This window comes from Pseudomonas sp. zfem005 (assembly GCF_032621735.1).
Taxonomy (GTDB): Bacteria; Pseudomonadota; Gammaproteobacteria; order Pseudomonadales; family Pseudomonadaceae; genus Metapseudomonas; species Metapseudomonas solani.
On sequence record NZ_JAVYJE010000013.1, the window covers coordinates 1 to 115343 of the forward strand.

The following is a 115343-nucleotide window of genomic DNA, read 5'->3' on the forward strand; positions in this document are numbered from 1 at the left end:
AATGAATTTCCACGGGTTAGCAGTGGTGCTGGGATGGGCTCCGCTCGGTGGATAAAAGAGCGTTATCCACCCTACCCAGCGGGATAAGCACCCACACGAATTGCTTGATTCAAATTGTTAAAGAGCAATTTCGATTAAGTCTTTCGTCTCAACCGAGGCCGCGCATTCTACAGCAGCCTTTCTATCTGTCAAGCCGTTTTTCGAAGAATTTTTTCTTTCTACTCAACAACTTGCGCTTTCCGTGAATCTTTCGCTTCACATCAGCGGGAGGCGAATTCTACAGCGTTTCAACTCGCTGTCAACACCTCTTTTTCAGCTTCTTTCGAACTCATTCGAAGGTCGCTGGCGACACCAAAACCCAACCTGGCACCACCCTTCCACCACATCGATTCGACCTAGATCAAACCACCCCACCATTACTTAACCTTTTGATTTACAAGAGGTTTTTCTTGGCTTCTACTGTGGAAGTGGTGCGCATTATAGGGATCAGAAACGGCACGTCAACACTTTATTGAAATCTTTTCGCGAGAGCGCCCTGGAGTGCGACAGCCGCCGCTTCCTGGCAAGCCAGCCATTCGATTCACTGAACCGATGGCCGCCAAACCACTCAAAGCCCGGAACCGTTTGCCAACCCGGCACAGCCATATAGAAGAGGAACCTCCATGCAGGAGCTGACATTCGAAGTCGGTGAACACTTCCAGATCGGGGACGGCATCGTCGTCAGAGTGATCGCCACCCAAGGCTCGCAGACCAAGCTGGGCATCGAAGCCCCGCGGAATGTCGCCGTCCACCGCGAAGAGATCTACGAGCGCATCTGCAAGGAGCGCCAGCAACTGAGCACCTGCTGAGCCACGCCTTATCTATATATAGAGGGGATGGAGATGGCAGCGAGCCCTCCACCCCGCCATCCCCAGCGCGCCACAGGCAGCCGCATCAGCACGCGAGCGCTCTTCCTACAGCCGCCCTGCCATAATGGCGTCATCCAGGCTCAATCCCTCGCGCCGAGCGCAACCTCCGATGCTGCTGAACGACCCCGTTACCCTGCTCCTGATCATCACGCCGTTCGGCCTCATGACGATGCTGCTCCTCTGCCTGTCCTACGTCGGCCTGGGCAAGGGCAATTCATCGCTGCACTGGTGGATAGCCGGGGACCTGCTTTTGGCCGCCTACCGCCTCGTCGCCCTGATGCAACCAGGCATTGCCGCCGGCGCGCTGTCCTGGCTCGGCCTGTTCCCGCCAGCGGTGACCTTCGTCGCCGGCACCGCGCTGTTGTTGATGGCCATCGGCAGCCACACCCTCGCCCTCTATCACCTGATGGAACGCAGCGACAGTCGCGGCTGGCACCTGAAGATCGGCTTCGGCCCCGCCCTGCTCTACGGAGTCGTCGCCGTGATCGCCCTGCACGGCAGCTACATCATTCCGTGGTTCTCACTGGCCATCAGCCTGACCATCGCCCTGCAGCTGAACATCACCCTCCAGTTGCGCAAGCGCTATCGCGGTGCCTGGGGCCTGCTCGCCGGGCAGTCCGCGCTGATCCTCTTCCATGGCTGGACGCTGATCGTGCTAACCCTGCACCCGATCCCGCCGCTGCCCTTCGACCGCCCCGACCTGCCCTCCATCAACGCGCTGTTCATGGACTTCATGGTCTCGTTCCTGTTCACCCTCAGCTACGCGCTGATGCTCCAGGAGCAACTGCGTCAGCACGTGCAGCAACTGAGCATCACCGACACCCTGACCGGCGCCCTCAACCGCCGCGGCGCCGCCCCCATCCTCGATCGGGAATGGGCTCAGGCCGCCGAGCAACGCAGCCCCATGGCCGTCGCCATGATCGACCTCGACCACTTCAAGGCGATCAACGACCAGTACGGCCATGCCGCCGGTGACGCCGCCCTGCAGGCCTTCTCCGACACGGTCAACCGCCTCAAGCGCCAGAGCGACATCTTCGTGCGCTGGGGCGGCGAGGAATTCCTCCTGCTCTTCCCTCATACCGATATCCAGCAGGCGCAGAATTTCATGGCCCGCCTGCGCGACACCCTCAGGCGCGACCCCGTCTCCCCCACCCTGCCCCTGCACATCGGCTTCAGCGCCGGCCTGGCCGACAGAGGCACCATTGGCAGCGCGCCGCAGTTCGAAGTCCTGCTCAAAGCGGTGGACAAGGCCCTTTACCGCGCCAAGCGCCAGCGCGACCGGGTAGAACGGGTGGAAACCGTCGACCTCTGAAACGCCCTCCTTTATAGGTGCGCCTCCACCACCGACTTCACCCGCGCCAACGCTCCCTGCAGCACCGGTATTTCCACCGAGCCCAATGCCAGCCGCAACGCATGGGGCACCTGGGGGCATATGGCGAAAGGCTCGGCAGTCGACACCGATATCTGCTCGCGCATCAGCGCCATCGCCACCTGATCGGCACGGGCATCCTCCGCTAGCGGCAACCAGAGGAAATACGAATCGGGATGGCGCACCACCGGCAACCCCGCCAGCAACTCACCGGCCAGTGCCTGCCTGGCCCGGGCGTCCTCGCGCTTCTGCGCTTCCAACCGGGCCACGGTGCCGTCCTCCACCCAGCCACAGGCAATCGCCGTCAGTACCCCCGCTGTATTCCAGGCGGTCGCACGGATGGTGCGCTCCAGTGCCGGCACCAGGGATGCAGGCGCCGCCACGAAACCAACCCGTAATCCCGTCGCCACGCTTTTCGAGAACCCGGATACATAGACCGTCCGCTCTGGCGCCAATGCCGCAACAGGAGGCGGCGCCCCCTCGGCGAGAAAGGCATAGGCCGCGTCCTCGATGATGCGCAGTTCATGGCGCCGTGCGATCGCCACCAGGCGCTCCCGCTGCTCGATCGGCATCACCCAGCCCAGCGGGTTGTGCAACGTCGGCATGGTGTAGAGCACCCGCACCGGTCGTTCCCGGCAAAGCCTTTCCAGGGCAGCGAGATCCGGCCCTGTAGCGCCACAGGGAATGGCCACCAGCTCCACCCGCAACGCCTCCGCCAGTACCTTGAAGCCGGGATAAGTCAGGGCATCCGCCGCCACCACATCACCCGGCTGCAGCAGCGCCATCATCGCCACCGCCAGCCCGTGCTGGGCGCCGTTGACGATCAGCACCTGCTGCGCCGCCACCTCCAGCCCCCGGCCAATCAGATGACGGGCCATCACCGCGCGCTCGTGCAGGCGCCCACCATGGGGTTGATAGCGCAGCAGCGCTTCCAGGTCCCCACTCAGCGCCAACTGGCGCAGTGCTGTGCGCAACAGCTCCGCCTGCCCCGGCACCGAGGGGTAGTTGAAATTGAGGTCGATCATCCCGGCCTCGACGTCCTGCTGATCCACCCCCAGCCCGGGCGGCAGCGACACCTCCCTGACGAAGGTTCCACGCCCTGTCTCCCCGCTCACCAGCCCCATCGTCTCCAGTTCCGCATAGACGCGGGACGCGGTGACCAACGCCAGCCCCTGCTCCGCCGCCAATTGGCGATGGGTCGGCAGGCGTGTACCCGGCGACAAGCGCCCGGAGCGGATATCAGCGGCAAACGCATCAACCAGGGCCTTGTAGCGGGAGCGTGGCATCAGATGTATCCATGACAATATTTTGATTGTGCTGATTCTTGGTCATAGCATCCGCCCCACGCAAGCCGGCCAAGCGCCGCAGCGGGCCACTCCCCCAGAACCAGCACGGACAGCGAGCCACCATGAAAGCAGCCCTCCCCAACACCCCGACGCTCGCCGCCCCCTCCGCCAGCGGCTGGATCAATGGCTTCATCGGCGTGCTCATCTTCAGCGGCTCGCTGCCCGCCACACGCTTCGCCGTGCAGGAACTGGACCCCACCTTCCTCACCGTCGCCCGCGCCAGCATCGCCGGCCTCCTCGCCCTGTGCCTGCTGCTGGCATCCGGCGAGCGGCGCCCCACCCGCCAACAGTTGCTGCCCCTGGCCGTCGTCGCGCTGGGCGTCGTGCTCGGCTTCCCCCTGCTCACCGCACTGGCCCTGCAATACGTCACCTCCGCCCACTCCATCGTCTTCCTCGGCCTCCTGCCCCTGGCCACCGCCCTATTCGGCGTGGTGCGCGGCGGGGAGCGTCCAGCGGCCGCCTTCTGGGCCTTTTCGGTACTGGGCAGCCTGCTGGTGGTCGGCTTCGCCCTCTCCCAGGGGCTCACCGCATCGCCCCAGGGCGATCTGCTGATGCTCCTGGCCATCGTCGTCTGCGGGCTCGGTTATGCCGAAGGCGCCAAGCTGTCGAGAGCCCTGGGTGGCTGGCAGGTGATCTGCTGGGCGCTGGTCCTGTCATTGCCGATCATGGCCATCGCCACCCTGATGTACCTGCCGCCCTCCCTCGCCACAATCAGCCTGCCCACCTGGCTCAGCCTCGGCTACGTCTCGCTGTTCAGCATGCTCATCGGCTTCGTCTTCTGGTACCGCGGCCTCGCCCAGGGCGGCATCGCCGCCGTCGGCCAGCTGCAACTGCTACAGCCCTTCTTCGGCCTGGCACTGGCGGCCGGCTTGCTGCACGAAGACGTCAGCCCCGCCATGCTCGGCGTCACCCTGGCGGTCATCCTCTGCGTCGCCGGCGCACGCCGTTTCGCTCGCTGACCGCCCGTCCCGGCGCGCCACGGCAGCCGCGCGCAAACCGTCTACAGTCAGTGCGGAGGCGATTCCGGCGACCCCGGCATCGCCATGACCCTGCCCTCGCCCACCGGCGAAACAGCATCGGCCTCAGCCACGAGCTGAGCGCAACCACTGGAAGGTGCCGCACATGCCGAAGTCCGTATTGAACTGGTTCATCGAACACGCCACCGAACTGAGTCACCAGCAACCCGCCCCCTGCGACTGCGTCGCCGCCCTCGCACCCTGCATGGCCGAGCTGATCCACAACGCCCCCGGTTTCCTCGAGCCCGAGCATTACCGCAGCGACCCGACGCACTACGCGCGCAACCTCATCCACCGCTCGGCCAACGACGACCTCTCGCTCTACGCCCTGGTGTGGATGCCCGGCCAATGGACGCCGGTGCACGACCACGGCAGCTGGGGCGTGGTCGGTATCGTCGAAGGCGTGCTCGAGGAGCGCAGCTACATCTGCATGAACAGCGAGCGCAACCGCGACGAGGGCATCGAGCTCGCCCGCGGCGGCGTCATCCTCCTGCCCAGCGGCGCCGTCACCAGCTTCGTGCCCGACCCCGACCACATCCACATCACCGGCGTGCCCACCGAACGCCCACGCGCCGTCAGCCTGCATCTCTATGGCCGGCTGATGCACAACTTCCATATCTACGATGTGGCCAGCGGCACCCGGCAGCTCACCGAGGTCGAGCACAACGCATCGCACTAGAGTCCGTCACAGCCTCCGCATCCGCGTCTCGACAGCCACGCCGCCGCGCCCTAGCATCCGCCGGCGGCTCGCGGCCGCGCGGTTAAAGGACGAGGGGGCCGCCCCCGGCAAGGACAGGACATGGAAAAGACCGACTTCGGCATCGCCCGCTTTCTCATCCACGGCTTTCTCACCCGTGAGGAATGCCAGGCACACATTCGCATGAGCGAAGCCATGGGCTACGAGGAGGCGGCCATCCAGATGCGCGACGGCGCGCATGAGATCCACAAGAACATCCGCAACAACGACCGCATCCTCTTCGACGACCCGGCGCTGGCCAGCCAGCTGCTGGAGCGCGCGCGTCCCTGGCTGCCGGCCTGCCTGGACAACGAATGGGGGCTGGTGGGGCTCAACGAGCGCTTCCGCTTCTACCGCTACACGCCCGAGCAGTACTTCAAGTGGCACCGCGACGGTTTCTACCGCCGCAGCCAGGACGAGATCAGCCAGCTGACCTTCCTGCTCTACCTCAACGACGACTACGAAGGCGGCGAGACCCAGTTCCGTGGCGAAGACAGCATCCGCCCCGAGGCCGGCATGCTGCTGGTGTTCCCCCACCCGATCATGCACCAGGGCGCGCCCATCACCGCCGGGGTGAAGTACGTGCTGCGCAGCGACGTGATGTACCGCCGCCTGCCCTGATCACCACAGGACACAACCGCCGTAGGGTGGGCTTCAGCCCACCACTCCGCCCCTGGAGAGCGAACCCCCCAGGGGATCGTCCCGCCCCATCACGGCTCGCTGAACGACCGGTGCATGCCATCGGTAAGCGGCCCGGCGATGTAGTTGAACAGCGAACGCTCGCCCGTAAGGATCGCCACGCTCACCGGCACACCCGGCAGCAACGGGTAGCGGGTGCCACGGTGGACGAAGGCGTCCTGGGCCGGGCGGATGCGCACGCGGTAGTACGGCACCTTCTGCTCGTCGAGCACCGAATCCGGGCTGATGTCCACCACCTCGCCATCGATGGGCTGGAAGCCCCGGGCGATGGAGGACACCAGCTGGATGCGCGCCTGCTGGCCGAGGTTGACCATGCCGATGTCACCCACCGGCAGGCGGGTCTCGATCGTCAGCGGCTCGTCCGCCGGCACCAGGGTCATCAGGGTGCCGCCGGGCTGGATCACGCCGCCCTCGGTGACCACCTGCAAGGTCATCACCACGCCCTCGATGGGCGAACGCACCACCTGCCGCTCGCGGCTGTCGGAGAACTTGCGCAGGCGCTCCTGCAGCTCGGTGATCTGCCGGCGTGCTTCGGCCAATTCCTTCTGCAGCTCCTCGTTGCCGCCGGAATCCAGCGAGGTCAGCGCCGCCTGCTCCTGGCGCTGGGCCGCCAGCACGCGGCCGAGGGACGCCTGGGTTTCCTGCAGGGTGCCGCGCAGCTGCTCCTCGTCCTTGAGCAGCTCCAGGTGCTCGTAGCGGTTGGCCAGGCCTTCCTTCATCAGCTTCTCGCTGATGGCGATCTGTTGCCGCAGCAGCTTGAGCTTGGCGCTGAGGTGCGCGCTACGGGCCTTCAGCTCCTTCTCCTCGGCATCACGCTGGAGGATCTTCTGCTGCTGCTCCTCGTAGCGGCCGGCCAGGCGGCTCTTCTGGGCGACGAACAGGTCGCGGTTGACCTTCACCTGCTCGGGGTAGTCCTTGGCCAGCTCCTCCGGCACCTGCATCTCGTCGGCACCGGCCAGCTGGGCCTCCAGGCGGATGGCGCGGATGCGCAGCGAGCTCAGCAGCGCCTCGGTCTCGCGGCCCTCGGAAAGGGTCGAGACGCGCTCCACCTCCGCCAGCGGCTCACCGGCCGCCACGCGCTGGCCCTCGCGCACCAGGATGCGACGGACGATGCCGCCCTCCAGATGCTGCACCAGCTTGGTCTGCCCCATCGAGGCCACCTCGCCGGTGGAGTGGCTGGCGATGTCCAGGGTGAACAGCGCCGACCACAACAGCAACGCGCCCAGCAGCAGCGCCAGCAGGCGGATGGTCAGGCGGCTGCCCAGCAGCTCGTCGCCGGGCAATGCATCGCCCTGGGCCGGCAGGAAGATGCCCACCAGGCGGCGCAGCAACGGATGGTTCTCGAAGGTGCCCAACAGGCGGTCGGCGGCACGGCCGAGGCGGGTCGGCTGGTCGTCCAGGGGCAGGCTCTGTTCAGACATGGCTGGCTCCTGCGCGAGCGGGCTCGCGGGCGGGTTCACGCAGCACGCGGGGCACCGGCTTGTGGTTGAGGTCGATGACCGCATCGGCGGCCCCGAGGATGAAGGGCTCGTTGCTCATCATCACCAGGGTGCGGCCCTCCCGGGCCAGGCGGCTGAGCAGCGCGGCGATGGCCTTGCAGCCCTCGGCGTCGACACCCTCGGTGGGGTCGTCCAGCACCACCAGGCGCCCCTCCCCCAGCACCGCGCGCACCAGCGCCAGGCGCCGGCGGATGCCCAGCGGAATGTTCGCGCCGCCGTTGCGCAGGGCCAAGCCCAGGCCTTCGGCGCCGCCTTCGACGAAGGCGCCCACGGCCAGCTCGCGGCACAGCTCCAGCACACGCGCGTCCGGGGTTTCCGGCGCCAGCACGCAGAGGTTCTCGCGCAGGGTGCCGTCGAAGAACTGCGGCTCCTGTGGCAGGTAAGCCACCTGTCGGCGCCACCATTGCGGGTCGGCCTGGCGCAGGTCCATGCCGTCCACCAGCAGGTGCCCGCGCAGGGGTTCCAGCAGGCCCACCAGCAGCCGCGCCATGGTGGTCTTGCCGCTGCCGTTGGCACCGGTGAAGGCCAGCACCTTGCCGGCCTCCAACTGGTAGTCGAAGTGTTCCAGCACCGGCACCGCCTGCTTGGGATAGGAGAACGCCATGTCCTCGAAGCGCAGGGCGCCCTGCATCTGCCCCAGGCGCACGCCCTCGGCGCGCTCGCGGGGGATGGCGCAGAGCTGGCGCACCAGGTCCAGGGCGCGCTGGCCACGGCCGATCTGCTCGCCCAGGCCCAGGGCCCGGGTCAGCGCCGCCAGGGCACGGCTGGCGAGGATGTTGCAGCCGATCAGCGAGCCGACATCGAGGTTGCCCGCCAGCACCTGGCGGGCGCCCAGGCCCATGATCACCATGCCGAGGATCAGCGTCCCGGCGTAGCTGGCGTTCTGCATGGTGTTCTGCAGGCGGTTGAGCTGCGCGCGCTGCTCGGCCTGGTCGTCGGCGCAGGCGCGCCACTTTTCCTTCAGCGCATCGGCCGCCGAGAAGGCGCGGACCATCTCGCCGCCGGCGGTGAGGTTGTGCTGGTAGCCGGCCATCTGGATGGCGATGCGGCTCTGCGCCTCCATGGGTTCGCGCAGCCGGCGCTGGGCCAGCAGCGAGACCAGCGCCACGCCGGCCATCACCAGCAATGTCATGCCGGCGAGGAAGGGGCTGAGCATGCCCAGCACCACCACGAAGACGAAGGCGAAGGGCGTGTCCAGCAGGGTCACCAGGTTCGGCGCGCCGAAGCACTGCTGCACCGTGCTCTGCCCGGAAAGAATCTCACGCCGGGCGCTGTGGGGCAGTTGCTCCACCAGCGCGTACTGGCCACGGGCGCTGCTCTCGAACAGGGTCTCGCCCAGCTCGGTGTCGGCCCGGGCGCACAGCCACTGGGCCACCCGCAGGCGGGCGTTGCGCAGCAGCACCTCGAAGCCCACCGCCAGCAGTGCGCCCAGGGTCAGGGTCAGCAGGGTGGCGTCCACCCCCAGGGCCAGGTAGCGGTTGAGCACATGGATGCTGTACAGCGAGCTGGCCAGGCCGAGCAGGTTGATCAACAGCGAAGACAGCAGCAACTCCAGGCGGAGCCTGGGCTGCAGGGCGATGCGGCGGAGAAACTCGTTCATCTCGGTACTACTCGGTAAAAGCGGAAATCCCCTCCGCGTTGCAGCGCGGAGGGGATCGGGTCACACCGTGTGAGGTTGGATCACGTCCTGTGGCAGGTTGTGGGCATCGGGTTGGTTGGCCAGCTCGGCCAGGGCGACAAGTCCGCTGCCGTCCGTGCCGCTGGCGGTGTCGGCGTCGTAGTACAGCCGGGTGACGTCGCCGTTGGAGATCAGGAAGAAGGCCGAGCCACTGTGGTGGCCGCTGCCGCTGATCATCGCCTCCAGCTCGTCGAGCTGGCCGTTGCTGCCGGTACCGAACTGGAACTGCCCGGAGGCGAAGCTCACCCGGTACACATCAGCATCGCCTTGGGCCGCGAGCTTGGCCAGGGTGTCCATCACATCGCCGGTGAAGGCCTGGGACACCGAGGTCAGGTTGCTCAACCCACCGAAGGCCGTCGGGTCGAAGGTCAGGTGATCGACGCCGGCCTGGAAGTCGAGGATCGCGTCCATGCCATCGCCCGGCGAGCTGTAGTGGAAGCGGTCCGCGCCAGCACCACCGCGCAGCACGTCCGCACCGCTGCCCCCCACCAGCAGGTCGTCGCCATCGCCACCGTCGAGCACGTCGCTGCCGGCGCCGCCGAACAGGCGGTCATTGCCGCCCAGGCCGGCCAGGTTGTCGGCACCCGCGGTGCCGGTGAGCAGGTCGTCACCGGCGCCAGCGACATCGTCGTTGCGCAGGGTCACGTCCTTGCTGATCAGCACATAGGGGCTGTTGGCCGCCGAGCGCAGGACGATGGACATCAGCTCATCGGCCTCCACCGCGCGGTCGCCGTTCACCGAGAAGCTGAAGCTCGCGGTGGTGCTGCCGGCGGCGAAGGTCACGCTGCCGGAAGGCCAGGCGCCGCCGAAGTCATCGGCGTCCACGCCCTGGCCGGCGCCCGGTTGCAGGCTCCAGTAGAAGGTCTCGGCGCTGGCGGACGGGTTGCGGGTCACCTGGTAGGTCACCAGGGTGCCGCCCACGTCGCCTTCCAACACGCTGTCCGGGCCGCTGATGCCCAGGCCCAGGTCGTCGTCACGGATGGTCCCGCCGAGGCTGGTGGAACCGCCGGCGATGGCCGGGTGGCTGAAGGTCAGGGTGAAGGACTCATCGCCCTCGCGCAGGGAATCACCACGGATCGGCAGGCTGAACACCATCTCCGAGACACCAGCGGCCAGGGTGATGGTGCCGGTCAGCGGCACGGTGAAGTCGTTGGCGTCCACCGCACCGGCGATGCTGTAGGTGATGGTCAGCGCCGCGTCGTCCGGGCCCGCCCGCAGGATGCGGTAGGTCAGCGGCGTGGTGGTGCCGGGGCCGCCTTCCAGGCGGCTGCTGTCCATGGCCAGCACGGTCAGGGCCACGTCGTCGCCCTGGATGGTGGCGCGGGCGCTGCCCTGCAGCGGGTTGACGCTGCTGCCACCGCCGCTGCTGGAGAGCTGCACGGTGAACTGCTCGTCGGACTCGCCGAAGTCGTCGCCGTACACCGCCACTTCCAGCACCTTGCTGGTCTCGCCGGCGGCGAACTGCAGCACGCCGCCGGGCAGCACGCCACCGACGAAGTCGGCCGCATCCGCCGGGGCCGAGCCGCTGCCGGCCACCGACCAGTCGATGCTCGCCGCCGAGCTGGTGTCGCCGCTGCGGGTCACGGTGAAGCGGAAAATGGTGGTCGCCCCGCCGTTGCCCTCGGCCAGCACGCTGTCCACCACGCGGATGGCGAACTGGTTGTCGTCGTTGACGATGGTGCCGCTGGCGCGGTCGTTGATCAGGTCGATGCCCTGCGGGCCGCTGAGCACCACCTCGAAGCCCTGGTCCGGGCCGAGCACGTCGTCGCCCTGCACGCGGATGACGATGTCCTTGTAGGTCTCGCCGTCGGCGAACACCAGCGAGCCCGAAGGCAGCACGCCGCCGACGAAGCTGCCGGCATTGGCCGGGTAGGTGCCCGCGCCCTTCAGCGCCCAGTCGACGCTGACGCTGCCGTTGCTGTCGCCCACCCGCTCCACGCGGTAGACGAACTCGGTCACCTGGCCCTGGTTGCCCTCATCCTGGCGATCACTGCCGAGCACCGCGATGCTCAGGCCACGGTCGTCGTTGACGATGGTGACGCTGGCTTCGCCCGTGAGGATGGTCGCCCCCTCGGCGTCGCTGAGCACCACGGAGAAGGTCTCGTCGCGCTCGCCCAGGGTGTCGGCATCCACGTAGACGGTGATGGTCTTGGTGGTCTCGCCGGCGCCGAAGGCCACCACGCCGCTGAGGAAGATGCCGCCGAAGTCCTCGGCGTTGACCGGGTTGGCGCCGCTGGGCACCAGGTCCCAGAGCACGCTGGCCGGGCCGGAGAGGTCGCCGCCACGGGTCACGGTGAAGGTCACCGCGGTCTGCTGGCCGTCGCTGCCTTCCACCACCTGGGCGGCGTCGGCGGCGATCCACAGCACCGGGTCGTCGTTGAGCACCACCGATTCCACCGGGCCGGTGGTGATGGTGGAGCCGTAGCTGGGGTTCTCCAGCCACACCTGGAAGCTTTCGTCCTCCTCGCCCAGCTCGTCGCCACGCACGGCCACGGTGAAGGTCTTGCTGGTCTCGCCGTCGGCAAAGTGCACGGTGCCGCTGAGGGCGGCGAACTCGGCGTCGCTGAGGGCGTGGGTACCCACCCCGGCGGCGCGCCAGTCGACGCTGGCGGCGCCCACCGAGCTACCGCTGCGGTCGATGCGGAAGGTGAACAGGGTCAGGCCGTCGTCGCCTTCCACCGCTTCGCGGGTCACCGCGCTCAGGGCGAGGCTGTCGTCGTCGTTGCGGATGGTGCCCACCTGGCCGTTGCCGACGATATCGGCGTTGGCGCTGGGGTTGGACAGCTGCAGGGTGAACTGCTCGTCGCCCTCGTCCAGGCCGTCGCCCAGCACATCGATGTAGATGTCCTTGTGGGTCTCGCCGGCGGCGAACACCAGCTGGCCGCTGGGCAGCACGCCGCCCGGGAAGTCGGCGGCGCTGGCACTGCCGGCCTGCACGGCCCAGTCGACGCGGGTCTCGCCGCTGGAATCGCCGCTGCGGGTCACGGTGAAGTGCAGGCGGCCCGGGGTGCCGGCGTCGCCTTCGTAGGCCTGGGCGGTGACGCTGGCCAGGGTCAGGTCGACGTCGTCGTTGCGGATGGTGCCGGCGGCGCTGGAGGCGGCCGGGTCGATGCTGCTGCCGGCGCCCGGCTGGTACAGCTCGACGCTGAAGCCTTCGTCCAGCTCCACGTCGCGGTCGCTGCGCACCGGAATGCTCAGCACCATCTCGCTCTGGCCGTCGGCGAAGGTCAGGGTGCCGCTGGTGACGCTGAAGTCACTGGCGTCGGTGCCGCCATGGACGATGCGCCAGCTCACGGTGGACGTATCTTCGGTGCTGCCGGTACGGGTCACGGTGAAGGTCAGCGCGGTGCCCTCGCTGGCCTCGGCGGCACGCGGGGCGATGGCGAACACGTCGTCATCGTTGCGGATCACCGCGTCCACCTGCTGGTTGGCGAAGGTGTGGCTGAGGCTGTCGCTGGGCGCCTGCAGGCTGAGGGTGAAGCCCTCGTCCGCTTCCAGGCGGCTGTCGCCGGCGACCCAGACGATCACGGTCTGGCTCATCTGGCCTTCAGCGAAGGTCAGTTCGCCGAAGGGCAGCTGGCCGCCGACGAAGTCGTCCGCCGAGGCCGGGTTGGCGCCGCTGCCGGCGACGCTCCAGGCCAGGCTGGTGGCCAGGCCGCTGCCGGTGCGGGTGACCAGGAAGCTGTAGCCGGTGGAGCCGCTGTCGCCTTCCACCGGGGTGGCGACCACGGCGAGGTTCCACTGCACGTCGTCGCTGACGATGGTGCCGGTGGCGCTGCCCACCTTGATGTCGGTACCGGCGGACGCGTTGCCCAGCACCACCTGGAAGGACTCGTCGCCCTCCAGGGTGCGGTCGCCGAGCACCACGATGCTGATGGTCTGGCTGGCCGCGTCGCCCGAGGCGAAGCTCAGGCTGCCGCTGGGCAGCACGCCACCGAGGAAGTCGGCGGCATCGGCCAGGCCCTGCAGGCTCCAGTCGAGGCTGGTGGCGCGGTCGAGGTTGCCGCTGCGGCTGACGGTGAAGGTGTAGACGGTCTGCACGCCGTCGTGGCCTTCGACGTGGCGCGCGTCGGTGGCGACCAGGGTCACCGAAACGTCGTCGTTGACGATGGTGGCGTCCGCCGTGGCCTGGGTGAAGACCACGCCGTCGGCGCTGTTCAGGCTGAGGCGGAAGTCCTCGTTGGCCTCGCCGCTGTAGTCGCCGCGCACCGGTACGCGGATGGTCAGCTGCTCCTGGCCGGCGGCGAAGGTGACGCTGCCGCTGGTGGCGAGGAAGTCATCCGCCGAAGCCGGGTTGGCGCCAACGCCGGCGACGCTCCAGTTGATGGTCTCGGTGCCGCTGAGCTTGCCGCTGCGGGTGAGCACGAAGTCGAACCAGGTGGTCTGGCCGTCGTCGCCTTCCGCCTGGGCGGCCGGGGCGGCGACGTCGATCACCACGTCGTCGGCGCGGATCAGGCCATCGGCGCTGGCCTGGCCGATCACCAGGCCACTGGACGGGTTGCTCAGCACCAGGCTGAAGCCCTCGTCGCTCTCGGCCAGCAGGTCGCCGCGCACGTTGACGGTGAGGGTGACGCTGGCCTGGCCGGCCGGCAGCACCAGCGAGCCGGAAGGCAGCACGCCCAGGGCGAAGTCGCTGCCATCGGCCGGGTGCGCGCCGCTGCCCACCACCGCCCAATCGACGGTCTTGGCCTGGTCCAGCGAACCGCTGCGGGTGATGGTGAAGGTAAAGGCGGTGGTGCCGCTGTTGCCCTCGGCCTTGCTCGCGTCGGTGGCGGCGATGCTGATGCTGGCGTCGTCGTTGAGGATGGTGCTGCTGGCGCTGCCGGTCTGGATCTGCGCGCCGCTGGCGTTGCCCAGCACCAGGTTGAAGGCCTCGTCGCCCTCCACCTGGGTGTCGCCGTTCACCAGCACGGTGATGGTTTTGCTCGACTCGCCGTCGGCGAATACCAGGCTGCCGCTGGGCAGGCCGGCGTTGTCACCCAGCAGGTCGGCGCTGGCGAAGTCCGCCGCGTTGGCCGCGCTGGAACCCAGGCGCCAGGCTACCGAGGCACTGCCGCTGGTATCGCCGGTGCGGGTCACGGTGAAGGTGAAGGCGGTGGTGCCACTCTGCCCTTCGCCACGGCTGACCTGGTCGGCGCTGATGTTGAAGGCCGCGTCGTCGTTGAGGATGGTGCCTTCGGCCGTGCCCTGGCTGATGGTGTCGCCGGTGGTGCCGGCGCCCAGGCTGATCTGCACGCTGTAGGTCTCGTCGACCTCGGCCACGGCGTCCTGGCTGGACTGGATGCTGATGGTCTTGGTCAGCTCGCCCGGGGCGAAGGTCACCGAGCCGGACATCGCCTGGCCATTGAGGTCCGCCGCATCGGCGCTGCCGTTGAGCAGGATCTGCCAGTTGATGGTCTGGTTCTGCTCGGTGCTGTGGCTGCGGGTGATGACGAAGGTCTGCGCCAGGCCCTCGCTGGTGGCCCCCTGCAGCGGCGCGATGGAGAAGGTCGCGTCGTCGTTGCGGATGGTACCGGTGGCGGTGGTGCGGATCGGGTCGCTGATGTCGCCGCTGAAGCCGCCGAGGACGATGCGGAACTGCTCCACTTGCTCGGGCGTGACGTCGCCGACCACGGTCACGCTGATGGTCTTGCTGGTCTCGCCGGCGGCGAAGCTCAGGCTGCCGCTGGTGGCGCCGCTGAAGTCGGCGGCGCTGGTGCTGTCGTGCAGCAGCGACCAAGTCATGGACGAGGCGCCGCTGGTCACGCCGGAACGGGTGACGACGAAGTTCAGCACCTGGTTGGCGTCGCTCTCGGTGATCGAGGCGTCGGCGATGCTGATGCCGGTGTCGTCGTTGGTGATGGTCAGGGTCGCGCTGTTCTGCGACAGGCTGCGGGTCACGCCCGGGCCGTTGAGGGTCTCCTCGTAGAACACCACGCGGAAGGTCTCGTTGGCCTCCACCGTGCCGTCGCCGCGCACGGCGAAGGTGATGGTGCCGGTGGTGACGCCATCGGCGAAGCCCAGGGTGCCACTGGGCAGCACGCCGCCGGTGAAGTCGGCCGCATCCGCCGGGTTGCCGCCGATGCCTTCCACGCGCCACTTCACCGTGCCGGAGCCGCTGTAGCCGCTGCGCACCACGTTCAGCGAGAAGGTCGCGGACTGGCCGGCGCCGCTTTCCGCCAGGCTGGTGGCGGTGGGGGTGATGCTGTAGGCGGTGTCGGCATCGTAGAGGGTGCCGCCGACGCTCATGCTGGTGGCGGTGCTGGCGGCGATGGAGTCGACGCCGAAGCGCACGGTGGAGTCGGTGGTGTCGCCCGGCGCACTGAGGTTGAGGGTGAAGCCCTCGGTGCTCTCGATGCTGCCGTCGAGCTTGAGCAGGTTGGCCAGGGAGATGGCATAGCTGCTCTGGCCACCGGCCAGGGTGATGGTGCCGCTGGTGCTGACGAAGTCGGCGCTGGTGGTGTTGCCGTTCGTCAGGGTGTAGTTCAGCGTGATGTCGTTATCCAGGCGGCCGGAGCGCACCAGGGTGAAGTTCAGCGGCTGGCCTTCGTAGCCGGCGACGCTCGGGGTGGTGTTGCCGAAGCTGCCCATCCACAGGCGGACGTCGTCGTTGCGCAGGGTGGTGCTGGCGCTGGCCTGGGCCGGGTCGATGTTGGTAGGGCCGTACTCGTCGCGGTAGCTGCCATTGATCAGGCCGTTGTTGTAGGCGGTCAGCGGGTCCAGCAGGGTCATGGTCAGGCCGGTGTCCGGCTCGATCACGGTGTCGGCGCCGAAGGTCACGGTCACCTGCTTGCTGGTCTCGCCGGCGGCGAAGCTCACCACGCCATAGGTGGTGTTGTAGTAGGGCGAGGTGGACCAGAGGGTGTTGCCACCGTAGCCACTCACCTGGCCGCCGTTGGCGCCACCCCAGTTGATGTTGTTGCCGACGATCTGCCAGGCCACGGAGCTGGCGTAGTCGATGCTGCCGCCGGGCTGCACGGTGCGGGTGATGGTGAAGGTCACGCTGGTGCTGGCGGCGCTGCCCTCGAACACCTGGGTGGCGCCGGCGCTGACGCCCAGCAGCGCGGCCGGCTCGTCGTCGTATACGCGGCCGGTGGCGCTGGAACCGATGGAGGGCGTCTCGATGTCGCCGCTCAGGTTCTGCGGGTTGCTCAGCACCAGGGTGGCTTCCTCGCGCCAGGTCTCGGCGAGGCCGTCGTCGATCGTGCGCAGGCTGATGGTCTTGGTCAGCTCGCCGTCCAGGTAGGTGAAGCTGCCGCTGAGGGTGCGGGTGCCGGCGTTCCACGACAGGCCCGGGTTGTTGGCCAGGATCCAGTCCATGTCCAGGTCGGCGGGGTCGAGCTTGTACCAGGTGCTGCGGGTGTTGTTGGTCTCGTTGGTGCTCTCGGAGCCGCCCAGCTGGATGGACCAGTCCACCGAATCCGAGCCGCGCTGGTCGCCGCTGCGGGTGATGGTGTAGACGAGGTCCTGCCCTTCGTTGACGTGCGCCACGCTGGCATCGAAGCGGGTGTCGTCGTTCTGCAGCACCACGTGGTTGTTGACGTAGCCGGGGTTGGCGGTGGAGCCGCCCTGGATGCTGCTGCCCGGGCTGGCCTGGGTCAGGTAGAGGCGGAAGGCCTCGTCCTGCTCGCCGGCATCGTCCACCTTGGTGCGGATGGTGACGTAGGCCACCGACTGGCCATCGACGAACTCCACGCGGCCGGAGGGTACGGTGTCGTTCCAGAAGTCGGTGGCGCCGGTGGCGGTGTAGCCGCTGACGCTGGTCTGCACCGCCCAGTCCACCCAGGCGGTGCCGGCGGTGGAAACGGTGCGGTACACGGCGAAGGTGTGCTCGATGTAGCCGTCGGCTGCGTTGCCGCCGTCGGCCACGGTGTCACCCTCGGCGCGGGTGCGCCCGGTGGTCGGGGTGTCCTGGATGTAGAACTCCGCCTCGTCGCGCTGGATCTCGCCGAACAGGTACACGCCACTGGCGCTGGTGTTGGTCTGCAGCGCGGGGTCGTTGGTGTAGATGTTCTGGCTGCCGGTCTGCGGGGCCACCAGTTCGTCGATGCCGCCGGCGTTGCTGAACAGCACCTTGAACCACTGGTCGTCCTCCACCGTGTCGTCGCCGCGCACAGTGAGGGTGATGGTCTTGCTGGTCTCGCCGCTGGCGAAGGTCACGGTGCCCGACGGCAGGGTGCCGCCGTTGAAGTCGACGCCATCGGCCGCGTATTCCCAACGGCTACTGCCGTATTCCCAGATGTCCTGGCCGGTGGTGCTCCAGTTGACCGTGGAGGTCTTGGCCAAGTCGCCGCTGCGGGTCAGGGTGATGGTGTAGGTGGTGTTCTCGCCGGCGACCTTCTCGGCCTGGCGGGCCTGGGCCCACTCGACGGTGACCCGGGTGTCGTCGTTGGTGATGGTGCTCTGGTAGCTGCCATTGGCGCCGATGGAGGTGCCGCTGCTGGCGCCGCTGAGCACCAGGTTGAAGCGCTCGTTGCCCTCGACGCTGCCCACGCCGGTGTCGCCGTAGGCGTAGACGGTGATGGTCTTGCTGCTCTCGCCGGCGGCGAAGCTCAGGGTGCCGGAGGGCGTCAGGTAGGCCGAGCCGTTGGTGAAGTCGGCGGCATTGGTGTCCAGGTGCTGGACGCTCCAGTTCACCGTGCTGGCCTGGTCCAGGTTGCCGGTGCGGGTCACGGTGTAGGTGAAGGGCGCACCGGTGCCGTGGACGCCGTCGCCCTCGCTGCGGCTGGTGGTGCCGGCGGTGATGTTCAGCTCCGCGTCATCGTTGCGCACGGTGCCGGTGGCGCTGCCGGTGGTGATCTCGGTGCCGGCGGAGGCGTTCTCCAGCACCAGCTTGAGCACCTCGTTGGCCTCCAGCTTGCTGTCGGCAGCGATGCGCACGGTGATGGTCTTGCTGTTCTCCCCCGCAGCGAAGTTCAGGGTGCCGTAGGGGATGCCGTCGCCATCGAGCAGCACGCCGCCCGGCTGGCTGCCATAGAAGTCGGCACCGTCCACGGCATTGGCCACGCTCGGGTCGACACGCCATTGCACGCTGCTGGCCTGGCTCAGGTAGCCGCCCCGGCTGACGCTGAAGGTGAAGTCCACGTAGCCGCTGTTGCCCTCGCCCTTGTCCGCCGACAGCGCGCTGATGCTCAGGGTGGCGTCGTCGTTGGTCAGGGTGGTGGTGGCGCTGGCGGTGCCGATCACGCTGTTGGCCGGCGGGTTGGACAGGGTCACGGTGACCGCTTCGTCGCCCTCGTACACCGAGTCGCCCTTGACGCGGATGACTACCGTCGCAGTGGCCTGGCCGTCGGCGAAGCTGAGGGTGCCGGTGCTGCCCTGGCCGGCACCGAGGTCGGCGGCGTCGAGGCCGCCGCTCAGGGTCCAGGTCAGGTCGCGGCTGCCGGCGAGGGAGCCGCTGCGGGTCACGGTGAAGCTCACCAGACGCTCGCCGCTGTTGCCTTCGGCCAGGCTCGCGGCGTCGGCGACGATGGCGAAGCTGGCGTCGTCGTTGAGGATGCGCGTGCTGGCGCTGCCCTGCCCCGCTTCGACGGTGCCGCCCTGCGGGTTGAACAGTTCCACCTGGAGCAGCTCGTCGGCCTCCACCAGGTTGTCGCCGCGCACGCGGATGGTGATGGTCTGGGTGTCGCTGCCGTTGGCGGTGAAGCTCACCGTGCCGCTGGGCAGGCCGCCGTTGTTGCCGTTGACGTCCTGGCCACTGGCGAAGTCGCTGGTGTCCAGGCCGGTGGCGCTCTTCAGGCGCCACTGCACGGTGCCGGCGGCCGTGCTCAGGCCGCTGCGGGTGACGGTGAAGGTGATGTCGGTGAAGGCACCTTGGGTGCCCTCGGCCTGTTCCGCCGGGGCGCTGATGCTGAAGTTGGTGTCGTCGTCCTGCACGGTGGTGGTGGCGGTGGCGCCGGTCACCAGGCCCGCGCTGGGGTTGCTCAGGGTCAGGGTGAAGGCCTCGCTGCCCTCCACGCGGCTGTCGCCGGCCAGCTCGAAGCTGACGGTGAGCTCGGACTGGCCCGGGGCGAAGGTCAGGGTGCCGCTGGGCAGGCCGCCCAGGGTGTCGCTGGCATCGCCGCCATTGGCGCCGCTGACGGCGTAGTCGACCGTGGCGCTGCCGGACAGCTCGCCGCTGCGCACGATGCGGTAGATCACGGTCTGGCTGCCGCCGGTGCCTTCGCTGACGGTGGCGCGCTCGGCGACCACGGCGAAGCCCTGGTCGTCGTTGCGGATCACGCCTTCGGCGCTGCCGTCCACCACGCTCTGCGGGGTGCCGTCGCCCAGGCGGGCGTTGCCCAGGTTGACGCTGAAGGTCTCGTCGGCCTCCACCACCAGGTCGCCCTTGACCAGAATGGTCAGGGTCTTGCTGGCCTCGCCGGCGGCGAAGCTCAGGGTGCCGGTGCTGGCGTCGAAGTCGGCGGCGTTGGCGATGCCGGCCAGGGACCAGTCCACCAGCGCGGCCGAGCCCAGGTCGCCGGCGCGGGTCACGGTGAAGGTGAAGGCGGTGGTGCCGCTGTGACCTTCGGCCTTGTCGGCGGCGAGCGGGCTGATGGAGAAGCCCAGGTCGTCGTTGTCGATGCGGCTGTCGGCGCTGCCGACGGTCAGTTCGGTGTTGCCGTCGCGGGCCTCCAGGCTGACGCCGAAGGTCTCGTCCAGTTCGATGTGGCCATCGCCGGACACGCGCACGGTGACCTGGGCGCTGGTCTGGCCCTCGGCGAACTGCAGGGTGCCGGACGGCAGGCCACCGTTCGCGCCCAGGGCGTCCTGGCCACTGATGAAGTCGGCGAGGCTGGCGGCGTCGACGCCCTGCCCCACCGCCACCTTCCAGTCGACGCTGGTGGCGCGCAGGTCGCCGGCGCGGGTCACGGTGAAGGTGAAGCTGCGCTCCTGGCCGGCGTCGCCTTCGGCGGCGCTGGCCTGGTCGGCGACGATGGACAGGCCGACGTCGTCGTTGCGCACCAGGGTGCTGGCGCTGCCGGTGAGCAGCTGGGTCTGGTCGTGGGCGGGGTTCTCCGCCGGGTTGCCCAGGGTCAGGGTGAGGGTCTCGTCACTTTCCAACACGGCGTCGCCGGCCAGGGTCAGTTCGATCACCTTGGAGGTCTCGCCGGCGGCGAACTGCACCAGGCCGTTGAGGGCGGTGCCGGCGGCGAAGTCGTCGGCCTGCAGGCCGCTGGCGGTCCAGGTCACGCTGACCGGGCCGGACAGATCACCGCTGCGGGTGACGGTGAAGCGCAGCACCTGGGTCTCGCCCATGGCGCCTTCGGCCACCTCGGCTTGCTGCGCCTGGATGCGGATGCCGACGTCGTCGGAAACGATGCTGCCCTGGGCCTGGCCGGTGAGGATCTCGGCATGGCCGCTGGCATTGCCCAGGGTGACGGTGAAGGCCTCGTCGCCCTCGACGTCACGGTCGCCGCGCACGGCGACCTGGATCACCTTGCTGGTCTCGCCCGGGGCGAAGGTCAGGGTGCCGGCCGGCAGCACGCCGCCGGCGAAGTCGGCCGCATCCACCTGGCCGGAGAGGCTCCAGTCCACGGTGGTGGTGCCGCTGGTGACGCCGGAGCGGGTCACGGTGAATTCATGGATGACGGTGCCGTTGTCGCCTTCCACCAGGCCGCTGCGGGTGGTGGCGATGGCCAGGCCGGTGTCGTCGTTGGTGACGGTGGCCGATGCCGAGGCGGTGCCCAGGCTGGAGCCGGTGGAGGGGTCGTAGAGCTCCACGCGCAGGCCTTCGCTGGCCTCCAGGCGGTAGTCGCCGGCCACCTGCAGGGTGATGGTCTTGCTGGTGTCGCCGTTGGCGAAGTTGAGGATGCCGCCGGGCAGCACGCCACCGACGAAGTCGGCACCATCCACCGGGTTGCCGCCCTCGCCCACCACGCGCCAGGCCACGCTGCCGGTGCCGCCCAGGTAGCCGCTGCGGTTGACCAGGAAGCTCAGCTCGGCCACCTGGCCGTCGCCGCCTTCGTTGACGCTGGCGGCCTGGGCCTGGATGGCGAACTGCTGGTCATCGTTGAGCAGCTGGCCGTTGATGCTGCCGTTGGCCACGGTGGCGCCGGGGTTCGGCGTGCCGAGGCTGAGGACGAAGCTCTCGTCGCCCTCGAGCTGGGAGTCGGTGGCGATCTGCAGGACGATCTCCAGGCGATCGACGCCCGCAGCGAAGACCAGGGTGCCGCTGGGCAGCACGCCGCCGACGAAGTCGCTGCCGTCCACGCCGTTGAGGGCGCCGGGCGCGAGGCTCCAGGTAATGGTGTCGCTGCCGGCGAGGTCACCGCTGCGCTCGACCACGTAGCGCAGCTCGCGGGTGCCGCCACTGCCTTCGAAGCTGTCGGCCTGGGACAGCAAGTTGAACACCACGTCGTCGTTGCGGATCACCCCGGTGGCCTGGCCGACGGATATCTCGGCGCCGGCGCTGGGGTTGCTCAGCACCACCTGGAAGGTTTCGTTGGCCTCCAGCAGGTTGTCCGGGGACAGCGGCAGGGTCACCACCAGGCTCTGCACGCCGCGACCGAACTCCAGGGTGCCGCTGAAGGCGGTGCCGGAAAGGAAGTCGGCGAGGCTGGCGGAGTCGGCGTCGTTGCCGAACACCACGCGCCAGTCGACGCTGACGCTCTGGGTCAGGTCGCCCTGGCGCTGCACGGTGAAGTTGAGCTGGCGCGGGGTGTCGCTGTTGCCTTCGGCGGCGGTCAGGCCGCTGCCGTCGAGGGTCAGGCGCGCGTCGTCGTTGATCAGGCTGCCAGTGGCGCGGTCCTGGATCACGGTCATGCCCGGGGTGCTGGTGGCGATCACCACCTGCAGGCCCTCGGTGGGCTCGTACTGGCTGTCCGGGCTGGGGCTGAAGCGGATCACCGCGCTGCTCTGGCCGGCGGCGAACTCGATGGTGCCGGACGGCAGGGTGCCGCCGAAGTCGGCCGCGTCCACCGGGTTGTTGCCGTAGCCCTGCACGTGCCACTGCACGGTGCCCGGCAGCGACAGCTCGCCGCTGCGGGTGACCACGAATTCCAGCACCGGCGCAGCGCTGGTGCCCTCGCGGACGTTGGCGGTGCGCGCAGTGATGGACACCGCCTGGTCGTCCGGGTCGATGCTGGCCAGGGCCGCGCCGACGTCGATCTGGCTGTTGGCGTCCTGGGCCTGCAGGGCCACGGTGTAGCTCTCGGTGCCCTCGATCAGGCTGTCGCCGTTGAGGCGCACGTAGATGACCTTGCTGCTCTCGCCGGCGGCGAACTGCACCACGCCGCTCATGGGCTGGTCGGCGGCGAAGTCGTTGACGTCGGCCGGCAGCTCGCCGTAGCCGGCGATCTGGTAGCCGATCTGCCCGGCGCCGCTGGTGTTGCCGGTGCGGGTGATGACGAAGGCCTGCACGCCACCGGTGCCGTTGCCCTCGGTGGTGGACGCGGTCAGCGCCTCGATGCTGTAGGTGGATTCGTCGGTGCGGATGGTGCCGTAGGCTTCGCCATTGATGACCTGCACGCCGGCCGGCGGGTTGTGCAGCACGATGCCGAAGGTCTCGTCGGTTTCCGCCAGGTTGTCGCCCTTGACCCAGACGGTGACCAGCTTCTGGGTCTCGTTGGCGGCGAAGTTGACGCTGCCACTGGGCATGCCATCGGCCATGCCCAGCTGGTTCTGCCCGGCGATGAAGTCGTTGGCGTCGGCGGCGTGGGCGCCGACCCGCACGAAGCGCCAGTCGATGGTGAGGTCCTGGCCCAGCAGCTCGGAGCGGGTCACCAGGAAGGTGATCGCGGTCTGCTGGCCCTGGCCGCCCTCGACCACGTCCATGGTCACGCCGCGCAGGCTGACGCCGGTGTCGTCGTTGACGATCTGGGTGCTGGCGCTGCCGCCGGAAACCCGCAGGTTGCTCTGGTCGCTCTGCAGGCTGACGGTGAGGGTTTCGTCGTCCTCGACGTCGCGGTCGCCGCGCACGGTGAGGACGATCTCGCGGCTGGTCTCGCCGGCGGCGAACTCCAGGGTGCCGCCGCTGATGCCTTCGACCAGGTCGTCGGCGTCGACGCCGCTGACCGACCAGCGCACCGAGCCGCTGCTCTGGGCGTCGGTGCGGGTGACAGTGAAGCTGACGGTGGTGGTGGTGCCGCTGTCGCCCTCGGTGACCTGCGCCTGGTTGGCGCGGATGGACACCAGGCCGTCGTCGTTGACCACGGTGGTGCTGGCGCTGGCGGTGCCCAGGGTGAGGTTGGCGCTGGGGTTGCCCAGGGTCACCGTGAGCACTTCGCTGGGCTCCACCACACGGTCGCCCAGCAGCGGGATGGTGATGGTCTTGCTCACCTCGCCGACGCCGAAGGTCAGGGTGCCGGAGGGCAGCGGGCCGCCGATGTCGGCGGCGTCCAGACCGCTGGCGCTCCAATCGACGGTGGCGGCGGCGCGGCCGTTGTCACGGGTGACGACGAAGGTCAGCAGTTGCTGGTCGCCCTCGTCGCCTTCGAGCACCTGCAGGCGGGTGGCGACGACGCTGACGGTGGCTTCGTTGTCGAGGATCTGGGTGCTGGCGCTGGGCTGGCCGAGCTGGCTGCCGGCGCTGGGGCCGCTGAGGGTGACGGTGGCGGTGCGGTCGCCCTGGGCGAAGTAGTCGCCGGGCACCTCGATGCGGATCTCCTGGCTCATCTGCCCTTCGGCGAAGGCCAGCAGGCCGCCGGGCAGGGTGCCGCCGAACAGGGCCGGGTCCAGGCCATCGAGGTTCCACTGCACCTGGCTGGCGCCGGTGCCGCCGCTGCGGCTGACGGTGAACACCAGCACCAGGGTCTCGCCGTCGTCGCTCTCCAGCACCTCGGGGGCGCCGGCGACGCTGAGCACCGAGACCGGTTCGCTGGTATCGCCGGTCAGGGTCGGTGCGGCCGGCGGCTCGAAGCCCGCCGGCAGCTCGCTGTTGGTGCCGGCAGCCAGGCTGCTGCCGATGCCGGTGTCACCGCGCAGGTTGGGGAACACGCCAAGGCCGCCACCGGCGACGCCGGAGGTGCCCTGGCTGGCCGCACCGGTGCCGATGCCGGAGCTGACGCCGCCGAGCAGGCCCGGGCCCATGCCGTCGAGGTTGAGCATCGCCAGTTCCGGCGGTACGCCGGGCGGCAGCATGCCGCTGCCGGTGGCGTCACCGGTGAGCGCAGCCTGCTCGGGGCGGAAGGTCACGGCCTGCTGGTCGAGGCCGATGTCCTGGCCGAACAGGCCGGTAATCTCGGGGCGGTAGGTGCTGTCGAAGGGCGACGGGCCGGGAATGGTCGAGCTATCCGGCTGGCCGGGCAACTGGGTCGCCTCCAGGGCCTGGACGCCGTCGTGGCGCTCGGCCGCAGCGTCCGGTTGAGCCGGGAACTGGGCCTCCGCGAGCCAGCCCTTGACCCAGGCGCTGGCGTCCACCGCAGCGGTGCCGGCGACGGCGGCGTTGGCCTGGGCCGCCATGGCCTGGCGCAGGGCCGCAGCCATCTGCAGCGGGATGCCGGCAGCCAGGAGCATGTCGTGCATGGTCTGCAGGGCCTGCTCCAGCGAGGTGACCTCGGCGGGCGCATGGCCGGTCAGGAAGTCCGTCACCACCTGAACGGCACGTACCAGGGTTTCGATCTGCGCGCTCGTCAATTCAGCCATCTCGGCTACTCCTGCGGATGCTGTTTACAGCCTGTACTGGGAAAACGCGCACGCACCCGGAACAGGTGCGTGCGCTGGACGGATCGGTATCGCGGCGGGCCTCAGCGGGCGTTGCCCTGGCCGGCATCGAGGGCGGCCAGGGGCAGCGCCTTATCGGCCGGCACGACGATGCCCGGCTGGCGGAACAGCTCGGGGCTGAGGCGGCCGGTGGCGCGCAGCAGGCGGTAGGCGGCGATGATCTCGTCGATACCGGCGGCGGTGGCGTCGCTCTGGGCGTTGATCAGGCCGACCTCGCCGTTGAGGATGTCCAGCAGCGAACGGCGACCCATCTCGCGCTCCTTGCGCGCCAGGTCGAGGAAGCTCTCGGCGATGTTCACCTGGTTGCGCAGGTGCTCGGAGCGCTCGCGGGAGGTCTGCCAGGAATCCCAGGCGTTGCGCGCTTCCTCGATGGCCTGGATGCGCACGTAGTCGGCCTTCTCCTCGGCACTCAGCACGGCCTGGTCGGCGGCGCGGGTGACGTGGTCGGCACGCATGCCGAGGTCGAACTGCCAGTCGAAGTTGACCATGGCCTTGGTGTCGTCGCGGCGGCCCGGGGAGCCGTCGTAATCGTCGAAGTGGGCCTGGCTCAGGCGGAACGACAGGCGCGGCATCAGCTCCTTGCTGCGGGCGGCATCGCGCTCGGCGAGGGTCACTTCGGCGCGCTTGATGGCGGCCAGCACGTCGGGGTTCTGCTGGCGCACGCTCTCGATGATGTCCACCTCGGACGCCGGCAGGCTGGCACCGGGAACGGCCAGGGCCTCCAGGCCATCGGCGGCGATGGTGGTTTCGCCGAAGATCACCCGGTAGCGGTTCAGGGCTTCGCGCATGCGGCTGTCGGCCATCACGCGACGCGCCTCGGCACCGGCCAGCTGCGACTTGGCCTGCAGCACGTCGGTGGCGTAGCCGCGGCCGGCCTCCATGCGCGCGTTCTCCAGGGAGGTCTGCTGCTTGATGTTCTGTTCCGACTGGCGGGCGTAGGCCTGGGTGCGCTGGGCCTGGATCACCTGCAGCTGCGCCTCGATGGCGGCCAGGGTCAGGTTCTGCACCTGCAGCTCGCGCTCGGCCTCTTCCTTGATCAGCACCACCTTGGCGGCCTGCACGCGGGACGAGGTGGCGCCGAAGTCGGTGATCAGCTGGTTGATGCCCACGCTGGCCTCGGACGGGTCGTAGCTGGCATTCCCGCCGTTTTCACGGTCGATGTGCTGCTTGCCGGCACTGCCGTTGACGGTGAGCTTGGGGAAATAGGCGGTCTTCTCGACAGCGACCTGCTCGCGGGCGGTCTCCACGTCGGCGTCGACCATGCGCACCAACTGGTGCTCGCGCAGAACCCGTTCGAGCTTGTCGGCGAAACCCTGCTCGGCCGAAGCATTCGCCGTGCACAGCAGCAGGCAGGTGGCGAGCAGCTCTCGCCGCGCGTGGAAGACGGGTTTGAAAGTAGAAAGCATGGGCGGCTCACCGATCAGGTCATCGAGATGATCCGGGGCACGGCACCGGAACGGCGCGATACTAGCTTTCTGCCATCTCGTGAAACTGACAAATGCTGACATTCCACCCTTCGCGACCGATTGACGCGTGGCCTGCGCCGCTCTGGCACGAGGGTTCCAGCTTGCTCAGCCGCTGCGTTCGGGCGAGCGCAGCGGCAAAAAACCGTGCGTTTCCATCCCCGCCAAGGTTCTATAAGCTGCAAGAAATGCTGCCATTAACCGGTCAGCGCTTTACCGAATGGATGTAGGTAAAGCGGAATTCGCACCACGGAAGATGCCGTATCGAAACCCGTGAATGATTGATCTGATTCTGCTCGAAGATGAACCTATCCTCGCCGAGGAACTGAGTGAGTTTCTCGGCGAATCCGGCTACCGGGTCACCCTGGCGGACAGCCTGGCGAGCTTCGCCGACACCTTCGACGAACAGCGCCACCGCCTCGCGATCATCGACCTGGGCCTGCCCGACGGCGACGGCCTCGACCTGATCCACCAGCTGCGCGAGCGCGGCAGCACCCTCGGCATCGTCGCCTTCACCGCACGCGGCTCCACGGATCACCGGGTCGCCGGCTTCCGCGTTGGCGCCGACCACTACCTGGCCAAGGGCTGCGACCTGGAAGAACTGGCGGCGGTGCTCGAAGCCCTGCGCCGGCGCCTCGGCCTGCAGCGCGGCGGTAGCCGCTGGGAGCTGGAACTGGCCTCGCGTCAGTTGAAGACGCCCAACCAGCAGCACCTGCGCCTGTCCCACCAGGACATGCTGGTGCTGCACTGCCTGATGCAACGCGCCGGCGACATCGTTTCGCGCCGGGAGATCGTCAAGGCCCTCGACGAGGATTACCTCACCTACGACCAGCGCCGCCTGGACACGCAGATCCGCCGCCTGCGGCGCAACGTCGAGCAGGCCGCCGGCCTGGAGCTGCCGCTCAAGACCCTGCGCAACACCGGCTACTGCTTCTACGAGCGGGTGCGCATAGTCGCTTGAGTGGCTCCCAGGTCAGCCCGCGCAGAGCAGGCGACCGATAAAGGCATACCCCTGGTTGCGCAGCGAGCGGATGGGCGCAGGGGCTCCGTCGAGCCCGGCGATCTTGCGCCGCAGCCGGCTGACGATGGCTTCGAGGCGACGCTCGTCGTAGGTCAGGTAATCCTCCCCCAGGCCCTCGGCCAGCACCCGGCGGTTGGCGGTCTGTTCCGGTGCCTCACGCAGCAGCCCCAGCACCTTGCACTCCTTGCGGCTGAGCTCCAGTTGCTGGCCATCCGGCGCGCTGAGCACCTGCTCGCGTGCATCGATCACCCAGCAATCGCCCAGCGGCGCGGCCTGCATATCCAGGCGGCGCAGCAACGCCTCCATGGCCGACAGCAGTTCGTCTTCCGCCACGACGCGGCCCAGGCAGTGATCGGCCCCCAATGCGTAACCCGCCAGGCGCTGGTCGAGACGGCCCGGCTCGGTGAGCAGGACCAGCCCGATGCCCGGCCACAGGGTACGGATGCGCGCTGCCAGCTCGAGCCCGGCCTTGCCCTCCCCGGCCAGCTCCAGCAACACGACGTGCGGGCCGAACAGGGCGACCTCCGCCTCCAGCAGGGTGTCGACGGTGCTCATGGTGACGAAGCCGACCTTGCCCAGCAGGCGCAGGCACAGGTCCGGCTGGCTATCCGGTGCGGCTTCCACCACCAGCAGGCGCATGTGCGCGAGCGGCGTGGCGCTTCCTCCCACCCGGCGCAGGACGGTGGCCGGTGACGTTGCCTGGCTGCGTTCTTTCATTGCGATCCCACCCTGGCGGCCCTGTGCTGACGAACGGCATTCCGGCGGCCGCCAGCCCGAAACACGGCGGCACCCTACCCCAGGAAGGCCCTGCGCAAACCGAGCAAATCTGAGCAACGCATCGAATCGCGGAGCCGGGCAGGTAGAATCCTCCGCTTCCGCAAACACCCGTGGCGCCGAGCGATGACCCGTCCCCTTGCTTTCCTGCTGTTCTGCCTGTGCCTGCTGTTCTCCTGGCAGGCAGGCGCCGACACCCTGCACCTCGGCGAGCGCGGCAAGGGCACCCAAGGGCACCTGGAGCGCCTGGACGACCCGGATGGCCGCCTCGACGCCGCCGGCGCCATGCAATCGAGCGACTGGAAGGCACTGCCCGGCTCGCTCAACGCCGGCTTCACCCGCAGCGTGATCTGGCTGCGCCTGCAGGTGCAGGCCGGGCCGGATTCCCCCGAACGCTGGATGCTGACGCTGAATAACGCACTGATCGACAGCGCCATCCTCTATGACTACGAAACCGACGGCACGCCACGGGAACGGCGCAGCGGCGAATCCATCAACCGCAAGACCTGGGAAGTGGACTACCGCACGCCCTCCTTCGCCCTCAGCCTGCAGCCCGACCAGCCGCGCTGGCTGCTGCTGCGCCTGGAGGCACGCAACGCCATGTCGGTGAGCGTGCGCCTGATGCCCGCCGCCGAATTCGGCGACCGCACCCGCGTGGAATACCTGGGCTCGGGCCTGTACTTCGGCATCTACCTGGCGCTGATCGTCTTCCACAGCGTGTTCTGGCGCATGACCCGCGCGCCGGAAAGCGGCTGGTACCTGATCTACGTGAGCTGCTGCATCTCCATCGAGAGCCTCAGCTACGGGCTGCCGCAACAGATCTTCGGCATCCCCGGGAGCATCAGCGACCGCTTGCTGGGCTGCGGCCTGGCGGCCAGCCTGCCGCTGGGCTTCATCTTCGCCCAGCGCCAGCTGAGGCCCCGGGACATGGTGAACGCGCGGCGCGTGCTCACGGTGCTCAGCGTGGTCATCGGCCTCGCCTCCGCCACGGCGGTGCTCGCCGGGCACTACCAGACCGGCGCACCGCTGGTGCAGATCACCTCCTTGCTGACCATCCCGCTGCTGATCGGCATGGCCGTGCGCATGCTGTTCCAGGGCCATGCCTCGGCTCGGGTGTTCCTGCTGATCTTCGGCATCTACTACGCCGGGGTGATCGTCAGCTTCCTGCGCAACCTCGGCATCGTCCCCACCTCCTTCGCCACCGACAATGCCGCCGCCCTCGGCACCCTGCTGCACATGCTCCTGATGAGCATGCGCATCATCAACCACTACCGGAAGCTGAAGGACGACAAGAGCCGCGCCGAGAGCAGGCTCAAGCACGTGCTGCAGGACCAGAACGCCCACCTCGAACGGCAGATCGACGCCCGCACCCTGGAGCTGCGCGACGAGATCCGCCGGCGCACCGAGCTGGAGGGCGAGCTGCGCGAGCTGCTGCGTCAGGAGCAGCGCATCCGCGAGGAGCAGCGCGACTTCGTGGCCATGGTCTCCCACGAGTTCCGCACACCGCTGGCGATCATCGCCACCTCGGCCCAGCAGATATCCCGCCACCTCGACAGCGCCCCGGAACGCAACGAGCAGCGCTGCCAGAACATCCGCGAATCCACCTCGCGCCTGCTGACCCTGGTGGACAACTACCTCAACCACGACCGCATGGCCGAGACCAGCACCGAGCTGCGCCACACCGAGCAGAACCTGCCGGAGCTGCTGGCCCGTAGCACCAGCGACGTGCCCCCCGGGCGTACCCGCATCGAGTACCACAGCCAGCGCCAGACCCTGAGCTGCGACACCGGCCTGACCCGCATCGCCCTGCGCAACCTGATCGCCAACGCCGACCGCCATGCCCCGGCCGATAGCGTGATCCGTCTCGATGTGCGCGAGCGCGCGGACGCAGGGATGCTCGACATCCGCGTGGTCAACGAGGGCCCGGAAATCCCCCGCGAGCAGGCGCCGCTGCTGTTCCAGAAGTACTTCCGTGGCAGCCAGGCCCAGCAATCCCCCGGCGCCGGCCTCGGCCTCTACCTGGTCAAGCGTATCGCCACCCTGCACGGCGGCGAGGTCAAGCTGGAAAGCACCGGCAAGGACGGCCCCATCTGCTTCCGCCTGAGCCTGCCGATGGAGCCGCTGGGGCACGGGGCCGCCTGAAACCGTGAGGCAGAGCGGCACCTAAAGATGTAATTGAGAAGTGATTGCATACGCATTAATCTCGCAATCCCTTTCAACGAGTCGCTGCCTGCCCACCCATGAGCAAGCCGTCGCCCTTCCTGGCCCTCTACCTGCGTGAGCAGAACCGGCTGCTGCAGCTGATCCGGCGCATCGTCGGCGACCGCAGCACGGCGGAGGACCTGGCCCAGGACACCTTCCTGCGGCTCTGGGACCGGGAGCTGGGCGATGGCGACCGCAGCCTGCTGTTCCGCACCGCGCAAAACCTCGCCCTCGACCACCTGCGGGCACGCCAGGTGCGCAGCCGCCATGCCCGCGAACAGGCGGAGGACGAAGGCGACGGCCTCGACCTGCAACAGCAGGCCGAAGCGCACCAGGAACTCGAACACCTGCTGCGCCGGCTGCAAGGCCTGCCCCGCCGTTGCCAGCAGGTCTTTCTTCTCAGTCGCCTGGATGGCCTCTCCTATGCGAGCATCGCCGAGCGGCTCGGGGTTTCCCAGAGCACGGTGGAGAAGGACATCATCCGCGTCCTCCAACATTGCCAGCGCACCGAGGGCTGAACCGGTGTCGCACGTTGTACTGGCAGCCCCCTCGATTCGTGGAACGCAAGCAGAGTGAAGACCTCGCCCGAACAGCAAGCACGGCAGGATCGCCAGGACACGGCGACCCGCTGGTACGTGCGCCTGCAGAACCCGCAGTTGCCGGCGAGCGAACGCATGGCCTTGCGCCGCTGGCTGGACAGCGACCCGGCCAACGCCGAAGCCTTCCAGGCGGTGGAGCAGCTCTGGGAAAAACTCGGCGAACCCGCCCGGCAGCTGGCTGGCGATGGCTGGCACCGCCGTCGCCCGGTCCAGCGCCAGCGCTGGCCGGCACTGGCCGCCGCCTGCGTACTCGGCCTGGCAGTGGGCGTGCTGCTCTGGCGCGACCCCGGCGTGCTGCAGCGCTACGCCGCCGACCACGCCAGCGCCCCAGGCACCCAGTTGCAAGTGACCCTGGCCGATGGCAGCCACGTGCTGCTGGATGCCGACAGCGCCCTGGACCTGCACTTCAGCCCCGGCGAACGCCGCGTCACCCTGCTGCGCGGGCGCGCCTGGTTCGACGTCAGCCACGACGCCAACCGCCCCTTCGTGGTGGAAAGCCCGGGGCTGCGCACCCGCGTGCTCGGCACCGCCTTCGCCGTAGACGCCACCGGCCAGGCCGAGCGGGTCACGGTCAGCCGCGGCCGGGTCGAAGTGCGGGGCAACGCCGCCGACTCGCTGGTCACCCTGATCCCCAACCAGCAGGCCAGCCTCGACGGCAGCGGCCTGCACGGCCCGGAAACGGTCAACAGCGACCGCGCCCTGGCCTGGCAGCGCGGGCTGCTGATCTTCGATCGCGCCAGCCTCGGCGAGGTGCTCGACAGCCTCCGCCACCTCGGCCACCCGCCCGTCGTGCTGCTGGACGAAACCCTGCGCAACCAGCGCATCTCCGGGACCTTCCGCACCAGCGACCCGCAAGCGGTACTCAGCGCCCTGAGCATCGAACTGGGCCTGAAAACCACGCGCATTCCGGGCTTGGCGGTGGTCCTGCATCGCTGATGCAAAAAATCTGAAAATTTCTTGAGGGGTTTCCCGGTCTCGCCCGTTGTATCGGCAGTGAATCATTCGCATTTGCCATTTACCGGGGGAGAACCACCACATGACCAACCGCCACCGCCTGGCCCGGACCCTGCTCGCCAGCGCCCTGCTCGCCACCCTCGCCGCGCCCATGCAGGCCCACAGCAGCGAGGCCGCCAGCGAGCAGCGCCAGCCGCAGTTCCAGTTCGATATCCCCAGCCAGCCGCTGCTCGACGCCCTCGGTGAATTCACCGCCACCACCGGCATCGCCGTGCTGCGCACCACCGAGGAACAGCTCGCCGGCCAGGCTCCCGCAGTGCGCGGCCACTACACCGCCGACCAGGCCATGGGCCTGCTCCTCCAGGGCAGCGGGCTGAGCTTCCGCCACGGCGCCGGCAGCATCACCCTGGAACGCCCAAGCGGCGACGGCACCCTCGACCTCTCGCAGATCGACATCAACGCCGCCGGCCAGCAGTCCGCCTGGGGCCCGGTAAGCGGCTATGTGGCCACGGCCGCCGGCACCGCCACCAAGACCGACACGCCGATCATCGAGACACCGCAATCCATCTCGGTGGTGACCCGCGACCAGATCACCGACATCCACGCCCAGAGCTTGCGCGACGTCCTCGGCTACACCGCCGGTGTGATCGCCACCGAGGCCGACGACCGCCTCACCGACACCTTCGTCCTGCGCGGCTTCCAGATCAGCGGCAGCACCTTCCGCGACGGCATGCGCTACATGAGCAACATCTACGACGGCACCCAGGAGCCCTACGGCATGGAGCGCGTGGAAGTGCTGCGCGGCGCCTCCTCGGTGCTGTTCGGCCAGGCCGCGCCAGGCGGCATCATCAATGTGGTGAGCAAGCTGCCGACCCGCGAGGAACTCCACGAGATCAAGGCCGAAACCGGCAGCAACGACCGCCACCAACTGGCCACCGACCACGGCGGTGCCCTCACCGATACCCTCAGCTACCGCTTCACCGCCCTGGAGCGCAAAAGCGACACCACCACCGACCATGTGCCGGACGACCGCACCTACATCGCCCCGTCCCTCACCTGGCAACCGGATGAGGCCACCAGCCTGACCCTGCTGGCCACCTACCAGAAAAGCCGCACCGCCTACGTCTACGGCCTGCCCGCCGAAGGCACCGTGCTGCCCAACCCCAACGGCCATATCTCCCGCCACACTTTCACCGGCGAGCCGGGCTACGACAAATCGGTGATCACCGCCTGGGACATCGGCTACCGCTTCGAGCACGCCTTCAACGACGACCTCAAGGTGCGCCAGAACCTGCGCTACTTCGAATCCGAGAACGACATGCCGTCGGTGTGGCTCGACAGCTTCATCGACCCGCAGATGACCACCGTCGCACGCGGCGCCCAGGACCGCGTCGACGACTCGCGCAACTTCGTCGTCGACACCCAGCTGGAAGCGCGCTTCCACCACCAGCGCGTCGAGCAGACGGTTCTGGCCGGCGTCGACTACGGCGATCGCCACCTGCAAACCGACCGCTACGACTACGACCTGACGCCTCTGAATGTCTTCAACCCGGTCTACGGCGGCACCTTCACCCCCCTCGGCCCGGCGCCGTACAGCTCCAGGAACCGCACCCGCCAGAGCGGCCTCTACCTGCAGGACCAGATCAAGTTCGACGAAAAGTGGGTGCTGTTGCTCGGCGGCCGCCAGGACTGGGCCAAGCAGAAGGAAGACGCGCTGTACAACGACTACAGCTCCCGCCAGGACAGCGACGCCTTCACCAAACGCATGGGCCTGGTCTACCTCGCCGACAACGGCCTGGCGCCCTTCGTCAGCTACAGCGAATCCTTCGAACCCCAGGCGGGGCGTAGCCGTGCCGGCCAGGACTTCGACCCCACCGAAGGCGAGCAATACGAACTTGGTATCCGCTACCAGCCGCCCGGCAGCAACGCCCTGTACTCCGCCGCGCTCTACCAGCTGACCCGCAGCAACGTGCTGACCACCGACCCGGTAGACACCAACTTCCAGGTGCAGACCGGCGAGGTACGCTCCCGTGGCCTGGAGCTGGAGGCCAAGGCCGATATCGGCAGCAACGCCAGCGTCACCGCCTCCTACGCCTACACCAAAGCCGAAGTGACCAAGAGCAACAGCGGCAATGAAGGCCAGAAGACCGGCGGCATGCCCCGCAACATGTTCTCCGTCTGGGGCGACTACCGCTTCGGCCAGGTCGGCCCGGGCGAACTGCGTGCCGGCGCCGGCGTACGCTACGTCGACGAAGTACCGGGCCTGTTCAACACCACCCTCGTTGCACCCTCCTACACCCTGGTAGACGCGATGCTCGGCTACGCCATGGGCCCCTGGGACCTCACCCTCAACGTCACCAACCTCACCGACGAGGACTACCTCAGCTACACCTACGCCGCCTTCTACGGCGCCGAACGCCAGGTCACGGCCGGCGTCGCCTATCGCTGGTAAACCCCGCCGCAAATAGCGCCCGGAGCTGCCTGTAGGTTGGCGCCGAGCGCAGCGAGGCCCAACGCTGCGAAATCCAACCCGCACGTTGGGCCTCTTGCTTCTCACGCGCCGACAAAAGAGCTAGCCCAAGCGGCGTTCAGCACCGCACACTGCGCGTCCCAACCCGCTCCCTCGACCAAGGACGATCACCCCATGCTGCGCACCACCTCCGCCCTGCTCCTCACCCTCGCCGCCACCACCACCTTCGCCGGCACGCTCACCGAGAAGGCCGAAGAAATGCTCGGCGGCACAGTACTGAACTGGACCAGCGACACCCAACTCGAAGGCCCCGCCGGGCTCAACGCTACGGTAGTGGTGCCCAAGGACGGCAAGGCCAACTACGCCACGCTGGCGATCGTCCATCGCACTCAAAAACCTGTCATCGAGCCCTGTGGCGTGATCACCTGGACGGTCGATGGTGCTGTCGCCAACGAAGGCTATGGCGAGCTGCAGCTCGACGATGAAACCTCCAGCGAGAAGGTGGTGATGATGGTGGACCTCGGTCTGTTCAAGACCCTCGCCACCGGCGGAAAAGTGGCGTTCAGCAGCTGCGGGCTGGAGGGTGTGGTAAGCGAGGCGGACCAGAAGGGACTGCAGGCGATTCTTGGCAAGATCTAGGCAAGCACCCGACTCACCGTAGGTTGGCGCCGAGCGCAGCGAGGCCCAACGGTGGGTGTTGAGCCTCGTGCAATGGCCGAGCCTTATCGCGGATGAATCCGCTCCCACGGCAGCCCTTTGGGCTGCTGGGCGACTCAAGTCGCCCCTACAGGGCCGTAGCCTGGGCTTCAGCCCGGGGCTTCACCGCGCTAGGCGTTGATCTGGCTGAGGATGCTCGGGTCCTTGATCTTCTTGTCGTTGGCCAGCAGCAGCGCCTTGCTGAGGATCAGCGACAGCAGCGCATCACCCTCGAAGGGCAGGTAGAGCCCGTTAGAGGCGGACTTGGCCTTCTTGTCCTGGACGATGCACAGGTACTGGTCGTTGGGCGCCATGAGGATGTTGCTGCTGCCGAGGTGGATGCGGTAGGTGCGCAGGTCACCCTTCACCACAAGGTAGCGCCCGTCGAGGTGGCAGCGCTTGGCGATGGGCAGGCGCGAGAGGATGTTATCCAGCAGATCGCGCCGCACCTGGGCACCGCCCTGGAGTTCGGCGTTGCTGGCCAGGGAGATGTAGCCACGGAAGGCGGGGTCGTCCACCAGGCCGAGTTCGGGGTCGTTGGCCACCGAGCAGACGCCGACGAACAGGTCCATGTCGCGCAGCACTTCGGAGAACACCAGCGGCGGGATATCGGCCAGGCGGGTTTCATCCCAAGCCTCGCCGTCCTTCACAAAACGGAACTCGCCGCTCTCCACAAAAGCGAAGACACCGGTGTCGCCCTGGATGCTGGAGAACGCATCCTTCACATCCAGCTCGAACAGCACCGCCAGCCCCCAGTTCTTCAGCGTCTTGCAGGGGGTGTTGTGGCTGTCCCAACTGCCCTGCAGGGCGTAGTCCCAGCCTCGCTCGCGCAGCAGCGCAGCGAGCTGGAACTGCCGCAGCAGGTGACCGGCAAAGCGACGGGACGTCGTCCCTGACTCGCGCTCGGCGTCGGTGAGCAGGTAGACCTCGCGGAACGCCTGGCGGATCGGCTGCAGCACCTGCGCCTCCTGCAGCAGTTCGCGCCAGGCCAGCACTTCCGGCGCGGCCGCCTGGATGGGGTGCCAGAGGGATACGGTCGCGTCCGCGGGCAGCTCGCCCACGGCCGTGCCGTCGAAGCCTGTGAGTACGCCTTTCAGACCGATCACCGAACGCTGCTGTCCGTCGTGCTCGATGCTCCAGATCAAGCGGCGCCCCATCCAGCCGAGCAGCTCGGTGCTGTCGATGAAACGCGGGTACCAGTCGCCGAAGCGCCAGGTGCGCTGACGCAGGTAGGCCTGCTCGAAACGGGTGCGCTGGCCGAGCACGGCATCGGCGAACTCCTTGCAGCCCTTCTGCCACTCCTTGAAGGCTTCGGCGTTGTCACGCTTGGCTTCGGCCGGGGCGCTCTTGAGCACCTTGCCCTCGGCGTTGCTCCACTCGGTGGCCAGGCGCCCTTCCCCTTCCAGACGCAACAGCGCGGTGGCGCCGCCGAAGCTGAAGCGGGCCACACCCTCGGCGTCGAAGCCCATGTCCGGGACCGATGCCTCCTCCATATCGTCCGGGGTCAGGCCGGCACGCTCGGCGGCCTTGACCACCGACTTCTCGATCAGTGCCTTGCCCTGGCTGTAGCGAACCTTGGAGCGCAGGCGGGAGAGTTGCACCACGCCAGGCTTGTCGAGCAGACACAGCACCTGGATGCAGGCGTTGCCCACCAATCGCGAGCGCGGCCCGTGCCATTGCACCTTGGTGTAGAAGGCCACGGCCATGTCGCCCAACCCCGGCGCCAGCACCTTGGGCTCACCCACGCCGGCCAGCCAGACCATCGCCTTGATGGCGCCTTCGTTGGCGTCCGACGGGGCGAACTGGTAGTTGCAGATGAACGCGAACCAGCGCGCGAGCGTCTGGCTGAAAGCGTCCGCCGGCAACCCTGCAGCGAGCTTGGCGGCCGCCTTCAGCCAGGCATTGCTGGGGGAGGAACCGCTGCCGGTGAGGGCATGGTTCATCAGGCCCATCCAGGTTTCGCGCTCGGCCTCGAGCAGCGTGGCGAAGTCCGCATGCAGGTCATCGACCCAGCCGAAGCGCGACTCACCGAGCGGCAGCTGCAGCACCTGCACGCCGCCGAGCATTTTCTTCAGCTTGGCCTCGAGCACGCGCGGGTCGCGCCCGGCCTTCCAGAACGAGGCATTGCGTTCGAGAAAGCTGCCCATGGCCTCCTCATGGCCCACCAGCGCGCCTTGCTTGTGCAGCTTCTCCATCTGGCTGACGAGCCGGGTGATCGGGTAGTCCAACTCCTTGATGTACTCGTGCTCCACCAACACCTTCATCACCTCGATGGCGGTGGCGCCGTCCAGCACGTCATCACGCTTGAGCATCTCGCGCAGCACACGACCCAGGCCGCCAGTGCCCTCAGGGCCCTCGCCGTACAGGCAGGCGAGGTAGACAAGACAGGCGCGCCAGTCCGTAGCTTCGGCATCGATCAGCGCGCGGATGGCAGGTGACTTGTCGAGCTCATACCAATATTCACCTTGGTGCTTGATGAGCTGCTCGACGGCGATTCGCAGCATCGTGCGCTGCCCATCACTGAGGATCACCAACGCCTGGAGGGGAGAATCGCCGCTCAAGGCCGTGGCGTGGGCGTGCAAAGGTGAAGACATGACGAATCCTTATGTCGTGTGAAAAGGGAAAGGCTCAGCCGCCCACCAGGGGCAACAGGCGCAGGAACTGGACGTTGGAAATGGAGGACAGGCGGAACGGCTCGTCGAGCTCATCCACCTGCTGCTCATCCACCAGCAGCAGGAAACCGTTTCTCTCGAAGGCGGAGATCGCCAGCTGGCACTGGCGCTCGGCGTCGATCACGCGTCGGGGCAGCTCGTCGTAGCCGTTGAGCTTTGCCTCGTCGGCTTCCGGGGTGAAAAAGCGATAACGCGGGGCGTTGGGCACCGCCTGCTGCTGCTCGACCACCTGCAGCACGTAGCGCCGGATCAGCTCGCGGGCGGTCAGCGTCTCCACCGGCAAGGTCAGCGTCAGGCTGTTGAGCAAGGAGCCCTGAAGCGTGCAGTCCTGCACCCGCACGGTGAAATCCATTTCCGTCACTCCATCGCTTGGAAAAGTGGATGTTTACACCGGGGCGGGAAGTGATGTCGAGGTGCCATGAAGCGGGTTGGCGAGGCTGTGAGGTGGAGCACAGGTGGTGGGAAATCCGCACGGGTCAAAGGCGGCCCCGCTGCCCGTAGGTTGGCGCCGAGTGCAGCGAGGCCCAACGGTGCGGTATCCAACTTCACCCGTTGGGCTTCGTACCTCAACCTACACGCAATCAGGCCTTGAAGCTGCCCGTCGGCCCGTTCTCGCTCGCGGTGGTGCGGAAGATGCTGTAGCTCACATCCGCCACACCGTCACCCTCCTCCACCTCGATCAGCATCACGTTGGAGTGCTTGCCGTAGAAGCTTTCCGGCGTGATGCGCGCCTGGGTGGTAAGGCCTTCGAACTCCTGCACTGCCGCGTCGTCGACACGGTAGGCGTCCTGCAAGCGGACATGGGGCGTGACCTGGTTGATCGGACTCGACATGAGCTCATTGAGCTGCAGCGTCTTGCTGCCCTGGCTGACATCGAGGGTCGCGTGATAAGCGTTGTGCATATCACCGGTGAGGAACACCACCCGCCCGATTCCTTTATCCAGCAGGTGCTTGAGGATGCGGGCGCGTTGCTTCTCGAAGCGGCTGCCCGACCACTTGTCCTCCACCGAGCGCCGGGGGATGCCCACGAAGGGCACGCTGGTGACGATGAACTTCAGGTCGTCGCGGTAGCGGGTCAGCCAGCGCAGCAAGTCTAGCTCCTGCACCACATCGATCATCTCACCCAGTTCCGAGTCGCGGTTGAAGCGCGTGTCCATCACGAAGAAGCGCACCCGCCCGTGGTTAAATTCGTAGTGGTAGTGGTACTCGTCGTGGCGGCTGTCCGGGTTATGCGAGTGCTGGAATTCCCAGTACGCCTTCATGCCCATGTTGGCCAACTGCGGGTTGTTCTTCGGGTCGCCCCGGTCGTAATCGTTGATCAGCTCGTGATCATCCAGAACCATGTAGTGCGGCAGCTCCGTCAATACCTTGCGGGCGGGCACGCAGTCATCCCAGGCGTCGAGGTATTTGTCGCGGAAGTGCTGCACATCCACCGAAGGTGGCAAGGGAATGTCCGCATAGATCTGGTCGCCGCAATGCATCATGAAACGCGCCTCATGGGCCTTGGCCAATGCCGATATCTCCAGCCAGGCGCGGTCGGGCCGCTCCAGCAAGCCAAGCGAATGCAGGTTGCAGGAGCCCAGCAGAAAACGCAGGGGCGCCGGTTTCCCCGACGCGGGGAAGGTGCAGAAAGTCCCTTCCGTGTAGGCATCACGCACCCTGGCTTCAGGGGCATCCGCCAATGTCTTGCCGAAGGCCACCTTCACCCGATAGGGCGAATCGGCATTCAGGCCCTTGAATTCCGCTACAGCGGTGTAGAACTCCTGCGCAGGGGTCAGCAGCTTCTTCGAGGCGACGGAGCTGCCCGCCCCGTCCAGCAGCTCGATGAACGCCGCCGGCCAGCGCTCGCTGCCGCGAACCCAGATTTTGATGGATGAATCGGTGGTGTGACCGAGGATCAGGCGCGCCATGGTTATTTCCTCCTTGATAGGCGAAACGACAGTTCAGTCGAGGAACTGCTGTTTCGCCACATCGGATAGGCCAACCAAGTGATGGCGGCACCAGCGCGTAGGTTGGCATCGAGCGTAGCGAGGCCCAACGATGCAGCGCATTGCCCGGTATCTGCGCCAGACCGGGCACCGCCGGTGGATGAGAAAAGCGTCATCCACCCTACGCAGCGGTAAGGGCCGTGCGGGAGGTGAGTGTAGGTTGGCGCCGAGCGTAGCGAGGCCCAACGGGGCAAGGCTCGGCCTGGCTCGTTGGGCTTCATGCCTCAGCCCAACCTACAAGAGCGAGCTTCCGCGTCCATCACCCCCACGGCAACGCCACCCACGCGCAGGCCGCCTTCGGGGCGGTTGTGCAGGTGCAGTTCGCCGGCGTTTTCGCGGGTGATGGCGTGGGCGGGCATTGCACTCCCGCCAACCCTGGGGGCCTTCATGCCGAACCGTGAAGCGGTGCTTGACCGGGAGGGGCGCGTCGCCACAATCTGCGAATCCTTCTCATTAACGGACCTGATGGAGTTCACATGTCCCGGCTCCCCGCCCCGCTGGATCGCTTGCCCTTCCCCGTCATCGGCTCGCCGCTGTTCATCATCAGCAACCCGAAACTCGTGATCGAACAGTGCAAGGCCGGCGTGGTCGGCTCCATGCCAGCGCTCAACGCGCGCCCCGCCTCGCTGCTGGAAGACTGGCTGGCGGAGATCACCGAGACGCTCGACGCCTACAACCGCGCGAACCCCGACAACCCGGCGGCGCCCTTCTCGATCAACCAGATCGTGCACAAGAGCAACGACCGCCTCGAGCACGACATGGAGCTGTGCGTCAAGTACAAGGTGCCCATCGTCATCACCTCCCTGGGCGCCCGTGAAGACATCTACGCCGCCGCCCACTCCTATGGCGGCGTGGTGCTGCACGACGTGATCAACAACGCCTTCGCCCACAAGGCGGTGGACAAGGGCGCCGACGGCCTGATCGCCGTGGCCACCGGCGCCGGCGGCCATGCCGGGGTGAAGAGCCCGTTCGCGCTGATCCAGGAAATCCGCCAGTGGTTCGACGGCCCCCTGGCCCTCTCCGGTTCCATCGCCACCGGCGGCGCCATCCTCGCCGCCCAGGCCATGGGTGCCGACTTCGCCTACATCGGCTCGGCCTTCATCGCCTGCGAGGAAGCCAACGCCAGCGAGAACTACAAGCGCGCCATCGTCGAGTGCTCGTCCGATGACATCGTCTACAGCAACCTCTTCACCGGGGTGCACGGCAACTACCTCAAGCCCTCGATAGTGGCCGCCGGGCTGGACCCGGACAACCTCGCCGAAAGCGACCCGAGCAAGATGAATTTCGGCGGCGGCGACGCCAAGGCCTGGAAGGACATCTGGGGCTGCGGCCAGGGCATCGCCCCGATCGGCAAGGTGCAGAAGGCCGGGGAATACATCGCCCAGCTCAAGCGCGAATACACCGAAGCCAAGGCGCGTCTGGCGTCGGTCTGATCCCCGCCCGCTCCCCGTAGCCCGGACTTCAGTCCGGGGCAGTCCCCCGCGCTGAAGCACGGGCTACGTTCCTATCGAAACGTCGATGCAAGGCTCAACCTCGGGCGTTGGGCCTCGTGCCTAGGTCCAGCCGACTCCTCCCTCCCTTCAGCCCCTCCGCCAGAGCGCAGAGACAACAGGCACCTCATCGCTACGCCGGCGCCATCTAGCCGAAGGTTTGCATGTACGGCCCAGCACTCAGGCGGATTGCGGCAGCCACGTTCGGCGCTCGCTCGCACAGATCGGTCGAACGCGCCAACACACGCTCCAGCGCTTCCAGTTGCCCACGAATGACCTCTTCCGGCCGAGCTACGTCGCACGCACCGGCGAACTCGAGCAACCCCTGTCTGGAGGCGAACAGGGACTTGTTACCGACCAGATCCAGCGCCAATACATCCTCTGGAATGTAGGCCGTGGTATTGACGATGTCGTAGGCCGGCGCCAGTCGCGCATCACGCTGCGTAGGTTCGGAATACAGCAGCCCGAAGTTCTTGAGGTGGGCATCACCATTTCCGACGATGCAGCTCAAGCTGACCATCGCGAACAACTGCGCCAGCGAACCCTGCACCTGCTCCGGCGAGCAGAACAGACGGATGGCCTTGGCGATGGCCGAGTAGCTCTTGCTGTACTTCTGCTCCGCAGCCAGGCCCATCAACGCAGCCATGTCCTCGAAACCGATGGGCTCCAGTTGCTCGTCCCGATCGAAACGGCGCATGACGAACAGCCGGGTGTTATCGGACAGGTAGAACTCCGGCACCGCAATCCCCGCCTCCCTGGCCACGGACATGCAGAGGAACTCGTTGATAGCCAGCCCAGGAAACTCGTCACGACCGCTCTTGATGATCAGTTCGGAGGTTTTCGACGTGAACCGCTGTGAAGCAGCGCCCGACTGCTCTGGAACCAGCACCTTCGGCTGCACGCCCGAAATCCCGGCGCGCAAAATGTAACGGTCCACCAGGCTGGCAAAAATATCCTCCGTACCATCCCAGGCCAGGATTTCCTCCAGTCTTTCGCCCGGGAACTGCTGTCGCCGCAGAAGCGCATCGACCTCATCCGAGCTGACGGCTACCCGCCCGATGGGTGAGCTGCTGCCAGAAAGCGCCAGCAGCAACATGGGATCGACACGCACCATCTTGGCCAGGCGATTGCGCAATTGCTCCAGGACATAGCCTTCCGGCAGGTTCATCTGGAAGATCGGGTGCAGCTCCCGGTAGCGGTATTCATCCACACGCACAGGCATGAGCAGGCTGATCGACGCCTGCGCCCTGGCCTCTTCGTGGTAGCGAAACAGATAGTCCCCGTTGGAGCTGAGCACCCTCCCACTCTCGCCCTCTGGCGTTGCCACCCGCAGCACGGCCGTCATCAGTCGAACACTCCGTGGATCTCGTCCAGCGTCGGCATGGCCGCAGGTACCAGCGCGAACTCACAGTCCATGGCTCCCAGCGCTCGCGCATAGGCCACCATGCCAACCGACAAGTCGCCTCTCTCGATAGCAATGACCTTCTGCCGGGTGATGCCTGCCAGCCCAGCCAGCCTGGCCTGGGTGAGCCCGCGATTCAGGCGGCACTGCCGGATCTTCTCGCCCAGGCGTGCCGTGATAATGGAATGATCCATGTTCTGCATACGTAACAACCAATAATGAATGTAACGTATACCTAACTTACGGAAAGATCAAAGCGAACCAACACCGCCCCGATCAAGCACAGACAAAGGCGTCATTCAGGCGACCCAACTGCTGCCGTGAGACTGAGCGCTGCTCGTGCTGCCCCGACATCCCCAGGGCTACCCCGCTGCGACGCTCAGCCTCGCACGTTGGGCCCCGTGCCTCGGCCCAACCTACGCCCCCCTTTCACTCCCTCGGCCAGAGCTGCGGGAACAAGCGGTGCTCCATCGGTGCGCCGGCGGGCAGTTCGTCCGCCAGGCCGGGGAATTCCGGGGAGGTTTTCCAGGGTCGGGGCGCATGGACCATGTCGTCACCGAGAAAGCGCAGGGAGTAGGCGCGGCGCCGGCGCTCACCGCCTACGCCACCGGAGGCGTGGAGGGTGAGCATGTGGAAGAACACCGCGTCGCCCGGCTCCAGCGCCCAGCCGAGGATGGGCCAGCGGGCGCGGTCCGCCTCGATATCGGGCAGGTCGGCCAGGGTGCCTTCGGGGAACCAGCGGGCCTGGTTGTCGAGGAAGGTGCGTGGCATGAGCCAGGGCCCCAGGTGGGAGCCGGCGACGAACTCCAGGGTGGCGTCCCGGGCCACCGGGTCCACGGGCATCCACATGCTGCAGTTCTGCCGGCCCTCGACGTTGTAGTAGGGCTGGTCCTGGTGCCAGGGGGTGCGCTGCCGGGTGTTGGGCTCCTTGACCAGCAGGTGGTCGTGGTAGAGACGCGCGCTGCCGCCGCCCATGAGCTGCGCGGCCACGGAGCCGACGCGGCTTTCGAAGATGAAACGGCGGTACTCGTCGAACTCCCGCCAGTTGCAGAAGTCCTCGAAGAACCAGCCGGGGTCGTCCTCGCGGCTGGCGACCTTGGCGCGCTCGCTGGGGCTGGCGAGGTTGCGCTCGATGCCCAGCTGCAGCAGCTCCACTTCCTCCGGGGTGAACAGCTGGCGCACGCAGATGGCGCCGTCGCGGTGGAAGTCGTCGATCAGCGTGCGGGGCAGTTCGAACTCATAGGGATGCGAGGTCATGCGGGCTCTCCTTGGCGGTGCGGCGGTGCCGGCGTGGCGGGTGCAGGCCGGGCGTCGTCACCCGGCCTGCCCCAGAGACGGTAGGCGATGCTGAGCAGCACCAGCCAGGTGGCACCGATGTACAGGGCGGTGCGGGTATCGGGGAACAACGCCAGCACCACGAAAATGAACAGCATGAAGGCGATGGTGAGGTACTGCCCCCAGGGCCAGAACGGCACCGGGAAGCCGAGGGCGGCTACCTCCTCCCGCCCCAGGCCACGGCGCATGGCGACCTGGGAGAGCAGGATCATCAACCAGACCCAGACCACGGAAAAGGTCACCAGGGAGGCGAACAGCAGGAACAGCTCGTTGGGCAGCAGGTAGTTGAGCAGCACGCCCAGCAACAGCGCGAGGGTCATCATCAGCACCGTCATCCAGGGCACGCCGGCGGCCGAGAGCTTGCCGAAAGAGGCCGGCGCCTGGCCGTTGCCGGCCATGCCATAGAGCATGCGCCCGGTGCTGAAGATGTCGCTGTTGATGGCGGAGATGGCCGCCGAGATCACCACCAGGTTGAGGATGCTGGCGGCCGAGTCGATGCCCAGCCCGCTGAATATCTGCACGAAGGGGCTGCCCTCGCTGCCGATGCGCGACCAGGGCCAGATGGCCATGAGCACCAGCAGGGTGAGCACGTAGAACAGCAGGATGCGCAGCGGCACCGTGTTGATGGCCTTGGGAATCATCCGCTGCGGGTTCTGCGCCTCGCCGGCGGTGAGGCCGATCACCTCGATGCCGCCGAAGGCGAAGATGACGATGGTGAAGGACGCCACCATCCCCTCCAGCCCATTGGGGAAGAAGCCGCCATGGGCCCAGAGGTTGGCGAAGCCCGCCACGCTTTCGGCGCCGCCCAGCGGGATGCCGGCGACCAGCACCGCCAGCCCGGCGAGGATCATCGCCACGATGGCCACCACCTTGAGCAGCGAGAGCCAGAACTCCAGCTCGCCGAACACCCGCACGCTGCACAGGTTGATGGCGGCGATGACCAGGACGATGCCCAGCACCCAGAGCCAGCGCGGCGTATCCGGAAACCACAGGCCCATGTAGATGCCGAAGGCGGTCACGTCGGCGAGGCACACCATCAACATCGAGAAGGCGTAGGTCCAGCCGGTGAGAAAGCCCCAATAGCGCCCCAGGTAGCGGCTGGCGTAGTGGCCGAAGGAACCGGCCACCGGCGTGCGCACCGCCATCTCGCCCAGGGCGCGCATCATCAGGTACACCGCCGCGCCGGCGATGAGGTAGGCCAGCAGCACCGAGGGCCCGGCGCGCTGGATGGCCGCCGCCGAGCCGTAGAACAGCCCGGTGCCGATGGCAGAACCCAGGGCCATGAAGCGGATATGCCGGGCGTTGAGCCCCCGGCGCAAGGTAGGTAGTTCCATTGCGTCGTCTCTCTTGTTGTTATCGCCAGAAGCGGCGTTAAAGATCCAGCACCAGGCGCTCGCCCCGGGCCCGTGAGACGCACAGCATCAGTGTGCGCTGGGCGGCTTTTTCGTCGTCGCTGAGGTACTGGTCGAGGTGCAGGGCCTCGCCTTCGAGGATGCGGGTTTCGCAACTGCCGCAGATGCCGGCGCGGCAGAGGCTTTCCACAGGGGCGGCGCGGGCTCGCTGGATGGTGGTAAGGATGCTGGTGCCCGCCTCCACGTGCAGCTCCCGGCCCGACTTGGCCAGCACCAGGGTGAAGGCATGGCCGCCTTGAGGGGCTGCGCTGAAGCGCTCCCAGTGCAGGCGTGCCTCGGCGATGCCGGCGGCACGGGCGGTGGCCAGGGTGGCATCGATCAATGCCGGCGGGCCGCAGACGTAGAGGTGATCGCGCGCCTGCAACTGCGCCACCAGCGCGGGCAGGTCCAGGCGCTTGCCTTCATGGCCGGGGTAGAGGTGCACGCGCCCGCCGTGGCGAGCCTCGGCCAGCTCGTCGAGAAAGGCACCGCGTTCGGTATTGCGGAAGGCGTAGTGCAGCTCGTAGTCGGCGACCCGGGCGTGCAGTTCGTGCAGGTGGGCGAGAAAGGGGGTGATGCCGATGCCGCCGGCGATCAACAGGTGCCTGTCCGCTTCCGCGTGCAGGGCAAACAGGTTGTTGGGCGGGCTGATCCACAACCGGCTGCCAACCTGCACCCGCTGGTGCATGTAGGCCGAGCCGCCGTTGCCCTGCACTTCCAGCTGCACGCCGATGCGGTAGTGCTGGTGCTCGGCCGGGGCACCCAACAGGGAATAGGCATTGCTGTAGCGCTGCCCCGCCTCGCCTTCCATGTGCACGTTGATGTGGCTGCCGCCAGTGAAGGCCGGTAGCGGCCTGCCATCGTCACGGGCGAGGGTGAAGCGCTTCACCAACGGGGTGATGCTGGTGATATCGGTCACCCGCACGTCCATCCGCTCCAGATCCTGAGTCATCTGCCACCTCCTGCCAGTCGAGGCGGCGCCGGCACACCGGGCCGGCGCCGCACGCCATCAACGCCCCTGGTGCGCCTGGGCGATCAGGTTGTGGAAGTGGGCGATGCCGTGCTCGCTCTCCCCGCTGCGCTGGCGGTCGGTCATGATCCGCCCCTGCCCCCGGTAGCCCCGGGAGCGCAGCCCCTTTTGCACGCTCTCCACCAGGCGCAGGTCTTCCGGGCGGAACACGTCGCGGTACCACTCGATCAGCGCTCGCTGTGCGGCGGTGGGCTCCTTGTTGAGGAAGTAGATGTCGTACTGCTGCCGGGTGACTTCAGCGCTCACCGGCAGCTCGTAGATCACCGTCATGAAGTCCGCACCCGGCGGCACGTTGAACATGGTGCAGGGCCAGGCCCAGAAGCCGGCGAAGGATGGGTCCTGCACTGATTCGTCGAACGTGAAGGACTGCTCCGAGGGCTTGGCCACGCCGTATTGCAGCGTCCAGTTGCCGTGCAGGCTGTGGGTGTAGCGGTTGACGTCCACCGAGTCGGAGAAGCCCGGATGCGCCGGGCCGCAGTGGTAGCACTCCATGTAGTTGTCGACGATGGATTTCCAGTTGGCCTCCGTCTCGGTGATGAAGCGGGCGGCCAGGTGCAACTCGTCGATCACCGGGCAGGCATCGCGCAGGGCGGCTTCGAAGCCGGGCAGCTGCTCCTCCACCGGGGCTGCATCCCTGTCCATGTTGATGAAGATGAAGCCGGCATGCTCCTGCACCCGCAACGGCACCAGGCTGGAGGCGGTTTTGTCGAACGCCTCCACGTCGGCGCAGTTGCGCGCATGGGCCAGCTCGCCGTCGAGGCGGAAGGCCCAGGCGTGGTACGGGCAGGTGATGACGTTCTTCGCCATGCCGCTGCCCTGCAGCAACTGGTGCCCGCGATGGGGGCAGACGTTGTAGAAGGCGCGCAGTACCGCGTCCCGCCCGCGCACGATGATGATGCTCTCGCCTATCAGCTCGCGGGTAACGTAGGCGTTGTTCTCGGCCAACTCGCTGCGGTGCCCCACGCAGACCCAGCTGCGGGCGAGGATGGCCTCCTTCTCGTACTCGAAGACCGCCTGGTGTGTGTAGTAGCTGGCGGGCAGGGTGTGGGCGACCTCGGGGTCGGCGCAGAAGTCGGCAGGCAGTCTCTGGATGCTGTTCATCATCGGTACTCCTCTGTGGCGCATGGCCGGGCGCGGCCCGGGCGTATGCAGCTTCTCGTGGGTATTGCGATCGGGGGAATGCAGCAAACCAGGCCCGCCCCCGATTCGGGTCATGGCGTTGATCAGGGTGCAGGGGCGATGGCGGCGGCCTCGCCGGCCTTGTCGTCACCGGCTTGCGCCAGGCGACGGGATTCCTCGGCAATGCGCTGGGCCGGCACCTGGCCGTAATCCTCCAGCAGCCAGCGGAACAGCCCCCAGATCATCACCAGCAGGATCAGCGTGAAGGGAATGGCGGTGAGCACCACCGCCGTCTTCATGGTGGGCAGGGAGGCCTTGGCGAAGAGCATCGCCAGCGGGATCAGCGTCAGCATCACGCACCAGAACAGGCGGTGCGTGGGCGCCGGGTCCTGCCCCTCGCGCAGGTTGCGGGTGCTGGTGGCGGCCACCGCGTAGGCGACGGCGTCCATGTGCGAGGCACAGAACACCGCCATGAGGAACAGGTAAGCCGCGAGGAACAGTTTGCCCAGGGGCAGCGCATTGAGCAGCCGCTCCACCGCCGCCTCGCCGCCCTGGCTGGCGAGGATGCCCGGCACATCGATGGCACCACTGACGAACTGGTGGACGCTGTAGCTGCCCAGCACGCCGAAGAAGAACCAGCAGCCGGCGGTGCCGCCGAGCACCAGCGCGGCGATCACCTCGCGCACCGTGCGCCCACGGGAAACGCGGGTGACGAACATCGCCACCCCCGGCGCGTAGGACACCCACCAGAGCCAGTAAAACACCGTCCAGTTGCGGGTGAAGGCGCCCTCGCCCGCCGGGTCGGTGAACAGGCTCATGCGCACGAAGTTCTGCAGGGTGATGCCGAAGGCGTTGGCGGTGTTGTCGAGGATGAAGCGCGTGGGCCCCATCACCAGCAACAGGCAAGCGAAGCCCAGTACGCCGAAGCCCACCATCTGCGCCAGGCGCTGCATGCCGCCATCGATACCGACGTAGGAGCTGAGGGAGAACACCAACGCCACCAGGCCGATGACCAGCACCTGGGTGATGAAGGTGTCGGGGATGCCGGTGAGGCTGGCCAGGCCCCGCGTCAGCGTGGCGGCGGTGACCGCGAGCGGCACGGTCAGGGCGCCGAACATGGTGAGCAGGAACACCAGGTCCACCAGCCGGCCCACCGGCCCCTGGGCGCGGAAGCCGGTCACCGCCTCGACGATGGACGCCAGCCCCAGGCCGCTGCGCTTGCGCACGTGGAAGTGGTAGGCCAGCGCCAGGGATGACAGCGCATACACCGCCCAGGCGCTGATGCCCCAGTGGAAGAAGGTGAAGCTGACGCTGTGCTCCAGCGCCTGCGTGGAACCGGGCGTCAGGTTCAGGCCCGGCGTCTGGTAGTAGTAGGCCCACTCCATCACGCCCCAGTAGAGGGTCGAGGAGCCCAGCCCCGCGCAGATGAACATGAATACCCAGGTGGTGTTGCCGAACTCCGGGCGGCCGGCGCCCAGGCGGATGTGCCCGTACTTGCTGAAGGCCAGGTAGAGCACCGCCACTCCGCACGCGAAGACGAACAGCTGCACCAGGGTGCCGAAGGTGCGGGTGGATGACTCGAAGAGGCGGTTGGCGAAGGCCTCGGACTCCAGCGGGAAAAGCGCCAGCCCGGCCACGGTGATGGAGACGGCGATCAGACTCGCGGTGGTGAGAAAGAAATCCTTGCGGGTGTTCTCGGTCATGCATGCCTCCCAGTTGTGTCGAGCCGAACTCGACGCACAGGTTGTTGTTGTTCTCTGGCAAGGGCCGGTGCGGCCTGGGCGGCACCGGGCCGGCGCGCTAGCGTTGGTACCACCCCCAGGGCGCGTCGGCCTGGTACTGCGTGACCTGTTTCACCTCCAGGTAGTTGTCGAGCCCCCAGGTGCCCAGCTCGCGGCCGAGCCCGCTGAGGCGGGTACCGCCCCAGGGCGCCTGGACGAAGGTGGGTTGCGAGCAGTTGACCCAGACCACACCCACCCGCAGTTGCCCGGCGATGCGGTCGGCGCGGTCGAGGTCGCTGCTCATCACGGCGGCGGCGAGGCCATAGAGGCTGTCGTTGGCCATTTCCAGCGCCTGCTCGTCGGTCTTGAAGCGCTTGACGCTGAGCACCGGCCCGAACAGTTCGTGGCGCCAGAGCGGGCTGCCGGTGTGGGGCTCGTCGAAGATGGTGGGCTCGATGAAATAGCCCGACAGCAACCCTGGTGGGCGCCGGCCGCCGGTGAGCAGGCGTGCGTCCTGCTTGCCCTGGGCGATGATGTCCATCACCTGGCTGTAGCGTGAGGCGCTGACCAGCGGGCCCATCTGCACACCCGGCTCGGTGCCCGGGCCGATGCAGATATCCCGGGTCGCCTCCACCAGCCGCTCCAGCAAGCGGTCGGCGATGCCCTCCTGCACCAGCAGGCGCGAGGTGGCGCTGCTGACCTGGCCCTGGTTCCAGAAGATGCCATACAGCGCCCATTCCACGGCGGCGTCGAGGTCGGCGTCATCGAAGACGATAAGGGAGGATTTGCCGCCCAGCTCCAGCGTCAGCCGCTTGATGTCCGCCGCCGCGCCGCCCATGAGCTTGGCGCCGGTGACCAGCCGGCCGGAGAAGGCCAGCTTGTCCACCTCCGGGTGCAGGGCCAGGGCTTGCCCCGCCTCGCCGCCCAGGCCCGGCACTATGTTCAACACGCCCGGCGGCAGGCCCACCGCATGGGCGGTGTGGCCCAGCTCCAGGGCGGTGAGCGAGGTGAACTCCGAGGGCTTGAGCACGCAGGTGGCGCCCGCCGCCAGGGCCGGGGCGACCTTCCAGGCGGCCATCAGCAGGGGGAAGTTCCAGGGGGTGATCAGCCCGGCCACGCCCACCGGCTCGTGGCGCAGGCGGCAGCTGAAGCGTGGGTCGTCCAGTTCCAGCGGCTGGTCCTGGCGATCGTCCAGCTCGCGGGCCAGCCCGGCGTAGTAGCGGAAGCAGGCGATGGCATCGGCCACATCGCGCTCGGCCTCGGCCAGCGGCTTGCCGTTGTCGAGCACCTCCAGCAGCGCCAGCTCCTCGGCACGGTGCTCCAGGTCATTGGCCATCGCCTCCAGGAAGCCGGCCCGCTCGCTGCCCCGGGTACGCCCCCAGTCGCCTTCGAAGGCGCAGCGCGCGGCGGTCACCGCCTTGTCCACCTCCTTGGGGCTGGCGGCCGCCAGGAGCTGGATCTTCATCTCGGTAGCAGGGTTGATGCTGCTGAAGCGGTTGCGATGGGTCGGCGCGACCCAGCAGCCATCGATGTACAGCGTTGCTGCAGTCATGGTGATTCCTTCACGCATTACCAGCCTGGGCCCGGTAGCTGGCAGCCGCCCGGCCCCCCTATGGCACGCCACCACCCCGCCTCGGCGGGTGGCAACGCACCAGAAGCCACGCTAGCAAGCCGCTGGCGGGCGACTTAACCGGCAGGGGGTAGATTTGCGCTGGCGGCGCAGTGGGCGAACTCGCACCGGTAATGGAAAAAAGCGGTCGGCGCCAACAAGCACACGCCGACCGCCCGGGAACTAGCCCTCGGCCACGGCCAGGTGCTCGACCCGGCGCAGGCCCATCACCAGCAGGGCCAGGCTGGCCAGCAGCATGGGCGTGGCGATCCACAGGAAGAAACCATCCAGGCTGCCCGCCACCGCGAACAGCCAGGCACCGAGCATGGAACCGACGATGGAACCGGCGCGCCCCGCCGAGAGCGCCCAGCTCACCCCCGTGGCCCGCGCATGGATGGGGTACAGGGTGGCGGCGACGATGCTGAGGTTGGCCAGCAAGCCGCTGAGGCCGAAGCCGGCGATGAACACCATCGCCAGCAACGGCGAGCCGCTGCCCAGCTGGGTGCCGATCAGCGCCAGGGCGACGGCGGCGAAGGCGGCCTGCACCGGCAGCACGCGCCGGGGCCCGAGCTTGTCCAGCAGCAGCGCCATGACGATGCTGCCGAGCACCCCGCCCAAGGGGATCATCGAGGCGATGGTGGCGGCCTCGCTCACGCCATAACCGCTGGAGCGGAGGATGGTGGGCAGCCAGTTGGTCAGCAGGTAGAAGACGAATAGCCCGCAGAAGAAGGTCAGCCAGAGCATCAGCGTGCGCAGCGCCCGGGCGCCCTCGAACAGGGTGGACAGCGGCGAGCGCGGCTGCTCGGGCAGGTCCCCCAGCAGGATCGCGCCACGCCAGCTGGCCTTGCCACCGATGGCCGTCAGCAGGCGCAGCAACGCCTTGCGGTGGCGCTTGCGGCCCACCAGGAAGTACAGCGATTCCGGCAGCCAGCGCATCAGCACCGGCAGCAGCACCAGCGGCGCCAGGCCACCGAGGGCGAGCATGCCCTGCCAGCCCAGGCTCGGCATCAGCCAGGCCGCCACGCTGCCGCCCATGGCCAGGCCGAGCACGAAGCCCGAATAGCTCAGCGTGGCCAGCAGCACGCGGCGCCGCTTGGGCGCGTACTCCGACGACAGGGTGATGCAGTTGGGCAGCACCCCGCCCAGGCCGATGCCGGTGACGAAGCGCAGCACCACCAGCTCCCCCATCCAGGTGGCGAGCGCCGCCATCAGCGTACCCAGGGCGAACACCAGGATGCCGCCCAGCAGCACCCGCTTGCGCCCGAAGCGATCCGCCAGCGGCCCGCAGGCCATGGCCCCCACCATCATCCCGAACAGCCCGGCCCCGAAGGCCGGCGCCAGCTCGCTGCGGTCGATGCCCCACTGGGTGATCAGCTCCGGCGCCACGTAGCCGATCACGGCGGTGTCGAAACCATCCAGCAGCATGATGAGGAAACACAGAAGCAGCACCCGCACCTGCAACCAGGAAAGGGGGCTGTCGTCGATGATGTCGGCGATACGCACGGACCTAGGCATAGAGGCTTCTCCCCGAAGCGATGCCCGGAATGGGCAAGGCCACGCTAGCAACGGGGAGAAAATCAACGCTATGGCGCGGGCGGTAGAGAGGGGCAGGCGGGAGTGTAGGACGCGGTCAGACCTCGGAGCGGTAGGCACTCAGCACGGACTCACGGGAAGGCAGCTTGCGCTCGCCATCGGCAGCTGAGGTATCGAAACCCGCCAGGCGCAGGCTGGCTGTGTAATTGGATTGGCGCGCCTTGGCGTAGTAGGCCCTTTTGGCTTGCAGAGACGGCGTTGGCATCGAGAAGCCTCCTTTCAGCAACCGGCTGATTCTGGCGGATTGCCTCTCCGCCTCCCCCATCGACGGGGGCGGTCATCACGTACTGCAGTCACCCTTCGGCACGCTGCTGAGCACGGTTGCGGCGCTGCGGCCGGCTGAACAGCCCCGCCCCCATCAGCTCGCGCACGAACAACCCGAAGAACTCCGCCTGGCTGCCGATCTCCAGCTTGTCGTAGAGGTTGCGCCGGTGGACCTTCACCGTGCCGCGGGTGATGCGCAACTGGTCGGCAATCTGCTGGCTGGAATACCCCTGCAGCAACAGCTGGGCGATCTTGTGCTCGCGCCGCGTCAGCAACTCCTCGCCGAAGCTGCTGAACACCGTGCGCACATGGGTGGTGGGCAGAACGGCATCCGCCGCTGGCTCACCACGCGCCTTCCAGGCCAGGCGCACCACCTGTGCCACCACCGGTTGCGCAGTCCGCAGCAGGCGCATCTCCTCCTCCGTGAACGCCGCCCCGCCCTCCCCGCGCATCAACGACAGCACCGCCCGGCAGTGCAAGGCCGGCGTGGTGAAGTAGCCCAGTTCCTCACTCAGCCCCAGGCGGTGGTAGTAGGCCTGGAAGTAGTGATTGCAGCGGAAGCTGTCCGGCGACAGGGCACGCATGCTGTAGAGCCCATCCGGCTCGCCGAACAGGCAACCGAGGAAGAACGGATCGAGTATGTGCACACCGCTGCGGTAGTCATTGACGAAGGTGGCGCGCAGCTCGGCGGGAAAGGTGTGGAACAGCGGCAAGGGCGCGTGGCTGCCTTCATAGAGGAACAGCGCGATGTGATCGACCGGGGCGATGCGTTGCAGCCAGTGGGTCAGGGCCTGGAGTTGGGGTTGGCCTGGGGGTTGGGCCAGGACAGCTGTTATTTCGTGGGCCCATTCAGCGAGATGCACACTCATACAATCGAGCTCCCTCTCAATACACAGGAAGCCAAAAATACAATCATAGTTGTGAAATAAACACAATCTTGATTGCTGTGCGCTCTTGTAGATTGCGCCGCATGAAAATTACCGACCGTTTAGACGTACTCGTGCAGGCACGGAAGCCGGATATCGATATACGGCGGATAAAAAGGGATATTGCTGACGCGTGTGGCCTCTCGTACGAAGCGGTACGGAGGTGGTACAGCGGCAACACCGAAAACCTGCGCAATGACAACCTCATCGCCATTGCCAGGAAGTACGACACCACCATCGACTGGTTGCTGACCGGCACAGGCGCCCCGCCACGCAGAGACAGCGCTTCGGTGAATATCCAGACCTGGATAACCACCGCGCAGGCCAGATTCAGCAAGCTCGAAACGCCCATCACGGTAGACGCAATTCAAGCCGTGCTGGAAGAGTTGAAAGGGGCCACCAGCCAGCAAACCGACGCTGTTGGCTGCAAAGAGATTTCAGTCCCCTACTACAACTTCGATCAGTCGCCCTCCAGCGCTCCGAGGCCGGTGGATTACAGTGAGACCATCAGCAGCCTGACGCTCAATGAAGCCTTCCTGCAGGAAAGGGCTGCGGCGTACTCGAATGCAGAGCAACTGGCCATTGTCATCCTCTGGGACAACAGCATGGCCAACACCCTCAACGACCGCGACGCCGTCATCGTCGACTGCGGCGTGAGCGCCTTCAACGGGGATGGCCTCTACCTGATCAACTGGGCCGGCCACCTGTTCATCCGCCGCCTGCAGTTGGCGGGGCAAGACCAGCTCGAACTCATTGCGGACAACCCGACCCACAACCCGCGCACGGTACCGATGGCGGATGTGGAAGTGCGTGGGCGGGTGTTGGTGGGGTTTGCGATTAGGAAGTTCTGATCTGCGACGACCGGGTGCCTTGGCTTGCTCAGAGATGCACCTCGCAGATCCCCCTAATCAGGCCAGCCCATTAGTAGGACGAATGTCCAGTCTTCTTGTTCGAATAATGCAGAGCCAGGTTGCGCGAGCAGTTCTAGTCGAAGTGGAATAGCCACACGACCAGAGCGCAGGCCAGCGCATTGCGTTAATCAATGTGGCCCACTTACAACGCCGCTTACTCTTCCAGCAACTCATGCATCACAGCAAAATGCCTGTAGGACGTCGGACAGGCCTCAATGGAGCGTAGGAGCTGTTATCGGTCCACATACCGCAGTACTTTCATATCAAATATGCTTCTCTAGTATCTTTCGCTCAAAACTAGATAGTTTTTCTAGAATCTTCGGTCGCAGTCTAATCTTCACCCTTATCTCTTCAATACTTGTACAGTCACTCAATCCTTCCTCAAGTTTTGCAACAATATCCGAAGGCACTCCTGAGTCTTTCAGCGCTATCGCCTGAGGACTTTCAAATCCATACTGGAGAAGAGTAATTATCCAAGAAAGGGATATTTCTTTTTTACCCATCTCCTTTGCCACAAAATTATAGAGACTTGAGAAGCAAACCAAATATTTGGGAAGGGAAAACTCAAAATATCTAGCTATCAACTTAAAAGCATTCCGAATTCTAGTATCCTCACTTTTCCCAGACTGGGCGGATATCATCTGCTTGATAGACGGATGATGATATACGTGATATTTCACCAACCTACTTAACTCAAATATATTAAAGCTTTTATCAGAATACTCTTTTTGAGAAAAAAGATACATATGACACAGCTGAAGAATAGTATCCAACACTTCTTTCTCAGGATAGCTTCCCGAAAAATATATATCATCCACCAAAGCATGGTCTGCACGCAAAACAGCAATAAGCGCCATCTGCTTTTCTATCGATATATATTTATTACCTTTAACTAGAGAGAGAGGAATTTTAGAGACATTCAGCTCATGAGTAATCAGCTCTTTAGTCTTTCTATGTTCCTCTGTCAAATCCCCGTCTCGTATCCTCAAAACCTCATCAGTCGCGAGCTCATCACTATCGAAATAATGAAATAACACTTCATCTTTTTCATCTTCCGGGACATCCACAAGATTAACGACTCGCCCCGTGAAGTGATGGAGAAATCTACCTGCACGGCCTTTAATATTTTTATAATCAAATCCCGTCAGATTCTCAGTTCCTTTTTTATTACTCAAAATAATTACATTTTTTGCAGTTGTATTTACACCCTCAGTTAGAGTTGTAGTGCAAACCAAAGAATTAATTTTTTCAGCATTAAAAAATTCGACTATCTCACCCTGAATATGCCTAGGCATTGCCCCATGATGAAATGCAACCCCCTTCTTTAGATAGTCAATAAGACTCCACTTATCAGATATGCTCTCAGAAATATAATCTACGAGCTCCGCCACCCGACTAGAGCAATCCAGCGCACTATATTCGCTAATTTTTTTTGCGATCGTCTCAACGCCACGAGTGTCCTTGTAATAAAAAATCTTCTGCTCCTCAAGAGCACCCGCTATTCTCTTAATATTTGTCTCATCAGTCGCGGCCTTATTGAAATACTTATCCCCCAATCGAATCTTCTCACCGACTGGTATGCCCGACAGATCATGAACTTCTTTCTGTACGATTTCCGTTGAATACCTAAGAAAGGTAGATTTTGTCTTATCAAGGAATCTTTCACTAAATCTCTTGAAGTATGGTCCAATCAAATAAAAATCAGCACCAGAGCTTACAAGACTATACAAAACACTCGAAAAGACAGCCCTTCTATCCAAGTCATCTTGAATTTTGTAGATTTCATCCATTGCAAAAAAATCGAACTTCAACTCTGCGTTTTCTTCAAGAAGCAAATCTAACTTCTCAGGAGTCAAGACATATATTTTATTGGGATTATCACTTGATCCAGAGGTATTATTTATAACTTCAAATCTTGAAAAATTCGGATTGCTTTTGAATTTTGCAACCGTTTCAGCCATAAGCGCAATAGTCGGCATAATAATGGCTACCGACCTGTAATTCATTTGGAGTATTATCTCTTGAATGGCCATTGTCTTGCCAAACGAGGTTGGAGCACTAACGACTAGCCTTTTTACCTCGCGAAACTTATCAATAATTTGTTTCTGCTGCCTTGTAAGAGTAGTTCCATACTCAGTAGTGTAAACAGCCCTTCTAAACTCCGCAAAGTAGCTCAGCGACTGCTTCCACTCGGCACTTCTCCGGCCCAGCATATCTAAGTACAGAAAATTCCGAGAGGCATCAATACAGTCATGGAGTAGAGCCACCTCTAGCTCGTTCAGAGAGCTCTTCTCCGCGACATGGCAGATTACCGCCAAGGCTGCATTTATTTCACTTTCCTCAGTGGAGTATGACAGGAGTAAATTCGCAGCCTCCAAAGCCTCATCTGCTAAGACTTCATTGCCCGACAAGATCTCCTTAGTAAAATATTCAGCCTTAGAAATAGCTAGCGCTCGCGCTTCAGGAGTGTCAAAAATAAAATTCATTTCATCACATCCTCAACAGTCTCCAAGTAGCTCTTAACAACATCAACAGATTTAAAAGGAAACAATATGAATACTAAAGACACATTATCCGGCAAGACAGGCACCTTCGGAGAAATACGCGACTTAAGCTTTTCTAAATTACTTCTAAGCTCATCACGAAAAGTATCACTTACAGAATCATTACCCCCAACGACCTTACAATCATAAGTTAACAAAACGGGGATTTTAATCTTAACACTACTTATAGATCGGCCTTTAAATACAGCCTGGAGCTTTTTCAAATACTCAGGAGAAATACCTTTATTAGCCTCTATATTTGATCCAAGAATTTTAAACTCACCCTTTAAATAATCCAGCTGCAGATGATCCTCTATGGACTTGAAAGCATCAGCGATTGCATTACTGACCGAATTATGAAATTTAGCTTCCCCTAGCCACAAACACACGTCATCGTTTTCAACTGTAAAATGTGCGCAGTCAAAACCCTTTATCTGCTCTTTTACAGAGCTTCTAAGCCTAACTTTGGTGACGAATCTCTGCGGATTGGCTGGGTAAAAAAAATAAAGGGCTAAGAAAAGAAGAAGCTCACCATAGTCCCCTTTCTTATCTTTCCTGGCCTCAGAAATTCGCCCCCAAGCTGTGCGCCTGGCCTCAATAAGATTCCCTGAAGAACTGAAATCCTCAAATTCATTCGGAGTAAGAGCGAAATACTCCACTGAGTCCTTTATCAACCTCCCCAAGTCTCGCTCACGATATACTTTCCCCTCATAGTCTAAATGAAGCTTCTGAAAAATGTCTCCCCCGACCGTTTCCAACTTAAATATTTGATTCTCAACATATGGCCTTAGATTTTCTAAGCTTTGCATAATATGAATCCTAAAAGTAATCGCCTAAATCAAACAACCAAATCCCGCCGAGACATTCGCTTTCAAACCGCATAAATCTGATATTTATTACTCAATTAAACTCAGAATGTACGTAGAAAGCTTGCCCTAAAATCCATCGCTTTCAGATGAAGCTGCCCCGACAAATCCCCTCTCAGAATGAACAGCCTTGGATCACTCCCGAGCTGAAACACCCGATACAGACAGAACTGCTCCTCCATCTCCCTGGAGAACTCCAATTCGTTGTGGCTAATCACGAATGAGGTGGCGATGCCGCCGTTGGTGGCTTTCACCTCGATGAAGCGATGCCTCTCTTCGTTCTCGAAGGAGAGGATGTCGTAACCCGCGCCATCGCCCCGGGTATCCGCAATCCATTCCAGGCGCTGGAACAGTTCGGGATGGCCCGCTTTGAACAAGCGGTGCTGTTCATAACCGATGACCCATTGCTCACCCGTTCTGCCCAGCTTGCGGTTGGCTTCGTCCCGCGCGGCGTAGTCGAATTTGCGTGGTAAGCGCTGGCGGCTCTGGCCTGGGACGACAAGCGGCTGGCGCTCCTCCTTCCGAGGGGACTCAACCAGCACGGCTGAATAGGTTTTCTGCGCTGGGGTTTTCACCTCTTCCAGCGCATCTACGATCTTGCCGACCAAGGCGTGGTGGCGGGTGATGTAGTCCTGCACGGACTTGCGCAGCAACAGCTGGCTGTTACCACGCGGTTTGTAGCCGGCAATGAAGGGCAGACCCAGGCCGGCGAGTACGGCGCTGATGTTCTGGTGCTTGAGTTCGACGGAAGCCTTGCTGCGGCCGTTGAGCTGTTTGCGCAGGGCTTCGTTGTGGTCGGTTTTCTTGTAGGCCAGACCGTCGGCTTCAAGCCGCAGCATTTCGAAGTAGTCGGTGACGGTGGAGTGCACTTCCTGCTCGGACCAATCCTCACCGATGCGGATCACCTCATAACCCAGGGACTGCAACAACGGAACAACGGTGGCTTCACCGCCGGAGAAGTCGTCCGCCTTCAGCGGGCCCTGGTTGGGGAACTGTTTGCCGAAGGCGACGCCGACGATGGCCTTGGAATCGCAGTGCTCGCCATTACGGGGATTACGGACCAGATAGTCCCTGGATTTTCCGTAACCGTAGCGCTGGAGGAAAGCGGTACGCCCCAGTTGCGAGAACTCATCCAGAGCGGCCTGAACGGCTGCGGGGCTCTTGAGAAGAGAGAGTTGGGGCACCGACTACGCATCCTTGCTGTAGGAGATTTCCCGCATCTTTCATCGTTGTCCTACACGAAATCAAGTACGAAAGTGCTCAGATGCCTTGCCCCCTACTCTGCAAGATCGCCCTGCAAGCCTTCTAGATCAATGGTTTCGCTGAAAATAATGGCCTTTTGGCATGCGCAGCCACTACTAAGGTCTACAGACGAGTGCTTACAATCTTTTTCATCTGGTCTGAAGGACGTATCGTGTCGAACTGAGCGATCCGGTTCGCCGGTCGCGTTCATGAACGATGGGATACCGCTGTGACGAATACCTCAATGCCCACTGCCCCGCTGGTCGATGTCGCTGGGCTGGCCGCTGCGCTCAAGCAGTTCGCCGATGACCGCAACTGGGAGCAGTTCCACTCCCCCAAGAACCTGGCGATGGCGCTAAGTGGAGAGGTGGGTGAACTCACCGAGATCTTCCAGTGGATGACCGAGGAGGCTTCGCGGGATGCCGCGCGCAACCTGGATACGGTGCAGGCGGTGCGGGAAGAACTGGCCGACGTGCTGATGTACCTGGTGAGGCTGGCCTCGGTTCTGGACGTGGATTTGAACGCGGCGGCGCAGCAGAAGCTGCAACGCAATGGTGAGAAATACCCGGTGGAGAAAGCCAGGGACACGAGCAAGAAGTACGACCAGCTCTGAGGCTGGGCGTTTGCCAGGGAAGACATCACTTGATCGTTTACGAAGCAACGAAGAGACAGTTTCTGCAGGATCACGACAACGACGATATCGAGGACGTGATCCATCAGCATTTCAAGACGGCCACGGGCAAGAAGGTGGCCGCCTCGGAAATCAATTCCTGGAAGCATTCACTGGGCTACATGGCCAAGGTGCTGCGGGACGAGGGCGTGCCCGAAAGCGCGGGCCTAGCCATCGAGCTGCACATCCCCCAATCGTCCAAGCGCATCGACTTCACCCTGACCGGCCATGACGATGCCGGTGCCAAGCATGCCGTGCTTGTCGAGCTGAAGCAGTGGGAGAAGGCGATGGCGACCGGTAAGGACGCCATCGTGAAGACGGCACTGGGCAATGGGCTGCGGGAGGTCGTTCACCCTTCCTATCAGGCTTGGTCCTATGCCTCGCTGCTGGAGGGGTTCAACGAGGCGGTCTACGAGAAGAGCATCGCCGTTCGCCCCTGCGCGTACCTGCACAACTATGTGCGTGACGGGGTGATCGACTCACCCCATTACCAGGGCTACATGGACAAGGCTCCGCTCTTTCTGAAGGGCAAGGACGAGTTGGAGCGGCTGCGGGCCTTCATCAAGAAGCACATTCGCTTTGGCGACTCGAAAGAGGTGCTTTACGAGTTAGCGAATGGGCGCATCCGCCCATCCAAGGCGCTGGCCGATTCGCTCAAGGGGCTGCTGGCCCAGCAGGCGGAGTTCGTGCTGATCGATGATCAGAAAGAGGTCTACGAAGCGGCGATTGCGGCGGCCAAGGTCGCTTCCGAGCAGCAACCCCGGGTGTTGATCATCGAGGGCGGCCCGGGGACGGGCAAGACGGTGCTGGCGATCAACCTGCTGGTTCAGCTCACGTCATTGGGCTTGGTGGGCAAATACGTGTCGAAGAATGCAGCGCCCCGGAAGGTGTATGAGTCGAAACTGGTGGGCTCGATCACGCGTAGCCGCTTTTCGCACATGTTCACGGGCTCGGGCGCGTTCATCGACACCGAGCCGAATACCTTCGACATGCTGATAGTCGACGAAGCGCACCGACTTAATGAGAAGAGCGGCCTGTACGGCAACTTGGGCGAAAACCAGATCAAGGAGCTGATCGACTCATCGAAGTGCACCATCTTCTTCATTGATGAAGACCAGCGGGTGACGCTGAGCGACATCGGTAGCAAGCAGTCCATCCGCGAGTTCGCCAAGGCCAAAGGCGCGCTGGTGGAAGAATACAACCTGGCTTCGCAGTTCCGCTGCAGCGGTTCGGACGGCTACCTGGCGTGGCTGGACGATGTGTTGGGCATTCGCCCGACCGCCAACCAGCAACTCGATGGCAGCGAGTATGAGTTCAAGGTGTTCGATACGCCGGAAGTGCTGCACGCAGCGGTAGAAGCGAGGAATGCAGGTAACAAAGCCCGCGTGGTGGCGGGTTATTGCTGGCCCTGGCGCAGCAAGAAGGATTCGAGCGCGGACGATATCGTCATCGGCGAGAACTACCGCCGGCAGTGGAACCTCGATCAGGACGGCAGCCTCTGGATCATCGCGGAGAACTCGATCGAACAAGTGGGCTGCATCCATACCTGCCAGGGGCTGGAGGTGGATTACATCGGCGTGATCATCGGGCCCGATCTGTTGGTGAGGAACGGCCAGGTCATCACTGCGCCGGACCAGCGCGATAAACACGACAAGTCGATCCGTGGCTACAAGAAGCTGATGAAGGAACACCCGGACCTAGCCCGCCAGGAGACGGACCTGATCATCAAGAACACCTACCGCACGCTTATGACGCGCGGGATGAAGGGGTGTTATGTGTTCTGTACGGATGCGGAGACGGCGGAGTATTTGCGGGGGCGGTTGGCATAGCCGCACTCGCCGATGCTCATATGTAGCGAGTGTGCCGTTCGATCAGGCATTGCTGGTCGTAGTAGGCCATGAACGGCTTAAGCGCTGAAAAGACCTGCTTTCTGGAGGCGCTATCCAACCAGCTGTCGTCATCCGCAAGAGCTTCCAGCATCGCCCGCATGACGTTTTCGAGCGCGTAAAGGTCATTGGAAACCTCCGAACCCGCCACGTAACTCCGAATGCACTCGGCCAGTTGCTCATGACTGGAGCATGGCTCGTCGATGCCCAACTTGGACAACATGTATCCGAGATATCCTCTGCCCCCTTTAAGCAGGGTTGCCATGGCGAGATGCAGCTCTTTGCACTCGGCCATATCGAAGAATGCCCTTTCACAGCCATAACCTCCGCCATGGTAGAAGGCTTGAAGTCGCTGCACTGTCTCTACCAAACCTATTTGCAGATGATTGTCGCCATCCAGCAGGGGAACGCTGCGAACATCAGTATAGGGGCCCGCCTCTTCCCAGCATCGAACGTATTCCCTGGCAGACTGCCTTGACGCTATAGGGTGTATCCAGCTCTGCAGGCCGCCATAGTTTTTCGTCAAGGCCCAGCTCAGCGCCGCAGGTAGCAACTCCTTAGTTAGCCAGTTGAATGCCTCTTCGCATGACCATTGCCCGATTTCATCCGTCCTCTTGATGAAGAAGCTCGGGTCCCAGAGGATCGCCACCTCGTTCTCATAACAAAGGTCCTCAATCTCAGCCCCCCAGAGAAAGCCCCGGTAACCACCTGCCTTACATGGCATCAGCCTGTTGTGAGCCTCGTGGAATATGTGCCAGGGAGAGGAGCCATTACGGACATCATGCGCATTCGCAAAGCGCAGTGTTGCACTCCAGACCCACGAGTCCAGCTTGCACAGCACAACGCGAGTGCCAAGCCAGGAAACGAAGGGGAAGTTCCCAGCCTGCCAATCCGACTCCTGCCGGTGCAAGGCTGCGATGTACTGTTCCGACAGTTCGTCTGCAGCCCTAATCAGCTCTTCTAGAGCTTCGGAAGGGAGTGAGAATCTGCTGTTGCCCAACTCAACAATTTGCTGCTTTTCAAACTGCCCTTTGAAAAACGGCCTGCACTGCGTAGTCCAAGGTGCATCTGAGGAACCAAGGAAATTCTCCAGGAGCCATTTTTGACTCAAGGAAACCTCTACCCCGGAGGTATCAGGCAGCTTGATGGAAATCAGGGCAGAGCCGGGGTATTGATACTGGCCACCACATGGAAAAAGCGCGTTAATTTCCACATAGGGACGTCTTATGAACCCAGCTATTTCGCTTATATGCCGCGTCACAAGGGCGCTCTGATCTTCGCCTTCCTGACGCAGATACTCTCGGGCCAGCGAAGAGCTTTCAGGCCTGGAGTCCTCAAGGGCTCTCAGAATGAGCTCTTGAAACCAACTCTGCGCATCCATTGGCTGGCGAACTGAGAGAGTGAAATTTCCCCGAAGAACTTTGCCAGCACATCAGGAGCGGTCTGGAGCTTTTCTGTCAGATGAAGAGCGGTCCATAACTCGCCGTCGATACCTCGCTGCGCAAGCCGCCTTTGGGCCTCAACCCAACTCATCGCGAGATTGCCCACGCCACGACTCGCGATGATGATCACGAACTTCTTTGCAACGTGTACCCATGGACCGTCGAGGAATGCATCGACTGCTTTTAACAAGGCCGGGGCCGTGAAGTTCCGCCAGCATTTGCATTCGAAAACAACCAAGTCATCGGGGCGTGCGCGCTGAAACGCGAAGAGATCGATTCCGTGCTGAGATCGGTTTCCCGTCTTACCGAGTAGCTGACACCCCTGAAGCTGATGGTCCTTCCTGATCAGCCACCAGCAAAACTGCTCGAACTGTTCAGGACTCATTCTTTCGAACTGAAGCACAGTGGAGCCGAGAGGATGAGCTTCATTGAACTGAGTGACGGGGGCGCTTTCGCTCATATGCATACCCCACTCCTGGGGAAATTCGTGCCCCTCCTTCATATCTCTATTCCACTGCCCACGTTGGGAGATGTACGGGCGCTGCTGAGGCTATCGACAGGCACGTAGATCCAGCCTTCGCGTGAGTCAACACCGGGCTCGGGCTGAGCAAGCTGGAGAGGCTGGTAGTGGAATTGCCAGGCCACTAGAGCGCAGAGGTGAGCGTCGCCGATATCGGAATGAGCGAAGCCCCCCGGCTCAGGTAGGACAGCGAGCAGCGCTGCAACCTGAGAGGAACGCTTGGCAGCAGAAGGGTATGCCTCAATAGCACGCAGGTATTGATGATCGGTCCAAACACCAGGGCTCTGTATATGCGGCGCGAAACGAGCCAGCACGTGCATGCCTTTGGTTGCCTGGCTACCAATCATGTCCTTGATGGCCGAAAGCGGCATCAGCCCGCGCTCGAACAGATAGCGCTCAGTGCGTCGATACAAGTAAGGATTGCTGGCCGCATTTCCAATAGGCCCCGCTGCCCTCCCCTGCACGATCAGCTCGATGAAGGCAGTGGAAAAGCCCAGAGGGGTATCGATTGCCAACACCACGGGAGTACTGGCGTAGGTGGTCACATCCAGCTCACAGAGTTCAAGCAGTCGAGCGATGAACCCGGCAGTATCGGCCGCCTGATTGATGCATCGACGCATGTTGCCCCGCCATGGCTTGCCAATGACTTGGCGCTGGGCGTCGAGCACGACCAAAGCGTCACGACTGGCGGGGTTCTTGTCACAGTTCCAGCCGCCGACATCCCAGCCGATGAAGAGCGGTGTTGTGGGCGCTAGCAGAGCTTCACCTGTGGGCATTGAACGTTCCCTTGCGCGCCTGGCTCAACCTTTGAATGAGGTGCAAATTGAACCAGATCGTGAATCAATTTTTGCAGAGCGCCTGCGGCGCCTCGGTGGCGTCGAGTGGGAACGGCACAACCATAGGCGACTTACCGAATGTCATCAGGTGGTACATGCCAAAACCACATACGAGCTGTTCTCCACGAATACCCACTCCAACAAACAGCTCGTAATCTTGCCCCGACTCCAGTTGGAATACCTTGGCTTGCGCAGGGCATGTGGAGTAGGTGCTTCCGAGACTACCGACTGCCGCCCCCAAGGTCGCTACCTGAAAAGGAAGATCGGCCCTGACACGGTATTCGGTGACGATCTCGGTATACAGCCCTTCCCCCATCCGCACGGCCCCAACGTACTGGACCAGCTTAGGCGCCACCCGCTCCGGCATGCCCAAGCTCGTGGGCTTCAGAGGAAATTGCGGATGATTGATATTTGGATGCCCCTCTTCCGAGAAGCGTCCGGCCTCGGCCATTTTATGACGCAAGACGGGAGCGCAACTGCCGTTGATGCTGTCTCCGAAAACCGAGGAGTTGGTGATGACCCGTACCCGCGCAGTGCCCTCTTGCCGAGTGGGCTCAACGTAGGGCTCGGAAGGAATGCCGGAACAACCGGCAAGCATTGCGGCAGTCAGAAACAAAGCGGCTGTGCGCATTCTCATGTCCTTATGGATTGAAGCCGGAGTTGCGCTCGGGCAACACGGCATACAAAGGCGCTGCTTTATCGAAGCGCAGCCTGGTATAGAAAGAGGGAAAACGAAAAAGGCCCAAGTCTTTCGACTTGGGCCTTTCTCTAAATATGGTCGGGACGGAGTGATTCGAACACTCGACCCCTTGCACCCCATGCAAGTGCGCTACCAGGCTGCGCTACGCCCCGACTTTGTTGCTTGTCCCGCTTTGCGGAACGGAGCGAACTATACTTTAAGCTTTTGAATTGTGGAAGGTTTTTTTCAGGTTTTTTTACTTACGCAGAACCATGAGGACGTCTTCAAGCTCGGCGATGGTCTGCCGGATGAGCTGCTTGTATTGGGTGGTGTCGTCCTTCGCTTCGTCACCGGAGAGACGCTGGCGCGCCCCGCCGATGGTGAAGCCCTGATCGTATAGCAGCGCCCGGATCTGCCGAATCATCAGCACATCCTGGCGCTGGTAGTAGCGCCGGTTGCCGCGTCGCTTTACCGGGTTGAGCTGGGGAAATTCCTGCTCCCAGTAACGCAGCACGTGGGGCTTGACTGCGCAGAGCTCGCTGACCTCGCCAATGGTGAAGTAACGCTTGCCGGGGATTGTCGGCAATTCGTCGTTATGACTTGGTTCCAGCATAAGCTTCGACTCTGGCTTTCAGTTTCTGCCCCGGACGGAACGTCACGACACGGCGAGCCGTGATCGGGATTTCCTCTCCTGTCTTCGGGTTCCGCCCCGGACGCTGACGCTTATCCCGCAGATCGAAGTTGCCGAAACCCGACAACTTGACCTGTTCGTTATGCTCCAGCGCCTGACGGATTTCCTCGAAAAACAGCTCCACCAGTTCCTTGGCTTCCCGTTTATTCAGGCCAAGCTCTTCGTACAGACGTTCAGCCATCTCAGCTTTCGTCAGAGCCCCCATACGCTACTTCCTTAACGTGGCGTTGAACCTTTCTTCCAGCGAGGTGACGATGTTCTGCGTTGTGGTGTTCACCTCATCGTCGTTAAGAGTGCGCGATGGATGCTGCCAGGTCAAGCCGACGGCCAGGCTTTTTCTAAGCGGATCAATACCTTTACCGTGATAGACGTCAAATAGCCTGAGGTCCGTCAACCACTCGCCCGCCGCCTCGCGGATGGTGTCGAGTACGGCCTCGGCGGCGACCTCGCGATCCACCAGCAGGGCCAGGTCGCGACGCACTTCGGGGAAGCGCGAAAGCTCGTGGAATTTGGGCAGACGGCCGCGCATGACTTCGGCCAGAACCAGCTCGAAGAGGTAGACCGGCTGATCCAGGTCCAGGGCTTTCGCCAGCTCGGGGTGGATGGCGCCGAGGTAGCCGACCAGTTGGCCGTCGCGCTCGATGCGGGCGGTTTGGCCCGGGTGCAGGGCGTTGTGCTCGCCGGGCACGAAGTCGAAACCGTCCAGCGCACCGGCGGCGCCGAGCAGGGCTTCGACGTCGGCCTTCACGTCGTAGAAGTCAACGCCGTCACGGCCATGGGCCCAGGCTTCGGGCAGGCGCTTGCCGCAGACGACACCGGCAAGCATGGCTTCCTGCTTGAGCCCTTCCAACTGGCCGACGAAGCGCAGGCCGCTTTCGAACAGACGGACGCGACCCTGCTGGCGGTTGAGGTTGTGCTGCAGCGCCTTGACCAGGCCCGGCCACAGGGAGGAGCGCATGGCGGCCATGTCGGCGGAGATGGGGTTGGCCAGCATCAGCGGCTGCACACCGGGGTTGAACAGCTCGAACAGCTTGGGATCGATGAAGCTGTAGGTGATCGCTTCCTGGTAGCCGCGGGCGACCAGCAGGCGACGCAGGGCCGGCAGCTCGACGGCGGATTCAGAGCGGGCCTTGGGCGCCAGGCGCGCTTGCGGGTAGCGAACCGGCAGGCGGTTGTAGCCGTAGAGGCGGCCGAGCTCTTCGATCAGGTCCACTTCCAGGCTGATGTCGAAGCGGTGGCTGGGGACTTCCACCGTCCATTGGCCTTGGCCAGCGGAGGTGACGCCCAGGCCCAGCGCGATGAGCAGGCGCTCGACTTCGGCGGCGTCCATCTCCATGCCCAGCATCTGGGCGATGCGCTCGGCACGCAGGGTGACCGGTGCGACGTTCGGCAGGTTGGCTTCGCTGACGCTTTCGATGATGGGGCCGGCTTCGCCGCCGACGATGTCCAGCAGCAGCGCGGTGGCGCGCTCCATGGCTTCGCGGGCGAGTTGCCAGTCCACACCACGCTCGAAGCGGTGCGAGGAGTCGGTGTGCAGGCCATAGGAACGGGCCTTGCCGGCAACGGCGATGGTGTCGAAGAAGGCGGCTTCGAGGAACAGGTCGCGGGTCTTGTCGCTGACACCGCTGTGCTCGCCACCCATTACGCCGGCGATGGCCAGGGCGCGGGTGTGGTCGGCGATGACGAGGGTGTCGGCACGCAGGCTGACTTCCTGGCCATCGAGCAGGACGATCTTCTCGCCCTCCTCCGCCATGCGCACGCGGATGCCGCCGTTGATTTCGGCGAGGTCGAAGGCGTGCATGGGCTGGCCGAGCTCGAGCATCACGTAGTTGGTGATGTCGACGGCGGCGTCGATGCTGCGTACGTCGGCGCGACGCAGGCGCTCGACCATCCACAGCGGGGTCGGCTTGGAGAGGTCGACATTGCGCACGACGCGGCCGAGGTAGCGCGGGCAGGCCTTGGGCGCGAGGACTTCGACCGGGCGCACTTCGTCGTGGGACGGGGCGACCGGGGCGATGGCCAGGCGGGTGACCGGAGCGTCGTAGAGCGCGCCGACTTCGCGGGCGAGGCCGGAGAGGTTGAGGCAGTCACCGCGGTTGGGGGTGAGGCCCAGCTCGATGACGACGTCGTCCAGCTCCAGGTAGCGGCGGAAGTCTTCACCCACCGGCGCATCGGCGGCGAGCTCCATGAGGCCGCCGTGGTCTTCGCTGATCTTCAGTTCGTTGGCCGAGCAGAGCATGCCGAAGGACTCGACACCGCGCAGCTTGGCTTTCTTGATCTTGAAGTCGCCCGGCAGCTCGGCGCCGATCATGGCGAAGGGGATCTTCAGGCCAGGGCGCACGTTGGGCGCGCCGCACACCACCTGGAAGGTTTCGCTGCCGTTGCTGACCTGGCATACGCGCAGCTTGTCGGCGTCGGGGTGCTGTTCGGTGCTCAGCACCTCACCCACGACCACGCCGCTGAAGGCGCCGGCAACGGGGGTGACGCTGTCCACTTCCAGGCCGGCCATCGACAGACGGGCCACCAGCTCGTCGCGGGATACCTGCGGGCTTACCCAGCTCCGCAGCCACTGTTCACTGAATTTCATCCAGCTCTCCTAAGGATTCGTTTCGGCCACGTGCGTGGGTGGTCGGCTTTCGCGCTCCCCCGCATTAACGCGGGAGGCGGTGAGCCCGCTGACGGGTTCCCTCACCGGGCCCCACCCGAGGCGGGGCGCTCGCTACACAGCTACAACACAACATTCAACGCACGGGGCATTCGTTTCTGACGGCGCGGCCTAGCGGAATTGCGCGAGGAATCGCAGGTCGTTATCGAAGAACAGGCGCAAGTCGTTGACGCCATAACGGAGCATGGCCAGACGCTCGACGCCCATGCCGAAGGCGAAGCCCTGGTACTTCTCCGGGTCGATGCCGGACATGCGCAGCACGTTGGGGTGGACCATGCCGCAACCCATCACTTCCAACCAGCCGGTCTGCTTGCACACGCGGCAACCTTTGCCGGAGCACATGACGCACTGCATGTCGACTTCGGCCGAAGGCTCGGTGAAGGGGAAGAAGGACGGGCGGAAACGCACGCCGAGGTCCTTCTCGAAGAACACGCGGAGGAATTCCTCGATGGTGCCCTTGAGGTCAGCGAAGCTGATGCCCTCGTCGACCAGCAGGCCTTCGACCTGGTGGAACATCGGCGAGTGGGTGATATCCGAGTCGCAACGGTAGACACGACCCGGGCAGACGATGCGGATCGGCGGTTGCTGGGATTCCATGGTGCGCACCTGGACCGGCGAGGTGTGGGTACGCAGCAGCATGTTGGCGTTGAAATAGAAGGTGTCGTGCATCGCCCGGGCCGGGTGGTGGCCGGGGATGTTGAGCGCTTCGAAGTTGTGATAGTCGTCTTCGACCTCAGGGCCTTCGGCGATGCCGTAGCCGATGTGGGTGAAGAACTGCTCGACGCGCTCCAGGGTACGGGTGACCGGGTGCAGGCCGCCGGAGACCTGGCCACGGCCAGGCAGGGTGACGTCGATGCGCTCGGCCGCGAGCTTGGCGCCGAGGGCGGCCTGCTCAAGCGAATCCTTGCGGGCATTCAGGGCGTCTTGTACGCGTTCCTTGGCGGTGTTGATCAGGGCGCCGACTTTGGGGCGCTCTTCCGCCGGCAGGTCGCCCAGGGTCTTCATCACCTGAGTCAGTTCGCCTTTCTTGCCAAGGTAATGAACGCGAATCTGCTCAAGGGCATTCACGTCGTCGGTGTTTTGCACTGCCTCAAGCGCTTGAGAGACCAGCGCATCCAGATTTTCCATGTACAGACTCCAGATACGAAATAGGGGAAGAGCACAAGGCTCTTCCCCTATTGGTGACGTTCAGCACCGGGATAGCCCGGTGATTGTCGGGGACTTAAGCCAGTACGGCTTTCGCTTTCTCGACAATCGCAGCAAACGCCGCTTTTTCGTTCACTGCCAGATCGGCCAGAACCTTGCGATCGATCTCGATGGCCGCTTTTTTCAGGCCAGCGATCAGACGGCTGTAGGACAGACCGTTCAGACGAGCACCAGCGTTGATACGAGCGATCCACAGAGCGCGGAACTGACGTTTGCGCTGACGACGGTCACGGTAGGCGTATTGGCCAGCCTTGATCACCGCCTGCTTGGCAACGCGGAACACGCGGCTGCGTGCGCCGTAGTAGCCTTTGGCGAGTTTCAGAATCTTTTTGTGACGCTTGCGAGCGATAACGCCGCGCTTAACACGAGCCATGAGTAGCTTCCTCTAGATATCTTGACCGATTAACGAACGCGCAGCATGCGCTCGACTTTTGCTTTGTCCGACGGATGCATCAGTTCGCTACCGCGAAGTTGACGCTTACGCTTGGTGGACATCTTGGTCAGGATGTGGCTCTTGAAAGCGTGCTTGTGTTTGTAGCCAGCAGCGGTCTTGAGGAAACGCTTGGCTGCACCGCTCTTGGTTTTCATCTTTGGCATGTTCGGATACTCCGCATTGAGTGATTACGCATAACCGCAAGGCCTGCCAGTGCCCTGGTGGTTACTTTTTCTTTTTGGGAGCGATGACCATCATCAGCTGGCGTCCTTCCAGCTTAGGATGCTGTTCAACGGTGCCGAGTTCGGCGAGGTCAGCTTCGACCCGCTTCAACAGCTCCATGCCCAGCTCCTGGTGAGCCATCTCACGACCACGGAATCGAAGCGATACCTTGGCCTTGTCTCCCTCATTAAGGAAACGTACCAGGTTGCGTAGTTTTACCTGGTAATCCCCTTCTTCCGTCCCTGGACGAAACTTGATTTCTTTGATCTGTTGCTGGTGCTGATTCTTCTTCGCCGCAGCAGCCTGCTTCTTCTTCTCGAACAGGTGCTTGCCGTAGTCCATGATCCGGCATACGGGCGGCACTGCATCAGCGGAAATTTCCACCAGATCCAGCTTTGCTTCTTCAGCAGCGCGAAGCGCTTCATCAATCGAGACGACGCCAATTTGCTGGCCGTCTGCACCAATCAGTCGCACCTCTCGAGCCGAGATATTCTCGTTAATCGGGGCCTTAGGTGCAGCTCGTTTATCTTGTCTCATTTCACGCTTAATAATGATTACTCCAATTCTTGGCGACCACGCCGGGAAGCCGCCTGCGCAAGCGTAGTGACGAATTGGTCGAGGGGCATGGAGCCCAGATCGACGCCTTCACGGGTTCGCACAGCAACGGATCGTGTCTCAACCTCCCGATCTCCAATAACCAGGAGATAGGGAACCTTGAGCAAAGTATGCTCGCGGATTTTAAAGCCGATTTTTTCGTTTCTCAAGTCGGACTTGGCACGGAACCCGCTTTGGTTGAGAGTTTTTTCAACCTCGAGGGCAAAATCGGCCTGCTTGTCGGTGATATTCATGATCACCGCCTGGGTCGGCGCGAGCCACGCCGGGAACAGCCCCGCGTAGTGCTCGATGAGCATGCCGATGAAGCGCTCGAAGGAGCCGAGGATGGCGCGGTGCAACATCACCGGGCGCGTACGGCTGTTATCTTCGGCGATATAGCTGGCATCCAGACGCTCCGGAAGGTTCGGATCGTACTGCAGGGTGCCGCACTGCCAGTTACGGCCGAGGCAGTCCTTGAGGGTGAATTCGATCTTCGGACCGTAGAAAGCACCTTCACCCGGCTGGTATTCCCAGGCCAGGCCGGACTCGTTGAGGGCGTCGGCGAGGGCACCTTCGGCGCGATCCCACAGTTCGTCGGATCCCACGCGTTTGGCTGGGCGAGTCGACAATTTCATCGACACATCGCCGAAGCCGAAGTCCGAATACACCTGCAGCGTCAGCTTGATGAAGTCGGCCGCCTCTTTCTTCACCTGTTCTTCGGTGCAGAAGATGTGGGCGTCGTCCTGGGTGAAGCCGCGCACGCGCATGATGCCGTGCAGGGCGCCGGACGGCTCGTTACGGTGACAGGCACCGAACTCGGCCAGGCGCAGCGGCAGGTCGCGGTAGGACTTCAGGCCCTGGTTGAAGATCTGCACGTGGCACGGGCAGTTCATCGGCTTGACGGCGTAGTCGCGGCTCTCGGAAGCCGTGGTGAACATGTTCTCGGCGTAGTTGGACCAGTGGCCCGAACGCTCCCAGAGGATGCGATCGACGACCTGGGGCGTACGCACTTCCACATAGCCGTGCTCACGCTGCACCTGGCGCATGTACTGCTCCAGCACCTGGTACAGGGTCCAGCCATTGGGGTGCCAGAACACCATGCCCGGCGCTTCTTCCTGCAGGTGGAACAGGTCGAGTTGCTTGCCGATGCGACGGTGGTCGCGCTTCTCGGCCTCTTCGATGCGCTGGACGTAAGCGGCCAGCTGCTTCTTGTCGGCCCAGGCGGTGCCATAGATGCGCTGCAGCTGCTCGTTCTTCGAGTCGCCGCGCCAGTAGGCACCGGAAATCTTGGTGAGCTTGAACGCTTTCAGGAAGCGGGTGTTGGGCACGTGCGGGCCCCGGCACATGTCCACGTACTCCTCATGGAAGTACAGGCCCATGGCCTTCTCGTCCGGCATGTCCTCGACCAGGCGCAGCTTGTAGTCCTCGCCACGGGCCTTGAACACTTCGATCACCTCGGCGCGCGGGGTGACCTTCTTGATGACGTCGTAATCCTTGTCGATCAGCTCGGCCATGCGCTTTTCGATGGCGGCCATATCGTCAGGCGTGAAGGAGCGCTCGAAGGCGATGTCGTAATAGAAGCCTTCATCGATGACCGGGCCGATCACCATGCGGGCAGTCGGGTACAACTGCTTGACGGCATGACCGACCAGGTGGGCGCAGGAGTGACGAATGATTTCGACTCCAGCCTCGTCCTTCGGGGTGATGATCTGCAGGGTGGCGTCGCTGTCAATCAGGTCGCAGGCATCGACGAGCTTGCCGTCGACCTTGCCGGCGACGGTGGCCTTGGCCAGGCCGGCACCAATGGATTGCGCCACCTCGAGTACGGATACCGGGTGATCGAACGAACGCTGACTGCCGTCGGGAAGAGTAATGATGGGCATGGCGCCTCCTCTCCTAGTGGTGACCTCTACCAAAGGCCACATGGGTTGGGATGAGCCAGTAATTGATCCGGTGGTATGCCTGCCACACGATGACAGAGCCCGAAGGCCAACCGAGCCGAACCAGAGTCACTGGAGGTGTCGAGAACCGCGGATGCTTCCAGAAACAGATGACACTGACAAGCTTCCGATGCCACCGGCACACCTTTATATAGGCAGCACGAACGGCAGCGAGAGTGCGAACGTCACGAGAAGATCGGGAGAGACCGCGCGGTCGCGCACTCTACCACAAAAAAATCAACGACTTAGAAGCGCCCCGGCACGAGAGGCCATCTCCCATCGGCAAGCGAGCAGAGACAGCGACATCGCCAGCCCAGGCACAGCGCAGCCTGACACTCTTTTGCCATCATTGAAATGTGATGAGAATCACACAGATTTACCGATCAGTTCACAGACGCACTGATATGCTCCGGCGAATACATCGACCAAGGAGTCCTACGATGAAGGAACAACGTACTTTCCTTGCTCTCCGTGCCCACATTGACGAGCTGCTCAGGGACGGAGCCAGCATCATCAGTCGCGACCCTCTCACCCTGAAGGTCAGCGGCCATCTCTATCGCGTCAATTACGGCATGCTGATCAGCCACTCCGTAGCCGCCTGACCGCGCCCGGGCGCTCTCGCCCGGCGCTGCCCCGCCCTCCCCGCCCGACACCTCCTCGACGGCGCTTCTGACTGCACATCCACGTTTCGAACGAATAGTCAAAGGCGTACAAAGCGCAACGGAATTTCGGAACGCGAGCCCTGTCACAGCTACTGCTATTCTGCTCGCATCTTCCCAGGGGAGACTCATCCGTGAAGGAACAACGGAATTTTCATGCTTTGCGTGCGCACATCGATGAATTGCTCAAGGAAGGAGCACGAATCATCGGACGGGAACCACTCACCATCAGGATCAATGACGGCCTCTACCGTGTAATGCACGGCATGCTGATCGCCGATATCTGAAACCAGACCCGACGCACCGCCTCGCTACCTCCACCAGCGCGACAACCTCGCACTGCGGCTTTCCTTTATTGCGCAATCCCCTTCAGGCACTCATCGCCCGCCGCCATCTGCCGCCAGCGGGGCATGAAGCACCACGCCCAGACGCGCGAACACCTCATCAGGGAATGAACACAGGCTCCTCAGGCGCGGACTCTGAGTGATCGTCATCGCTATTCGACCAGCCCGCCCCGGCACCGAAGTCCAGCGCCTGGGTCTGCAGGTTGTAGCCGACATCCCCACCACTGAAGTAGCCCTCGCCCTGGTAGGCGACGCCGATGTTCGGCCGGAAAGCGGACGACGCGAACAGATAGTCGAGACCAACGGAGCCCACCATCTCGTTGTCCTGGTCATCGCTGAACGCCTTGACCCCCGCCGCCACGCCACCGCCGAAGACATAGCTCACCCCGACACCGAAGCCGATGTCGCTCGCCTGCGCCGCGCCGCCCATCGATAGCAGCACAGCCCAAGCCGCCACCGACGTCGCCCGACGGCCGAAATCGATTCGCTTGCTCATGGCAAACGCCTCCTCGCTCGTAAATGCATTTTCAAGCGTAGAGAGCCTGCGGATATATCCAAGCGAAGCGGGAGCACTTTTCCGATATATGGACATCTACCAAGGCGACCCAGCGAGCCCAAACGACAGAAACAAAAAGCCCGGCGCAAGGCCGGGCTCATTGATACGCGCAACACTCACTTCATCGAATTGGCGAAGGCGTTCCACTCTTCGGTCGCCTTGAGCGCCGCCTCGCGATGCTTGCGAACCGCCTCGTTCTGCTCGGTCACGAAAGCCGTGATGCATTTGTTGTAGCTGTCGACATCGCGAGTGAACTGGTCGCGATGCGCCTCATCGCGGAACTGCGCCGGCACATCCGGCCGCTTGCAATCGTGATGGGGCAGCGCTGATTCAGCGAAAACAGCAGGCGAGATCAGGAGAAGTACGGCGAGAGCTTTGCGCATTCGTTTCCTCACGAGAAGCCGGCAGCTTCCCTCAGCGGCGACCATAAAAAGAAGCCGGAAAACTAAAACGCACGGCCAGTCGAGTCAAGCAAGGTGCACCACCAGAAGCCCAGACCTTTCAATACACATTTACTTGGAGAAGCGACCGACATTGGCTCACTTGAGCGGACCCGCCGCCCGCCAGGTTCCGGGCACCTGAAGCAGCGAGGCCTTGCTGGGTAGATCCCGACAGGCACGATAGGCAATCGCCTGGGACTTCTGGCCCTGCTCCACCAAAGCCCCCGCCTCGACACCCTCATAGCCCCACTCAGCCGCCAGGCAGTCGACCCACAAGGACTCGACCCCGCCCTTTCCATTGCCGAGCCTGATCACCGCCCTGGAGTCATCGACCCGCTCAACCGAGACCACCTTCAGCCCACCGCCGACCAGATCCTGCGCAGAGGCGGTCATGGGCATCATCGCCAACACAAGAACACCACAAAAATAGATACGCACTTAATCCTCTCCCTGGATAGGTAAAGCGAATGCAACAAGACAGCAACCGTGCGATCAAGGGCAAGCGCCGGCCGGCGAGCGGACGATCCTGGCGCTCGATGACGAAGTGGTTTCAGCCTCTGCATAGGCATCCCTGTTCAAAAGCTGCTGGTCGCCAGCCTCATCGATGACCGAGTAGTTGCCATCGGAAAGCGCGCGCCAGCAGCCCCTGACTTCGGCGCCTTCGCTGCGGGAAACATAAGCGTGCCTCTCGGCAGCACGCGAAACAGGCAGCTCGCACGCTCTCTCGAGGAAAAGCACGTCAGGCACATCGCCCAGCGAGAACGCATCGCCAACACATTGATGCCCCTTATCAGCCCGCACCAGCACCTGCTCGGCGCTGCCGGCACCCGCAACCAACGCGCACAGCATTCCAATTGCGTATTTCATGGTAATCCTCCGTGAACAGAATCGAGCGACCTGAAGCCCAGATTGTGAGCTGCGCTCCCTGGGAGAATCCAGAACCTCCTAAAGGAGGAGATGGCCACCATCCATTAGAGGGGCGCACGGAGAAGGAGATCGAGCACCAGCAGGCGCAGGCAGGCTTGAAAGCCCAAACCATGAGGAGGGCCCGGAAGCCCATTGAAGGAAAATCGGAAAACAAAAAAGGGCGACCCTTTCGGATCGCCCCTCATGCGCTGCAGTGATGCAGCTTCGAATTGGTAGGCACAATTGGACTCGAACCAACGACCCCCACCATGTCAAGGTGGTGCTCTAACCAACTGAGCTATGTGCCTTCGATGGGTGCGCATTCTACAGCCATGCTTTTCGACGTCAACAACTTTTTTCGCTAACTGCCTGAAAAAGTGAAGTTTTTGTTGTTCAACGCCGCGTTAAATATCTTGCACAGCCCCTAGCCGGCTATTTTCAACTCGGGTAGCATCACGCCATCCGTAAAAAATAAAAAACAGAGATTCAAGATGACGCACACTCCCTACCCCCAATCCTATTACGCAGCATCGGCCAACCCGGTACCGCAGCGGCCGGAGCTGGTCGGCGAGACCGAGACCGACATTTGCATCATCGGCGCCGGTTACACCGGGCTGTCCACCGCCCTCTTCCTCCTGGAAAACGGCTTCAAGGTCACCATCGTCGAAGCGGCCAAGGTCGGTTTCGGCGCGTCCGGCCGTAACGGCGGGCAGATCGTCAACAGCTACAGCCGCGACATCGATGTGATCGAGCGCACCGTCGACCCGAAGCAGGCGCAATTGCTCGGCCAGATGGCGTTCGAAGGCGGCCGCATCATTCGCGAGCGCATCGCCAAGTACAACATCCAGTGTGATCTGAAGGATGGTGGTGTGTTCGCCGCCATCACGCCCAAGCAGATGGGCCACCTGGAGTCGCAGAAGAAGCTATGGGAACGCTACGGCCACACCCAGCTGGAGCTGCTGGACGCCAAGCGCATCCGCGAAGTGGTGTCGACCGAGAACTATATAGGCGGCATGCTCGACATGAGCGGCGGCCATATCCACCCGCTGAACCTGGCCCTGGGCGAGGCGGCGGCGGTGGAATCCCTCGGCGGCATCATCCATGAGCAATCCCCAGCCATTCGCGTGGAGCGCGGCGCCAACCCGGTCGTGCACACGCCCAAGGGCCGTGTGAAGGCCAAGTTCGTGGTTGTGGCCGGTAACGCCTACCTGGGCAACCTGCTGCCCGAGCTGGCGTCCAAGTCCATGCCGTGCGGCACCCAGGTGATCACCACCGAGCCGCTGTCGGAAGAAATGGCCAAGAGCCTGCTGCCCCAGGATTACTGCGTCGAAGACTGCAACTACCTGCTGGACTACTACCGCCTCACCGGCGACAACCGCCTGATCTATGGCGGCGGCGTGGTCTATGGCGCCCGCGACCCGGCGAACATCGAGGCGATCATCCGCCCGAAGATGCTCAAGACCTTCCCGCAGCTGAAGAACGTGAAGATCGACTACGCCTGGACCGGCAACTTCCTGCTGACCCTCTCGCGCCTGCCTCAGGTCGGCCGTATCGGCGACAACATCTATTACTCCCAGGGCTGCAGCGGCCACGGCGTCACCTACACCCACCTGGCGGGCAAGGTACTGGCCGAAGCACTGCGCGGCCAGGCAGAGCGTTTCGACGCCTTCGCCAGCCTGCCGCACTACCCCTTCCCGGGTGGCCGACTGTTCCAGGTACCGTTCAGCGCCATCGGCGCCTGGTACTACAGCCTGCGCGACAAGCTGGGGATCTGATCCCCGCGACATGAAAACGGCGCCCTAGGGCGCCGTTTTTCATTGGGGCTGCGGCCCCGCCAGAACAATCAGTGCAGCTGCTTCCTGGCGATATTCGCCGCATCGGCCTGCCCGGCACCGGCCAGCGCATCGACGGCCTGGGTCCAGCGCGACCTATCCGCTTCGGCGGGCAGCTGGTTCGGCGCCTGCAGCAAAGCGGCCCAGTGGCCAGCACCCTCCCAACCCGACTCGAACTCCGAGAAGCTCATCGGCAGGCGGCGTATGCCCCCGGCACGCAGGAGGAGTACCTGCTTGTTGCGGTCGTAGCCCACCACCAGCGCGTAGCGCCAGGAGGGCAGCCAGCCGTAGCCCTGGCGCATGTGCACCAGCACCGGGTTGCCCGCCGCCACCTGCACCAGCAGGTCTTCCAACTGGTCGCCCAGCGGGTACAGCAGTAACCCATGGCGGTTCACCACGCCCGCCAGGTTCTGTTGCAGTGCCTCTTCCCGTTCGGGCAGGCGCAGCTCCTTTTCCACCATGCCCGGCGTCACCGTCTCGCCCTGCAGGGTGAACAGTGCAGCCAGGCTGGCCGGCGCGCTCTGGTAGGCGTGCTGGGCGAAGAAGGGCACGTTGCTCAGCTCCACCGCTTCGGGCAGGGCACGCAGCCTGGGCGATGTCGAAGGCTGGCTGGAACAGGCCACCAGCAGCAGGCAAAACACGAGCCCGGCGCAGCGGGTGAAGGATCGGTCAAGGCGAATAGGCACTGCATCTACCCCGGTGGTTCAGGTGCATGGCGGGCACCGGCGCGAGCGGCCGGCCCATGGCGCACCTGTATACCCGAGGCACGCCCGGCAACGCACGGAAATGACGGTTTTTCGAGACCGTTATCACCAATCCATTCATTGCCGCGACAAATAGTTATTTATTCACGACGGCCTGTGACTTCCCGGTCAGGTTTCGCCATCCATATCCACGACGGCACACAAACGGTCGAGCCGACCGGGTCCGTCACCTCAATGGGCACAATACGGAGAGACCCACCCCATGAATGCAACACTGCGCTTCAACGAAGCCCTGATCATCGCCGGCCGCGCCTTCCAACCCTTCCAGTGCGTGGCCTGGGCCCCACAGGATGGCAACGGCGAGCTGAGCCTCAGCGTCATCGACCGCACCAGCACCCGCCTGCTGGGCCGCTCGAAAATCGCCAGCAGCACCTATTCCGACCCCGAACAACTGGCCAGCATCCTCAAGCAGTCCCGCGAGGAGCTGAGCCGCCAAGGCTACAGCCTCGCCCCCTGGGAAATGCCCGAGTAATACCTCACAGCGCTGTGCCCACTGCGCGGCGGGCAGCTTCCCGGCTGCCCGCCCTGGCGTTATCGCAACGCCGCCTCGCTTTTCACTGAAGAAATTCCCCCGCCTTCGCTGTCCATAACCTTGCAGCCCGAGCACACGCGGCAACCCGCCCGCGCCAGCCTCGCTCGCCCGCGCAAGGAGCACATAGGCCATGAGCCCATTCGACTGGCACCGCATCCTCATCGATGAGTTCCCCCTGAGCTTCCTCGCGGAAGTCGCGCTACGCGCCCTCTTCGCCTTCGTCGTGGTCTTCGCCTTCCTGAAGATCTCCGGGCGCCGTGGCGTGCGGCAGATCTCCCTGTTCGAGGTGCTGGTCATCCTCACCCTCGGCTCCGCCGCTGGCGACGTTTCCTTCTATGAAGACGTGCCGCTGCTACCGATCCTCGTGGTCTTCACCACCCTGCTGGTGCTCTACCGCGTCACCACCTATGCCATGGAACGCAACCGCCGCTTCGGCGCCTGGCTGGAGGGCGAGCCGGTGGTGATCATCCGCGACGGCCTCTACGACATCGACGCCCTGGCCCGTAACAACATCTCCAGCGACGAGTTCTTCATGGAGCTGCGCCGCCAGAGCGTCGAGCACCTAGGCCAGGTAAGGCTGGCCATACTCGAGGTGAACGGCGACGTCAGCCTGTATTTCTTCGATGACAGCGAAGTGCGCGTGGGCCTCTCCGTGCTACCCCGCCAATTGCGCCAGAGCGTGGAGCGCCCCAGCACCGACGGCCTCTACGCCTGCAACCGGTGCGGTTTCACCCAGCACCTCGCCCAGGGTCAGGACGCCCATTGCCCCCGCTGCGACGGCCAGGCCTGGTCACGCGCCCTGGGCCGCAAGCACCAGGCCTCACCCGTGGAGGCACACGCATGACAGCCGCAACGCCGCCCGCCCTGCCGCCGCAACTGCGCTACGTCGAGGACAGCATGCCCGGCTTCGCCCGACGCCTGAGCCGTGGAAAGTTCGTCTACATCGACCTGGCCGGCAAACCGATACGCGACGAGCTGGAGATCCAGCGCATCAACAAGCTCGCCATCCCGCCCGCCTACCAGCAGGTGTGGATCTGCGCCGACCCGCAGGGCCATATCCAGGCCACCGCCCGCGATGCCCGCCAGCGCAAGCAGTACCGCTACCACCCGCTGTGGATCGAGATACGCGACGCCGCCAAGTACGAGCGCCTGCTGCGCTTCGGCCAGGCCCTGCCGGCCCTGCGCGGGCGCATCGACCTGCACCTGGGCGAAGCGGGGCTGGGCCGTGACAAGGTCATGGCCGCCGTGGTCGCCCTGCTCGACCGCACCCTGATCCGCATCGGCAACAGCCGCTACGCGCGGGACAACAAATCCTTCGGCCTCACCACCCTGCGCACCCGCCATGTCGCCGTGAAGGGCAACAACATCCGCTTCGAATTCAAGGGCAAGAGCGGCATCGAGCACAGCGTCCGGCTCAGCAGCCCGCGCCTGGCGCGCATCCTCCGCCGCTGCCTGGAGCTGCCCGGCCAGCACCTGTTCCAGTACCTGGACGAGGGCGCCGAGCGCCGCACCGTCAGCTCCCACGACATCAACGACTACCTGCGCAGCCACGCCGGCGAAGACTTCACCGCCAAGGACTACCGCACCTGGGCCGGCAGCGCCCTGGCCCTGGAGCACCTGCGCAAGCACCGCTGGCAGGACGAAGCCACGGCGAAGAAGCACCTGGTGGAGGTGATCCGCCAGGTCTCCAGCGAGCTGGGCAACACCCCGGCCATCTGCCGCAAATGCTACGTCCACCCCGCCATCATCGAAGCCTTCCTAGCCGGCGAGCTGCAGGGCCTGAAGAAAGCCCGCAAGCGCAAGGGCCTGAGTGCCGAGGAAGCCTCGCTGATGCATTTCCTCCAGGCGCTGCACGTCGCCCCGGCGGGCTGAGCGCCTGGCCAGCGACTTGGCAATATCTGTGGGGTTATTGTCATTGTCGCCAAACCCGGCAGGACGCAGACTGGCACCATCAACCTGATGGAGCCCCGCCATGGACCCCTTGCGCACCATCGCCTGCCTGGCATTCGACGACGTGATGAGCCTGGACGTGACCGGCCCGCTGCAGGTGTTCGCCTCGGCCAACGTCGAGCGCCAGCGCCAAGGCCTGCCCGACGCCTACGGCATCCGCCTGATCGGCACCGAAGCCGGCGCGGTAAAGACCTCTGCCGGCTTCGCCCTGGTCGCCGAGGCCGCCTATCACGAGGTCGATCCTGCCTCCCTCGACACCCTGCTGGTGGCGGGCGGCATGGGCGTCGAACGCATGTGCCGCAACCCGCCGCTGCTGGCTTGGCTGCGTGACGCCGAGCCCCAGGTGCGCCGGCTCGGCTCCATCTGCTCCGGTGCCCTGATCCTCGCCGCCGCCGGCCTGCTCGCCGGGCGCAGCGCCACCACCCACTGGTCCGACGTACCGGCCCTGGGCGGCTATTGCGATATCGACGTGCAGGGCGACCGCCTGCACACCTACGACCCCGCCGGCCGCGATGGCGACCCCCATGTGTTCACCTCCGCCGGGGTCACCGCCGGCATCGACCTCGCCCTGGCGCTGGTGGAGGCCGACCTCGGCCGCACCATGGCGCTGGCGGTGGCGCGCCGGCTGGTGCTGTTCCTGCGTCGACCCGGCGGCCAGGCGCAGTTCAGCGCCCTGCTCAATTGCGAGCCCAGCCGCACCCCGCGCCTCGCCGCCCTGCTGGAATGGATACCCGGCAACCTCGGCGGCGACCTCTCGCTGGAGGCCCTGGCCAGCCAGGCCGGCATGGCGCCGCGCAGCCTGTCCCGGGTCTTCGTCCAGGAACTGGGCATGGGCCCCGGCAAATACATCGAACGGGTACGCCTGGAGGCGGCCCGCGTGCTGCTGCAGGACGCCCAGGCCTCCATCACCACCGTGGCCCGCCTCACCGGCTTCGGCCACCCGGAAAACCTGCGTCGCACCTTTCACAAACACCTGTCCATCAGCCCGCAGGAATACGCGGAACGCTTCGGACGCTCCACCCAAGCCTGAGGAAACCGCCATGCTCGAACTGCGCCCCAACTGCGAATGCTGCGACAAGGACCTGCCACCCGACTCCGCCGAGGCGATGATCTGCTCCTTCGAGTGCACCTTCTGCCGCGACTGCGTCGAAACCCACCTTGCCGGCCACTGCCCCAACTGCGCCGGCAAGCTGGTCGGGCGCCCCATCCGTCCCGCCGCCAAGCTCGCCGCCAACCCGCCGTCGAGCCAACGCATCCACAACCCTGCTGGCTGCGCCAAGCGCGCCTGAACCGGAAGACGACCATGCTCGAACTGGTGAAGAAATTCCGTGGCGACGCCGTCGCCCTGCCCCCACGCCCCGCCACGCGCCAGGTGTTCATCGCCTGGCTCGGCGGCGTCCTGGCCATTGCCAGCATCGCCGGCCTGGGCGACGCGCTGACCCTGAGCCTGCTGCTGGGCTCCTTCGGCGCCTCCTGCGTGCTGGTGTTCGGCTTCCCCGACGTGCCCTTCTCGCAGCCGCGCAACGTGGTCTTCGGCCACCTGCTGAGCACCTTCACCGGCCTGGCCTTCCTGCATTTCTGCGGCCCGCACTGGTGGGCCGTGGCCCTGGCGGTGGGCAGCGCCATCGCCCTGATGATGCTGACCCGCACCGTGCACCCGCCGGCCGGCTCCAACCCGGTGATCGTCTTCCTCCTGCAACCGGGCTGGGATTTCCTGCTCTACCCCACCCTCAGCGGCGCCCTGCTGCTGGTGCTGGTGGCGCTGATCTACAACAACGCGAGCCGCGAGGCCCGCTACCCCAAGTACTGGTAAGCCACCGAGGTCCCCATGCTGCTGCGCAACCCGAGCATCCGCCTGCTGTTCGCCGGCCAGGCCCTGTACTGGAGCTGTTCGATGATCGGCATCACCCTCACCTCGCTGGTGGGGCTGCAGCTGGCGCCGCTCAATGCCCTGGCCACCCTGCCGCTGGCGCTGCTGGTGCTGGGCAACCTGCTGGCGGTGCAGCCGCTGTCGCTGTTCATGCAGCGCCACGGCCGCCGCCCCGGGTTGATGCTCGGCGCCGCCGCCGGCGTACTGGGCGGCCTGCTCAGCGCCCTGGGCGTCTGGCTCGGCGACTTCACCCTGCTGTGCCTGGGCGCCCTGCCCATCGGCGCCTACCAGGCCTCGGCCATGTACTACCGCTTCGCCGCCCAGGAGGCCGTGGACGAGCAGCACAAGGGCCGCGCCACCGCCTATGTGGTGGGCGGCGGGGTTTGTGCGGCCTTGCTGGCGCCGAGCCTGGCGCTCTGGTCACGCAATGCCCTGGAAACGCCCTTCGTCGGTGCCTACTTGGCCATCGCCGGCCTCGCGCTGATCGCCCTGGTGCTGCTGCGCCTGCTGCGCGAAGGCCAGGCGCCGCGCCCACCCAAGGCCGGCTGGGCCGCCACCCGCGCCCTGCTGCAACGCCCCCTGGTGCGCGCCGCCATCGCCACCACCGCCATCGGCCACGGGCTGATGATCCTGGTCATGAACGCCACGCCCCTGGCCATGACTTTCTGCGGCCTGCCTCTGGAAGCCGGCTCCGAGGTGATCCGCTGGCACATGCTTGGCATGTTCCTCCCCGCCTTCGCCGCCGGCCCGCTGGTGGACCGTTTCGGCAGCCGCCGCGTGGCCCTGGTGGGCGCGGTACTGTTGCTCCTGAGCGCCGGCATCGCCCTGGCCAGGCTGGGCATGGGGTACTTCCTGGTGAGTTCGTTCCTGCTCGGGCTGGGCTGGAACCTGATGCTGGTGGCCGGCACCACCCTGCTGGCGGAAGGGCACAACGCCGACGAACGCGGCCAGGCCCAGGCGCTGATGGAGCTGTGCAACAGCCTGGTGGCCGCCTGCGCCTCCTTCGCCTCCGGCGCGCTGATCACCGGCCTCGGCTGGAGCGCGGTGAACCTCGGCATGCTGCCGCTGGTGGCGGTCGTCCTGCTGGCGCTGTTCTCGGTGCGCCGCAGCAAGGTCGCCCACGCCGAAGCCACACCCTGATCACCGCCCCACATCGCGCACCCCTCGGGAAATTACAGATCGTAGGATGGGAAGAGCTCTGCGAATCCCATCGATTCGGTGTATCCCCGAACACCGGACAGCATGGGTTTCGCTGCGCTCTACGCCATCCTACGGCGCTTATCCCGCAGCAAAGGCAGGGCGGGGGAAACCCGCGAGAGACCTCTGCGGATCGTAGGATGGGAAGAGCTCCGCGAATCCCATCGATTCGGTGCATTCCCGAACACCGTGCAGCATGGGTTTCGCTGCGCTCTACGCCATCCTACGGTGCTTACCCCGCAGCAAAGGCAGGGCGGGGGAAACCCGCGAGAAACCTGTGCGGATCGTAGGATGGGAAGAGCTGCGCGAATCCCATCGATTCGGTGTATCCCCGAACACCGGACAGCATGGGTTTCGCTGCGCTCTACGCCATCCTACGGTGCTTACCCCGCAGCAAAGTAGGGCGGGGGAAACCCGCGAGAGACCTGTGCGGATCGTAGGATGGGAAGAGCTCTGCGAATCCCATCGATTCGGTGTATCCCCGAACAGCGGACCGCATGGGTTTCGCTGCGCTCTACGCCATCCTACGGGGGAATCGCGCGCCAATAAAAAGGCAGCCCGAAGGCTGCCTTTTTTTGCACGCTGCACGCCTTAGTAGTAGGCGTTTTCGCGGTTGCTGTGGTCGGTGACGTCGCGCACGCCCTTCAGCTCGGGGATGCGTTCGAGCAGGGTGCGCTCGACGCCGTCCTTGAGGGTCAGGTCGACCTGGCCGCAGCCCTGGCAGCCGCCGCCGAACTGCAGCACGGCGATGCCTTCCTCGACCACGTCCACCAGGCTCACCTGGCCGCCGTGGCTGGCGAGGCCGGGGTTGATCTCGGTCTGCAGGTAGTAGTTGATGCGTTCGTTGAGCGGGCTGTCTTCATTGACCATCGGCACCTTGGCGTTCGGCGCCTTGATGGTCAGCTGGCCGCCCATGCGGTCAGTGGCGTAGTCGACCACGGCGTCGTCGAGGAAGGGCTCGCTGACGGCGTCGATCCAAGCGGTGAAGGAAGCCAGGGCCAGCGGGGTGTCCTCGGGCTTCTGCTCACCGGGCTTGCAGTAGGCGATGCAGGTCTCGGCGTACTGGGTACCCGGCTGGGTGATGAAGACACGGATGCCGATACCGCTGGTGTTCTGCTTCGACAGCAGGTCAGCCAGATAATCTTCGGCTGCCTGGGTAATGGTGATGGCGCTCATGGCAACTCCTCGCAAACGTGGGGCGCAGTGTACGCCAATCAGGTCCTACGGATAAAGTCCTAGTGTTTTAGTAGGAATTATTCGCGACAACTCCTCAGAGGTTCTGATAACGGTTCATATCCAGTACGCCCGCCTCCACCGGCTCGGTTTCGCGGATGTAGGCCGAGAGGTCGTGGAAGTAATGCCAGAACTGCGGGTGGCTGCGGCGAATGCCCCAGCGCTCCACCACCTTGTCGAAGGCCGCCGTGTCCTTGACCTGGCTCAGGGCGCTGACGAACTCCGGCACCTCCTCGGCGCGCAGGTTGAACATGAAGTTCGGGTAGCTGGTGAGCACGCTGGGGTAGATGGTCAGGGTGTCCAGCCCCGGCTGGTAGCGCAGTTCCTCGCCCATCATGAAGGCCACGTTGCTGTGGGCGCGGTTGCGCAACACGCTGTAGACCTCGCGGCGCCCGTCGGCCAGCTCCACGCGCAGCAGCGTCGCCTCCGGCAACTGGTCGATCACCTTGAGTCCCGCCGCTGGCCGGCTGACCAGCTGGCTCAGGGCCTGCTCGGCCTGCTGCAGCGCGGGGTCGATACCAGGGCGGTAGCAGTTGCCGGTGGTGCAACGGTTGATCGGGTCCGGCCGCGCATTGAGGTCGGCGTAGCGCTTGAGCAGCTGCGCGGCGAAGGAGCCCTTGGCGCGCTCCACCGGGAGGAACAGCCCGGTGGGCGTGTCGTCGTCGATGTCCTCGTAGTCCAGCCACATCTTCAGCTTGCCGCTGTTCTGGTACCAGTCGTCGAGGATCGCGGTGCGCGACTCGGCCGGCATCAGGCGCAGGAAGTTGACCTCGGCGCCGTTGCGGATCAGGTCGAAGTACAGCCGCGTCTGCGCCTGGTGGGAGACGTTGCCATACACGTCGAAGTTGACCACCAGCTGGTAGTAGGTGCGCTCCAGCAGCGGGTAGTCCATCAGCCACATCGTCTGCGGCACCTCGCCGATCAGGCCCTTGCGCACGAAGGCACTGTCGAACTGGCGGTAGATGGACAGCAGCGCGTTGTCGTTGCCGGTCCAGATATCCGCCCAGGTGGGTACCGGCGCGGCGGCATAGGCGTCGCGGCGCAGCTCCTCGTAGGCGTTGCGCTTGTCGCGGTAGCTGTGCCACAGGCTCAGCAGCCCGCCGATCTCATCGAACTGCCCGGGCATCGCCAGCAACGGCGTCGCTTCGCCCCGGTAGGCGGCATCGGTGACGTAGAGGTCGTGTTGCGGGTCTTGGAACAGCGCCCAGAAGTTATCGCGGATCACATCCGTGGCGATCTGCCCGCGGCACACCGGCCCGCGGATGAAGGTGCGCACGAAGTACTCGGCGTTATCCAGCATGAACTGGTAGCGCGCCTGGGCCGGGATGGCCTCGAAGGTTTCGAAAGGGTTGGCCCGGCGCTGGGCGCCATAACCCGGCACCTTGTCGGTGCTCCAGTCGCTGCCGAAGAACAGCGCATTGACACGCGCCAGCTTGGCATCGTCCAGCGGGTAGGTGATGTGCGTCTTGTGCACGATCACGCCCTGGATGGGCCACAGGCGGTAGTAGAAGTCGGTGCCCGGGTCGTCGTTGGGGCGACGCGTGGCGATGGGGTCGATGGGCTGCCCGCTGGGCGTACGCGAACGCACCAGCTGGAAGAAATGCCCGCTCTTGCCGCCATCGAAATACAGGTGGGCGAGGAACAGGTGCTCGAACAGCCAACGCCCCACCAGCACCTCGCGGGCGCCCCGGGCGTTGAGCAGGGTCTCCCACTCGGCCACCTGGCGTGCCTCGTCGGGCGTGGGCGTCGGCGCGACCTCTTCAACCGGTGCGCCGGCCGCCAGCCAGCGCTGCAGGGTCTGGTACTGCTGGTCGTCCAGCCCGGTCACGGCGAAGGGCATGCCGGCGTGGGCGAATTTCTTCGCGTAGTCGTCGAACTCCCCCGGCGCCGGGCACTGGTTCTCGCGGTTGATGCTGATGTCCAGGTCCGCCGGCAGCTTGGCGTTGGGCGCGAGCGGCGTGTTGTGGCCGAGCTCCAGCATGCGCGCCATCAGGGCGGCCTGGGAGGCCTGGCCGTGCAGAACGGAATAGAAGTCCTTCTGCCGCCAGGCGGCTTCGCCACGGGCGTCGAAATACAGCCGGGTGGTGGGTTGGGCCTTAGTGCGGGTGCCGTCGTAGACCGGCTTCTTGGTCGCCCCGCGCGTGGCGCCCTCGGCGCTGCCCAGGTTGAGCTGGCACGGCGAGTCGTAGCAGGCGTGGCAGGCCACGCACTTCTCGGTGAAGATCGGCTGGATGTCGCGGCTATAGGAAATTTCCTCGGCCTGCGCCGCAGCGCCCAGGAACAGGAAGGCGGCGGCGAACAACGCGCGATACGGCATGAAGCGTTTTCCTTGGCGAACGGACCGGCCGATTCTAACGGCATCCGCGCTGCGCTGCAGCGAACCGGTAGCCAAGGTGGTAGCGATGGGCTGCGCCCTCACGGCGCAGCGCCATCGCCCAGCTAGCCGCAGCGGCTCAGCTGTAGGTCAGGCCCAGGCCGGAAGCGATGCGCTCCAGGGTGGCCTTTTCTTCCTTGCTGATCTTGCTGCCGAAGCCGAGGAAGCCGCCGGAGGCCGAGGCCACCGTCTTGCCCAGGCCCAGCAACGCCTGCTTGAACGCCTGCGCCTCCTCCGCCGATACCTTGGTCTCGACGATCAGGCGGATGCGCAGCAGTTCCTGGGCGTGGTTGAACGGCGTGGTCAGCAGTTCAGTCAGCAGCTGCGGCACATCGGTGATGACGTTGGTGATGATGCGCGAGTACAGCTCACCCCCTTCCTTGGCCGAATCCCCCAGCTGCTTGACGAAGGCCTGGGCCTCCTTGTTGTCGAGCTTGCCATCGGCGGCGGCCACCAGCAGGAACACCATGAAGGGCGCGCGGCGCAGGGCCTGGAACTCCTCGGCGGTGAAATTGGTGTTCTCCTGGCCGTGGAAGCCGGAGCTTTCGCCTGCCTGATCGACGAAGTTGCTGTTCCACACCTCCAGGGCTTCCTCGTTGTTCTCCAGCCCATCGAAGAAGGCGGCGGCCAGCTCCTGGAGTTCGTCGTTGGAGAAGCCCGCGCCAGCCGAAGCTTTCGGCTTGTGCACAGCGAAGCCGGCTTCGTGGCCGGCATTGCGGTAGGGCAGCAGCCACTGGAAATGACGCTGTTTGTCCGAAGCGAAGCGGATGTCGACGATCAGGCAGTCGGTCTTGCCGGTGGGCAGGGTGACCAGGCCGTCGCGGATGAACACGGCGCCCAGCTTGTCTGCGGCCAGGTTGGTGATGCGCGCATCGCCCTGCTGCATGGCCTCCACCGAGCTGTCCATGAACAGCCGTTCCATGCTGGTCTGCTGGTCCGTGCCCAGGTAGCCGACGATGGGGATCAGCATCTCGCCGGTGGCGACGCCCTGTACTGCATGACCGGCCCAGTAGCCGGCCATTTCCATCACTTTCTTCGCCTGTTCCATCGAACTGCTTCCTTGTATGTGTTCAGTCTTGCGTGCGGTGTGGGGTATTCGGGCAGCCTGTCTTTCGCCTCTTGGTGGGCTTTGCCCTGCTGCACTAGCGAGGTGCCAGCATCAATCTGCAACAGCCGCGCCGGCCTGTGAAGAGCAGCAGCCGGCTTTCGTGACCCAGATCGACAATCCGAGGCGCTCGCCGCCCCACCGCCCGTCCGCCAGGGCCTGCCGAGCGCTGCAGACGTGAACGCCGTCATCTCTCACAGCGGGCCGCCGGCGTATCCTGCCGCCACGCCAGACCGCCAGGGATGATGTCGGCGCAGCTACAGGGACCGTTCTCGGGGCCGCCGTCCGGCGCTCCCCCTCCTGAACTGCAGCCGAACGCCACCCGGCCGGCCCCAGCCATGCCACAGGAGATCCTGACCATGAAACCCCTCGCCGGCGCCCTTGCCGCCCTGACCCTCAGCGCCTGTGCCCAGGCGTCCGATTGCGGCTTCGCGCCGCTGAAACTGGTGGCGAGCCCCGAGGCGCCCACCACCTTCGTCGGCGACGGCCAGCACCTGCAGGTGCGCTTCGTCAACGAGAATCCGGACATCGCCGAACCCGACTCCTTCCCCGAGCCGCCGGTGGTGTTGCTGGACAAGGCCAGCGGCAAGAGCTGCAACATCGAGGACGGCGGCATCTGGGCCCGCGACCCGCTGTTCCTCAGCCGCGACGAGAAGCGCCTGGTGACCTACGAGTTCAGCGGTTCCAACGGCGAGCTGGTGGCCTACGACACCGCCACCTGCAAGGTGCTGCACCGCCAGGACATCACCGGCAAGCGCGCGTCCATCGAGGGCGAGGAGCTGGTGCTGGGCGACGACTGCGACGACACCGGCAGCTGCAAGACCCACGCAAAGCAACCCGTACAGCCTTTCTGCAAACCCTGATAGGGATGAGTCAATGAGCCTCGACACCTGCATCGTCAACGCCGCCACCGCGGCCTGGGACCAGAGCTATATCACCGGTACCCAGAACAAGAAGAACTGCTCCGGCTTCCTCCAGTCGGTGGCCGCCACCCTCGGCGTACCGATCCCCGCCGGCACCGCCGACTCCATCATGGGCGGCCTGCCCCAGGCCACCGGCTGGAAGGAACTGGCCAGCGGTGACGAAGCCGCGCAGAAGGCCTCCCAGGGTTACTTCGTGATCGCCGGCATCAAGGGCAGCGACCACAACCCGGCGCGCAACAACGGCCACGTCGCCGTGGTCATCGGCGGCACCCTGTACCGTGGCAAGTACCCCCGCGTCTGGTGCGGCAGCATCGCCGGCTCGGTCGGCCAGAGCCAGGGCCTGCGCTCGGTCGGCGAGGTGTGGAACCGCACCGATCGCGACCTGGTGAAGTACTTCGTCTACGCCACGGCCAGCTGCCGCGGCTGATCCCCCCGCGCCGTGGATGACCCGCCCTCATCCACGGCCGCGTTCCCCGCTCTCCCCCGCCACGCCTGCATCCCCGCGCACCGGGCCCGCACGGGCTGTCGCGACCTTTCGCCGCAACCAACATGAGCCATTTTCATGCGCCAGTCGGTGGGCGGTCGATCCCTCTCATCTTTGCTATGCTTCGCACCCTTTTTCCGCCCAGCTAGTCAGGTCCTCCATGTCCAGCCCGCTCACCGATCGCAGCGCTCGCCTGCACGCCCTCCACCAGGCCCTCAAGGAACGCATCCTGATCCTCGATGGCGGCATGGGCACCATGATCCAGAGCTACAAGCTGCAGGAGGAGGATTATCGCGGCGCGCGCTTCGCCGACTGGCCGAGCGACGTCAAGGGCAACAACGACCTGCTGCTGCTGTCGCGCCCGGACGTGATCCAGGCCATCGAGAAGGCCTACCTCGACGCCGGTGCCGACATCCTCGAGACCAACACCTTCAACGCCACCCAGGTGTCCCAGGCCGACTACGGCATGGAATCCCTGGTGTACGAGCTGAACGTCGAGGGCGCGCGCCTGGCCCGTGAAGTGGCCGACGCCAAGACCCTGGAAACCCCGGACCGCCCGCGCTTCGTCGCCGGCGTCCTCGGCCCGACCAGCCGCACCTGTTCCATCTCCCCCGACGTCAACGACCCGGGCTACCGCAACGTCACCTTCGACGAGCTGGTGGAGAACTACACCGAGGCCACCAAGGGCCTGATGGAAGGCGGCGCCGACCTCATCCTCATCGAAACCATCTTCGACACCCTCAACGCCAAGGCGGCGATCTTCGCCGTGCAGGGCGTGTTCGAGGAGCTGGGCGTCGAGCTGCCGATCATGATCTCCGGCACCATCACCGACGCCTCCGGCCGCACCCTCTCGGGCCAGACCACCGAAGCCTTCTGGAACTCGGTGAGCCACGCCAAGCCGATCTCCGTGGGCCTCAACTGCGCCCTCGGTGCCAAGGAACTGCGCCCCTACCTCGCCGAACTGGCGGGCAAGGCCGGCACCCATGTCTCCGCGCACCCCAACGCCGGCCTGCCCAACGCCTTCGGCGAGTACGACGAGACCCCGGCGGAAATGGCCGTGGTGGTCGAGGAGTTCGCTGCCAGTGGTTTCCTCAACATCATCGGCGGCTGCTGCGGCACCACCCCGGGGCACATCGAGGCCATCGCCAAGGCCGTGGCCAAGCACCCGCCACGCGTGATCCCGGAGATTCCCAAGGCCTGCCGCCTGTCGGGCCTGGAGCCCTTCACCATCGACCGCAGCTCGCTGTTCGTGAACGTCGGCGAGCGCACCAACATTACCGGCTCCGCCAAGTTCGCCCGTCTGATCCGCGAGGAGAACTACACCGAGGCCCTGGAAGTCGCCCTGCAGCAGGTGGAAGCCGGCGCCCAGGTCATCGACATCAACATGGACGAGGGCATGCTCGACTCCAAGGCGGCGATGGTGCGTTTCCTCAACCTCATCGCCGGCGAGCCGGACATCTCCCGCGTGCCGATCATGATCGACTCCTCCAAGTGGGAGGTGATCGAGGCCGGCCTGAAGTGCATCCAGGGCAAGGGCATCGTCAACTCCATCTCGATGAAGGAAGGCGTCGAGCAGTTCAAGCACCACGCCAAGCTGTGCAAGCGCTACGGCGCCGCGGTGGTGGTGATGGCCTTCGACGAGGTCGGCCAGGCCGACACCCAGGCGCGCAAGGAAGAGATCTGCCAGCGCAGCTACGACATCCTGGTCAACGAAGTGGGCTTCCCGCCGGAAGACATCATCTTCGACCCGAACATCTTCGCCGTCGCCACCGGCATCGAGGAACACAACAACTACGCGGTCGACTTCATCAACGCCTGCGCCTACATCCGTGACAACCTGCCCCATGCGCTGAGCTCGGGCGGCGTGTCCAACGTGTCGTTCTCCTTCCGTGGCAACAACCCGGTGCGCGAGGCGATCCACTCGGTGTTCCTCTACTACGCCATCCAGAACGGCCTCACCATGGGCATCGTCAACGCCGGCCAGCTGGAGATCTACGACGAGATCCCGAAAGAGCTGCGCGACGCCGTGGAAGACGTGGTGCTCAACCGCAACGCCAACGCCACCGAAGCCCTGCTGGCCATCGCCGACAAGTACCGGGGCGACGGCGCGGTCAAGGAAGTGGAGAACGAGGAATGGCGCTCGCTGCCCGTGGACAAGCGCCTGGAACACGCGCTGGTCAAGGGCATCACCGCCTTCATCGTCGAAGACACCGAGGAATGCCGCCAGCAGTGCGCGCGCCCCATCGAGGTGATCGAAGGCCCGCTGATGTCCGGCATGAACGTGGTCGGCGACCTGTTCGGCTCCGGCAAGATGTTCCTGCCCCAGGTGGTGAAATCCGCCCGGGTGATGAAGCAGGCCGTGGCCCACCTGATCCCCTTCATCGAAGAGGAAAAGGGCGACAAGCCGGAAGCCAAGGGCAAGATCCTCATGGCCACCGTCAAGGGCGACGTCCACGACATCGGCAAGAACATCGTCGGCGTGGTACTCGGCTGCAACGGCTACGACATCGTCGACCTTGGCGTGATGGTGCCGGCGGAAAAGATCCTGCAGACCGCCATCGCCGAAAAGTGCGACATCATCGGCCTCTCCGGCCTGATCACCCCCTCGCTGGACGAGATGGTCCACGTCGCCCGCGAAATGCAGCGCCAGGGCTTCGAGCTGCCGCTGATGATCGGCGGCGCCACCACCTCCAAGGCCCACACCGCGGTGAAGATCGACCCGCAGTACAGCAACGACGCCGTGGTCTACGTCACCGACGCCTCGCGTGCCGTGGGCGTGGCCACCCAGCTGCTGTCCAAGGAACTCAAGGCGGGCTTCGTCGAGCGCACCCGTGCCGACTACGTCGAAGTCCGCGAGCGCACCGCCAACCGCGCCGCCCGCACCGAGCGCCTGGCCTACGCCGACGCCCTGGCCAACAAGCCGGCCTTCGACTGGGCCGGCTACCGCGCGCCCAAGCCGAGCTTCACCGGCGTGCGCGTGCTGGAAGACATCGACCTCGCGGTGCTGGCCGAGTACATCGACTGGACGCCCTTCTTCATCTCCTGGGACCTGGCCGGCAAGTACCCGCGCATCCTCACCGACGAGGTCGTAGGCGAAGCCGCCACCGCGCTGTTCGCCGACGCCCAGGCGATGCTGAAGAAGCTCATCGACGAGAAGCTGATCAAGGCCCGCGCCGTGTTCGGCTTCTGGCCGGCCAACCAGGTCAACCACGACGACATCGAAGTGCGTGACGACCAGGGCAAGCCGCTGGCCACCCTGCACCACCTGCGCCAGCAGACCATCAAGCCCGACAGCAAGCCCAACCTGTGCCTGGCCGACTTCGTCGCGCCCAAGGAAAGCGGCGTGGTCGACTACGTCGGCGGCTTCATCACCACCGCCGGCATCGGCGCCGAGGAAGTGGCCAAGACCTATGAGGCCAAGGGCGACGACTACAACTCGATCATGGTCAAGGCCCTGGCCGACCGCCTCGCCGAGGCCTGCGCCGAATGGCTGCACGAGCGCGTGCGCAAGGAACACTGGGGCTACGCCGCCGACGAGCACCTGGACAACGAGGCGCTGATCAAGGAGCAGTACAACGGCATCCGCCCCGCTCCCGGCTACCCGGCCTGCCCGGACCACACCGAGAAGGCCACCCTGTTCAACCTGCTGGACCCGAGCGCCAGCTTCGACGCGCCCGGCGTCAGCGGCGTGTTCCTCACCGAGCACTTCGCCATGTTCCCGGCGGCGGCCGTCAGCGGCTGGTACTTCGCCCACCCCGAGGCGCAGTACTTCGCGGTCGGCAAGATCGAACGCGACCAGGTGGAGAGCTACAGCAAGCGCAAGGGCCAGGACCAGGCCGTGAGCGAACGCTGGCTGGCGCCGAACCTCGGCTACGACTACTGACCCCGGCCAGGCCCGCGCAATGCGGGCCTGGTTCTTTCTGGCTCCCAGCGGCGCAACGATGGGTTTCGCGGGGCTCTACCCATCCTACGGGTGCCCAGTCCGCGCGGCTTGGTGCTCTTCGTAGGATGGGTCGGGCGGCGTTCCGCGAGCGAAACGAAACCCATCACCGCGATGCCCCCGACACGCTCGATCACTCCCTGAACGCCCCCAGAAACGACCACTCCTCCGAAACCACTGCAGGAACCCCGACATCGGCCGACACGCCTTTCAGAGGCGCAATGGCCCGGGCACTGCTATTGCATAGGAAGTGCCTGCCGCGCCTCTGCCGTGCGCCGCCTTCCAGCTCGGGAATCGAGGAGTACCGAATGTCTCTGCTGCCTGACCGCATTTCCAGCCGCCTGACCCTGGGCGCGATCTTCCTCCTGTTGCTCACCGCCCTCGCCGTGTTCGCCATCATGGTGTTCCGTGGCCAGCCCCGGGTGGTGGCGGAAAGTAACGCCCTGATCGAGCAGACCGGCAGCGCCATCGTCCGCCAGCTCGGCCTCAAGCTCGCCGGCATCGAGGGCCTGGCGGTGAGCATGGCGCACCTGGCCGAGGTGCTGCCCCGGGAAGAGGCACAGTACCGCGACAACTACCCCAACCTGATCGACAACAGCGGCGATGCGGCCATCGCCGGCGGCGGCATCTGGCCGGAGCCGGGCGCCTTCACCGAAGGCGTCGACCGCCGCAGCTTCTTCTGGGCACGCGGTGCCAGCGGTGCGCTGGAATACTCCGACGACTACAACAAGCCCGAAGGCCCCGGTTACCACAACGACGCCTGGTACACCGGCGCGCGCAGCGCCAGCGGCAATGCCTGCACCTGGTCCGAGGCCTACCAGGACCCGGTCAGCAAGGTGCCCATGGTCACCTGCAGCGTGCCCTACAAGCTGCAGGGCCGCTTCGCCGGGGTCAGCACCATCGACCTGCGCCTCGACGACCTCGCCGCCTTCCTCAAGGACCAGGGCAAGGTCACCGGCGGCTATGCCTTCGCCCTCGACCCGGCCGGCAACATCCTGTTCTTCCCCCTGCCGGGCAGCGGCGCCGAAGCCAGCATGCAGAAGTTCGACGACCTCGCCGCCCGTGAAGCCTGGCTGCAGCCGCTGGCGGAGGCCCGGCGCAAGCTCGGCTCCAGCGGCACCGCCAGCGTGGCGCTGGACGACGACGCCCTGCTGGGCGAAGCCAGCCAGGCCAACCTCTTCGTGATGCCGCAAACCCACTGGACCGTCGGCCTGGTCACACCGCAGACCCGGGTCACCGGCCTGGCGCGCGCGCTCACCTATGAACTGCTGGCCTTCCTCCTGCCCTTGCTGGGCCTGCTGCTGTTCTTCGTCTGGCTGGCCGGGCGCAAGGTGCTGGAGCAGCTCGGCGAAACCACCGGCCAGATCGACGCCCTCGGCAGCGGCCAGGGCCACGGCGGCGCACTGACTATCCTCCGTGACGACGAGATCGGCGGCCTGCGCCGTTCGGTCAACCAGTACGCCGGGCGCCTGCAGGGCATGCTCCAGGTAATCGCCGAGGAATCCCGCCGCCTGCAGGAAGAGGCCGCCAGCCTCGGCCGCCTCAGTGGCGCCCTGCTCCACCGCGCCGAGCAGCAACGCCAGGAAAACACCCAGCTGGCGGCGGCCATCACCGAGATGTCCTCCAGTGCCAACGAAGTGGCGCAGAACACCAACGACTGTGCCGACACCGCCCAGCGCTCCCAGGGCGTGGTCAGCGAAGGCCAGCAGAAGGTCAGCTCCAACAGCCGCTCCATCCAGGCGCTGTCCAGTGAAATGGCCGCTGCCGCCGCGGTGATCGCGCGGCTGGAGCAAGACAGCCAGCAAGTGGGCGCCGTGCTCGATGTGATCAAGGCCATCTCCGAGCAGACCAACCTGCTGGCGCTCAACGCCGCCATCGAGGCCGCCCGTGCCGGCGAGCAGGGCCGTGGCTTCGCCGTGGTCGCCGACGAGGTGCGCTCCCTGGCAGCCAAGACGCAGAGCTCGGCCAACGAGATCAGCACCATGATCGCCAGCCTGCAGCAGGCCTCGCGCCAGGCGGTGCAGGCCATGCAGGCCGGCGAGGCACGCACCCGCCATGCGGTGGAGGAAGCCGAAGGCGCGGCCACCGCGCTGTCGACCACGGTGCAGAGCTTCGACGACATCTCCCAGCGCGCCCAGCAGATAGCCGTCGCCGCCCAGGAGCAGAGCCACGTGACCCAGGAGATCAACGAACTGGCGGTGCGCATCCACTCGGTGAGCGAGGAAAACGCCCGCGATGCGGTGGACCTGGACGCCCTCGGCCAGGCCATGCAGCAGTCGGCGGCGCGCCTGGCGGAGCTCAGCCGTGGCGGGCGCTGAGGCCCTGCCAGCGGCGGGCGCGCGGTGGTAGGATGCGCGCCCCATGCGTATCCAAGACCTGCACGACCGCCTCGCCGCCCTCGGCGCCAAACCCATCCACCGTGGGCGGGTGATCCGCGCCTGGCTGCAGGGCAAGCCCCTCGATGCCTGCACCCTGCGCCAGCAAGCCCAGGACTTCCTGCCCATCAGCGTGCGTGAAGGCCTGCCGGCCCTGGCCGAGGAGCTGGACAACCTCGCGCGACTGCGCTCCGAGCATCCCGCCGCCGACGGCTCGGCACGGCTGCTGGTGGGCCTGGCCGACGGCCAGATGGTCGAAAGCGTGCTGCTGCCCCGCGACGGCCTGTGCGTCTCCAGCCAGGTCGGCTGCGCCGTGGGTTGCGTGTTCTGCATGACCGGCAAGAGCGGCCTGCTGCGCCAGGTCGGCAGCCTGGAGATCGTCGCCCAGGTAGCCCTGGCGCGACGCTACCGCAAGGTGAAGAAAGTGGTGTTCATGGGCATGGGCGAGCCGGCCCACAACCTCGACAACGTGCTGGAGGCCATCGACCTGCTGGGCACCGACGGCGGCATCGGCCACAAGAACCTGGTGTTCTCCACCGTGGGCGACCCGCGTGTCTTCGAGCGCCTGCCCCAGCAGCGGGTCAAACCGGCCCTGGCGCTGTCGCTGCACAGCAGCCGCGCCGAGCTGCGCGAACAACTGCTGCCCAAGGCGCCGCGCATCAGCCCCGAGGAACTGGTGGAGCTGGGCGAAGCCTATGCCCGCACCACGGACTACCCCATCCAGTACCAGTGGACGCTGCTCGCCGGCATCAACGACAGCCAGGAGGAAGCCGACGGCATCCTGCGCCTGCTCAAGGGCAAGTTCGCGGTGATGAACCTCATCCCCTACAACAGCCTGGAAGCGGACGACTACCAGCGCCCGGGCGGTGATCGCATCATCGAGCTGGTGCGCTACCTGCACAGCCGTGGCGTGCTGACCAAGGTGCGCAATTCCGCCGGCCAGGACATCGATGGCGGCTGTGGCCAGTTGCGCGCCCGCGCCGAGAAGGTCAACACCCGCCTGCTGCATCCCGTGCATTGATCCGGGCAGCCTGCCGGGGGCGAGCTAAGCTTGTGCCCCACGGAGGTGCACCATGGACGACAGCAACATCGACGACGACAACCAACGCCCCCTGACCTTCCGCGAGATGCTCCACAGCGTCGCGGCGGCCGCCTTCGGCGTGCAGAGCGGCAAGAACCGCTCGCGGGACTTCAGCCGTGGCAAGCCCAGCCACTTCATCATCCTCGGGGTGCTCTTCACCCTGGTGTTCGCGCTGACGCTGTTCGGCGTGGTCAAGCTGGTGCTGCACCTCGCCGGGCTGTAGTGCGCGTCAATCCAGCAGCGGAGACAGGGAAAAGCGGTAGCCGGAGAAGTCCGGGTGCCCACGCGCACCGAAATCGCGGAACCTGACGCCGTAGCCCGGCCGTTGGAGGTGCTTCAGCAACTGCCGAGCCTGTCGCGCATCCAGCCGGGTGAACAACCGCGCGCGCTGGTCCGCGCCGCCGAAACGGGCGAAATCCTGCCCAGCGTCGTAATCCGCCAGCATCACCAGTGCCCAGCCACCCAAGGTGAAGTGCCCGCCCACCAGCACATCCACGCGCCCATCGGTACGCGCCTGCAGCACCTCGGGAGAGTTGTTCAGCGCGGAGAAATGCAAGCGACCACGCACCTGCGCGCCCAACTCATCGGCAGCCTGCATGGCGCCGAAGGCCATCGCGTCATTGGCCGCCCATACCAGGCTGACCCTCGGATAGCGTGGTAGCAGTTGGCGGGCCTGCTCTAGAGCCCGGCCACGGTCCCACTCGGCATACACGAGCTGGCGCAGCCTGACATCCGGGTTGGCTGCCAGCACCCGCTGCAGCCCCGCCTCCCGGAGGCGGGCCGCGGGCGTCTGCTTCACGCCGGAGAACGCCAGCATCTCGATCCCGCCCTGTGGCTGCACGCGGCGCTGCTGGCGGATCAGCTCCTCGGCCATCAGCGCCCCGGCCTCCTCGTCATTGGGCACCAGGCTGCCGATCCAGTTGCCATAGCGCTCGCGCGGGCCGCCGGCCAGGCCGCGCTGCTCATCCGTCAAGGTGCTATTGACGATGAACAAGCGCACCCCGCTGCCCTGCCCCAGCCGGAGAATCTCCGGTGCGACGTACTGCTCGTTGACGAATACCAGATAGTCGGGGCGCTGCGTCTCGGGCCCCATAAGCGCTGCGCGGGCCTGACCCAGCATGCGCGCGTTGTCACGCTCGGCGAACTCGATGCGCAATTCCATACCCAGGTCATCGGCAGCCGCGCGCATGAATTCGGCGTAGCTGCGCCAGAACGGCTCGTCGCTACGACCGGGGTTGAGAAACACAACGGAGGCGGCCTGCGCCAGGTCACAACAGAACAGCCCCATGCACAAGGCCAGGGAGCGTGGAAAGGACATCAAGGAAAACCTTTTCGTCGAATGCGCTGCAGTATACCCGCGCCACACCCCGCCGCCTCGCTTGCTCCTGCTACTGGTGGCTGACCCAAAACACCGCCGTGGCGACCACGATCAGGATGAGGCAGAAAATCGCGACGGCATCGATGCCGCTGTCCGAGCTGGAGTTTTCGGTGTGATCGTTCATGGCATCCCCTTGTTGTGGTTATGGGTGCTACGCCCACGAGTTAAGACCAGGACCGGCAACCTCTCAAGCCGACGCGATGGCCCTCCCCCCCGCCCGGTAAACCCCGTGCAACGGAAAAATATGAGCCAGGCAGCAGAAACAGGCATTGACGAGGCGATAGCGGGGGTCGCGCCCGGCCCGGATGAATTACCATCGGCCATCGCACCGCCAAGGACAGGTTCATCATGTTGCAGAAGTTGCTGGAAAAAATAGGCCTCTCCACCCCCGCTACCCCCTTCACCAAGCATGTCGCCGAAAGCCTCGAGGTGCTCGACATCCTCGTCCCGGGCCTGGCGACCCGCGCCGCCAGCTACGTGCTCAGCGGCCGTGACGAGACGGTGCTGCTCGACCTGGGCAAGCTCAACGGCGAAGAGGCCGTGGTGCTGCTCGACCAGCCGGCCACCATGGGCTGGTGGCACCCCTCGGGCAACGTGCGCAACGACGCGCAAAAGCACAAGAAGCGCATCAACGCCGCCGCCAACGCCCGCGCCCGCCTCTATATAGTCACCCCGGAAACCGACCCGCTGGCCCTCGCCCGCTTCGGCAAGGTGCTCGCGGCCGCCTGTCAGGGCGCCAACCTGGTGCGCACCGCCAAGGTGCCCGACTGGTTCATCTACCTGGTGGTGGATGCCCTGCACACCACGGTGAAGAACCTCGGCAACAAGCACGGCGAGGACATGCGCAAGCACTGGAACTTCGCCCTGCTGACACGCCTGCTGGCGGTGGACGAACTGCCGGCGGACGACGCCCTGCTGCTGGTCCTCGACCGTCGCGACCTCAACGATTACCACTGGCGTGAAATCGCCACCCTGCTCGCCCTCCCCGGCACCAGCGACTACCTGCTGCAGCACCCCGAGAGCACCCGCGCCCTGCCCGGCCAATTGTCGGCGGGCGGCTGCCTGACCCTGGTAGAGCTGCTCGGTAACCATCGCCCCCTGGCCGATGCCTTTGCCGACGTGCTGGTACGCCTGGCGGTGAGCGCGGCCAAGAGCGTGCGCAGCGCCGCCGCGCCGCAGGTCGAGGCGCTGCCGCTGGAGGTCAAGCTCAGCCATCTGCAACGCCTGCTGGAAACCGGCGCCAACAGCGAGCGCGCCCAGGCCGCCGACATGCTCGCCCGCAGCGGCGAGGAAGCCCGCGCCCTGCTCCAGGCACGCCTGGAGGTGGAAAGCTCCAAGCCCGTGCAGCAGGCCCTGAGCAATGCCCTGGCGCGCCTGGACAGCCAGACCCGCGCCCAGCAGGAGGAACTGCCCGAGGCCAGCGACTTCGAGCGCTGCGCCGAGGTCCAGCTCGGCGATGCGGTGCTGGAGCTGCTGCGCCAGAACCTCGTGGAGCTGCTGGAGGAAAGCCGCATCGCCGCCGAGGAGGAGGTCCGCCAGAACCTCGAACACAAGCGCAAGTGGGACTGGCAGCAGAAGACCTACAAGTCGCTGCAGGCGCTGGGCGAGTCGGACCTGCGCAACGCCCTGGAGCGCCTCAACGGCGCGGCGCGCGGCAAGTTCCCGAACGGCATGGACCTGGTGCTGCAATACAAGGGGCGCCTGGCCGCCAACCCCGACGTCAACCTGCTGCACATCCTCCGCTCCCCGGCCAACCGCCATTTCAACTGGTACCAGGTCGCCCAGTGGCTCAAGGGCGACGCCCTGCAGCGCCTGGACCTGCGCACCCTGGAAGACGCCCTGCAACGCAGTGGCCATGAAGACCCGGCGCGGGCCACCGCAGACATCTGCTTCGGCTGGAACTCGCCCATCGGGCAGATCGCCCCGGAGCGCGTCTGGCCCTTCTTCGCCGCGCACCCCGAGTTCATCGAAGAGGCCTTCGGCCTGCGCCCCGCTCCGGGCCGCTACAGCTACAGCGTGGCCACCACGCTGACCCTGCTGGAGCAGTTCCCCAGCCTGCCGGCACGCTTCGTCCCCGTGCTGCTCGAACTGGCCCTGGGCAGCAGCAAGACCAACCGCGCCGAGGCCCAGCAACTGCTGGAGACCCTGCCGGACATCGGCGACCGCGCCGTGGAAGCCCTGGCTTCGAGCAAGCAGGAGATCCGCACCCTGGCCGCCGAATGGCTGCAGCGCCTGGGCTACCACGCGGCGATTCCCGCGCTGAAGGCGGCCCTGGCCAAGGAAAAACGCGAGACCGTCCGCGCCGCCCTGCTCACCACCCTGGAAAGCTTCGGCGAAGACATCTCCGGCCACCTGGCCCCGGACGTGCTGCTGGCCGAGGCGCAGAAAGGCCTGCAGGCCAAGCCGCCGGCCAGCCTCGCCTGGCTCGACCTGGACCATCTGCCCGCCTGCCAGTGGCTCGACGGCACGCCGGTGGAACCGGCCATCCTGCGCTGGTGGGTGATCCTCGCCTGCAAGCTCAAGGAGCCGGCCGGCAACGGCCTGCTCAACCTCTACCTGGAGCGCCTGGCCCCCGCCAGCCGCAACGCCCTGGGCAAGAGCCTGCTGCTGGGCTTCATCGCCCAGGACACCCGCAACCCCAGCCTGGAAGAGGCCATCGCCTACGCCCAGGCCAACGTCGCGCGGCAGATGCAGAACTACCAGTCCTGGGCGAAGTACTCCCCCGAATACGCCGACATCACCCAGGAACAGGCCTTCGAGTCGCTGAAGCGCGAGCACCTGGCCAACTACCTGGGCAGCGCCATCGCCGACAAGGGCATCCTCGCCCTCACCTGGCACACCACCGCCCACGAGCAGGTGAGCCTGATCCAGGCCTACATGCGCGACCACTACCCGCGTCGCTCGCAGATCGAAGCCATGATCAGCGCCGCCGCCAACAGCAACGAGCCCCTGGTCATCCAGCTGCTGCTGTCCATCGCCCGCCGCCACCGCACCGCCTCGGTACAGACCCGAGCCCGCGAACTGGTGGAGCAGATCGCCCAGCGCAACGGCTGGAGCGCCGACGAACTGGCCGACCGCACCATCCCCAGCGCCGGCTTCGACGAGAGCGGCGTGCTCACCCTGCACTACGGCGAGCGCCTGTTCACCGCGCGCCTGGACGCCGCGCTCAAGCTGGAGCTGTGCAACTCCGACGGCAAGGTGGTCAAGGCCCTGCCGGAACCGCGCAAGAGCGACGACCCGGCGCTGATCAAGGAAGCCAAGTCGCAGTTCTCCACCAGCAAGAAGGAGCTCAAGCAGGTGATCGACCTGCAGAGCCAGCGCCTCTACGAAGCCATGTGCGCCGCGCGCCTGTGGCCGGTGGGCGAATGGCGCGAGTACCTGCAGCAGCACCCGATCATGCGGCACCTGCTGCAGCGCCTGGTCTGGGCGGAAGTCGGTGCCGACGGCGCCACCCGCCTGTTCCGCCCCACCGAGGACGGCAGCTTGATCGACCTCGACGACGACGAAGTGGAACTGGCCGACGACAGCCGCATCCGCCTCGCCCACGCCGCGCTGGTGGACGGCGAAACGGCCAAGGGCTGGGTGCGCCACTTCAAGGACTACAAGGTCAAGCCGCTGTTCGCGCAGATGTCGCGCCAGCTGCCGGAGATCGCCCCCGAAGCCGCCGACCCGGCCAGCGACAACAGCATCGGCGACCGCCTGGGCTGGCTCAGCGATACCTTCACCCTGCGTGGCGTGCTGACCAAGCTCGGCTACCAGCGCGCCGCTGCCGAAGACGGCGGCTTCTTCGACCACTACTTCAAGGAATTCACCAGCCTGGGCCTGCGCGTGAGCATCGGCTTCACCGGCAACTGCCTGCCGGAAGAGAACGTCCCCGCCGCGCTGACCCGCCTCGCCTTCGAGAAGATCGGCCGCCGCTGGTCCAGCGGCGACAACCTGCCGCTGGCCGATATCCCGCCGGTGCTGCTGGCCGAAACCTACGCCGACTACCGCGCCGCCGCCGATGCCTGCGTCGGCTTCGATCCCCAGTGGGAGAAGAAGACCCCATGGTAAGCACCGTTCTCCGCCAGGCCTCGGAACAGCATTTCGCCGAGGAACTGCAACGCCTGACCCAGGCCGACCAGCAGGCCGGCGCCGACCTGCCGCCCGGCTGGCTGCGCTCGCCGCGCTCGGTGCGGCGCTTCATCCTCGGTGACGAGGCGCTCGGCGTCAGCCGCAAGTTCTATGGCGACGACGCCCTGGTGGACCGCGCCATCGTCACCCTGCTCGGCCGCCAGGGCCTGATGCTGGTGGGCGAGCCGGGCACGGCCAAGTCGATGCTCTCCGAGCTGCTCGCCGCCGCCATCAGCGGTGACTCGATGCTCACCATCCAGGGCACCGCCGGTACCACCGAAGACCACATCAAGTACTCCTGGAACTACGCCCTGCTGCTGGCCGAAGGGCCGACCCAGCGGGCCCTGGTGGGCTCGCCGCTGTACCAGGGCATGAGCCAGGGCAAGCTGGTGCGCTTCGAGGAGATCACCCGCTGCCCGCCGGAGATCCAGGACGTGCTGATCTCCCTGCTTTCGGAAAAGCAGATGATGATCCCCGAGCTGGGCGAGGCCGGGCAGCTGCACGCCTGCCCCGGCTTCAACCTGATCGCCACCGCCAACCTGCGCGACCGCGGCGTGCACGAGATGTCCGCCGCCCTCAAGCGCCGCTTCAACTTCGAGACCGTGCGCCCCATCGCCGACAGCGAATTCGAGGTGGAACTGGTGATGCGCCAGCTGCTCCGCGAGCTGGGCGACGAAGCCGGCAAGGTGACGATCGAGCGCGACGTCATCGGCCTGCTGGTCACCGTGTTCCAGGAGCTGCGTGGCGGCACCACCCGCGAAGGCACCGCGATCAAGGCCCCGGATGCGGTCATGTCCACCGCCGAGGCGGTCAGCGTCGCCTATGCCGCCGCCCTGGAAGCCCGCTACCTCGGCGACGGCCGCCTGACCCCGGCCGAGCTGGCGCGCCAGCTGCTGGGCGTGGTGTTCAAGGACAACCGCGACGACGCCAAGCGCCTGCGCCACTACCTGGACAGCGTGGTGCGCGAGCGCGCCCGCCGTGACGACCGCTGGAAGCACTTCTTCGACGCCAGCAAGGGCCTGTGGGACTGACCCATGCCGCCCGCACACAGCCCCGGCGCTGACCCGCGCCTGCCCGCGCGGCTGCAGGCCGCTGAGCGCAACCGCCAGGCGCTGGCTGAGGCCGGCCTGCATTTCGCGCCGCTGCGCCACCACAGCCCGGCCTGCGCCTTCGCCCTGCGCGCGCAGCTGGACGAGCTGCGCCCGGCAGCGGTGCTGATCGAGGGGCCGGCCGACTTCGATGCCCTGCTCCCCGACCTGCTCGATCCGCGCAGCCGCCCGCCCCTGGCGATCCTCTCCCAGCACCGCAACGGCGTCTCGGGCGATGCGCCGCCGCGCTCGGCGTTCTTCCCCTTCTGCGACTACTCGCCGGAATGGCAGGCCCTGCGCGAAGGCCATCGCCTCGGCGCGCAGCTGGCCTTCATCGACCTGCCCTGGGCCCGCCAGGAAGCCGCCGAGGAAGACCCGGAACAGAGCCGCAGCCTGATGGCCGAGCGCTACCTGGCCCACAGCGACTACATCGCCGCCCTGGCCCGCGAGGCCCATTGCCGCGACCACGACGAACTCTGGGAGCACCTGTTCGAACTGCGCGGCGCGGACGCCCTGCGGGACTGGCGCGCGCTGTTCGGCGACGCCTTCGCCTGGTGCTCCATGGCCCGCCTCGACTACGAAGACGACGTGCTCGCCGCCGAAGGCTCGCTGGCCCGCGAAGCGCACATGCTCGCCTGCATCCGCGACTGGCGGGTGCGCTGCGACGGCCCCCTGCTGGTGGTCACCGGCGGCTTCCACACCCTCGCCCTGGTGGAAGCGCTGGCCAGCGACAGCCCGCCCGCCGCCACACCCACCGCCAGCGGCGACAGCCAGGCCTGGCTGATCCGCTACAGCTTCGACCGCCTCGACGCCCTCAATGGCTACGCCTCGGGCATGCCCTCGCCGGCCTACCATCAGCGGGTCTGGGAGGCGTTGCTGGAAGACCCGGCAGACGGGCTGGCACGCCAGCGCATCGCCGCCCGCATCCTCAGTGCCATCGCCGCCGAAACCCGCGAGCGGCAGCTGGCCGATGCCCTGTCCTTCGCCGGCGTCAGCCAGGCCGCGCAACAGGCCGCCGGCCTGGCCACCCTGCGCCAGCACCCGGGGCCGGGGCGCTACGACCTGCTCGACGCCATCCACTCCTGCTTCGTCAAAGGCAGCCTGGACAATGGCCAGGCCGCCTTCCTCGCAGCGGTGAAGAACCAGCTGGGCGGCAACCGCCTGGGCGATGTCCCGCCCTCCAGCCTGGCTCCGCCGCTGGTGGAAGAAGCCCGCCGCCTGGCCCTGGGTCACCGCCTCGACCTCAGCGACAGCCTGGCCCGCCGCGCCCGGCTGGACCTCTACCGCAAGCCCCGGCACCGCGCCCGGGGCCGCTTCCTGCACCTGATGGCCTACCTGGACAGCGGCTTCGCCCGCCACCTGGGCGGCCCGGACTTCGTCAACGGCACCGGCCTGGACCTGCTCTTCGAGGAATGGGAATACGCCTGGTCGCCGCTGGTCGAGGCGCGCCTGATCGAGCGCTCCGAACTGGGCAGCAGCCTGCGGGAAGTCGCCGTCCGCCGCCTACTGGATGAAGAGCAGGCCTTGCAGACCAGCGGCCAGGGCCGCAGCGCCAGCCGCGCGGTGCAACTGCTGGCGCGGGCCGGCTCCATCGGCCTCGGCGAACAGCTGCCACGCCTGTTCGAGCGCCTGGCCGAACACCTGGAAGAAGACCCCGAGCTGGCCTCGGTGGTGACCTGTGGCCAGCGCCTGCTGCACCTGTGGCGCGGCCGCGAGCTGCTGGGCCTGGACGGCTACCCGCAACTGCCGGAGCTGCTGCAGCGCATCCTCCCCGCCACCCTGTTCCTGCTGCCGGGCCTCGCCGACTGCGACGCCGACCGTGAAGGCGCCGCCATCGACGCCCTGCTCGGCCTGCGCGAATTCCTCCACCTGGGCAGCAGCCAGGCCGGCCTGGCCCAGCAGGAGGCACCGCTGCACGAAACCCTCGACCGCCTGCAAGCCGTGGCACCCGCCGGTATCGCCGGTGCCCTCGACGCGCTGCGTTTCATCGATGGGCGCAGCAGCGAGGAACAACTGGCCGCGGCCCTGCAACGGCGCTTCGGCCCCGGCGCCGACAGCGAAGGCGCGGTGCGCTACCTGACCGGGCTGCTGCAGGCCGCGCCGGAGCTGATCCTGCGGGTGGACGACCTGGCCCTGGGGCTCAACGCCCTGGTGGCCAACTGGGACGAGGCCACCTTCGTCCGCCACCTGCCGGACCTGCGCCTCGCCTTCACCCGCCTCAAGCCCCGCGAAACCGGCCGCCTGGCCGATCACCTGGCCGGGCTCAACGGCATCGCCGGGGCCGCCCTCGACAGCGCCCACCACGAACTCGACAGCCACGACCTGCTCGCCGGCGCCGCCCTGCAGCTGGCGCTCAAGCGCTCGCTGGAGCGCGACGGGCTGCTGGCCTGGGCCCAGGAGACCCACCATGAGTGACCTGGAAGCTGCCCGCCGCTGGCGCCTGATCCTCGGCCGCTACGCCGACCGCGCGCTGCACGAAGCGAAGTTCGACGCCGCCGACGCGCGCCTGGAGAAGACCCTCGACTACCTCTACAACCGCGAATACCAGCGTCGCGGCCACGTCCAGGGCGGGCGCGGCGGCTCCCTGGACGACAGCCAGCTGACCGCCCTGAACTGGCTGGAGCAGGCGCGCACGCTGTTCCCCCGCTCCACCTTCGAGCGCCTGCAGGTGCAGGCCATCGAGCGCTATGAGATCAGCGCCCTGCTCACCGACCCGAACAGCCTGGCCACCCTCGAACCCAGCCCGGCGCTGGCCAAGGCCCTGCTCGGCGTGCGCGGCCGCCTGAGTGCGGACACCCGCGATGCCGTGCGCCAGCTGATCACCCGGGTGGTGGAGGAAATCCTCCAGCGCCTGCGCAACCGCTTCACCAACGCCCTGCACGGGCGGCGCAACCGCTTCCGCCGCTCGCTGGTGAAGAACGCACAGAACTTCGACTGGCGCGCCACCATCGCCGCCAACCTCAAGCACTACGACCCGCAGCGCAAACGCCTGCTGATCGAATCGCCACGCTTCAACGCCCGCGTCCGCCGACAGTTGCCCTGGGACATCATCCTCTGCGTCGACCAGAGCGCCTCGATGCTCGACTCGGTGATGTACAGCGCCATCTGCGCCAGCATCCTCGCCAGCCTGCCCAGCGTGCGCGTGCGCCTGGTGCTGTTCGACACCCAGGTGGTGGACCTCAGCCACCTGGCCCACGACCCGGTGGAGGTGCTGCTCACCGTGCAACTGGGCGGCGGCACCGACATCGGCAAGGCCATGCGCTACTGCGAGCAACTGGTGGAGAACCCGCAATGCACGGTGCTCACCCTGATCAGCGACTTCGAGGAAGGCGCCGCCGTGGGCCCGCTGCTTTCCTGCGTGGCGCGCCTCAACGAAGCGCGGGTCAGGCTGCTCGGCCTCGCCGCCCTGGATGACGGCGCCCAGCCGGTCTACGACCCGGCCATGGGGCAGCGCCTCGCCGACCGCGGCATGCAGATCGCCGCGCTGACCCCGGAGCATTTCGCCCAGTGGCTGGCCGAGGTGATGCAATGAGTGCCTGGCAGCAGCGCTACCGCAGCTACGACGATGCCGCGCTGGAGGTGCTGGCCAACGCCGGCCTGCTGCGCCGCGCCACCAAGGATGTGGAGGCCGGCAAGCTGCGCTGGCTGGAGAACGACGACCAGGGCGGCCTGGTGGAAGCCGACGGCCAGCAGGTGCGCCTGGATGCCAGCGGCGTCGATGCCGCGCGCTGCACCTGCCCCGCCAACGGCTGCTGCAAGCACATCCTCGCGGCCGTCATCTGGCTGCGCGAACGACCCGCCTCTTCCGCCGGTGACGCGGCGGAAGAGGACGCCGACCTGGCGCTGCGCGACGCCCTGGCCCAGGACCCGCAACAGCTGCAGAAGCAGGCCGGCAAGGCCGCCACGCGCAAGGCCCGCCAATGGCTGGGCGAGCTGGTCGAAGCGCAGCACCAGAGCCACGGCCGGCGCCTGGCCATCCAGCTGCCGGCGCTGGCCTGCGAGGTCACCTACCTGGCCGGCGGCGGCTTCGACGGCATGCTCTCGGAAACCCGCGAGAGCGAACGCAAGGCCCTGCACCTCGCCGCGCTGGCGCTGCTGTTCCAGGCACAGGGGCAGCCCTGGGCCTGGCCGGCGGACAGCGAGCCGGCGCCGGCCGACCCGCTGCAACTGAACGCACCGGAGCAGGAATTGCTCGCCAGCGTCCAGCACCTGCTGCAGGAGCTGCTGCGCCAGGGGCTGTCCCACGCCAGCCAGGCCAGCGCCGTACAGCTGCGCATGCTCAACCTGTCCGCCCGCACCGAAGGCCTGCCGCGCCTCGCCGCCCAGTTGCGCACCCTGGGCGGGCAGATCAACCGCCTGGCCAACCGCGACGACCACATCAGCGAGCGCGAAGCCCTGGTGCAGATGGCCCAGGTGCACGCCCTGGCCAGCGCCCTGCAACGTGCCGGCGCCGAACACCTGCCCGCCCTGCGCGGGCGCCTGCGCCGCGACTACCAGGCCGGCGCCCAGCTCGACCTGCTGCCCCTGGGCGCCCACTGGTGGACCACCCCCGGCGGCGCCCGAGGCCTGACCCTGGCCTTCTGGGACCTGCAGGCCGGCGACGTGCTGGAAGCCAGCCTGGCCCGCCCGGATAACAGCGACCCGGGCTTCCGCCGTGAAGCGGTGTGGGCCCAGCAGGCGCTGTGGAAATCCACCCCGCAGCAGCTGTGCCAGGCGCCCCTGTGCCTGACCGCACCGCGCCAGGCCGATGACGGTCGCCTGGCCGCCCATGGCGACAGCCGCAGCCAGGCCCAGCCCCGCTGGCCCGCAGTTGATGCACGCCTGGCCGAGATCGGTATCGCCCGCTGGAGCCAGCTGCGCGAACAGCTGGAAGACAGCGCCGCCCTCAGCGCGGAGGCCCCCACCAGCCTGCTGCTGCGCCCGGCCCGTTGCCAGGAAGCGGTGCTCGATGAAGTGCGCCAGGTGCTGTGCTGGACGCTGGAGGACGACCAGGGCGAGGCCATCACCCTGGAGCTGCCGTGCACGGCGGAGCGGCGCGAACGCCTGGACAACCTGGAACGGGCGCAGAAGGCCCGTGACGACATCCGCGCGGTGCTGGTGCGGCCGAGCCTGGATGGCCGCCGCCGGACCCTGGAGCCGCTGGCGCTGCTGATCGCCGACAGCGGCGAGCTGCGCTGCCTGTCGCTGGATTTCGAATCGGTGATCCGTGGCGGCCTGAGCCTCAACCGCCGCCTGTTCGAGCGCATCCAGCGCCTGCTCGACCGCCAGCGCCCCGTTGCCGCTGCCCAGGAAGCGCCTGACCTGGCCGCGCGCCTGGTGGAACCGGCCCTGGACGTGCTGGAGTCCCTGGCCAGTTGCGGGCGCCAGCAGCTCTCACGGCACCAGCGCGAGGTGCTGCAGCAGCAGGAAGCGCTGGCCAGCGCCGCCGGCGTCGAGCTGCTCGCCCAGCACCTGCGGCAGTTGCGCGAGCCCACCGAACTGCCTCCGCAGGCGCTGCTGGCCAGCAGCCACCTGATGAGCCGCCTGCTGGCCCTGGGGTAGGGCCGGCGGCGGTGCATTCCAACAGTCGAGAACCATTCTCGCCTTAGTGCCAGTTGGGGTGGGCGTGGTTATGCTTGGCTGCGCACTTATGCATTCCAGTTCTTTACATATACTCAAACATCACTTTTGCGCATAAACCTGAGCTGGTATCTTCCCCCGGCTCCGACAGGAGTGCGCGGCCGTGCGCGCAGAAAAGCTGTAAGCAGCCTGACAACAGGACATTTCATGTACGTATACGACGAGTACGATCAACGGATCGTCGAGGACCGCGTCAAGCAGTTCCGCGATCAGACCCGCCGCTATCTGGCCGGCGAGCTCTCAGGCGAGGAGTTCCGTCCCCTGCGCCTGCAGAATGGCCTGTATATCCAGCGCTTCGCGCCGATGCTGCGCGTAGCCGTGCCTTACGGCCTGCTCTCCTCCACCCAGGTCCGCAAACTGGCGCAGATCGCTCGCGACTACGACAAGGGCTACGCCCACATCAGCACCCGCCAGAACGTGCAGTTCAACTGGCCGGAGCTGGAGGACGTGCCGGAGATCCTCGCCGAGCTGGCCACCGTCGAGATGCATGCCATCCAGACCAGCGGCAACTGCATCCGCAACACCACCACCGACCAGTTCGCCGGCGTCGCCCATGACGAACTGGTGGACCCGCGCCCCTGGTGCGAGATCATCCGTCAGTGGTCCACCTTCCACCCCGAGTTCTCGCACCTGCCGCGCAAGTTCAAGATCGCCGTCAATGGCGCCGTGAGCGACCGTGCGGCCATCGAAGTGCACGACATCGGCCTGGAAGCGGTGAAGAACGAAGCCGGCGAGCTGGGCTTCCGCGTCTCCGTCGGCGGCGGCCTGGGCCGTACCCCGATCGTGGGCAGCTTCATCAACGAATTCCTGCCCTGGCAGCACCTGCTGAGCTACCTCGACGCCATCCTGCGTGTGTACAACCGCTATGGCCGTCGCGACAACAAGTACAAGGCGCGCATCAAGATCCTGGTCAAGGCGCTGACCCCGGAAGTCTTCGCCGAGCGCGTGGAAGCCGAATGGGCGCACCTGAAGGATGGCCCGACCACCCTGACCGAAGCCGAAGTCGAGCGCGTGTCCAAGCACTTCGTCGACCCGGCCTACAAGGCCCTGGACGACCAGGCCGCCGCCCTCGCCCAGCTCGACGCCGAGCACCCGGGCTTCGCCCGCTGGCGCCAGCGCAACGTGGTGGCCCACAAGAAGCCGGGCTACGCCGCCGTGACCCTGTCGCTGAAGCCCACCGGCGTCGCCCCGGGCGATGTCACCGACAAGCAGCTGGACGCCATCGCCGACCTGGCCGACCGCTACGCCTTCGGTGAAGTGCGCAACAGCCACAACCAGAACATCATCCTCGCCGACGTCGAGCAGGCGCAGCTGTTCACCCTCTGGGGCGAGCTGCGCGAGCAGGGCTTCGCCACGCCGAACGTGGGCCTGCTGACCGACATCATCTGCTGCCCGGGTGGCGACTTCTGCTCCCTGGCCAACGCCAAGTCGATCCCGGTAGCCGAAGCCATCCAGCGCCGCTTCGATGATTTGGACTACCTGTTCGACATCGGCAACCTGGACCTGAACATCTCCGGCTGCATGAACGCCTGCGGCCACCACCACGTGGGCCACATCGGCATCCTTGGCGTGGACAAGAAGGGCCAGGAGTTCTACCAGGTCTCCCTCGGTGGCAGCGCCGGTCGCGAAGCCAGCCTGGCGCAGATCCTCGGCCCATCCTTCGCCCAGGAAGCCATGCCCGACGTGATCGAGAAGATCATCGACGTCTACGTGGAGAAGCGCACCGAAGAAGAACTCTTCCTCGATACCTATCGCCGCATCGGCATCGACCCCTTCAAGGAGCGCGTATATGCAGCGAATAATTAAGAACAACCAGGTCATCGACGAAACCTGGCACCTGCTGGACAAGGACGCGACCCTCGACGGCATGTCCAACTGCGACGACCTGATCGTGCCGCTGGCCCTGTGGCGCGATCACGGCCATGCGCTCAAGGCCCGCGACGGCGGCCTCGGCGTGTGGCTCGATGCCGACGAGGAGATCGAAGAGATCGCCGACCAGCTGGACAACTTCAAGGTCATCGCCCTGAACTTCCCGGCCTTCACCGACGGTCGCCACTCCTCCACCGCCTACCTGCTGCGCGAGCGCTATGGCTACAAGGGTGAAGTGCGCGCCATCGGCGACGTGCTGCGCGACCAGCTGTTCGCCCTCAAGCGTTGCGGCTTCGACGCCTTCGCCCTGCGTGCGGACAAGGACCCCTACGACGCCCTCAAGGCCTTCGAGGACTACTCCGAGGTCTACCAGGCCTCCAGCGACCAGCCCCTGCCGCTGTTCCGTCGCCGCTCGGCCTGAGCCGCGTAGCCATGAAAAAGCCCCGCATATGCGGGGCTTTTTATTGGGCATGAACTCGCCCCGCAGAAGACACCCTCTGGCACGACCTCGTAGGGGCGACTTCAGTCGCCAAGCAGGCCGCAGGGCTGCCTTGACTCCGCGCCTCCCTGCAGCACCGCCTGGTGGATGAAAAGAGCGTCATCCACCCTACACACCGGCCAACTCCTTAGGTTGGGTGTGGCACCGTAGGTTGGCGCCGAGCGCAGCGAGGCCCAACGGTGCAAAGGTCAGGTCCGCTGCGTTGGGCTTCGTACCTCAATCCAACCTACGGGAGCGCAACGTGCGGGTCTTACGCCCGCACGCTTTCCCAGGCCACCTGGGCCAGCAGGTCGCGGCAGTCGGCGAGGCTGCTGCGGGTGCGGCCGGCCAGCCAGTTGCGGGCGAAGTCGTGGGTGGGGCCGATCACCACCGAGGCGAAGCAGTCCTCGGGCAGGGCCCGCAGCGCTCCGGCTTCGCGGTGGGCCTGCAACGCCGCGAGGATGCGTGCATGGTGCTCGCGGTTGGCCTCGCGCAGTTGCTCGCCCACCTCGCCCGCTTCCACCCGCGAGCGGCTGTGCAGGACGAAGCGCGCCCAGTCGGGGTTGGCCACCACCCAGTCGATGTACGCCGTCACCAGCAGCTTCACACAGGCCTCGGCATCGGCGGCCTTGGCGAAGCCTGTCTGCAACAGCTCGGCGTACTGGCCGACCCCGGCCAGGTAGAGCGCGCCGATGATCCGCTCCTTGTTGCCGAAGTGGTGGTAGAGGCTGCCGATGCTGGCGCCGGAGCGATCACGGATCATCTCGATGGTGGTGGCGTCCACGCCTTCCTCGGTGAAGCACTGGAGGGCGGCCTGGAGGATGTCGTCTTTGCGCGAGGAACGAGCCATGGAACTCCCGATGCATGACTAGAATATAATTCTAGAATTCTTTTCTAATTTTCATATACTGCTGCGGCGCGCGCTCATCTTCAATCCACTCACGAGAGAATCGGAACCCATGAGCCAGATGTTGCAGATGTTCCAGCAAGCCGGTGCAGCGCAGTTCAGCGCCATGATCGGCCAGGTCGCCCCCTACTTCGCCAGCATCGCCCCGCAGTTCGTCGAACTGCGTGCCGGCTACGCCGAGATCACCTTTCCCAAGCGCCGCGAGGTGCTCAACCACATCGGCACCGTGCACGCCATCGCCCTGTGCAACGCCGCCGAGCTGGTGGCCGGCACCATGACCGACGCCTCCATCCCCGCCGGCACCCGCTGGATTCCCCGTGGCATGACGGTGGAGTACCTGGCCAAGGCCAGCGGCGACGTGCGCGCGGTGGCCGATGGCAGCGCGGTGGACTGGTCCGTCCTGGGCGACATCAAGGTGCCGGTGATGGCCTATGTCGGCGACACCGCCGTACTGCGCGCCGAGATCACCATGTACCTGAGCAAGGCTTGAAACACAGAGGCCCGGATCGCTCCGGGCCTCTTTCTTTCATCCATTCACTGCCAGAAACGCTGCTGGCTGAGGCGGCCCCACCAATTCAGCAGCACCCGGTCGACGGCCGCGCTGGCGGCCAGGCCGAAGCGTTCCTGCAGGCTCTTCTTCTCGACGAAGTTGAGCAGGAACAGGTCGGCTTCACGAGCACGCTCGCCGAGGTATTCGTCGCTGGTCTTCAGCTCGTCCACCAGCTGCTTGTCCAGCGCGGCCATGCCCAGCCAGACCTCGCCGGTGGCCACTTCATCGATGGCCAGTTGCGGGCGGTAGCGGGCGACGAAGTTCTTGAACAGGTCGTGGGTGGTCTCCAGGTCTTCCTGGAACTTCTCCCGGCCCTTCTCGGTGTTCTCGCCGAACACGGTGAGGGTGCGCTTGTACTCGCCGGCGGTGAGCACCTCGAAGTCCACGTCATGCTTCTTCAGCAGGCGGTGCACGTTGGGCAGCTGCGCCACCACGCCGATGGAACCGAGGATGGCGAAGGGCGCGGAGAGCACCTTGTCGCCGATGCAGGCCATCATGTAGCCGCCGCTGGCGGCGACCTTGTCGACGCACACGGTCAGGGGGATGCCCGCCTGGCGGATACGCGCCAGCTGCGAGGACGCCAGGCCGTAGCTGTGGACCATACCGCCGCCGCTTTCCAGGCGCAGCACCACCTCGTCGGCCGGGGTGGCCAAGGTCAGCAATGCGGTGATCTCGTGGCGCATCTGCTCGGCGGCCGAGGCCTTGATGTCGCCGTCGAAGTCGAGGACGAAGACCCGGGGCTTCTGCTCGCCGGCCTTCTTCGCCGCCTTGGCGGCCTTGGCCTCGTCCTTGCGCAGGGCCTTGATGCGGTCTTTATCCAGCAGCGAGTGCTCCAGGCGCTCGCGCAGGCCTTTATAGAAGTCGTTGAGCTTGGTCACCACCAACTGGCCGCCACCGGCGCGCCGTCCCCGCCCGCGCACTGCGGCCACCGCCACCAGGACGACCAGGATGGCCACCACCAGCGTTATCGTCTTGACGAGAAAGCTCGCGTAATCGGCTAAGAACTCCACAACACCCCCTTTGGGATCGACTGGCGCCCGCTCTGGCAGGCGCGAAACCGGCCAAGCATACCCGCCCGCGCCGGTCATCCACCAGCGACGGAAAAACCCCTTAATAAATAGCGGGAATGCATTCAAACAAGCGTATGTTTTTTCGTTGACAGCCCCTGAGCTTCCTCATAACCTCGCGAAACTTTCAACGTCCCGGGACGGCAGCGTACGTGGGCAGCATCTACCTGATCCGACATGGCCAGGCTTCATTCGGCGCCGATAACTACGACGTGCTTTCCAGCGTCGGAGTTCGCCAGGCCGAAGTACTGGGCGATCACCTCGCGAGCCTCGGCCTGCGCCTCGATCGTTGCGTCGCGGGCAGCCTGCAACGCCAGCAGCACACCGCCGAAGCCGCCCTGTCGCGCTTCCGCGCCGCCGGCCTGAACGCCCCCGCCGTGGACACCGACCCGGCCTTCAACGAATTCGATGCGGACGCCGTGATCCGCGCGCTGCTGCCCAGCCTGCTGGAGCAGGAGCCCGAAGCCCTGCACATCATGCGCAACGCCCCGCAGAACCGCGCCGAGTTCCAGCGCCTGTTCTCCAAGCTGGTGCTGCGCTGGGTGGCCGGCGACTACGACAACGCCGAACTGCAGAGCTGGCAAGCCTTCCACGACCAGGTCGCGGGCGGGCTGGAGCGCGTGCTGCAACACGCCGAAAGCAAACAGAACATCGCGGTCTTCACCTCCGGCGGTACCATCACCGCCCTGCTCCACCATGTGGCCGGCGTGCCGGCGGACCGCGCATTCGAACTCAACTGGCAGATCGTCAATACTTCGCTCTCACGCCTGAA

General features: G+C 65.5%; 87 protein-coding genes, 2 tRNA genes and 1 pseudogene (1 of these 90 running past the window's edge). 41 read left to right on the forward strand and 49 right to left on the reverse strand.

Features of this window, described 5'->3' with window-relative positions; translation table 11 throughout:
* The first annotated feature begins 662 nt into the window (after positions 1 to 662).
* Both RTW82_RS25885 and RTW82_RS25890 read left to right on the forward strand, forming a co-directional pair.
* Positions 663 to 848 (forward strand): carbon storage regulator, encoded by a 186-nt coding sequence (locus RTW82_RS25885; RefSeq protein WP_021219945.1) that lies wholly within the window; start codon positions 663 to 665, stop codon positions 846 to 848.
* Positions 849 to 1017: 169 nt separating this feature from the next.
* Positions 1018 to 2220, forward strand: a complete 1203-nt coding sequence (locus tag RTW82_RS25890; protein WP_316926880.1) for a GGDEF domain-containing protein — start codon at positions 1018 to 1020, stop codon at positions 2218 to 2220.
* Positions 2221 to 2231: 11 nt separating this feature from the next.
* Here the strand turns inward: RTW82_RS25890 and RTW82_RS25895 are convergent, their stop codons facing one another.
* Positions 2232 to 3563 carry a PLP-dependent aminotransferase family protein gene (locus tag RTW82_RS25895; protein ID WP_316926881.1) on the reverse strand — a complete coding sequence of 444 codons (1332 nt, stop codon included), beginning with the start codon at positions 3561 to 3563 and terminating at the stop codon, positions 2232 to 2234.
* Between the two features lie 122 nt (positions 3564 to 3685).
* Between RTW82_RS25895 and RTW82_RS25900 the strand changes: the two genes are divergently transcribed.
* The 3 genes from RTW82_RS25900 (at position 3686) to RTW82_RS25910 (ending at position 5996) form a co-directional block, all read left to right on the forward strand.
* Positions 3686 to 4582 (forward strand): DMT family transporter, encoded by an 897-nt coding sequence (locus tag RTW82_RS25900; RefSeq protein ID WP_316926882.1) that lies wholly within the window; start codon positions 3686 to 3688, stop codon positions 4580 to 4582.
* Between the two features lie 163 nt (positions 4583 to 4745).
* A complete protein-coding gene (locus RTW82_RS25905) occupies positions 4746 to 5318 on the forward strand; it encodes a cysteine dioxygenase family protein (RefSeq protein ID WP_316926883.1) in 573 nt (190 codons plus the stop codon).
* A gap of 120 nt (positions 5319 to 5438) precedes the next feature.
* Positions 5439 to 5996, forward strand: a complete 558-nt coding sequence (locus RTW82_RS25910; protein WP_316926884.1) for a 2OG-Fe(II) oxygenase — start codon at positions 5439 to 5441, stop codon at positions 5994 to 5996.
* Between the two features lie 89 nt (positions 5997 to 6085).
* Here the strand turns inward: RTW82_RS25910 and RTW82_RS25915 are convergent, their stop codons facing one another.
* The 4 genes from RTW82_RS25915 to RTW82_RS25930 all read right to left on the reverse strand — a co-directional run bounded on the left by RTW82_RS25915 (position 6086) and on the right by RTW82_RS25930 (position 26278).
* Positions 6086 to 7495 (reverse strand): HlyD family type I secretion periplasmic adaptor subunit, encoded by a 1410-nt coding sequence (locus RTW82_RS25915; protein WP_316926885.1) that lies wholly within the window; start codon positions 7493 to 7495, stop codon positions 6086 to 6088.
* Positions 7488 to 9173, reverse strand: a complete 1686-nt coding sequence (locus tag RTW82_RS25920) for an ATP-binding cassette domain-containing protein (protein WP_184488087.1) — start codon at positions 9171 to 9173, stop codon at positions 7488 to 7490. The genes RTW82_RS25915 and RTW82_RS25920 overlap by 8 nt, the downstream gene beginning before the upstream one ends.
* Positions 9174 to 9233: 60 nt before the next feature.
* Entirely contained in the window at positions 9234 to 24794 is a 15561-nt protein-coding gene (locus tag RTW82_RS25925; RefSeq protein WP_316926886.1) for a Calx-beta domain-containing protein, read from the reverse strand.
* A 101-nt stretch (positions 24795 to 24895) separates the two neighbouring features.
* Positions 24896 to 26278, reverse strand: a complete 1383-nt coding sequence (locus RTW82_RS25930; RefSeq protein ID WP_316926887.1) for a TolC family protein — start codon at positions 26276 to 26278, stop codon at positions 24896 to 24898.
* 334 nt (positions 26279 to 26612) lie between these two features.
* Between RTW82_RS25930 and RTW82_RS25935 the strand changes: the two genes are divergently transcribed.
* Positions 26613 to 27296 (forward strand): response regulator transcription factor, encoded by a 684-nt coding sequence (locus RTW82_RS25935; RefSeq protein ID WP_316926888.1) that lies wholly within the window; start codon positions 26613 to 26615, stop codon positions 27294 to 27296.
* Between the two features lie 12 nt (positions 27297 to 27308).
* On the opposite strand, the gene RTW82_RS25940 is transcribed toward RTW82_RS25935, so the two are convergent.
* Positions 27309 to 28073, reverse strand: coding sequence for a response regulator transcription factor (locus tag RTW82_RS25940; RefSeq protein WP_316926889.1), 765 nt, complete (start codon positions 28071 to 28073; stop codon positions 27309 to 27311).
* 183 nt (positions 28074 to 28256) lie between these two features.
* On the opposite strand from RTW82_RS25940, the gene RTW82_RS25945 reads away from it, so the two are divergent.
* The 5 genes from RTW82_RS25945 to RTW82_RS25965 all read left to right on the forward strand — a co-directional run bounded on the left by RTW82_RS25945 (position 28257) and on the right by RTW82_RS25965 (position 34994).
* Positions 28257 to 30272, forward strand: a complete 2016-nt coding sequence (locus RTW82_RS25945) for a sensor histidine kinase (protein ID WP_316926890.1) — start codon at positions 28257 to 28259, stop codon at positions 30270 to 30272.
* 98 nt (positions 30273 to 30370) lie between these two features.
* Positions 30371 to 30850, forward strand: coding sequence for an RNA polymerase sigma factor (locus tag RTW82_RS25950; RefSeq protein WP_316926891.1), 480 nt, complete (start codon positions 30371 to 30373; stop codon positions 30848 to 30850).
* 54 nt (positions 30851 to 30904) lie between these two features.
* A complete protein-coding gene (locus RTW82_RS25955) occupies positions 30905 to 31867 on the forward strand; it encodes a FecR family protein (RefSeq protein ID WP_316926892.1) in 963 nt (320 codons plus the stop codon).
* A 100-nt stretch (positions 31868 to 31967) separates the two neighbouring features.
* The gene (locus RTW82_RS25960; RefSeq protein WP_316926893.1) at positions 31968 to 34337 is read left to right on the forward strand and encodes a TonB-dependent siderophore receptor; all 2370 of its coding nucleotides are present in this window, start codon (positions 31968 to 31970) and stop codon (positions 34335 to 34337) included.
* 192 nt (positions 34338 to 34529) lie between these two features.
* The gene (locus RTW82_RS25965) at positions 34530 to 34994 is read left to right on the forward strand and encodes a hypothetical protein (RefSeq protein ID WP_316926894.1); all 465 of its coding nucleotides are present in this window, start codon (positions 34530 to 34532) and stop codon (positions 34992 to 34994) included.
* 188 nt (positions 34995 to 35182) lie between these two features.
* Here RTW82_RS25965 and RTW82_RS25970 read toward each other — a convergent pair whose 3' ends face one another.
* The 4 genes from RTW82_RS25970 to RTW82_RS25985 form a co-directional block, all read right to left on the reverse strand.
* The gene (locus RTW82_RS25970; RefSeq protein ID WP_316926895.1) at positions 35183 to 37645 is read right to left on the reverse strand and encodes a DUF4132 domain-containing protein; all 2463 of its coding nucleotides are present in this window, start codon (positions 37643 to 37645) and stop codon (positions 35183 to 35185) included.
* A 34-nt stretch (positions 37646 to 37679) separates the two neighbouring features.
* The gene (locus RTW82_RS25975) at positions 37680 to 38075 is read right to left on the reverse strand and encodes a hypothetical protein (RefSeq protein WP_021219963.1); all 396 of its coding nucleotides are present in this window, start codon (positions 38073 to 38075) and stop codon (positions 37680 to 37682) included.
* Positions 38076 to 38304: 229 nt separating this feature from the next.
* Complete coding sequence (locus RTW82_RS25980) at positions 38305 to 39633, reverse strand: alkaline phosphatase D family protein (protein WP_316926896.1); 1329 nt, start codon at positions 39631 to 39633, stop codon at positions 38305 to 38307.
* 302 nt (positions 39634 to 39935) lie between these two features.
* Complete coding sequence (locus RTW82_RS25985) at positions 39936 to 40070, reverse strand: hypothetical protein (RefSeq protein ID WP_316926897.1); 135 nt, start codon at positions 40068 to 40070, stop codon at positions 39936 to 39938.
* 117 nt (positions 40071 to 40187) lie between these two features.
* Between RTW82_RS25985 and RTW82_RS25990 the strand changes: the two genes are divergently transcribed.
* Complete coding sequence (locus tag RTW82_RS25990) at positions 40188 to 41144, forward strand: nitronate monooxygenase family protein (protein ID WP_316926898.1); 957 nt, start codon at positions 40188 to 40190, stop codon at positions 41142 to 41144.
* 205 nt (positions 41145 to 41349) lie between these two features.
* Here RTW82_RS25990 and RTW82_RS25995 read toward each other — a convergent pair whose 3' ends face one another.
* The 11 genes from RTW82_RS25995 to RTW82_RS26045 all read right to left on the reverse strand — a co-directional run bounded on the left by RTW82_RS25995 (position 41350) and on the right by RTW82_RS26045 (position 53534).
* On the reverse strand, positions 41350 to 42546 hold the full coding sequence (locus tag RTW82_RS25995) for a type II toxin-antitoxin system HipA family toxin (protein WP_316926899.1): 1197 nt from the start codon (positions 42544 to 42546) through the stop codon (positions 41350 to 41352).
* Positions 42546 to 42797: a helix-turn-helix transcriptional regulator gene (locus tag RTW82_RS26000; protein WP_043243034.1), complete on the reverse strand. Its 252-nt coding sequence runs from the start codon at positions 42795 to 42797 to the stop codon at positions 42546 to 42548. The genes RTW82_RS25995 and RTW82_RS26000 overlap by 1 nt, the downstream gene beginning before the upstream one ends.
* 235 nt (positions 42798 to 43032) lie before the next feature.
* Positions 43033 to 43860 (reverse strand): phytanoyl-CoA dioxygenase family protein, encoded by an 828-nt coding sequence (locus RTW82_RS26005; protein WP_021219986.1) that lies wholly within the window; start codon positions 43858 to 43860, stop codon positions 43033 to 43035.
* A complete protein-coding gene (locus tag RTW82_RS26010; protein WP_316926900.1) occupies positions 43857 to 45272 on the reverse strand; it encodes an amino acid permease in 1416 nt (471 codons plus the stop codon). The genes RTW82_RS26005 and RTW82_RS26010 overlap by 4 nt, the downstream gene beginning before the upstream one ends.
* A 37-nt stretch (positions 45273 to 45309) precedes the next feature.
* Positions 45310 to 46281, reverse strand: coding sequence for a PDR/VanB family oxidoreductase (locus tag RTW82_RS26015; protein ID WP_316926901.1), 972 nt, complete (start codon positions 46279 to 46281; stop codon positions 45310 to 45312).
* A 57-nt stretch (positions 46282 to 46338) separates the two neighbouring features.
* Entirely contained in the window at positions 46339 to 47460 is a 1122-nt protein-coding gene (locus tag RTW82_RS26020; RefSeq protein WP_316926971.1) for a ring-hydroxylating oxygenase subunit alpha, read from the reverse strand.
* Positions 47461 to 47582: 122 nt separating this feature from the next.
* Complete coding sequence (locus tag RTW82_RS26025) at positions 47583 to 49181, reverse strand: BCCT family transporter (RefSeq protein WP_021219990.1); 1599 nt, start codon at positions 49179 to 49181, stop codon at positions 47583 to 47585.
* A 97-nt stretch (positions 49182 to 49278) separates the two neighbouring features.
* Complete coding sequence (locus tag RTW82_RS26030) at positions 49279 to 50751, reverse strand: aldehyde dehydrogenase family protein (RefSeq protein WP_316926902.1); 1473 nt, start codon at positions 50749 to 50751, stop codon at positions 49279 to 49281.
* 240 nt (positions 50752 to 50991) lie between these two features.
* Positions 50992 to 52323 (reverse strand): MFS transporter, encoded by a 1332-nt coding sequence (locus RTW82_RS26035; protein ID WP_316926903.1) that lies wholly within the window; start codon positions 52321 to 52323, stop codon positions 50992 to 50994.
* 115 nt (positions 52324 to 52438) lie between these two features.
* On the reverse strand, positions 52439 to 52606 hold the full coding sequence (locus RTW82_RS26040; protein ID WP_316926904.1) for a YhfG family protein: 168 nt from the start codon (positions 52604 to 52606) through the stop codon (positions 52439 to 52441).
* An 88-nt stretch (positions 52607 to 52694) separates the two neighbouring features.
* Positions 52695 to 53534 (reverse strand): LuxR C-terminal-related transcriptional regulator, encoded by an 840-nt coding sequence (locus RTW82_RS26045; RefSeq protein ID WP_316926905.1) that lies wholly within the window; start codon positions 53532 to 53534, stop codon positions 52695 to 52697.
* A gap of 101 nt (positions 53535 to 53635) precedes the next feature.
* Between RTW82_RS26045 and RTW82_RS26050 the strand changes: the two genes are divergently transcribed.
* Positions 53636 to 54442: an XRE family transcriptional regulator gene (locus tag RTW82_RS26050; protein ID WP_316926906.1), complete on the forward strand. Its 807-nt coding sequence runs from the start codon at positions 53636 to 53638 to the stop codon at positions 54440 to 54442.
* A gap of 323 nt (positions 54443 to 54765) precedes the next feature.
* On the opposite strand, the gene RTW82_RS26055 is transcribed toward RTW82_RS26050, so the two are convergent.
* The 3 genes from RTW82_RS26055 to RTW82_RS26065 form a co-directional block, all read right to left on the reverse strand.
* Positions 54766 to 56988 (reverse strand): DEAD/DEAH box helicase, encoded by a 2223-nt coding sequence (locus RTW82_RS26055; RefSeq protein WP_316926907.1) that lies wholly within the window; start codon positions 56986 to 56988, stop codon positions 54766 to 54768.
* Positions 56985 to 57854 carry a DUF1837 domain-containing protein gene (locus tag RTW82_RS26060; RefSeq protein WP_316926908.1) on the reverse strand — a complete coding sequence of 290 codons (870 nt, stop codon included), beginning with the start codon at positions 57852 to 57854 and terminating at the stop codon, positions 56985 to 56987. The genes RTW82_RS26055 and RTW82_RS26060 overlap by 4 nt, the downstream gene beginning before the upstream one ends.
* A gap of 101 nt (positions 57855 to 57955) precedes the next feature.
* Positions 57956 to 59095, reverse strand: a complete 1140-nt coding sequence (locus tag RTW82_RS26065) for a DUF3883 domain-containing protein (RefSeq protein ID WP_316926909.1) — start codon at positions 59093 to 59095, stop codon at positions 57956 to 57958.
* A 287-nt stretch (positions 59096 to 59382) separates the two neighbouring features.
* On the opposite strand from RTW82_RS26065, the gene RTW82_RS26070 reads away from it, so the two are divergent.
* On the forward strand, positions 59383 to 59766 hold the full coding sequence (locus tag RTW82_RS26070; RefSeq protein ID WP_410478853.1) for a nucleotide pyrophosphohydrolase: 384 nt from the start codon (positions 59383 to 59385) through the stop codon (positions 59764 to 59766).
* A 29-nt stretch (positions 59767 to 59795) separates the two neighbouring features.
* Positions 59796 to 61652 (forward strand): DUF2075 domain-containing protein, encoded by a 1857-nt coding sequence (locus tag RTW82_RS26075; protein ID WP_316926911.1) that lies wholly within the window; start codon positions 59796 to 59798, stop codon positions 61650 to 61652.
* 16 nt (positions 61653 to 61668) lie between these two features.
* Here RTW82_RS26075 and RTW82_RS26080 read toward each other — a convergent pair whose 3' ends face one another.
* The 13 genes from RTW82_RS26080 to thrS form a co-directional block, all read right to left on the reverse strand.
* A complete protein-coding gene (locus RTW82_RS26080; protein ID WP_316926912.1) occupies positions 61669 to 63090 on the reverse strand; it encodes a hypothetical protein in 1422 nt (473 codons plus the stop codon).
* The gene (locus RTW82_RS26085) at positions 63054 to 63617 is read right to left on the reverse strand and encodes a restriction endonuclease (RefSeq protein WP_316926913.1); all 564 of its coding nucleotides are present in this window, start codon (positions 63615 to 63617) and stop codon (positions 63054 to 63056) included. Before RTW82_RS26085 ends, RTW82_RS26080 begins: the two co-directional genes overlap by 37 nt.
* A gap of 32 nt (positions 63618 to 63649) precedes the next feature.
* Positions 63650 to 64447 (reverse strand): hypothetical protein, encoded by a 798-nt coding sequence (locus RTW82_RS26090; protein WP_316926914.1) that lies wholly within the window; start codon positions 64445 to 64447, stop codon positions 63650 to 63652.
* A gap of 64 nt (positions 64448 to 64511) precedes the next feature.
* The gene (locus RTW82_RS26095) at positions 64512 to 65138 is read right to left on the reverse strand and encodes a hypothetical protein (RefSeq protein ID WP_316926915.1); all 627 of its coding nucleotides are present in this window, start codon (positions 65136 to 65138) and stop codon (positions 64512 to 64514) included.
* A 144-nt stretch (positions 65139 to 65282) separates the two neighbouring features.
* A tRNA-Pro gene (locus tag RTW82_RS26100) sits at positions 65283 to 65359 on the reverse strand.
* A gap of 83 nt (positions 65360 to 65442) precedes the next feature.
* Positions 65443 to 65799: a MerR family transcriptional regulator gene (locus RTW82_RS26105; protein WP_031286878.1), complete on the reverse strand. Its 357-nt coding sequence runs from the start codon at positions 65797 to 65799 to the stop codon at positions 65443 to 65445.
* Entirely contained in the window at positions 65780 to 66082 is a 303-nt protein-coding gene (gene ihfA, locus RTW82_RS26110) for an integration host factor subunit alpha (protein WP_003282572.1), read from the reverse strand. The genes RTW82_RS26105 and ihfA overlap by 20 nt, the downstream gene beginning before the upstream one ends.
* A 3-nt stretch (positions 66083 to 66085) precedes the next feature.
* Positions 66086 to 68464 (reverse strand): phenylalanine--tRNA ligase subunit beta, encoded by a 2379-nt coding sequence (pheT, locus tag RTW82_RS26115; protein WP_316926916.1) that lies wholly within the window; start codon positions 68462 to 68464, stop codon positions 66086 to 66088.
* A 189-nt stretch (positions 68465 to 68653) separates the two neighbouring features.
* Positions 68654 to 69670, reverse strand: coding sequence for a phenylalanine--tRNA ligase subunit alpha (pheS, locus tag RTW82_RS26120; protein WP_043243027.1), 1017 nt, complete (start codon positions 69668 to 69670; stop codon positions 68654 to 68656).
* 94 nt (positions 69671 to 69764) lie between these two features.
* Entirely contained in the window at positions 69765 to 70121 is a 357-nt protein-coding gene (rplT, locus tag RTW82_RS26125; RefSeq protein ID WP_004422590.1) for a 50S ribosomal protein L20, read from the reverse strand.
* Between the two features lie 29 nt (positions 70122 to 70150).
* Positions 70151 to 70345, reverse strand: a complete 195-nt coding sequence (gene rpmI, locus RTW82_RS26130; RefSeq protein ID WP_021701550.1) for a 50S ribosomal protein L35 — start codon at positions 70343 to 70345, stop codon at positions 70151 to 70153.
* Positions 70346 to 70406: 61 nt separating this feature from the next.
* Entirely contained in the window at positions 70407 to 70958 is a 552-nt protein-coding gene (gene infC / locus RTW82_RS26135; protein ID WP_173178453.1) for a translation initiation factor IF-3, read from the reverse strand.
* Positions 70958 to 72880, reverse strand: coding sequence for a threonine--tRNA ligase (gene thrS, locus RTW82_RS26140; protein WP_316926917.1), 1923 nt, complete (start codon positions 72878 to 72880; stop codon positions 70958 to 70960). The genes infC and thrS overlap by 1 nt, the downstream gene beginning before the upstream one ends.
* A 497-nt stretch (positions 72881 to 73377) precedes the next feature.
* Here thrS and RTW82_RS26145 point away from each other — a divergent pair, with 497 nt between their 5' ends.
* Positions 73378 to 73539 carry a hypothetical protein gene (locus RTW82_RS26145; RefSeq protein WP_021216953.1) on the forward strand — a complete coding sequence of 54 codons (162 nt, stop codon included), beginning with the start codon at positions 73378 to 73380 and terminating at the stop codon, positions 73537 to 73539.
* Between the two features lie 191 nt (positions 73540 to 73730).
* Positions 73731 to 73883, forward strand: coding sequence for a hypothetical protein (locus tag RTW82_RS26150; RefSeq protein ID WP_178083011.1), 153 nt, complete (start codon positions 73731 to 73733; stop codon positions 73881 to 73883).
* A gap of 157 nt (positions 73884 to 74040) precedes the next feature.
* On the opposite strand, the gene RTW82_RS26155 is transcribed toward RTW82_RS26150, so the two are convergent.
* The 5 genes from RTW82_RS26155 to RTW82_RS26175 all read right to left on the reverse strand — a co-directional run bounded on the left by RTW82_RS26155 (position 74041) and on the right by RTW82_RS26175 (position 76150).
* Positions 74041 to 74436: a hypothetical protein gene (locus RTW82_RS26155; RefSeq protein WP_316926918.1), complete on the reverse strand. Its 396-nt coding sequence runs from the start codon at positions 74434 to 74436 to the stop codon at positions 74041 to 74043.
* 176 nt (positions 74437 to 74612) lie between these two features.
* Entirely contained in the window at positions 74613 to 74879 is a 267-nt protein-coding gene (locus RTW82_RS26160; protein ID WP_316926919.1) for a hypothetical protein, read from the reverse strand.
* A gap of 156 nt (positions 74880 to 75035) precedes the next feature.
* Positions 75036 to 75374 (reverse strand): hypothetical protein, encoded by a 339-nt coding sequence (locus RTW82_RS26165; RefSeq protein ID WP_316926920.1) that lies wholly within the window; start codon positions 75372 to 75374, stop codon positions 75036 to 75038.
* Positions 75375 to 75428: 54 nt separating this feature from the next.
* Positions 75429 to 75803: a hypothetical protein gene (locus tag RTW82_RS26170; protein ID WP_316926921.1), complete on the reverse strand. Its 375-nt coding sequence runs from the start codon at positions 75801 to 75803 to the stop codon at positions 75429 to 75431.
* A 270-nt stretch (positions 75804 to 76073) separates the two neighbouring features.
* Positions 76074 to 76150, reverse strand: a tRNA-Val gene (locus tag RTW82_RS26175).
* A 183-nt stretch (positions 76151 to 76333) separates the two neighbouring features.
* On the opposite strand from RTW82_RS26175, the gene RTW82_RS26180 reads away from it, so the two are divergent.
* On the forward strand, positions 76334 to 77617 hold the full coding sequence (locus RTW82_RS26180) for an NAD(P)/FAD-dependent oxidoreductase (protein WP_043246916.1): 1284 nt from the start codon (positions 76334 to 76336) through the stop codon (positions 77615 to 77617).
* Positions 77618 to 77685: 68 nt separating this feature from the next.
* Here RTW82_RS26180 and RTW82_RS26185 read toward each other — a convergent pair whose 3' ends face one another.
* Positions 77686 to 78360, reverse strand: a complete 675-nt coding sequence (locus RTW82_RS26185) for a PA2778 family cysteine peptidase (protein ID WP_316926922.1) — start codon at positions 78358 to 78360, stop codon at positions 77686 to 77688.
* Positions 78361 to 78640: 280 nt separating this feature from the next.
* On the opposite strand from RTW82_RS26185, the gene RTW82_RS26190 reads away from it, so the two are divergent.
* The 7 genes from RTW82_RS26190 to RTW82_RS26220 all read left to right on the forward strand — a co-directional run bounded on the left by RTW82_RS26190 (position 78641) and on the right by RTW82_RS26220 (position 83930).
* A complete protein-coding gene (locus RTW82_RS26190) occupies positions 78641 to 78910 on the forward strand; it encodes a hypothetical protein (protein ID WP_021218003.1) in 270 nt (89 codons plus the stop codon).
* Positions 78911 to 79100: 190 nt separating this feature from the next.
* Positions 79101 to 79814: a DUF421 domain-containing protein gene (locus RTW82_RS26195; RefSeq protein ID WP_316926923.1), complete on the forward strand. Its 714-nt coding sequence runs from the start codon at positions 79101 to 79103 to the stop codon at positions 79812 to 79814.
* Positions 79811 to 80842 (forward strand): DNA topoisomerase IB, encoded by a 1032-nt coding sequence (locus RTW82_RS26200; protein ID WP_184488036.1) that lies wholly within the window; start codon positions 79811 to 79813, stop codon positions 80840 to 80842. The genes RTW82_RS26195 and RTW82_RS26200 overlap by 4 nt, the downstream gene beginning before the upstream one ends.
* Before the next feature lie 100 nt (positions 80843 to 80942).
* A complete protein-coding gene (locus tag RTW82_RS26205) occupies positions 80943 to 81950 on the forward strand; it encodes a GlxA family transcriptional regulator (RefSeq protein WP_316926924.1) in 1008 nt (335 codons plus the stop codon).
* A 10-nt stretch (positions 81951 to 81960) separates the two neighbouring features.
* Positions 81961 to 82209 carry a DUF1272 domain-containing protein gene (locus RTW82_RS26210; RefSeq protein ID WP_021217999.1) on the forward strand — a complete coding sequence of 83 codons (249 nt, stop codon included), beginning with the start codon at positions 81961 to 81963 and terminating at the stop codon, positions 82207 to 82209.
* Between the two features lie 14 nt (positions 82210 to 82223).
* Positions 82224 to 82733, forward strand: a complete 510-nt coding sequence (locus RTW82_RS26215) for an HPP family protein (protein WP_021217998.1) — start codon at positions 82224 to 82226, stop codon at positions 82731 to 82733.
* Between the two features lie 15 nt (positions 82734 to 82748).
* On the forward strand, positions 82749 to 83930 hold the full coding sequence (locus tag RTW82_RS26220; RefSeq protein ID WP_316926925.1) for an MFS transporter: 1182 nt from the start codon (positions 82749 to 82751) through the stop codon (positions 83928 to 83930).
* A 648-nt stretch (positions 83931 to 84578) separates the two neighbouring features.
* Here RTW82_RS26220 and nfuA read toward each other — a convergent pair.
* The 3 genes from nfuA to RTW82_RS26235 all read right to left on the reverse strand — a co-directional run bounded on the left by nfuA (position 84579) and on the right by RTW82_RS26235 (position 88642).
* Positions 84579 to 85163 carry a Fe-S biogenesis protein NfuA gene (nfuA, locus tag RTW82_RS26225; protein WP_021216800.1) on the reverse strand — a complete coding sequence of 195 codons (585 nt, stop codon included), beginning with the start codon at positions 85161 to 85163 and terminating at the stop codon, positions 84579 to 84581.
* A 94-nt stretch (positions 85164 to 85257) separates the two neighbouring features.
* Complete coding sequence (locus RTW82_RS26230) at positions 85258 to 87537, reverse strand: fatty acid cis/trans isomerase (RefSeq protein ID WP_316926926.1); 2280 nt, start codon at positions 87535 to 87537, stop codon at positions 85258 to 85260.
* Between the two features lie 136 nt (positions 87538 to 87673).
* Positions 87674 to 88642, reverse strand: a complete 969-nt coding sequence (locus tag RTW82_RS26235; protein ID WP_316926927.1) for a hypothetical protein — start codon at positions 88640 to 88642, stop codon at positions 87674 to 87676.
* Positions 88643 to 89058: 416 nt separating this feature from the next.
* Between RTW82_RS26235 and RTW82_RS26240 the strand changes: the two genes are divergently transcribed.
* The 7 genes and pseudogenes from RTW82_RS26240 to RTW82_RS26265 all read left to right on the forward strand — a co-directional run bounded on the left by RTW82_RS26240 (position 89059) and on the right by RTW82_RS26265 (position 97725).
* Positions 89059 to 89562 (forward strand): hypothetical protein, encoded by a 504-nt coding sequence (locus tag RTW82_RS26240; protein ID WP_316926928.1) that lies wholly within the window; start codon positions 89059 to 89061, stop codon positions 89560 to 89562.
* 13 nt (positions 89563 to 89575) lie between these two features.
* On the forward strand, positions 89576 to 90049 hold the full coding sequence (locus RTW82_RS26245) for a hypothetical protein (RefSeq protein WP_316926929.1): 474 nt from the start codon (positions 89576 to 89578) through the stop codon (positions 90047 to 90049).
* A gap of 217 nt (positions 90050 to 90266) precedes the next feature.
* Entirely contained in the window at positions 90267 to 93989 is a 3723-nt protein-coding gene (gene metH / locus RTW82_RS26250) for a methionine synthase (RefSeq protein ID WP_316926930.1), read from the forward strand.
* A gap of 578 nt (positions 93990 to 94567) precedes the next feature.
* Positions 94568 to 94960: pseudogene (locus RTW82_RS32285) on the forward strand (cache domain-containing protein); the annotation flags it as partial.
* A gap of 120 nt (positions 94961 to 95080) precedes the next feature.
* On the forward strand, positions 95081 to 96364 hold the full coding sequence (locus RTW82_RS32290) for a methyl-accepting chemotaxis protein (protein WP_410478855.1): 1284 nt from the start codon (positions 95081 to 95083) through the stop codon (positions 96362 to 96364).
* 43 nt (positions 96365 to 96407) lie between these two features.
* Positions 96408 to 97442, forward strand: coding sequence for an RNA methyltransferase (locus tag RTW82_RS26260; RefSeq protein ID WP_021221769.1), 1035 nt, complete (start codon positions 96408 to 96410; stop codon positions 97440 to 97442).
* Between the two features lie 52 nt (positions 97443 to 97494).
* Entirely contained in the window at positions 97495 to 97725 is a 231-nt protein-coding gene (locus tag RTW82_RS26265; RefSeq protein WP_316926932.1) for a DUF2970 domain-containing protein, read from the forward strand.
* A 6-nt stretch (positions 97726 to 97731) separates the two neighbouring features.
* Here the strand turns inward: RTW82_RS26265 and RTW82_RS26270 are convergent, their stop codons facing one another.
* Entirely contained in the window at positions 97732 to 98820 is a 1089-nt protein-coding gene (locus RTW82_RS26270) for an ABC transporter substrate-binding protein (RefSeq protein ID WP_316926933.1), read from the reverse strand.
* Between the two features lie 408 nt (positions 98821 to 99228).
* On the opposite strand from RTW82_RS26270, the gene RTW82_RS26275 reads away from it, so the two are divergent.
* From RTW82_RS26275 to RTW82_RS26305, 7 genes are all read left to right on the forward strand, one after another.
* Entirely contained in the window at positions 99229 to 102933 is a 3705-nt protein-coding gene (locus tag RTW82_RS26275; protein WP_316926934.1) for a DUF4132 domain-containing protein, read from the forward strand.
* Positions 102927 to 104024, forward strand: a complete 1098-nt coding sequence (locus tag RTW82_RS26280; protein WP_316926935.1) for an AAA family ATPase — start codon at positions 102927 to 102929, stop codon at positions 104022 to 104024. The genes RTW82_RS26275 and RTW82_RS26280 overlap by 7 nt, the downstream gene beginning before the upstream one ends.
* Positions 104025 to 104027: 3 nt before the next feature.
* The gene (locus RTW82_RS26285; RefSeq protein WP_316926936.1) at positions 104028 to 106496 is read left to right on the forward strand and encodes a DUF5682 family protein; all 2469 of its coding nucleotides are present in this window, start codon (positions 104028 to 104030) and stop codon (positions 106494 to 106496) included.
* Complete coding sequence (locus tag RTW82_RS26290; RefSeq protein ID WP_316926937.1) at positions 106489 to 107613, forward strand: VWA domain-containing protein; 1125 nt, start codon at positions 106489 to 106491, stop codon at positions 107611 to 107613. Before RTW82_RS26285 ends, RTW82_RS26290 begins: the two co-directional genes overlap by 8 nt.
* On the forward strand, positions 107610 to 109622 hold the full coding sequence (locus RTW82_RS26295) for an SWIM zinc finger family protein (protein WP_316926938.1): 2013 nt from the start codon (positions 107610 to 107612) through the stop codon (positions 109620 to 109622). Before RTW82_RS26290 ends, RTW82_RS26295 begins: the two co-directional genes overlap by 4 nt.
* A gap of 225 nt (positions 109623 to 109847) precedes the next feature.
* Complete coding sequence (locus tag RTW82_RS26300; RefSeq protein ID WP_043243309.1) at positions 109848 to 111506, forward strand: nitrite/sulfite reductase; 1659 nt, start codon at positions 109848 to 109850, stop codon at positions 111504 to 111506.
* Positions 111490 to 111990: a DUF934 domain-containing protein gene (locus tag RTW82_RS26305; protein ID WP_184488023.1), complete on the forward strand. Its 501-nt coding sequence runs from the start codon at positions 111490 to 111492 to the stop codon at positions 111988 to 111990. Before RTW82_RS26300 ends, RTW82_RS26305 begins: the two co-directional genes overlap by 17 nt.
* A gap of 328 nt (positions 111991 to 112318) precedes the next feature.
* On the opposite strand, the gene RTW82_RS26310 is transcribed toward RTW82_RS26305, so the two are convergent.
* Positions 112319 to 112897: a TetR/AcrR family transcriptional regulator gene (locus tag RTW82_RS26310; protein ID WP_021221780.1), complete on the reverse strand. Its 579-nt coding sequence runs from the start codon at positions 112895 to 112897 to the stop codon at positions 112319 to 112321.
* 109 nt (positions 112898 to 113006) lie between these two features.
* Between RTW82_RS26310 and RTW82_RS26315 the strand changes: the two genes are divergently transcribed.
* Positions 113007 to 113444 carry a hotdog fold domain-containing protein gene (locus RTW82_RS26315; RefSeq protein ID WP_021221781.1) on the forward strand — a complete coding sequence of 146 codons (438 nt, stop codon included), beginning with the start codon at positions 113007 to 113009 and terminating at the stop codon, positions 113442 to 113444.
* Between the two features lie 44 nt (positions 113445 to 113488).
* Here RTW82_RS26315 and sohB read toward each other — a convergent pair whose 3' ends face one another.
* Entirely contained in the window at positions 113489 to 114514 is a 1026-nt protein-coding gene (gene sohB, locus RTW82_RS26320; RefSeq protein ID WP_031288614.1) for a protease SohB, read from the reverse strand.
* A gap of 209 nt (positions 114515 to 114723) precedes the next feature.
* Between sohB and RTW82_RS26325 the strand changes: the two genes are divergently transcribed.
* Positions 114724 to 115343 carry the 5' portion of a histidine phosphatase family protein gene (locus RTW82_RS26325; RefSeq protein WP_316926939.1) on the forward strand. It continues 91 nt past the right edge of the window, so 620 of the gene's 711 nt are visible here — the first part of the coding sequence; it begins with the start codon at positions 114724 to 114726; the stop codon falls past the right edge of the window.

Coding starts and splice junctions, on each gene's coding strand:
- RTW82_RS25885 (WP_021219945.1), top strand. CDS start 663: ATGCAGGAGCTGACATTCGAAGTCGGTGAACACTTCCAGATCGGGGAC.
- RTW82_RS25890 (WP_316926880.1), top strand. CDS start 1,018: ATGCTGCTGAACGACCCCGTTACCCTGCTCCTGATCATCACGCCGTTC.
- RTW82_RS25895 (WP_316926881.1), bottom strand. CDS start 3,563: ATGCCACGCTCCCGCTACAAGGCCCTGGTTGATGCGTTTGCCGCTGAT.
- RTW82_RS25900 (WP_316926882.1), top strand. CDS start 3,686: ATGAAAGCAGCCCTCCCCAACACCCCGACGCTCGCCGCCCCCTCCGCC.
- RTW82_RS25905 (WP_316926883.1), top strand. CDS start 4,746: ATGCCGAAGTCCGTATTGAACTGGTTCATCGAACACGCCACCGAACTG.
- RTW82_RS25910 (WP_316926884.1), top strand. CDS start 5,439: ATGGAAAAGACCGACTTCGGCATCGCCCGCTTTCTCATCCACGGCTTT.
- RTW82_RS25915 (WP_316926885.1), bottom strand. CDS start 7,495: ATGTCTGAACAGAGCCTGCCCCTGGACGACCAGCCGACCCGCCTCGGC.
- RTW82_RS25920 (WP_184488087.1), bottom strand. CDS start 9,173: ATGAACGAGTTTCTCCGCCGCATCGCCCTGCAGCCCAGGCTCCGCCTG.
- RTW82_RS25925 (WP_316926886.1), bottom strand. CDS start 24,794: ATGGCTGAATTGACGAGCGCGCAGATCGAAACCCTGGTACGTGCCGTT.
- RTW82_RS25930 (WP_316926887.1), bottom strand. CDS start 26,278: ATGCTTTCTACTTTCAAACCCGTCTTCCACGCGCGGCGAGAGCTGCTC.
- RTW82_RS25935 (WP_316926888.1), top strand. CDS start 26,613: ATGATTGATCTGATTCTGCTCGAAGATGAACCTATCCTCGCCGAGGAA.
- RTW82_RS25940 (WP_316926889.1), bottom strand. CDS start 28,073: ATGAAAGAACGCAGCCAGGCAACGTCACCGGCCACCGTCCTGCGCCGG.
- RTW82_RS25945 (WP_316926890.1), top strand. CDS start 28,257: ATGACCCGTCCCCTTGCTTTCCTGCTGTTCTGCCTGTGCCTGCTGTTC.
- RTW82_RS25950 (WP_316926891.1), top strand. CDS start 30,371: ATGAGCAAGCCGTCGCCCTTCCTGGCCCTCTACCTGCGTGAGCAGAAC.
- RTW82_RS25960 (WP_316926893.1), top strand. CDS start 31,968: ATGACCAACCGCCACCGCCTGGCCCGGACCCTGCTCGCCAGCGCCCTG.
- RTW82_RS25965 (WP_316926894.1), top strand. CDS start 34,530: ATGCTGCGCACCACCTCCGCCCTGCTCCTCACCCTCGCCGCCACCACC.
- RTW82_RS25970 (WP_316926895.1), bottom strand. CDS start 37,645: ATGTCTTCACCTTTGCACGCCCACGCCACGGCCTTGAGCGGCGATTCT.
- RTW82_RS25975 (WP_021219963.1), bottom strand. CDS start 38,075: ATGGATTTCACCGTGCGGGTGCAGGACTGCACGCTTCAGGGCTCCTTG.
- RTW82_RS25980 (WP_316926896.1), bottom strand. CDS start 39,633: ATGGCGCGCCTGATCCTCGGTCACACCACCGATTCATCCATCAAAATC.
- RTW82_RS25985 (WP_316926897.1), bottom strand. CDS start 40,070: ATGCCCGCCCACGCCATCACCCGCGAAAACGCCGGCGAACTGCACCTG.
- RTW82_RS25990 (WP_316926898.1), top strand. CDS start 40,188: ATGTCCCGGCTCCCCGCCCCGCTGGATCGCTTGCCCTTCCCCGTCATC.
- RTW82_RS25995 (WP_316926899.1), bottom strand. CDS start 42,546: ATGACGGCCGTGCTGCGGGTGGCAACGCCAGAGGGCGAGAGTGGGAGG.
- RTW82_RS26000 (WP_043243034.1), bottom strand. CDS start 42,797: ATGGATCATTCCATTATCACGGCACGCCTGGGCGAGAAGATCCGGCAG.
- RTW82_RS26005 (WP_021219986.1), bottom strand. CDS start 43,860: ATGACCTCGCATCCCTATGAGTTCGAACTGCCCCGCACGCTGATCGAC.
- RTW82_RS26010 (WP_316926900.1), bottom strand. CDS start 45,272: ATGGAACTACCTACCTTGCGCCGGGGGCTCAACGCCCGGCATATCCGC.
- RTW82_RS26015 (WP_316926901.1), bottom strand. CDS start 46,281: ATGACTCAGGATCTGGAGCGGATGGACGTGCGGGTGACCGATATCACC.
- RTW82_RS26020 (WP_316926971.1), bottom strand. CDS start 47,460: ATGAACAGCATCCAGAGACTGCCTGCCGACTTCTGCGCCGACCCCGAG.
- RTW82_RS26025 (WP_021219990.1), bottom strand. CDS start 49,181: ATGACCGAGAACACCCGCAAGGATTTCTTTCTCACCACCGCGAGTCTG.
- RTW82_RS26030 (WP_316926902.1), bottom strand. CDS start 50,751: ATGACTGCAGCAACGCTGTACATCGATGGCTGCTGGGTCGCGCCGACC.
- RTW82_RS26035 (WP_316926903.1), bottom strand. CDS start 52,323: ATGCCTAGGTCCGTGCGTATCGCCGACATCATCGACGACAGCCCCCTT.
- RTW82_RS26040 (WP_316926904.1), bottom strand. CDS start 52,606: ATGCCAACGCCGTCTCTGCAAGCCAAAAGGGCCTACTACGCCAAGGCG.
- RTW82_RS26045 (WP_316926905.1), bottom strand. CDS start 53,534: ATGAGTGTGCATCTCGCTGAATGGGCCCACGAAATAACAGCTGTCCTG.
- RTW82_RS26050 (WP_316926906.1), top strand. CDS start 53,636: ATGAAAATTACCGACCGTTTAGACGTACTCGTGCAGGCACGGAAGCCG.
- RTW82_RS26055 (WP_316926907.1), bottom strand. CDS start 56,988: ATGAATTTTATTTTTGACACTCCTGAAGCGCGAGCGCTAGCTATTTCT.
- RTW82_RS26060 (WP_316926908.1), bottom strand. CDS start 57,854: ATGCAAAGCTTAGAAAATCTAAGGCCATATGTTGAGAATCAAATATTT.
- RTW82_RS26080 (WP_316926912.1), bottom strand. CDS start 63,090: ATGGATGCGCAGAGTTGGTTTCAAGAGCTCATTCTGAGAGCCCTTGAG.
- RTW82_RS26085 (WP_316926913.1), bottom strand. CDS start 63,617: ATGCATATGAGCGAAAGCGCCCCCGTCACTCAGTTCAATGAAGCTCAT.
- RTW82_RS26090 (WP_316926914.1), bottom strand. CDS start 64,447: ATGCCCACAGGTGAAGCTCTGCTAGCGCCCACAACACCGCTCTTCATC.
- RTW82_RS26095 (WP_316926915.1), bottom strand. CDS start 65,138: ATGCGCACAGCCGCTTTGTTTCTGACTGCCGCAATGCTTGCCGGTTGT.
- RTW82_RS26105 (WP_031286878.1), bottom strand. CDS start 65,799: ATGCTGGAACCAAGTCATAACGACGAATTGCCGACAATCCCCGGCAAG.
- ihfA (WP_003282572.1), bottom strand. CDS start 66,082: ATGGGGGCTCTGACGAAAGCTGAGATGGCTGAACGTCTGTACGAAGAG.
- pheT (WP_316926916.1), bottom strand. CDS start 68,464: ATGAAATTCAGTGAACAGTGGCTGCGGAGCTGGGTAAGCCCGCAGGTA.
- pheS (WP_043243027.1), bottom strand. CDS start 69,670: ATGGAAAATCTGGATGCGCTGGTCTCTCAAGCGCTTGAGGCAGTGCAA.
- rplT (WP_004422590.1), bottom strand. CDS start 70,121: ATGGCTCGTGTTAAGCGCGGCGTTATCGCTCGCAAGCGTCACAAAAAG.
- rpmI (WP_021701550.1), bottom strand. CDS start 70,345: ATGCCAAAGATGAAAACCAAGAGCGGTGCAGCCAAGCGTTTCCTCAAG.
- thrS (WP_316926917.1), bottom strand. CDS start 72,880: ATGCCCATCATTACTCTTCCCGACGGCAGTCAGCGTTCGTTCGATCAC.
- RTW82_RS26145 (WP_021216953.1), top strand. CDS start 73,378: ATGAAGGAACAACGTACTTTCCTTGCTCTCCGTGCCCACATTGACGAG.
- RTW82_RS26155 (WP_316926918.1), bottom strand. CDS start 74,436: ATGAGCAAGCGAATCGATTTCGGCCGTCGGGCGACGTCGGTGGCGGCT.
- RTW82_RS26160 (WP_316926919.1), bottom strand. CDS start 74,879: ATGCGCAAAGCTCTCGCCGTACTTCTCCTGATCTCGCCTGCTGTTTTC.
- RTW82_RS26170 (WP_316926921.1), bottom strand. CDS start 75,803: ATGAAATACGCAATTGGAATGCTGTGCGCGTTGGTTGCGGGTGCCGGC.
- RTW82_RS26180 (WP_043246916.1), top strand. CDS start 76,334: ATGACGCACACTCCCTACCCCCAATCCTATTACGCAGCATCGGCCAAC.
- RTW82_RS26190 (WP_021218003.1), top strand. CDS start 78,641: ATGAATGCAACACTGCGCTTCAACGAAGCCCTGATCATCGCCGGCCGC.
- RTW82_RS26195 (WP_316926923.1), top strand. CDS start 79,101: ATGAGCCCATTCGACTGGCACCGCATCCTCATCGATGAGTTCCCCCTG.
- RTW82_RS26200 (WP_184488036.1), top strand. CDS start 79,811: ATGACAGCCGCAACGCCGCCCGCCCTGCCGCCGCAACTGCGCTACGTC.
- RTW82_RS26205 (WP_316926924.1), top strand. CDS start 80,943: ATGGACCCCTTGCGCACCATCGCCTGCCTGGCATTCGACGACGTGATG.
- RTW82_RS26210 (WP_021217999.1), top strand. CDS start 81,961: ATGCTCGAACTGCGCCCCAACTGCGAATGCTGCGACAAGGACCTGCCA.
- RTW82_RS26215 (WP_021217998.1), top strand. CDS start 82,224: ATGCTCGAACTGGTGAAGAAATTCCGTGGCGACGCCGTCGCCCTGCCC.
- RTW82_RS26220 (WP_316926925.1), top strand. CDS start 82,749: ATGCTGCTGCGCAACCCGAGCATCCGCCTGCTGTTCGCCGGCCAGGCC.
- nfuA (WP_021216800.1), bottom strand. CDS start 85,163: ATGAGCGCCATCACCATTACCCAGGCAGCCGAAGATTATCTGGCTGAC.
- RTW82_RS26230 (WP_316926926.1), bottom strand. CDS start 87,537: ATGCCGTATCGCGCGTTGTTCGCCGCCGCCTTCCTGTTCCTGGGCGCT.
- RTW82_RS26235 (WP_316926927.1), bottom strand. CDS start 88,642: ATGGAACAGGCGAAGAAAGTGATGGAAATGGCCGGCTACTGGGCCGGT.
- RTW82_RS26240 (WP_316926928.1), top strand. CDS start 89,059: ATGAAACCCCTCGCCGGCGCCCTTGCCGCCCTGACCCTCAGCGCCTGT.
- RTW82_RS26245 (WP_316926929.1), top strand. CDS start 89,576: ATGAGCCTCGACACCTGCATCGTCAACGCCGCCACCGCGGCCTGGGAC.
- metH (WP_316926930.1), top strand. CDS start 90,267: ATGTCCAGCCCGCTCACCGATCGCAGCGCTCGCCTGCACGCCCTCCAC.
- RTW82_RS32290 (WP_410478855.1), top strand. CDS start 95,081: ATGCAGAAGTTCGACGACCTCGCCGCCCGTGAAGCCTGGCTGCAGCCG.
- RTW82_RS26260 (WP_021221769.1), top strand. CDS start 96,408: ATGCGTATCCAAGACCTGCACGACCGCCTCGCCGCCCTCGGCGCCAAA.
- RTW82_RS26265 (WP_316926932.1), top strand. CDS start 97,495: ATGGACGACAGCAACATCGACGACGACAACCAACGCCCCCTGACCTTC.
- RTW82_RS26270 (WP_316926933.1), bottom strand. CDS start 98,820: ATGTCCTTTCCACGCTCCCTGGCCTTGTGCATGGGGCTGTTCTGTTGT.
- RTW82_RS26275 (WP_316926934.1), top strand. CDS start 99,229: ATGTTGCAGAAGTTGCTGGAAAAAATAGGCCTCTCCACCCCCGCTACC.
- RTW82_RS26280 (WP_316926935.1), top strand. CDS start 102,927: ATGGTAAGCACCGTTCTCCGCCAGGCCTCGGAACAGCATTTCGCCGAG.
- RTW82_RS26285 (WP_316926936.1), top strand. CDS start 104,028: ATGCCGCCCGCACACAGCCCCGGCGCTGACCCGCGCCTGCCCGCGCGG.
- RTW82_RS26290 (WP_316926937.1), top strand. CDS start 106,489: ATGAGTGACCTGGAAGCTGCCCGCCGCTGGCGCCTGATCCTCGGCCGC.
- RTW82_RS26295 (WP_316926938.1), top strand. CDS start 107,610: ATGAGTGCCTGGCAGCAGCGCTACCGCAGCTACGACGATGCCGCGCTG.
- RTW82_RS26300 (WP_043243309.1), top strand. CDS start 109,848: ATGTACGTATACGACGAGTACGATCAACGGATCGTCGAGGACCGCGTC.
- RTW82_RS26305 (WP_184488023.1), top strand. CDS start 111,490: ATGCAGCGAATAATTAAGAACAACCAGGTCATCGACGAAACCTGGCAC.
- RTW82_RS26310 (WP_021221780.1), bottom strand. CDS start 112,897: ATGGCTCGTTCCTCGCGCAAAGACGACATCCTCCAGGCCGCCCTCCAG.
- RTW82_RS26315 (WP_021221781.1), top strand. CDS start 113,007: ATGAGCCAGATGTTGCAGATGTTCCAGCAAGCCGGTGCAGCGCAGTTC.